The 113,748-nt window shown below is 73.0% G+C and carries 103 protein-coding genes, 4 tRNA genes and 3 pseudogenes (1 of these 110 running past the window's edge); 57 read left to right on the top strand and 53 right to left on the bottom strand.

Annotated features, from left to right (window positions below; genetic code table 11):
- Positions 1-843, bottom strand: the 5' portion of a protein-coding gene (locus SM450_RS03220) for an ROK family transcriptional regulator (protein WP_474618120.1). It extends 363 nt beyond the left edge of the window; only the first 843 of its 1,206 coding nucleotides appear in the window; it begins with the start codon at positions 841-843; the stop codon falls past the left edge of the window.
- Between the two features lie 126 nt (positions 844-969).
- Here SM450_RS03220 and SM450_RS03215 point away from each other — a divergent pair, with 126 nt between their 5' ends.
- Entirely contained in the window at positions 970-2,424 is a 1,455-nt protein-coding gene (locus SM450_RS03215) for a glycoside hydrolase family 3 N-terminal domain-containing protein (protein WP_474618119.1), read from the top strand.
- 189 nt (positions 2,425-2,613) lie between these two features.
- Here SM450_RS03215 and SM450_RS03210 read toward each other — a convergent pair whose 3' ends face one another.
- Positions 2,614-3,279 carry a GNAT family N-acetyltransferase gene (locus SM450_RS03210; protein WP_474618118.1) on the bottom strand — a complete coding sequence of 222 codons (666 nt, stop codon included), beginning with the start codon at positions 3,277-3,279 and terminating at the stop codon, positions 2,614-2,616.
- Between the two features lie 117 nt (positions 3,280-3,396).
- Between SM450_RS03210 and SM450_RS03205 the strand changes: the two genes are divergently transcribed.
- From SM450_RS03205 to SM450_RS03180, 6 genes are all read left to right on the top strand, one after another.
- Positions 3,397-4,092 carry a response regulator transcription factor gene (locus SM450_RS03205; protein ID WP_474618117.1) on the top strand — a complete coding sequence of 232 codons (696 nt, stop codon included), beginning with the start codon at positions 3,397-3,399 and terminating at the stop codon, positions 4,090-4,092.
- Positions 4,085-5,107: a sensor histidine kinase gene (locus tag SM450_RS03200; protein WP_474618116.1), complete on the top strand. Its 1,023-nt coding sequence runs from the start codon at positions 4,085-4,087 to the stop codon at positions 5,105-5,107. The genes SM450_RS03205 and SM450_RS03200 overlap by 8 nt, the downstream gene beginning before the upstream one ends.
- 81 nt (positions 5,108-5,188) lie before the next feature.
- Positions 5,189-5,374 carry a DNA repair protein gene (locus tag SM450_RS03195; RefSeq protein WP_474618115.1) on the top strand — a complete coding sequence of 62 codons (186 nt, stop codon included), beginning with the start codon at positions 5,189-5,191 and terminating at the stop codon, positions 5,372-5,374.
- 63 nt (positions 5,375-5,437) lie between these two features.
- Positions 5,438-5,695, top strand: coding sequence for a type II toxin-antitoxin system VapB family antitoxin (locus SM450_RS03190; RefSeq protein ID WP_474618114.1), 258 nt, complete (start codon positions 5,438-5,440; stop codon positions 5,693-5,695).
- Complete coding sequence (locus tag SM450_RS03185; protein ID WP_474618113.1) at positions 5,695-6,114, top strand: PIN domain-containing protein; 420 nt, start codon at positions 5,695-5,697, stop codon at positions 6,112-6,114. Before SM450_RS03190 ends, SM450_RS03185 begins: the two co-directional genes overlap by 1 nt.
- Positions 6,115-6,226: 112 nt before the next feature.
- Entirely contained in the window at positions 6,227-6,745 is a 519-nt protein-coding gene (locus tag SM450_RS03180; RefSeq protein WP_474618112.1) for a hypothetical protein, read from the top strand.
- A 50-nt stretch (positions 6,746-6,795) separates the two neighbouring features.
- Here the strand turns inward: SM450_RS03180 and SM450_RS03175 are convergent, their stop codons facing one another.
- The 4 genes from SM450_RS03175 to SM450_RS03160 all read right to left on the bottom strand — a co-directional run bounded on the left by SM450_RS03175 (position 6,796) and on the right by SM450_RS03160 (position 12,087).
- Entirely contained in the window at positions 6,796-7,533 is a 738-nt protein-coding gene (locus tag SM450_RS03175) for a Clp protease N-terminal domain-containing protein (protein ID WP_282291596.1), read from the bottom strand.
- A 9-nt stretch (positions 7,534-7,542) separates the two neighbouring features.
- Positions 7,543-8,136, bottom strand: coding sequence for a DUF4760 domain-containing protein (locus tag SM450_RS03170; protein ID WP_474618111.1), 594 nt, complete (start codon positions 8,134-8,136; stop codon positions 7,543-7,545).
- An 87-nt stretch (positions 8,137-8,223) separates the two neighbouring features.
- On the bottom strand, positions 8,224-10,584 hold the full coding sequence (locus SM450_RS03165) for a ricin-type beta-trefoil lectin domain protein (protein WP_474618362.1): 2,361 nt from the start codon (positions 10,582-10,584) through the stop codon (positions 8,224-8,226).
- A 132-nt stretch (positions 10,585-10,716) separates the two neighbouring features.
- Positions 10,717-12,087, bottom strand: a complete 1,371-nt coding sequence (locus tag SM450_RS03160) for an RICIN domain-containing protein (RefSeq protein ID WP_474618110.1) — start codon at positions 12,085-12,087, stop codon at positions 10,717-10,719.
- Positions 12,088-12,489: 402 nt separating this feature from the next.
- Between SM450_RS03160 and SM450_RS03155 the strand changes: the two genes are divergently transcribed.
- The 4 genes from SM450_RS03155 (at position 12,490) to SM450_RS03140 (ending at position 15,707) form a co-directional block, all read left to right on the top strand.
- Positions 12,490-14,166 carry a Na+/H+ antiporter gene (locus tag SM450_RS03155; protein ID WP_474618109.1) on the top strand — a complete coding sequence of 559 codons (1,677 nt, stop codon included), beginning with the start codon at positions 12,490-12,492 and terminating at the stop codon, positions 14,164-14,166.
- Between the two features lie 146 nt (positions 14,167-14,312).
- On the top strand, positions 14,313-14,672 hold the full coding sequence (locus SM450_RS03150) for an ArsR/SmtB family transcription factor (protein ID WP_474618108.1): 360 nt from the start codon (positions 14,313-14,315) through the stop codon (positions 14,670-14,672).
- Positions 14,669-15,151, top strand: a complete 483-nt coding sequence (locus tag SM450_RS03145; RefSeq protein WP_474618107.1) for an SRPBCC family protein — start codon at positions 14,669-14,671, stop codon at positions 15,149-15,151. The genes SM450_RS03150 and SM450_RS03145 overlap by 4 nt, the downstream gene beginning before the upstream one ends.
- Positions 15,138-15,707, top strand: coding sequence for a TIGR03086 family metal-binding protein (locus SM450_RS03140; RefSeq protein WP_474618106.1), 570 nt, complete (start codon positions 15,138-15,140; stop codon positions 15,705-15,707). Before SM450_RS03145 ends, SM450_RS03140 begins: the two co-directional genes overlap by 14 nt.
- Before the next feature lie 47 nt (positions 15,708-15,754).
- Here the strand turns inward: SM450_RS03140 and SM450_RS03135 are convergent, their stop codons facing one another.
- From SM450_RS03135 to SM450_RS03110, 6 genes and pseudogenes are all read right to left on the bottom strand, one after another.
- Positions 15,755-16,078 (bottom strand): DUF885 family protein, encoded by a 324-nt coding sequence (locus SM450_RS03135; protein ID WP_474618361.1) that lies wholly within the window; start codon positions 16,076-16,078, stop codon positions 15,755-15,757.
- A gap of 117 nt (positions 16,079-16,195) precedes the next feature.
- Positions 16,196-16,898, bottom strand: a pseudogene (locus SM450_RS03130) (DUF885 family protein); the annotation flags it as partial.
- A gap of 267 nt (positions 16,899-17,165) precedes the next feature.
- A pseudogene (locus SM450_RS03125) lies at positions 17,166-17,435 on the bottom strand (P-loop NTPase family protein); the annotation flags it as partial.
- Between the two features lie 225 nt (positions 17,436-17,660).
- On the bottom strand, positions 17,661-17,906 hold the full coding sequence (locus SM450_RS03120) for a DUF4326 domain-containing protein (RefSeq protein ID WP_474618360.1): 246 nt from the start codon (positions 17,904-17,906) through the stop codon (positions 17,661-17,663).
- A gap of 152 nt (positions 17,907-18,058) precedes the next feature.
- Positions 18,059-18,134, bottom strand: a tRNA-Lys gene (locus tag SM450_RS03115).
- Positions 18,135-18,196: 62 nt separating this feature from the next.
- On the bottom strand, positions 18,197-21,271 hold the full coding sequence (locus tag SM450_RS03110) for a VWD domain-containing protein (RefSeq protein ID WP_474618105.1): 3,075 nt from the start codon (positions 21,269-21,271) through the stop codon (positions 18,197-18,199).
- Positions 21,272-21,355: 84 nt separating this feature from the next.
- On the opposite strand from SM450_RS03110, the gene SM450_RS03105 reads away from it, so the two are divergent.
- Positions 21,356-21,973, top strand: coding sequence for a helix-turn-helix transcriptional regulator (locus SM450_RS03105; RefSeq protein ID WP_474618104.1), 618 nt, complete (start codon positions 21,356-21,358; stop codon positions 21,971-21,973).
- A gap of 21 nt (positions 21,974-21,994) precedes the next feature.
- Entirely contained in the window at positions 21,995-22,453 is a 459-nt protein-coding gene (locus SM450_RS03100; RefSeq protein ID WP_474618103.1) for a DUF3291 domain-containing protein, read from the top strand.
- Here SM450_RS03100 and SM450_RS03095 read toward each other — a convergent pair whose 3' ends face one another.
- The gene (locus SM450_RS03095; protein WP_474618102.1) at positions 22,454-27,214 is read right to left on the bottom strand and encodes a tetratricopeptide repeat protein; all 4,761 of its coding nucleotides are present in this window, start codon (positions 27,212-27,214) and stop codon (positions 22,454-22,456) included.
- Positions 27,211-27,567 carry a CU044_2847 family protein gene (locus SM450_RS03090; RefSeq protein ID WP_474618101.1) on the bottom strand — a complete coding sequence of 119 codons (357 nt, stop codon included), beginning with the start codon at positions 27,565-27,567 and terminating at the stop codon, positions 27,211-27,213. The genes SM450_RS03095 and SM450_RS03090 overlap by 4 nt, the downstream gene beginning before the upstream one ends.
- A 540-nt stretch (positions 27,568-28,107) precedes the next feature.
- Here SM450_RS03090 and SM450_RS03085 point away from each other — a divergent pair.
- The 3 genes from SM450_RS03085 to xynC all read left to right on the top strand — a co-directional run bounded on the left by SM450_RS03085 (position 28,108) and on the right by xynC (position 32,573).
- Positions 28,108-29,205, top strand: a complete 1,098-nt coding sequence (locus SM450_RS03085; protein ID WP_474618100.1) for a polysaccharide deacetylase family protein — start codon at positions 28,108-28,110, stop codon at positions 29,203-29,205.
- A gap of 34 nt (positions 29,206-29,239) precedes the next feature.
- Positions 29,240-30,763 carry a cellulose binding domain-containing protein gene (locus SM450_RS03080; RefSeq protein WP_474618099.1) on the top strand — a complete coding sequence of 508 codons (1,524 nt, stop codon included), beginning with the start codon at positions 29,240-29,242 and terminating at the stop codon, positions 30,761-30,763.
- Positions 30,764-30,851: 88 nt separating this feature from the next.
- A complete protein-coding gene (gene xynC / locus SM450_RS03075; protein ID WP_474618098.1) occupies positions 30,852-32,573 on the top strand; it encodes a glucuronoarabinoxylan endo-1,4-beta-xylanase XynC in 1,722 nt (573 codons plus the stop codon).
- Between the two features lie 73 nt (positions 32,574-32,646).
- Here the strand turns inward: xynC and SM450_RS03070 are convergent, their stop codons facing one another.
- Both SM450_RS03070 and SM450_RS03065 read right to left on the bottom strand, forming a co-directional pair.
- Positions 32,647-34,302: a glycoside hydrolase family 44 protein gene (locus tag SM450_RS03070; RefSeq protein ID WP_474618097.1), complete on the bottom strand. Its 1,656-nt coding sequence runs from the start codon at positions 34,300-34,302 to the stop codon at positions 32,647-32,649.
- 386 nt (positions 34,303-34,688) lie between these two features.
- Positions 34,689-34,764, bottom strand: a tRNA-Lys gene (locus tag SM450_RS03065).
- A 187-nt stretch (positions 34,765-34,951) separates the two neighbouring features.
- Between SM450_RS03065 and SM450_RS03060 the strand changes: the two genes are divergently transcribed.
- On the top strand, positions 34,952-36,226 hold the full coding sequence (locus tag SM450_RS03060; RefSeq protein WP_474618096.1) for a L,D-transpeptidase: 1,275 nt from the start codon (positions 34,952-34,954) through the stop codon (positions 36,224-36,226).
- Between the two features lie 189 nt (positions 36,227-36,415).
- On the top strand, positions 36,416-37,702 hold the full coding sequence (locus tag SM450_RS03055) for a L,D-transpeptidase (RefSeq protein ID WP_474618095.1): 1,287 nt from the start codon (positions 36,416-36,418) through the stop codon (positions 37,700-37,702).
- A 54-nt stretch (positions 37,703-37,756) separates the two neighbouring features.
- Here the strand turns inward: SM450_RS03055 and SM450_RS03050 are convergent.
- Both SM450_RS03050 and orn read right to left on the bottom strand, forming a co-directional pair.
- A tRNA-His gene (locus SM450_RS03050) sits at positions 37,757-37,829 on the bottom strand.
- Positions 37,830-37,919: 90 nt separating this feature from the next.
- Positions 37,920-38,510 carry an oligoribonuclease gene (gene orn / locus SM450_RS03045; protein WP_474618094.1) on the bottom strand — a complete coding sequence of 197 codons (591 nt, stop codon included), beginning with the start codon at positions 38,508-38,510 and terminating at the stop codon, positions 37,920-37,922.
- Positions 38,511-38,583: 73 nt separating this feature from the next.
- On the opposite strand from orn, the gene SM450_RS03040 reads away from it, so the two are divergent.
- Positions 38,584-39,855, top strand: a complete 1,272-nt coding sequence (locus SM450_RS03040) for a glycosyltransferase family 87 protein (RefSeq protein ID WP_474618093.1) — start codon at positions 38,584-38,586, stop codon at positions 39,853-39,855.
- Positions 39,856-39,970: 115 nt separating this feature from the next.
- Here SM450_RS03040 and SM450_RS03035 read toward each other — a convergent pair whose 3' ends face one another.
- Both SM450_RS03035 and SM450_RS03030 read right to left on the bottom strand, forming a co-directional pair.
- Positions 39,971-40,705, bottom strand: a complete 735-nt coding sequence (locus SM450_RS03035; RefSeq protein ID WP_474618092.1) for a YcnI family copper-binding membrane protein — start codon at positions 40,703-40,705, stop codon at positions 39,971-39,973.
- 16 nt (positions 40,706-40,721) lie between these two features.
- On the bottom strand, positions 40,722-42,389 hold the full coding sequence (locus tag SM450_RS03030; protein ID WP_474618091.1) for a copper resistance CopC/CopD family protein: 1,668 nt from the start codon (positions 42,387-42,389) through the stop codon (positions 40,722-40,724).
- Between the two features lie 221 nt (positions 42,390-42,610).
- On the opposite strand from SM450_RS03030, the gene SM450_RS03025 reads away from it, so the two are divergent.
- Genes SM450_RS03025 through SM450_RS03010 form a run of 4 tightly spaced genes read left to right on the top strand, consistent with a single transcriptional unit; the run spans position 42,611 to position 45,577 of the window.
- Positions 42,611-43,198, top strand: a complete 588-nt coding sequence (locus SM450_RS03025; protein ID WP_474618090.1) for a sigma-70 family RNA polymerase sigma factor — start codon at positions 42,611-42,613, stop codon at positions 43,196-43,198.
- 30 nt (positions 43,199-43,228) lie between these two features.
- Positions 43,229-43,756, top strand: a complete 528-nt coding sequence (locus SM450_RS03020; protein ID WP_474618089.1) for a MauE/DoxX family redox-associated membrane protein — start codon at positions 43,229-43,231, stop codon at positions 43,754-43,756.
- The gene (locus SM450_RS03015) at positions 43,743-44,459 is read left to right on the top strand and encodes a DsbA family protein (RefSeq protein WP_474618088.1); all 717 of its coding nucleotides are present in this window, start codon (positions 43,743-43,745) and stop codon (positions 44,457-44,459) included. The genes SM450_RS03020 and SM450_RS03015 overlap by 14 nt, the downstream gene beginning before the upstream one ends.
- Complete coding sequence (locus SM450_RS03010) at positions 44,456-45,577, top strand: hypothetical protein (RefSeq protein WP_474618087.1); 1,122 nt, start codon at positions 44,456-44,458, stop codon at positions 45,575-45,577. Before SM450_RS03015 ends, SM450_RS03010 begins: the two co-directional genes overlap by 4 nt.
- Here the strand turns inward: SM450_RS03010 and SM450_RS03005 are convergent.
- From SM450_RS03005 to SM450_RS02990, 4 genes are read right to left on the bottom strand one after another with little or no spacing between them, the layout of a single operon-like run.
- Positions 45,550-46,311, bottom strand: a complete 762-nt coding sequence (locus tag SM450_RS03005; RefSeq protein ID WP_474618086.1) for an energy-coupling factor ABC transporter ATP-binding protein — start codon at positions 46,309-46,311, stop codon at positions 45,550-45,552. The two genes, SM450_RS03010 and SM450_RS03005, sit on opposite strands and share 28 nt — an antisense overlap.
- Entirely contained in the window at positions 46,308-47,078 is a 771-nt protein-coding gene (cbiQ, locus tag SM450_RS03000) for a cobalt ECF transporter T component CbiQ (RefSeq protein WP_474618085.1), read from the bottom strand. The genes SM450_RS03005 and cbiQ overlap by 4 nt, the downstream gene beginning before the upstream one ends.
- Positions 47,079-47,094: 16 nt before the next feature.
- The gene (locus tag SM450_RS02995) at positions 47,095-47,472 is read right to left on the bottom strand and encodes a PDGLE domain-containing protein (RefSeq protein ID WP_474618084.1); all 378 of its coding nucleotides are present in this window, start codon (positions 47,470-47,472) and stop codon (positions 47,095-47,097) included.
- Positions 47,469-48,191: an energy-coupling factor ABC transporter permease gene (locus SM450_RS02990; protein WP_474618083.1), complete on the bottom strand. Its 723-nt coding sequence runs from the start codon at positions 48,189-48,191 to the stop codon at positions 47,469-47,471. The genes SM450_RS02995 and SM450_RS02990 overlap by 4 nt, the downstream gene beginning before the upstream one ends.
- A gap of 124 nt (positions 48,192-48,315) precedes the next feature.
- On the opposite strand from SM450_RS02990, the gene bcp reads away from it, so the two are divergent.
- The 4 genes from bcp (at position 48,316) to SM450_RS02970 (ending at position 50,066) form a co-directional block, all read left to right on the top strand.
- Entirely contained in the window at positions 48,316-48,786 is a 471-nt protein-coding gene (bcp, locus tag SM450_RS02985; RefSeq protein WP_474618082.1) for a thioredoxin-dependent thiol peroxidase, read from the top strand.
- A 31-nt stretch (positions 48,787-48,817) separates the two neighbouring features.
- Positions 48,818-49,393: a hypothetical protein gene (locus SM450_RS02980; RefSeq protein ID WP_474618081.1), complete on the top strand. Its 576-nt coding sequence runs from the start codon at positions 48,818-48,820 to the stop codon at positions 49,391-49,393.
- Positions 49,358-49,443 (top strand) — tRNA-Leu (locus tag SM450_RS02975). Before SM450_RS02980 ends, SM450_RS02975 begins: the two co-directional genes overlap by 36 nt.
- A gap of 65 nt (positions 49,444-49,508) precedes the next feature.
- Positions 49,509-50,066 carry an N-acetyltransferase family protein gene (locus SM450_RS02970; RefSeq protein WP_474618080.1) on the top strand — a complete coding sequence of 186 codons (558 nt, stop codon included), beginning with the start codon at positions 49,509-49,511 and terminating at the stop codon, positions 50,064-50,066.
- Positions 50,067-50,160: 94 nt separating this feature from the next.
- Here the strand turns inward: SM450_RS02970 and SM450_RS02965 are convergent, their stop codons facing one another.
- Positions 50,161-51,180, bottom strand: a complete 1,020-nt coding sequence (locus SM450_RS02965) for an expansin EXLX1 family cellulose-binding protein (RefSeq protein ID WP_474618079.1) — start codon at positions 51,178-51,180, stop codon at positions 50,161-50,163.
- Between the two features lie 53 nt (positions 51,181-51,233).
- Positions 51,234-51,530, bottom strand: a complete 297-nt coding sequence (locus tag SM450_RS02960) for a hypothetical protein (protein WP_474618078.1) — start codon at positions 51,528-51,530, stop codon at positions 51,234-51,236.
- 159 nt (positions 51,531-51,689) lie between these two features.
- Here SM450_RS02960 and SM450_RS02955 point away from each other — a divergent pair, with 159 nt between their 5' ends.
- Complete coding sequence (locus SM450_RS02955) at positions 51,690-52,757, top strand: LCP family protein (RefSeq protein WP_474618077.1); 1,068 nt, start codon at positions 51,690-51,692, stop codon at positions 52,755-52,757.
- 25 nt (positions 52,758-52,782) lie between these two features.
- Positions 52,783-54,228: a sugar transferase gene (locus SM450_RS02950; RefSeq protein ID WP_474618076.1), complete on the top strand. Its 1,446-nt coding sequence runs from the start codon at positions 52,783-52,785 to the stop codon at positions 54,226-54,228.
- Here the strand turns inward: SM450_RS02950 and rfbD are convergent.
- Both rfbD and rfbB read right to left on the bottom strand, forming a co-directional pair.
- Complete coding sequence (gene rfbD / locus SM450_RS02945) at positions 54,176-55,072, bottom strand: dTDP-4-dehydrorhamnose reductase (RefSeq protein ID WP_474618075.1); 897 nt, start codon at positions 55,070-55,072, stop codon at positions 54,176-54,178. The two genes, SM450_RS02950 and rfbD, sit on opposite strands and share 53 nt — an antisense overlap.
- Entirely contained in the window at positions 55,069-56,067 is a 999-nt protein-coding gene (gene rfbB / locus SM450_RS02940; RefSeq protein WP_474618074.1) for a dTDP-glucose 4,6-dehydratase, read from the bottom strand. The genes rfbD and rfbB overlap by 4 nt, the downstream gene beginning before the upstream one ends.
- Positions 56,068-56,102: 35 nt before the next feature.
- Between rfbB and rfbA the strand changes: the two genes are divergently transcribed.
- Together rfbA and SM450_RS02930 are read left to right on the top strand one after the other, a co-directional pair.
- Entirely contained in the window at positions 56,103-56,990 is an 888-nt protein-coding gene (gene rfbA / locus SM450_RS02935; protein WP_474618073.1) for a glucose-1-phosphate thymidylyltransferase RfbA, read from the top strand.
- Positions 56,987-57,595 carry a dTDP-4-dehydrorhamnose 3,5-epimerase family protein gene (locus tag SM450_RS02930; RefSeq protein ID WP_474618072.1) on the top strand — a complete coding sequence of 203 codons (609 nt, stop codon included), beginning with the start codon at positions 56,987-56,989 and terminating at the stop codon, positions 57,593-57,595. The genes rfbA and SM450_RS02930 overlap by 4 nt, the downstream gene beginning before the upstream one ends.
- Here SM450_RS02930 and SM450_RS02925 read toward each other — a convergent pair.
- Positions 57,541-58,353 (bottom strand): YveK family protein, encoded by an 813-nt coding sequence (locus SM450_RS02925; protein WP_474618071.1) that lies wholly within the window; start codon positions 58,351-58,353, stop codon positions 57,541-57,543. The two genes, SM450_RS02930 and SM450_RS02925, sit on opposite strands and share 55 nt — an antisense overlap.
- A 121-nt stretch (positions 58,354-58,474) precedes the next feature.
- On the opposite strand from SM450_RS02925, the gene SM450_RS02920 reads away from it, so the two are divergent.
- From SM450_RS02920 to SM450_RS02890, 7 genes are read left to right on the top strand one after another with little or no spacing between them, the layout of a single operon-like run.
- Complete coding sequence (locus SM450_RS02920) at positions 58,475-59,662, top strand: lipopolysaccharide biosynthesis protein (protein ID WP_474618070.1); 1,188 nt, start codon at positions 58,475-58,477, stop codon at positions 59,660-59,662.
- Between the two features lie 2 nt (positions 59,663-59,664).
- Complete coding sequence (locus SM450_RS02915; protein WP_474618069.1) at positions 59,665-60,513, top strand: glycosyltransferase family 2 protein; 849 nt, start codon at positions 59,665-59,667, stop codon at positions 60,511-60,513.
- Complete coding sequence (locus SM450_RS02910; protein WP_474618068.1) at positions 60,510-61,604, top strand: glycosyltransferase family 4 protein; 1,095 nt, start codon at positions 60,510-60,512, stop codon at positions 61,602-61,604. Before SM450_RS02915 ends, SM450_RS02910 begins: the two co-directional genes overlap by 4 nt.
- Positions 61,591-62,934: a hypothetical protein gene (locus tag SM450_RS02905; protein WP_474618067.1), complete on the top strand. Its 1,344-nt coding sequence runs from the start codon at positions 61,591-61,593 to the stop codon at positions 62,932-62,934. Before SM450_RS02910 ends, SM450_RS02905 begins: the two co-directional genes overlap by 14 nt.
- The gene (locus SM450_RS02900; RefSeq protein WP_474618066.1) at positions 62,931-63,857 is read left to right on the top strand and encodes a glycosyltransferase family 2 protein; all 927 of its coding nucleotides are present in this window, start codon (positions 62,931-62,933) and stop codon (positions 63,855-63,857) included. The genes SM450_RS02905 and SM450_RS02900 overlap by 4 nt, the downstream gene beginning before the upstream one ends.
- On the top strand, positions 63,857-64,693 hold the full coding sequence (locus SM450_RS02895) for a glycosyltransferase (protein WP_474618065.1): 837 nt from the start codon (positions 63,857-63,859) through the stop codon (positions 64,691-64,693). The genes SM450_RS02900 and SM450_RS02895 overlap by 1 nt, the downstream gene beginning before the upstream one ends.
- 30 nt (positions 64,694-64,723) lie before the next feature.
- Positions 64,724-66,313 carry a glycosyltransferase family 39 protein gene (locus tag SM450_RS02890; RefSeq protein WP_474618064.1) on the top strand — a complete coding sequence of 530 codons (1,590 nt, stop codon included), beginning with the start codon at positions 64,724-64,726 and terminating at the stop codon, positions 66,311-66,313.
- 32 nt (positions 66,314-66,345) lie between these two features.
- On the opposite strand, the gene SM450_RS02885 is transcribed toward SM450_RS02890, so the two are convergent.
- The 4 genes from SM450_RS02885 to SM450_RS02870 form a co-directional block, all read right to left on the bottom strand.
- Positions 66,346-67,527: a hypothetical protein gene (locus SM450_RS02885; RefSeq protein ID WP_474618063.1), complete on the bottom strand. Its 1,182-nt coding sequence runs from the start codon at positions 67,525-67,527 to the stop codon at positions 66,346-66,348.
- Positions 67,528-67,599: 72 nt separating this feature from the next.
- Positions 67,600-68,076 carry a hypothetical protein gene (locus tag SM450_RS02880; RefSeq protein WP_474618062.1) on the bottom strand — a complete coding sequence of 159 codons (477 nt, stop codon included), beginning with the start codon at positions 68,074-68,076 and terminating at the stop codon, positions 67,600-67,602.
- Positions 68,077-68,107: 31 nt separating this feature from the next.
- Positions 68,108-72,283 carry a polymorphic toxin-type HINT domain-containing protein gene (locus tag SM450_RS02875; protein ID WP_474618061.1) on the bottom strand — a complete coding sequence of 1,392 codons (4,176 nt, stop codon included), beginning with the start codon at positions 72,281-72,283 and terminating at the stop codon, positions 68,108-68,110.
- Positions 72,284-72,472: 189 nt separating this feature from the next.
- The gene (locus SM450_RS02870; protein WP_474618060.1) at positions 72,473-72,964 is read right to left on the bottom strand and encodes a hypothetical protein; all 492 of its coding nucleotides are present in this window, start codon (positions 72,962-72,964) and stop codon (positions 72,473-72,475) included.
- Between the two features lie 536 nt (positions 72,965-73,500).
- Here SM450_RS02870 and SM450_RS02865 point away from each other — a divergent pair.
- Genes SM450_RS02865 through hutH form a run of 6 tightly spaced genes read left to right on the top strand, consistent with a single transcriptional unit; the run spans position 73,501 to position 81,317 of the window.
- Positions 73,501-74,349, top strand: coding sequence for a MurR/RpiR family transcriptional regulator (locus SM450_RS02865; RefSeq protein WP_474618059.1), 849 nt, complete (start codon positions 73,501-73,503; stop codon positions 74,347-74,349).
- A 12-nt stretch (positions 74,350-74,361) separates the two neighbouring features.
- Positions 74,362-76,011, top strand: a complete 1,650-nt coding sequence (gene hutU, locus SM450_RS02860) for a urocanate hydratase (RefSeq protein ID WP_474618058.1) — start codon at positions 74,362-74,364, stop codon at positions 76,009-76,011.
- Positions 76,012-76,022: 11 nt separating this feature from the next.
- A complete protein-coding gene (locus SM450_RS02855; RefSeq protein WP_474618057.1) occupies positions 76,023-77,243 on the top strand; it encodes an allantoate amidohydrolase in 1,221 nt (406 codons plus the stop codon).
- Entirely contained in the window at positions 77,240-78,586 is a 1,347-nt protein-coding gene (locus SM450_RS02850; RefSeq protein ID WP_474618359.1) for a formimidoylglutamate deiminase, read from the top strand. Before SM450_RS02855 ends, SM450_RS02850 begins: the two co-directional genes overlap by 4 nt.
- The gene (gene hutI / locus SM450_RS02845) at positions 78,586-79,782 is read left to right on the top strand and encodes an imidazolonepropionase (RefSeq protein ID WP_474618358.1); all 1,197 of its coding nucleotides are present in this window, start codon (positions 78,586-78,588) and stop codon (positions 79,780-79,782) included. The genes SM450_RS02850 and hutI overlap by 1 nt, the downstream gene beginning before the upstream one ends.
- Positions 79,779-81,317 carry a histidine ammonia-lyase gene (gene hutH, locus SM450_RS02840; protein WP_474618056.1) on the top strand — a complete coding sequence of 513 codons (1,539 nt, stop codon included), beginning with the start codon at positions 79,779-79,781 and terminating at the stop codon, positions 81,315-81,317. The genes hutI and hutH overlap by 4 nt, the downstream gene beginning before the upstream one ends.
- A 140-nt stretch (positions 81,318-81,457) precedes the next feature.
- Here hutH and rdgB read toward each other — a convergent pair whose 3' ends face one another.
- The 9 genes from rdgB to SM450_RS02795 form a co-directional block, all read right to left on the bottom strand.
- Positions 81,458-82,081 carry an RdgB/HAM1 family non-canonical purine NTP pyrophosphatase gene (gene rdgB, locus SM450_RS02835; RefSeq protein ID WP_474618055.1) on the bottom strand — a complete coding sequence of 208 codons (624 nt, stop codon included), beginning with the start codon at positions 82,079-82,081 and terminating at the stop codon, positions 81,458-81,460.
- Positions 82,078-82,806, bottom strand: a complete 729-nt coding sequence (gene rph, locus SM450_RS02830) for a ribonuclease PH (protein ID WP_474618054.1) — start codon at positions 82,804-82,806, stop codon at positions 82,078-82,080. Before rph ends, rdgB begins: the two co-directional genes overlap by 4 nt.
- Positions 82,807-82,872: 66 nt before the next feature.
- Positions 82,873-83,619: an MBL fold metallo-hydrolase gene (locus SM450_RS02825; protein WP_474618053.1), complete on the bottom strand. Its 747-nt coding sequence runs from the start codon at positions 83,617-83,619 to the stop codon at positions 82,873-82,875.
- Positions 83,620-83,852: 233 nt separating this feature from the next.
- Positions 83,853-84,818, bottom strand: a complete 966-nt coding sequence (locus SM450_RS02820) for a PLP-dependent cysteine synthase family protein (RefSeq protein ID WP_474618052.1) — start codon at positions 84,816-84,818, stop codon at positions 83,853-83,855.
- Between the two features lie 10 nt (positions 84,819-84,828).
- Positions 84,829-85,173 carry a MoaD/ThiS family protein gene (locus SM450_RS02815; protein WP_474618051.1) on the bottom strand — a complete coding sequence of 115 codons (345 nt, stop codon included), beginning with the start codon at positions 85,171-85,173 and terminating at the stop codon, positions 84,829-84,831.
- 68 nt (positions 85,174-85,241) lie between these two features.
- A complete protein-coding gene (locus SM450_RS02810) occupies positions 85,242-85,730 on the bottom strand; it encodes a M67 family metallopeptidase (RefSeq protein WP_474618050.1) in 489 nt (162 codons plus the stop codon).
- Positions 85,731-85,785: 55 nt separating this feature from the next.
- Entirely contained in the window at positions 85,786-86,289 is a 504-nt protein-coding gene (locus SM450_RS02805) for a DUF2017 domain-containing protein (protein WP_474618049.1), read from the bottom strand.
- A complete protein-coding gene (clpS, locus tag SM450_RS02800) occupies positions 86,286-86,576 on the bottom strand; it encodes an ATP-dependent Clp protease adapter ClpS (protein ID WP_281584665.1) in 291 nt (96 codons plus the stop codon). Before clpS ends, SM450_RS02805 begins: the two co-directional genes overlap by 4 nt.
- 115 nt (positions 86,577-86,691) lie before the next feature.
- Positions 86,692-88,218, bottom strand: a complete 1,527-nt coding sequence (locus SM450_RS02795) for a P-loop NTPase family protein (RefSeq protein ID WP_474618048.1) — start codon at positions 88,216-88,218, stop codon at positions 86,692-86,694.
- Positions 88,219-88,410: 192 nt separating this feature from the next.
- On the opposite strand from SM450_RS02795, the gene SM450_RS02790 reads away from it, so the two are divergent.
- The 5 genes from SM450_RS02790 to SM450_RS02770 all read left to right on the top strand — a co-directional run bounded on the left by SM450_RS02790 (position 88,411) and on the right by SM450_RS02770 (position 95,135).
- A complete protein-coding gene (locus SM450_RS02790; RefSeq protein ID WP_474618047.1) occupies positions 88,411-91,083 on the top strand; it encodes a LuxR C-terminal-related transcriptional regulator in 2,673 nt (890 codons plus the stop codon).
- 16 nt (positions 91,084-91,099) lie between these two features.
- On the top strand, positions 91,100-92,386 hold the full coding sequence (locus SM450_RS02785) for a nicotinate phosphoribosyltransferase (protein WP_474618046.1): 1,287 nt from the start codon (positions 91,100-91,102) through the stop codon (positions 92,384-92,386).
- A gap of 14 nt (positions 92,387-92,400) precedes the next feature.
- Complete coding sequence (locus SM450_RS02780) at positions 92,401-92,982, top strand: isochorismatase family protein (RefSeq protein ID WP_474618045.1); 582 nt, start codon at positions 92,401-92,403, stop codon at positions 92,980-92,982.
- Between the two features lie 61 nt (positions 92,983-93,043).
- Positions 93,044-94,258 carry an MFS transporter gene (locus SM450_RS02775; RefSeq protein WP_474618044.1) on the top strand — a complete coding sequence of 405 codons (1,215 nt, stop codon included), beginning with the start codon at positions 93,044-93,046 and terminating at the stop codon, positions 94,256-94,258.
- Positions 94,259-94,373: 115 nt separating this feature from the next.
- Positions 94,374-95,135 (top strand): alpha/beta fold hydrolase, encoded by a 762-nt coding sequence (locus SM450_RS02770; RefSeq protein WP_474618043.1) that lies wholly within the window; start codon positions 94,374-94,376, stop codon positions 95,133-95,135.
- A gap of 314 nt (positions 95,136-95,449) precedes the next feature.
- Here SM450_RS02770 and ctaD read toward each other — a convergent pair whose 3' ends face one another.
- Positions 95,450-97,207, bottom strand: a complete 1,758-nt coding sequence (ctaD, locus tag SM450_RS02765) for an aa3-type cytochrome oxidase subunit I (RefSeq protein WP_474618042.1) — start codon at positions 97,205-97,207, stop codon at positions 95,450-95,452.
- 128 nt (positions 97,208-97,335) lie between these two features.
- Complete coding sequence (locus SM450_RS02760; RefSeq protein WP_474618041.1) at positions 97,336-98,442, bottom strand: FAD-dependent monooxygenase; 1,107 nt, start codon at positions 98,440-98,442, stop codon at positions 97,336-97,338.
- 243 nt (positions 98,443-98,685) lie between these two features.
- Here SM450_RS02760 and SM450_RS02755 point away from each other — a divergent pair, with 243 nt between their 5' ends.
- Positions 98,686-99,816: a glycoside hydrolase family 12 protein gene (locus SM450_RS02755; protein ID WP_474618040.1), complete on the top strand. Its 1,131-nt coding sequence runs from the start codon at positions 98,686-98,688 to the stop codon at positions 99,814-99,816.
- A 59-nt stretch (positions 99,817-99,875) separates the two neighbouring features.
- Here SM450_RS02755 and SM450_RS02750 read toward each other — a convergent pair whose 3' ends face one another.
- Positions 99,876-100,658 (bottom strand): aldo/keto reductase, encoded by a 783-nt coding sequence (locus SM450_RS02750; RefSeq protein ID WP_474618039.1) that lies wholly within the window; start codon positions 100,656-100,658, stop codon positions 99,876-99,878.
- Positions 100,659-100,728: 70 nt separating this feature from the next.
- Between SM450_RS02750 and SM450_RS02745 the strand changes: the two genes are divergently transcribed.
- Together SM450_RS02745 and SM450_RS02740 are read left to right on the top strand one after the other, a co-directional pair.
- Entirely contained in the window at positions 100,729-101,763 is a 1,035-nt protein-coding gene (locus SM450_RS02745; RefSeq protein ID WP_474618038.1) for a DNA polymerase ligase N-terminal domain-containing protein, read from the top strand.
- Between the two features lie 8 nt (positions 101,764-101,771).
- Positions 101,772-102,269 (top strand): annotated as a pseudogene (locus tag SM450_RS02740) (pyridoxal-phosphate dependent enzyme); the annotation flags it as partial.
- Positions 102,270-102,338: 69 nt separating this feature from the next.
- Here the strand turns inward: SM450_RS02740 and SM450_RS02735 are convergent.
- The 3 genes from SM450_RS02735 to SM450_RS02725 all read right to left on the bottom strand — a co-directional run bounded on the left by SM450_RS02735 (position 102,339) and on the right by SM450_RS02725 (position 104,024).
- On the bottom strand, positions 102,339-102,731 hold the full coding sequence (locus tag SM450_RS02735) for a cupin domain-containing protein (RefSeq protein WP_474618037.1): 393 nt from the start codon (positions 102,729-102,731) through the stop codon (positions 102,339-102,341).
- Positions 102,732-102,979: 248 nt separating this feature from the next.
- Complete coding sequence (locus SM450_RS02730; RefSeq protein ID WP_474618036.1) at positions 102,980-103,384, bottom strand: hypothetical protein; 405 nt, start codon at positions 103,382-103,384, stop codon at positions 102,980-102,982.
- A 166-nt stretch (positions 103,385-103,550) separates the two neighbouring features.
- Positions 103,551-104,024: a septum formation initiator gene (locus SM450_RS02725; protein WP_474618035.1), complete on the bottom strand. Its 474-nt coding sequence runs from the start codon at positions 104,022-104,024 to the stop codon at positions 103,551-103,553.
- A gap of 104 nt (positions 104,025-104,128) precedes the next feature.
- Here SM450_RS02725 and SM450_RS02720 point away from each other — a divergent pair, with 104 nt between their 5' ends.
- From SM450_RS02720 to SM450_RS02710, 3 genes are all read left to right on the top strand, one after another.
- Entirely contained in the window at positions 104,129-104,821 is a 693-nt protein-coding gene (locus tag SM450_RS02720) for a response regulator transcription factor (protein ID WP_474618034.1), read from the top strand.
- Positions 104,818-106,095 carry a HAMP domain-containing sensor histidine kinase gene (locus SM450_RS02715; RefSeq protein WP_474618033.1) on the top strand — a complete coding sequence of 426 codons (1,278 nt, stop codon included), beginning with the start codon at positions 104,818-104,820 and terminating at the stop codon, positions 106,093-106,095. The genes SM450_RS02720 and SM450_RS02715 overlap by 4 nt, the downstream gene beginning before the upstream one ends.
- 320 nt (positions 106,096-106,415) lie before the next feature.
- Positions 106,416-107,132, top strand: coding sequence for a PepSY domain-containing protein (locus tag SM450_RS02710; RefSeq protein ID WP_474618032.1), 717 nt, complete (start codon positions 106,416-106,418; stop codon positions 107,130-107,132).
- Between the two features lie 55 nt (positions 107,133-107,187).
- On the opposite strand, the gene SM450_RS02705 is transcribed toward SM450_RS02710, so the two are convergent.
- The gene (locus SM450_RS02705) at positions 107,188-108,564 is read right to left on the bottom strand and encodes a cellulose binding domain-containing protein (protein WP_474618031.1); all 1,377 of its coding nucleotides are present in this window, start codon (positions 108,562-108,564) and stop codon (positions 107,188-107,190) included.
- Positions 108,565-108,746: 182 nt separating this feature from the next.
- Here SM450_RS02705 and SM450_RS02700 point away from each other — a divergent pair, with 182 nt between their 5' ends.
- A complete protein-coding gene (locus SM450_RS02700) occupies positions 108,747-109,847 on the top strand; it encodes a beta family protein (RefSeq protein WP_474618030.1) in 1,101 nt (366 codons plus the stop codon).
- 1 nt (position 109,848) lies between these two features.
- Here the strand turns inward: SM450_RS02700 and SM450_RS02695 are convergent, their stop codons facing one another.
- Positions 109,849-110,130: an iron-sulfur cluster biosynthesis family protein gene (locus SM450_RS02695; RefSeq protein ID WP_474618029.1), complete on the bottom strand. Its 282-nt coding sequence runs from the start codon at positions 110,128-110,130 to the stop codon at positions 109,849-109,851.
- 242 nt (positions 110,131-110,372) lie between these two features.
- Here SM450_RS02695 and SM450_RS02690 point away from each other — a divergent pair, with 242 nt between their 5' ends.
- Positions 110,373-111,089 carry an MIP/aquaporin family protein gene (locus SM450_RS02690; RefSeq protein WP_474618028.1) on the top strand — a complete coding sequence of 239 codons (717 nt, stop codon included), beginning with the start codon at positions 110,373-110,375 and terminating at the stop codon, positions 111,087-111,089.
- Positions 111,090-111,104: 15 nt separating this feature from the next.
- On the opposite strand, the gene SM450_RS02685 is transcribed toward SM450_RS02690, so the two are convergent.
- The 3 genes from SM450_RS02685 to SM450_RS02675 all read right to left on the bottom strand — a co-directional run bounded on the left by SM450_RS02685 (position 111,105) and on the right by SM450_RS02675 (position 113,560).
- Positions 111,105-111,416, bottom strand: coding sequence for a hypothetical protein (locus SM450_RS02685; RefSeq protein ID WP_282287093.1), 312 nt, complete (start codon positions 111,414-111,416; stop codon positions 111,105-111,107).
- A gap of 206 nt (positions 111,417-111,622) precedes the next feature.
- Complete coding sequence (locus SM450_RS02680) at positions 111,623-112,498, bottom strand: hypothetical protein (RefSeq protein WP_474618027.1); 876 nt, start codon at positions 112,496-112,498, stop codon at positions 111,623-111,625.
- A 144-nt stretch (positions 112,499-112,642) separates the two neighbouring features.
- Positions 112,643-113,560 carry a hypothetical protein gene (locus SM450_RS02675; RefSeq protein ID WP_474618026.1) on the bottom strand — a complete coding sequence of 306 codons (918 nt, stop codon included), beginning with the start codon at positions 113,558-113,560 and terminating at the stop codon, positions 112,643-112,645.
- Positions 113,561-113,748: the final 188 nt, after the last annotated feature.

The following is a 113,748-nucleotide window of genomic DNA, read 5'->3' as shown; positions in this document are numbered from 1 at the left end:
GAAGCCGTGCTCGGCGGCGACCGCGCGAACCGCGTCGGCGCCGGCGAGCTGCTGGAACGCCGGCTTGGCGCGCCGGGACACGTCGCGCGGGATGGGCACGCCGGGCACCGGCAGGTAGCCGATCTCGCCGGCCGCGCCGCTGCTGCCGTGGTGCAGCCGGCCACCCAGCATGATCGCCAGGCCGACGCCGGCGTCCACCCAGACCAGCACGAAGTCGGCGGTGCCCTGGGCCGCGCCCGACTGCGCCTCGGCCACCGCGGCCAGGTTCACGTCGTTCTCGAACAGCACCGGGGTGGCCAGGTCCTCGCGGAGCGCGGCGAGCAGGCCGCTGTGCCAGCGTGGCAGGTTGAACGCGAACGTGATGTCGCCGGTCTGCGGGTCGACCAGGCCGGGGGTGCCGAGCACGACGCGCCGGACCGCGGACAGCTCCGCACCGGCGCTGCTGGCCGCCTGGACGACGGCGTTGTGCACCACGCCGACCGGGTCGTCGGTGTCCCTGGTGGACTGCTCCACCCGCCCGGCGACCACGCCTGTGATGTCCGCGCACGCGGCCACCACCCGCTCCGCGCCGACGTCCACCCCGACGACGTACGCGCTGCCCGGGCGCACCGCGTAGAGCTGGGCGTTCGGGCCTCGACCGCCGGCCTGCTCGCCGACCCGGGCGACCAGGCCACGCTCCTCCAGCCGCTCGACGAGCTGGGACGCGGTGACCTTGGACAACCCGGTCAGCTCGCCGATCCGGGCCCGGGTCAGCGGCCCGCGCTCGAGCAGCAACTCCAGCGCCGCGCGGTCGTTGAGCGCCCGCAACAGTCGGGGGGTGCCGGGCAGCCGGGTCGCACTCATGCCAACGTCCTCAATTTTCCGTAAGGTTTCGCACCAGGAAACGCCTGCCGAAGGGTGCCCGTTAGCGTATCGGCCACGCCGGTCCGACAGAGGTCGGACGATCCGGCAGGGAAAGGGGCACACACAGTGGGGCTGGATCCAGGACTCCGCCGGCTGGCGCTCGGCACGTTGCTTGCCGCGTACCCCGGCCCGGTCCCGCCGGACTGGGCGGTCGACCTGCTCGGCGACGGGCTCGCCGGGCACACCCTGTTCGGCACCAACGTCCACGACCCGGCCCAGCTCGCGGCGTCCACGGCGGCGCTGCGCGCCGGCCGCCCGGACGTGATCGTGGCGATCGACGAGGAGGGCGGGGACGTCACCCGGCTGGCCCATGCCACCGGCAGCCCGTACCCGGGCAACGCCGCGCTTGGCGCGGTCGACGACCCGGGCCTCACCCGGGCGGTGTACGCGGCGATCGGCGCGGAGCTGGCCGCGCTCGGCCTCACCCTCGACCTGGCGCCCACCGTCGACGTGAACACCGCCGACGAGAACCCGGTGATCGGCACCCGTTCGTTCGGCGCGGACCCGGGGCGGGTGGCGGTCCACTCGGCCGCCGCGGTCGCCGGCCTCCAGTCGACAGGTGTGGCCGCCTGCGCCAAGCACTTCCCCGGGCACGGCGCCACGGTCGCCGACTCGCACCACGAGTTGCCCACTGTCGACGTGTCGCCGGCCGTGCTGCGGGAGCGGGACCTGCCGCCGTTCGCCGCGGTGGTCGACGCCGGCGTCCGGGCCGTGATGACCGCGCACATCCGGGTGCCGGCGTTGACCGGCGACGGTCCGGCCACGTTCAGCCGCGCGGTCCTGCACGACCTGCTGCGCGCCGAGTACGGCTTCACCGGCGCGGTGGTCACCGACGCCCTGGAGATGCAGGGCGCGGCGTCGGCCGCCGGCGGTGTGGGTCCGGCTGCGGTACGCGCGCTGGCCGCCGGCGCCGACCTGCTCTGCATCGGCGCCCGGGTCGACGCCGACCTGGTGGAGCTGGTCGCCGCCGAAGTCGTCGCCGCGCTCGGTGACGGCCGGCTTGATCGCGCCCGGGTGGAGGAGGCCGCCGGCCGGACCGCCGCGCTTGCCGCCTGGACCGGGCCGGCCGACGCACCGGCCCCGGCCGTCGACGGTCTCGGCTACGCCGCCGCGCTGCGGGCGGTGCGCGTCGAGGGCGACCTTCCGGGGCCTGGCACACCGCTCGTGGTGCAGGTGCACGTCACGTCGACAGTCGCCGAGGGGCGGGTGCCGTGGGGGTTGGGCCCGCACCTGGCGGCCGGTGTCGAGCAGGTCCGCGCGGTGGCCGGCGAGACCGACCCGGCGCGGCTGCGCCGGCTCGCCGGGGCGCGGCCGGTGGTGCTGGTCGGGCGGCACCTGCACCGGCTGCCCGGTGCGCGGGAGTTGGTCGAGGCGCTGGCCGCCACACATCCGGTGATCGTGGTGGAGATGGGCTGGCCGGGCGGCTGGCGGCCGGCCGGGGCGCGGGCCTTCGTCGCCACCTACGGCGCGAGTCACGCCAACTGTCGCGCGGCGGCGCAGGTGCTCGGGCTCACCGACTGATTGCACGCTGCGTCACGTCCGTCCGGATCGCGATCAGCAAGCATTCCCCCAGGTCAAGTCCGCAACAAGACAGGCTCACACCCCTTGTCCGCACTCGATCAGGCACTTAGCGTTACCAGGGTCGGGACCTGGGAGGAGGAGGCAGCGGACCGTGGATCCGGCCCGGGATCCACGGTCCGCGCCCGCCGGTCAGTGCGGGGAGACGCCGAACGAGGTCCAACCCCGGTCCGGGAATCCGGCCGCCTCGGCCACCCGGGCGGAGGCGTGGTTGTCGGCGTTGTGCACGTAGGTGGGTATCAGCCCCTCGTCCAGCACCCGCCGGGCCGCCTGCGCGACAAGTCGCCGGGCCAGCCCTCGCCCCCGCGCCGCCGGGACCGTGCCCACCGCCAGCTCGTGCCCGTAGGCGTCGTGCCGCTTGATCCCCACGCCTGCGAGGTACGCGCCGTCGGCGTCCCGGACCACGAGCACGTCGGCGTCGAACAGGTGCAGCCAGGGCGGGGCCCCGGGCATCGTCGGCGGCAGCCATTCCCCCACGTCGGGCAGCGGCGCCGGGTGGGTGCACCAGCGTAAGACGCCGCAGTGTGAGGTGAGTTCCGGCGTGCCGACCGCCGCCGGCAGCGCGGGCAGCCACTCGCCGAGGGGTCGCCCCCGGACCAGCGCCCGCACCTCCTCGACGCGCTGCGGCGGCACCGACAGGACGGTGCTGTCGCCCGCGGTCACGCCGACCGCCGGGCGCGGCCGACCGTCCCAGGCCGGGCGGGCGCGGCGATAGGACCGGACCACGTGCAGCCCCGGGCCCGCCGGCCACTGCCCCAACCGGGTCGCCAGATGCAGGGAGAGCCGCCGGTCGAGCACATGATCATCGTACGCCGGTCCGACTGGCCCGGACCGCTGCCGGCCGTAAGAACCTGGCAATGGATCGTCGCCCCGCCCGTGGCTACGCTTGCTTCCCGGCACGGTGGGAGGTGCGGTGTGGCGCAGCGGGTGCTGGTGGTCGACGACGACCGGACGGTCGCCGACGTGGTCTGCCGCTACCTGGAGCACGCCGGTTACGAGGTCGAGCACGTCGGCGACGGGGCGGCAGCCCTGGCCAGCGTGGCCCACCGTCCGCCGCACCTGGTGGTGCTGGACCTGATGCTGCCCGTACTCGACGGGTTGGAGGTGTGCCGGCGGCTGCGGGAGCGGCCGGACGGCGTACCCATCGTGATGCTCACCGCGCGCGGCGACGAGGCCGACCGGGTCCTCGGCCTGCAACTGGGCGCGGACGACTACCTGAGCAAACCGTTCTCCCCCCGGGAGCTGGTGCTGCGGGTCCGCTCGGTGCTGCGCCGGGCCGGCGGCGAGCCGGCCGGCGCCGCACCGGAGCTGCTCGTCGACGGCGGCCTGGAGGTGGAGACCGGGCCTCGGGTCGCCCGCCTGCACGGCCGTGAGCTGACCCTGACGCTGCGGGAGTTCGACCTGCTGGCGCACCTGATGCGGCATCCGGCGCGGGCGCTGCGCCGGGCCGAGCTGCTGGAGCGGGTGTGGGGGTGGAGTTTCGGCGACCAGTCGACGGTGACCGTGCACGTGCGCCGGCTCCGGGAGAAGATCGAGACCGACCCGGCCCGGCCCCGCCGCATCGTCACCGTCTGGGGCGTCGGCTACCGGTACGAGCCGGCCGATGCGTGACCTCCTGCTGATCTTCGGCGTGGCGCTCGCCGCCGCGCTCGCGGTCGGACTGGCCGGCGCGGTGGTGCTGCGGCTGCTGCGCGGCCGGTCGATCACCGTGCACATCTCGGTGCTGCTGGCGATGACCGTCGCCGCGGTGGCCGCCGGGGTGGCGGGCGTCGCCCAGGCGATGTTCCTCTCCGCGCACGACCTCCAGGTGGTGCTGATCACGGTCTCCGCCGCGGCCGTGGTGACCTTGGCGGTGGGCTGGTCGTTCGGCCGCCGGCTGGCCGCCGCCGCCGTCTGGGCGGATCAGGCGCGCGCCCGTGAGCGGCAGATCGAGAAGGGCCGCCGGGACCTGGTCGCCTGGGTCTCGCACGACCTGCGCACGCCGCTCGCCGGGCTGCGGGCGATGGCCGAGGCGCTTGAGGACGGGGTGGTCCACCATCCGGTGACGGTGGCCGAATACCACCGCCGGATCCGGGTGGAGACCGACCGGATGACGAGGCTCGTCGACGACCTGTTCGAGCTGTCCCGGATCAACGCGGGCGCGTTGCGACTGACGCTGTCCACGGTGGCGCTCGGCGACGTGGTCTCCGACGCGCTCGCCGGCGCGGCGCCGCTGGCCGCCGCCCGCCGGATCCGACTGGTCGCGCCCGAGGCGGGCTGGCCGTCGGTGGTAGCCAGCGAGCGGGAACTGGCCCGGGTGGTGGGGAACCTGCTGCTCAACGCGATCCGGTACACGCCTGTGGACGGGACGGTGCGGGTGGACGCCGGCCAGGATGTGGACACCGCCTGGCTGGCCGTGGCGGACACCTGCGGCGGCATCCCGGAGGACGACCTGCCGCGGGTCTTCGACGTGGCGTTCCGTGGCGAGCCGGCCCGGACGCCGGCGGCCGTCGAGCCGGGTGGTTCGGGCGGGCTCGGGCTGGCGATCGTGCGTGGGCTGGTTGAAGCGCACGGCGGGCGGGTAGAGGTGCGGAACGTCAGCGACGGATGCCGATTCGTGGTCCGTCTGCCGGTCGCCGCGATCTGAACCACCCGGGAACCGAACACATCGATCCTCCGTCATATTCATTTCCATACATGGACAAGTTTCTCTGGGACGGTAGTGGTCATGCCTCAGAAGCCGAATGACCGATTCCAGCAGGACCCGGAGCGGAGCTGGCGAGCCGCCGCCTCCGCCGGCCGCTTCCCGGTCCAGGCGGAGTACCGCGAGGCCCGCCACCGACGACTCTCCTGGGCCGAGCTGAACGCGCAGCCCGCCGAGACGTCCGCCTGGCGCGACCTCACCACCGGATGACACACCAAGATAAGTCCATCTTTGGTGCGTCCGGGGCCGAATCCCTGGTGTACGTTCAGGTCCATGACACGCATCACGGTGGACGTGAACGACGATTGGCTTGAGGCGGCCCGCGAAGTTCTGGGCACCGACACCAAGGTCGCCACCATCAACGCCGCGCTGCACGCGTTCGCGACCAGGCGGCAGGCCAGAGAGATCGTCGCGGCCTTCGACCAGGTCGAGATGGACTTCACCGACTCGGAGGAGGCTTGGCGCTACGGCGGAGGGCGTGATCTGAGCCGGCTGGCCGAGGACGCACGCGAGGGCGAGGCGGCGGCCTGATGGCTGGCCGGATCTATCTGGCCGACACCTCGGTGTACGTGCTGCAGGCCCGCCATGCCTCCGTTCGGAAACGCTTCGAGACGCTGCTGGCGGAAGGGCGACTGGCGGCGTGCCAGATGACCTCCCTCGAATACCTGAACAACGCGCCGAACCCGAAGGGCTACGAGATCCTCTGGCAGGCAATACGCGGGCAACGCTGGTTGGATGTGACCACCGAGGTGATGGACCGGGCCATGTCGGTTCATCGCATGTTGGCGGCCGACAGCCAGCACCGCAACTTCCGTTTGCCGGACCTCGTCATCGCGGCGACCGCCGAGATCCACGGAGCGGTCGTGTTGCACTACGACGCCGACTACGACCGGATCGCCGCGCTCACCGGTCAACCCACCGAATGGGTCGCGCCGAGAGGCAGCCTCTGACGACACGCGGGTGGCGACACACGCCGGCGGCCGGGCGTACGGGGCCTTCGCACAGGTGTGCGGTAGCGTCTTGTGGTCCGATTTCCGGCCTACGACAGGAGAAGCTCCGCGCATGGGCAAGAAGACGATCCACGTCTCCGACTTCACCGGCCAGGCGCTGTCCCCCGACGACGAGGTGGTCCGGGTCGTCGTGCTGGAGCACCCGGACCTGGTCGCCGGGCCCGTGCAACTGGACGCCACGCCGGTCGACGTGGAGAGCATCGACGACGCGGCGCTTGACGTGGCCGTGGTGGAGATCCACGACCGGCACGGCTTCGGCGAGCCGCGCCGGGTGGTGCTGACCGCGAGCGAGTTCGACGCGATGGCCACCGACGTGCCGATGGCGCAACTGCTGCGTACCGCCGAGCGGGTGAAGCCGCCGAAGGCCCGCCGCACCGCCGAGAAGATCGACTACGGCACCATCGAGCACGCCGGCCGGCCGCACCGCGGCCGGGTCACCGAGGATGAGGCCCGGCTGGTCCGGGACCGCCTCGACGAGGTGAACAAGCGCCTGGCCGACGCCGGCATCCGGCAGGTCGACCCGGCCGACCCAGAGCACGCCGCCCGCTACGGCTTCCCGACCGCCGACTGACACCCGGGTGCCGGGCACGCGCCCCCGTGACGTGTGCCCGGCCCGGTTCTTCAGGCCCGCTTCCGGTTCAGCTCGGCCAGCGCGCCCTCCACCGCGGACTCCAGCGCCTCCTTCGTCAGGCCGAGCCCGCCGAGCACGCCGTCGCCGCCCTCCTCCTCCAGCAGGGCGAGCAGGATGTGCTCCGTACCGATGTAGTTGTGTCCCATCCGCAGCGCCTCCCGGAACGTCAGCTCCAGGACCTTCTTGGCCCGCGCGTCGTAGGGGATCAGCTCCGGGACCGCCTCGGCCTTCGCCGGCAACGTCGCGGTGACGGCCTCCCGCAGCATTTCCAGGGGTACGCCCTTGGCCACGATCAACGCCGCCGCCAGGCCGTCCGGCTCGGCGAGCAGCCCCAGCGCGACGTGCCCGGGGGTGATCTCGGCGTTGCCGGCCGCCCGCGCCTCCTCCTGCGAGGCCACCACGACGTTGCGGGCGCGCGTGGTGAACCGGCCGAACCCGGCGTTCGGGTCGAGCGCGGCGGCGGTCTCCGCCTTGGCGGCGGAGCGCTTCTGGGCGGCCTGTTTGCTCACCCCCATGCTGCGGCCGATCTCCGTCCACGAGGCGCCCGAGCGGCGTGCCTGGTCGACGAAGTGGCCGATCAGATGGTCGGCGATGTCGCCCAGATGGTCCGCGACGAGGACCGCGTCGGCGAGTTGGTCGAGCGCGTCGGTGCGCCCCTTCTTGATGCCCTCGATCAACTCGTCGAGGCGCACCGGTTGGCTCATCTTGAGCGGCTCAATCTCGGTCATGCGTCAACCCTAGGTTGACGAAATCTCTCCGTCAACCCCAGGTTGACGATCGAGCCCGGGTCGCGGCGGCAGGCCCACCTCGGCCGGGTAGTGGCCGAACCGGCGCAGGCCCAGCCTGCGGACCGCCACCGGCCACGGCGTCTCGGTGGCGACCACCACGAGATGCTCGAAGTTCGACAGATACGACTGGCCGCGCGCCGCCCGCTCGGCGAGGATGTACGGCTCCAGCACGGCCCACGCCTCCCGGGCCCGGAATCCGCCGGTGCCGAGCAGCAGCGCCGGCTCGACCACCTGGAAGGCCAGCATCTGGCCCAACCCGTTGTAGTAGAGCGCGATCCGGTTCACGTGTTTGCGGGCGTCGGCCGGCAACTCGCTGACCGGCACCCCCGGCGGGCAGGTGGCCCTCAGCTCGAAGAGCACGAACTGCTGACTGTCCAGGAAGGCGTCACTCATCCGGTCGCGGGTGAGCAGCTCGATCGCGACCAGGGTGTGGTTCGCGCCCTGCGACAGCCGTAACTGCCGGAGCGCGAAGAACGCCGAGACAGCGACCGTGAGCACCGAGACCGCGGCCACGGCCACGTTGGTCACGACTGCGACATCCATGGCCGTCATCGTAGGAAGAACGCGCCAACCCGGCCGCCGATGCGGGCGGCCGGGCTGGCGACGGTACGGGTTACGACGCGCGGCAGGTCAGCCGCGTACCCACTGCTGGTTGCTGCCGCCGTTGCACGTCCAGAGCTGGACCGCGGTGCCGTTCGCGGTGCCCGCGCCGTTGACGTCCAGGCAGAGCCCCGAGCCGACGCCGACGATCGTGCCGTCGGCGTTGAGCCGCCACTGCTGGTTGCTGCCGCCGTTGCAGGTCATGATCCGCGCGCGGCTGCCGGACGCGGTGCCCGGCACGTCGAGGCACTTGTTGCCGTAGACGGTGAGCTGGTTGTTCGTGCCGGCCGTCCACTGCTGGTTGGGTCCGCCGTTGCAGTCCCAGATCTGCACGACCGAGCCGTCGGCCTGGCTGGCGCCGTTGACGTCCAGGCAGCGGTTGGCGCTCGCGCTGCGTACCTCTCCGGTCGGGCTGCTGGAGCCGTCGCCAGGGGTGATCGAGAGGTTGTCGAACTGGGCGGTGACGCCCTGCCCGGTGCCGTACCCGATCTGGCCGGCGACCCAGGTGGAGTCCGACACCGTGCCGACGGTGGTGCCGTCGACGGCCGCGGTGAGGGAGCTGCCGTTGACCTTGAACGAGAGGTTGTGCCAGCGTCCGGTGCCGAGCGCCGCCGTGTTGCCGCTGGCCAGGGTGCGCCAGTTGCCGCTCGTGTTGTTGCTCCGGATGGACCAGGCGCCGCCGTCGGTGACCCGGAAGTAGTAGCCGTTCAAATTCTGCGGCCCCTGGTGGTTGTAGGTGTTGCCGCGCCCGATCAACTGGACGTAGCCGGGCTTCTCCAGCAGCACGTCCGAGGAGACGGTGTAGTTGCGCCAGGTCAGGTCGCCGAGCAGGGTGAACGGCTCGGCCTTGCCGGAGGTCCAGTAGATCGGCGCCTGGTCGGACATCTGGCGGACGCACTGCCCGGTCCGGCCGCCACCGCACCCGGCGATCTCGAACGAGCCCTGCTGGTCCATCAGGTACTTGGCCTCGCGGCCGGTGGCGTAGCTGTCGAAGTCGTCGCTGTACGGCAGCTTCAGGTTGCCCTGCGCCGGGCTGACCGCCGCGCCCTTGCCCTGCCCGCTGGTGGTGGTGATGCTGTAGACGTAGCCGGGCTGGACGGTGAGCGAGAAGCGCCCGCCGTTCGGCGTGATGTCACCGCCCCGGACGAAGTGGTCGGCGCTGTTGTTGGACCGCAGGTTCGTCGCCCAGACGCGCACGGTGCCGCCGGACAGCCCGCCGGTGACGGTGAAGTCGAGCTGCTGGGCCGAGCCGGCGTCCTGGGTCTCGATGATGGTGCTGTAGTCGCTGTTGTTCGTGGACTTGAGCGACACGTAGCTGCCGTTGTTGCGGTTGCCGCCGATGTATCCGCTCGACGAGTCGAGGTAGCGCCAGCCGGGAGCGGTGAACTGGGTGGTGTGCGCCATCACCCAGGTGCTCTTGCCGATGGAGTAGTTGCCGGACCACGGCTGCTGGGCCACCGCCACGCCGGTGGTCGCCCAGGGGATGTTGGGGGTGATGGCGGCGATCGCGGGCCAGTTGATGTAGCCGGTCATCTTGCCGTCGATGTAGCCGCGGTTGATGCCCCGGGCGAGGGCCGGCGCGCCGGCGTTGTAGTCGTCGGAGCCGTTCTCACTCGCCCACAGTTGCTTGCCCGTGGAGACCGCGTTGCCGGAGCTGGGGCAACTGGTCTGGGCGCTGCGGTAGCCGCAGACGTAGTGGCTGCCGAAGACCTGCACCGCCTGGGCGAACGCCGGGTCGCGGAGCGATTCGTCGGCGGCGCCCCACCCGAAGTCGTCCGAGGCGACGATCTTCACGTTGCCGTAGCCGCGGGAGTTGAGCGTGGAGCGCAGGTTCTTGTACCAGGTGGCGTTGTAGCCCTTCTCGTTCCACCCGCCGAGGTAGTTGATGGTCAGCCCGTGCGTCGCGGCGCAGTCCAGCCAGCCCACCAGATAGTTGATCGAGTCGGTCGACCAGAAGTTGCCGTTGCCGATCCAGCCGGGCGCGCCCCAGGCCAGGCCGACCAGGGCGATGTTGGGATTACGCGCTCTGGCCTGCTCCATCAGCCACCACTCGTATCCCCGGTTGCAGTTCACGCTGCCCCGGGTGTGCTCGTGGCTGGGTTCGGCGCCCGAGGTGGAGTTGGTGTCGCCGCCGATCTCCGCCTTGAGCAGTTGCATCGCGGCGCCGTAGCCCGGCTTGAACAGGTAGTCAAGGATGTCGCTGCGCTGCGGCTCCGGGTAGTCGATCAGAAGTCTGCTGTTTCCGCCCCCGCCGCTTACCGCGCCGATCCCGTCGAGCGCCCGCCCGCCGGACCCGCCGTTGATGGTGATGGCGGTCGCCGCCTGGGCCGGGGAGGCGGACGCGGTCAGTACGGCCGCCGCCGCCAGGACCGATGCCGCCGTGGCCGACATCACCGCCCGCCACGACCTTCGTGGACGACTCACTGCACTGAACATCGATCCGCCTCCCGGTCACATTAAATCGACAAACGTCTATTTATAAGACGTCATATGTTAACGCTCACACAAGAGCGCCGTCAACGGTCAGCCGCGGCTCCACCGCTGGCTGGCCGCGCCGGTGCAGTCCTGGATCTGGGTACGCGTGCCGTTCGCCGTACCGTTGCCGACCACGTCCAGGCACCGGCCCGAACCGACGCCGGTGATCGTGCCGTCGGCGTTGAGCCGCCACTTCTGGTTGGACTGCCCGTTGCAGTCCCAGATGATCACCGAGCTGCCGTTGGCGGTGGCGGCGCCGTTGACGTCGAGACACTTGCCGCCGAAGACCCGCAACTCCTGGGCCGAGGTCGAGGTCCAGGTCTGGTTGCTCTGGCCGTGGCAGTCCCAGATGATCGCCGCGGCGCCGTTGGTCTGCGAGGCGCCGTTGACGTCCAGGCACCGGCCGGCGGAGACGTTGCGGACGGCCGAGGCGCCACCCGGCGGCGGGGTGGTCGGGCCGGCGGTCGGGCTGGCGGTCGGTGTGGGCGTCGGCCCGCTGCCGTCGAACTGGGTGAAGAACCGCCACACCTCGGTCTTGGTCCAGGTCCGCGCGCCGCTGTCGCCGCCGCCGTCGACCGGGCCGGGGGTGTGTCCGCCGTCGAACGCGGCCCAGACCACCGGATAGCCGGACCGGCAGCCGGAGTAGGTGGTGGTGACGTGGGTCAGGCTGCCCGCCCTCGGCTCGGGCGGGTTCTGCGCGGTGCACCCGTTGGCGCGCACGAACGTGTCCCGCAGCGACCGACCGGCGGAGATGTTGAGCACCGGGTCCCCGATGCCGTGGATCCCCATGTAGGCGATCGGTTGCGTACCGCCGGAGCACCCGCTGAGCTGCCCGCCGGAATAGACCGCGACGGCGCGGAAGACGTTCGCCCGGGCGCAGGCCAGGGCGTAGCTCATGCCGCCGCCGTAGCTGAAGCCGAGCGCGAACCGCTGCGTCGTGTCGACGCACAGGTCCGCCTCGATCAGCCTGATCATGTCGTCGACGAACGTGGTGTCCTGACCGCCGGGGTTGGCCCAGCCGTTGCCGTTGCCCTGGGGCGCGACGAAGATCGTGCTGTTGTTCGCCTGCTGCCGCAGCCCGTAGTAGGACCAAGCCTCCCGGTCCGCGCCGCCGGAGTCGACGTCGTTCGCGGTGCCGCCGTTCCAGTGGAATCCGAAGATCAGCCGGTAGGCGTGGTTCCGGTCGTAGTTGTCCGGGATCCGGAGGATGAAGCTGCGGTTCTGCCCGCTGCTCTGGATCGACCGCTGGCCGCTCGTCAGCGTGGGCGCCTTCCCACACCCGGCGGTCGTCGCTGCCGCGCCGACAGTCGCGGCAGCGGCGGTTCCGCCCGCCTCGCCGGCCACTGTCGCTCCGGCCACCGCCACGACCAGGATCGCGGCGGCCACGATCGGCCCGAAGATGGATCTGCGTAATGCCATGTTGCGGCTCCTTCGCCAGAGGGAAAGGACCGGCTCGGATACGGGGAGTTACGACGTACCACTCCTGAGTGCGCACGCCGGACCCGGCACGGTCGACTCAGTTGCCCGGACCCGCCGCTGGTCCGCCTGCCCGGGCAGGACCAGCCGGCCGTCGTGACGTCGGCGGCGACCGCCTCCGCGGCACGATCCGAACCGACCGCCGCCCTCGCTGGAACGCCACAGCGCGACGTCGAACCGATTCGGCCGAACCCTAGGACGGCCAGTGAAATATGTCAATGCCATGTCCGGCAGGTTGCGGCCCGACTCCACCACCTCCCCAACCCCGCCACCGAACGGCCCGGGTGATCACGCGGGTAGGCTCGTCCTGCCGCAGCCCGCGCCGCTCCAGGGGGAAGCCACCAGGTGAGCACCCATTCGACCTTGTTGTTCGTGCTCGCCGCCGTCGCGGTGATCGTCGCCGTACGCTGGGTGGCGGGCCGGACCGGACTGCCGGCGGCGGCGCTCCTGCCACTCATCGGCATCGCGTACGCGCTGCTCCCCGGCCCCAACATCGGTCTCGATCCCGACCTCGTGCTCATGGTCGTGCTGCCGCCGTTGCTCTACAGCGCCGCGCTCGACTCCTCGCTGCTGGACATCCGGCGGAACCTCCGCATCGTGGTGAGCCTCTCCGTGGTGCTCGTGCTCCTCACCGGCCTGGTCGTCGGCGTCGGGTTCCACCTGTTCGTCGCCGGGGCGACGCTCGCCGCCGGCGTCGCGGTCGGCGCCGCCGTCGCCCCGCCCGACCCGGTGGCCGCCCTGGCCGTGGGTCGCCGGGTCAACCTGCCGCCGAAGATGGTCACGATCATTCAGGGCGAGGGACTGCTCAACGACGCCACCGCCCTGACGATGCTCAGCGTCGCGGTGGCCGCCGCCGTGGGTGGGCAGTTCTCCTTTCACGCCGCCGTCGGACAGTTCGTGCTGGCCGCGGCCGGCGGGGTCGCGGTCGGGTCGGCCGTCGCCTGGGCGAAGCGGCTGGCGCGACCGCTCACCGCCGACCCGCTGCTGTCCAACGCGATCTCGCTCGCGACACCGTTCGTGGCCTATCTGCTCGGCGAGGAACTGGGCGTCTCCGGAGTGCTCGCCGTGGTGGTCGCGGGGCTGATCGTCGGCCACCAGACGCCCCAGTTCGGGTCCGGGGCCGCCCGGCTCCAGACCAGCGCGGTGTGGCGGCTCGTCGACTTCCTCCTCGAAGGCTTCGTCTTCCTGCTGATCGGCCAGCAGCTTCCCGAGGTCGTCCGGGGCCTGCGCCAGTACGACACGTCGACGATCCTCACCGCCGTCGCGGTGTCGGTAGGCGTGGTGCTGCTCCTGCGCCCCGCCTGGCTGGTGCTGACCCAGTCGCTCCCCCGGTCGCTGCACACCCGGCTGGGTGGCGTGTCCGAGCAGGACGACACCGACGAGCCCGGGACCGCCCGGCAGGTCGCCCGCAACGACCGCAACGACCGGCGGCTGACCTCCCGCGAGGTGGTGGCGCTGAGCTGGTCGGGCACGCGCGGCGTCATCAGCCTGGCCGCGATCTTCACGCTGCCGCTCACCACCGACGACGGCTCGCCCTTCCCCGACCGCGACCTCCTGCTGTTCTGCACCTTCATGGTCGTGCTCGTGACGCTCGTCGGGCAGGGCATGACGTTCGCGCCGCTCGTGCGGATGCTCGGCCTGCGCGCCAACGCCGCCGACCAGGCCCGGGTACGCAACGAGGCCCGCTCGGCGGCGGTCGAGGCCGCCCTGGCCCGCCTGGACGCCGTGGCCGCCGAGGAGCCGGACAGCGTGGTGTCCGTCAACACCATCCGTACCCAGTTGCTGGCCCGACTGGCGCGCTACCGCGGCCGGCTCGACCTGCTCCAGCAGAGTGGATCGGCCGAGATGCCCACGTCACCCGAGTACGAGACGGCGCTGCGGGTCCGCCGGACGACGATCGACGCGCAGCGCGAGGAGCTGGTGCGGTGGCGCGACTCCGGCCGGCTGCCGGACGAGGAGCTGCGCGTGCTGGAGCGCGAACTCGACCACGAGGAGCTACTGCTCCCGAAGCGGCGTAGCTGACCCGTCTCCGGGGCCTCGCGCGCCCGGCAGCACATGGCCGACTCTGGCCCACCGGCTCACCTCACGTTTCAACCAATCGGTTTACACGATGGGTGAGTGGGTGTAGGTTCGTTTCAACCAGACGGTTTCAAGGTTGGGAGACGCCGATGCAGGCGGACACGCTGTCGCGGGTCTTCGCGGCACTCGCGGACCCGACCAGGCGCGACATGGTGGCACGACTCACCGTGGGCGACGCGACCGTGAACCAGCTCGCCGAGCCGTACCCGATGACGCTCCAGGCGGTCTACAAGCACCTCAGGGTGCTTGAAGAAGCCGGGGTGGTGAGCCGACCGGCCGGGCCGCAGCCCCGGCCGGTGCGGCTGGAGGCGGAGGTCTTCGACCTGATGGACAAGTGGATCGAGCGCTACCGACGCCAGGCCGAGGAGCGCTACCGCCGGCTGGACGCCGTGCTGGCGGAGATGGACCAGGACCAGACCGACCAGACCGAGAAGGGAAGCGCGGCATGAGCGCCAACGCCGGAACCACAATCGAGGCCGACCCCAAGGTGCCGATCATCCGGATGTCCCGGGAGTTCACGGCCACACCCGAACAACTGTTCCACGCACACACCGATCCACTGCTGTTCGCGCGGTGGGTCGGCCCCGACGGGATGCACACCACCATCGAGGAGTGGGACGCCCGCTCCGGCGGCGCCTGGCGCTACGTCTCCACCCGCGACGGGCAGCGGTACGCGTTCCGCGGCTGCTTCCACGACGTACGGCCGGACCGGATCGTCCAGACCTTCACCTTCGAGGGACAACCCGACGGCGTGGCGCTTGAGACGCTGTGGTTCGAGCGCCTCGACGACGGCCGGACACTCCTGCGCGCACAGTCCCTGGTGGACAGCTTCGAGGCCCGCGACGCCTGGCTCGCCAGCGGCATGGAGGTCGGGATCGACGAGGGGTACGCCAAGATCGACGGGATGCTCGCCGATGGCACTCTCTGACCGGCCCGCCGAGCGGCACCGACAGGTCAGCCGCGGCTTCACCGACCGGGTCCGGGGCGCCAGGTCGTGGGACGCGCCCGCGCCGGTCGCCGGGTGGACCGCCCGCGACGTGGTACGCCACCTGGTCGAATGGCTGCCGCCGTTCCTGGCGAACGGCGCCGGCATCCAGCTCCCCGCCGGGCCGTCGGTCGACGACGATCCGGTGGCCGCGTGGCAGACCCACAGCGACGCGGTGCAGTCCCTGCTCGACGACCCGGCCACGGCCGACCGCCGCCTGTCGAACCCGCACCTCGGCGAACTGCCGCTGGACCGCGCGATCGACCAGTTCTACACCACCGACGTTTTCATGCACATCTGGGACCTGGCCCGCGCCACCGGCCAGGACGACCGCCTCGACCAGGACTTCTGTGCGCAACTGCTCGCCGGAATGGAGCCGATGGAGGAGATCATCCGCTCGTCCGGGCAGTATGGCCCGCGCGTGCCGGTGAAGGAGGACAGCGACCCGCAGACCAGGCTGCTGGGCTTCATCGGCCGCGACCCGCAGTGGACCGCCTGACCCCGGGAGCCCCGTCCCGTGCGTGACCGGTTGCGGCCGGCAACCGGTCATGCGGCCAACGCCACGGCCAACTGTTCAAGCCCTCGCGAGCCGACCTCAAGCGCCCGACGGTGGAAGGCCCGCCGGTCGCCGCGGAACGACGAGCGGCCCGCCAACCACACCCGCTCACCTGCCTTGTACGTCAGCGCCTGTCCTGGCCGGCCCAGATAACGCGCGAGCTCTCCCGGCGCGTACGGCCCCTGATGGCAGCGGTCCCGCAGCAGTCGTGACGCGGCCTCCGGCGTCCACCGCCCGCCGTCACCGGACGGCACCGGCAGCCGCAGGTGCAGGCCGACGTCGAGCACCACTCGTGCCGCCCGCAGCAACTGCATGAGAAGGTGCCCGAGGCGCGCGCCCGGCCGGCTGGGCAACACGCCCACCGCGTCGGGCCGGTCGAGTCGCTCGATCACCTCGGGGACGCTCCCGCCGAGGGCCTTCGCCTCGGCGACCAGTTCCGCCTCGATCCTGGTGAACTCGTCCCATCCCCAGTCGTGGAGCTCGCGTAGATCCGGTTCGTCGGCGAGGAACGTCCGCACCCAGAGCGCGTACCGCTCCGGCCCGAACGCCTCGTCGTCGCGCCCTCGGCCCCAGGTCCGCGGTAAGCGTCGCGCCCAGTTTTCGGTACGCGTCCCGCGCGCCCTTCGCGGCTGCCCGCAACGACGCCCGTTGGGTGCCGCCGCCGTACCGCTCCACCAGTGCGGCGTCCTCGTCGGCCCGGGCGCGGCAGCGCTGCGTCACGAGCTCCACCTGACGCCGGGTCGGCAGTTGACCACGCTCGGCGGCGAGCAGGAGACTGCTGGCGTACCCCTCAAGGGTCGCGGGGATGGCGGCGAGACGCGCGCCCACCTGCGCCCAGCCCTCCTCGTAGGCCACGCCCTCGACGTCCAGGCCGGGCACCCCGGCCTCGACGGCCTGGCGGATGAGCGAAAGCGGGCCGGTGGCTGCCGCGTGCAGCTCGCGTAGGTCTTCCCCGGCATCGTGGAAATCGACACGGGCACGCAGCCGTTCGGTGAGATGAGCACGCAACGGACCGTGCCCGGGAATGCTCTCCAATTCGCGTAGGGCGGAAACGGCAAGGTCGGCGCGGGCCTGATGCCCTTCGGGTCTGTAGTCGGTGAGCCCATCAACTTCCTGCTCGCCGACCTCGACCACGGCCGCACACGGGTCGAGGCGGGCCAGGTCGCGCAGTAGTCGACCGGCAAATTCCTCGATCACGAAGGCGATGCTACGCCCGGGCCGTCGACCGTTGGGGGCACCGAATGACTCACGGAGCCGTCTCCAGAGCTGGCTCAGGCAGACGCGGTAGGGCGAGCTCCACACTGTCGCAGTCGCCGTGCTTGACGGGCTGTCCGGTCATTCGGGACCGACGTTGGTGAACGGTGCGCCGGAACGGCTTCACCGGTAAAGGGTTGGGCTGCTCTACGGGGACGGGACGTTCGGTAGCAGGTCGTCGTCGCGTCCGGTCTGGGGTAGCCCGGCGGCAGCGGCGATGGCCTTGACGGCCTCGTTCAGTCCGGTGGTCTCGGGTAGGACGAGTTCGTCGGGCCAGCCCAGGACGTCATGGGCGGCGTACCAGCCGCTCATGTGCTCGGCGGTGAACTCACTGACCTGCGGGCGCGTGAGGTGCCGGCGCAGGGTCTCGGCCAGGGACACGTCGAGATAGCAGAACAGCGACCGGCCGCGGTCACCAGCAGATACTCTGGGACTGGGAGTTCGTCGCCCTACAACGTCGCCTGGGCCAGCTCACCGACCCGGAGGCCGAGGAGCAGCTGAGAAAAAAGTTCCTCACCCAGCTCTGCTCCGCCGACCGCGACGTCGCCTTCTACGTCGGCAACCAAGCGGCAAGACCGCAGTCCTTCAGCATCGGTGGCGTCTACGCACCGAGACGGCCCACCGCCCGATACCGCCTGAGCGTCAACCGATGACATCGGCCAGCACGTCGGCATGGCAAGCATCCTCGACCCGACACCAGCACGCCAACTGCTTCCCCGTCAGTTCCCGACGCGCCCGCTCAACAAGGGCCGGCTGCCCCATAAGCCACTGCCGATAGAGGCGTAAAGCCTCCGCTCGATCATGCTTTCGCAGGCTGAACGGATTGGCCCAGGGAGAACGCCACAACCCGAACCCCTGCCGCCCCACATACACCGCACCGGGCGGCACCACCGGGTGATAGAGGTCCCCCTGCACACGAACCCGAGGCTGTCCCCCCACGCCGCCAGCATAATCGGCGACCACCGAGCGACCGCCCACCAGCGCCGTACGCGAAAAAGGCCCCGACCCGATGTGAACCACCGGGTCGGGGCCTTGCTCGTTGGTGCGCCGCCAGGGACTCGAACCCCGAACCCGCGGATTAAGAGTCCGCTGCTCTGCCAGTTGAGCTAGCGGCGCTCATCGGCAACGGGACGAGACGTTAGCAGCCCCCGCGCCGGCCCACGACGGCAGGGGCGGCCTCATCGCACCACGAGCGTGACCTGGCCGGTCGCGGTCCCGGACGGGTCGACGAGCAGCGCGTACTCTCCGGTCGCCGGCAGCATTGTCGGCGCGATGTCGCCGGTGCCGTTGATCACGCAGCCGGTGGCGATCGTGCTGCCGTCGGGGGCACGCAGCGCCAGCACGCCGCACTGGTCGGGCAGCGTCGAGGCGGTCGCGGTCACCGCCACCGACGTGCCGGCGGCGGCGGTGAACCGGTAGCTGCTGACCGCGCCGGGCCGGTCGATGTCGGCGACCACGGGCCGCCCGCCGACCGTGATGGGTCCGTCCCGGTCCCGGCCGGTGACCAGACGCAGCGTGACGGTGCCGGTGCCACGTTCCACCGGGTCGACGAGCACGGTGTACGTGCCGTCGGCGGGGAGGAGCGTGCCGTCGACCTCGCCGACGCCGTTGACCACACAGCCGCTGTTCAGCAACTGTCCGTCCGGGTCCCGCAACTCCAGCGGGGAGCACTGGTCGGTGAGCGTGCTGGCGGGCACCTCGACGAAGACACGTTCCCCCTGGTGGCCGGTGAACCGGTAGCGCGCCCGGGCGCCTGGTTGCTCGATCGTCGCGGTCACCGTGGGGCCGTTCGGGACGAGGGCGCCGCCGCTGTCCCGGGCCACGTAGACGCGGACGGCGGCGCGGCCGGTGTCACCGGGGGCGGCGGCGACGCGCAGCGCGTACGTGCCGGTGGCGGTGAGGTCGACGCGGTCGACGTAGCCGGCGCCCCTGATGTTGCAGCCGCTCGCGATGTCCCGGCCGCCCGGGTCGACGAGCAGGTACGGCGAGCAGCGGTCGCCGATGCCGGGCGCAGTGGCGTCGACGAAGACGGCGTCCCCGGCGCGGCCGGCGAAGGTCAGCGGCGCGCCGCCGGGGGTCAGGCTGGCGGTGGCGACAGGTACGGCGGTGATCGGCGTGCCGGCCGGCGGGGCGACCCGTTCGGTGGTGGCGCCGCCCACGGCGAATTCGGGACGCCCGCTGACGGCGACGTCGAAGACGCACTCGGCGAGCGGGCCGGGCGCGCTGACGCCGGCCCACCGGCACATCCGTTCCGCCGTGGCGCGCCGGGCCGGGTCGAGGTCGGCGGCGGTCACCTCCCGCTCGGGGAAGCTCCGGTCGGTGAACGTGCCGGTGTTCTCCCCGTCGGCGTAGGGGAACAGCGAGCGGTCCGCGGTGATCCGCCAACTGTCCGCGTACGCCGGGTAGAGCCGGGCGAAGGGCACGGGCTGGGCCAGCGGCGGGCCGGCGGCGGGCGCGATGTCGTCGGCCGGGTCGCCGTCGAAGTCGCCGAGCAGGCCGCGTACCTTCCCGGCCCGCCCGTCGGCGAGCCGGACCAGCACCCGGTAGCCGTAGCGGCCGATCTGGTCCACTGCCGCCGCGGACCCGTCCGGCCACGTCACGTCGTACCCGTCGTCGGGTCCGGTGTCGGACGGGCGGCGGGTGAGGCTGCCGCCGCCGGCCAGGTCGGTGCGGTCCGGCGGCGCGGCCCGCGGCGTCCCGTCGACGTGTACGCGCGTGGCGCCGCCGGTGAGGGTGAGCGCGACGCGGTGGGCGCCGAGCCGGAACGCCACCGCGGAGTTGACCGAGGCGGTGCGGGTGCCGGCCATCGGCGCCTGCCGGACCTGCACCTCCAGCGGGTCGCCGCCGGTGGACGCGACGACCGTGAACTCGCCGACGGCCTGGAAGTCGTAGGCGACCCGGTCGAAGGTGACCAGGTGCGGGTCGCCGTTGCTGCCGCCGCAGTCGGCCCCGTTCTCGCAGAGCTTCACCGGCCCCTTCGGTGGGGGCGTCTTCTTCGCCGGCTTCTTGCACTCGTCGAGGCTCTTCGGTAGCGGCTTGCCCTTGTATTCGGTGCGGGGCGGCAGGCCCTTGGCGACCCGGTAGCGGTTCTCCGCGAGCGTGGCCTTCACCTCCGACGTGGGGATCCCGGTGCCGCCGCACTCGCCTGCCGGGACCGCGTCGCGGGAGATGTCGTCGGCGTGGTTCAGCTCGTGGTAGAGCGCGGCGCAGGGGTCCCGGGCCACCCCGTCGTCGTACGGGTCGGTGGAGGTCGGGTTCCAGGTGACCGTGGACGAGCCCTTGCCGTCGGCGCTGTCCGGGGTCTCGAACGCGCCGGAGCCGCCCGGGGTGGGGATGATCCGCACCTTCGGGCTCTTCCTGTCCTTCAGCCGGGGCAGCAGGCCGGACGGGTCACCGCCCGCCTCGGCGAATCCTTTCAGGCAGCCGTCGACCGCGGCCTGGAAGTCGACGCCCTTGATCGGCACGCCGGAGGTCGGGTCGACCGAGTAGTCGGCCCGGGCCGGCCGGGACCCGCCGCCGACGAGCGCGCCGACGGCGACCAGCAGCAGGGCCACGGCGGCGGCCGGCGCGCGGCGGCGTGTGCGCAGCACGACCACGAGCGCGGCCAGGAGCAGCACCAGCAGCAGCGCCCCGGCGGCGGGCCAGAGCCAGCGGCGACCGGACGCGCCGCCGTCGCCGACGGTGAACGTGGTGGTCCGCAACTCGGTGGCGCCCGGGCAGGGGGTCGCGACGCCGGTGACCGGCAGGGTCACGTAGCCGGCCGTGACCTCGTACCGGCCGGGGGCGCCGACCGGCCAGAGCGAGTCCAGGCCGCCGCCGTCTCCGGTGGCGGCCACCGAGCGGAGCACGACGTCGCCGGGCGTGTCGCCGTCGTGCAGCCGGACGCCGGTAAGCGCCACGGTCGCGGTCGCGCCGGGTTCGACTGTGGTCAGGCCGGCGGTGGAGACGGCGGCGATCCCGTCGTCGTGGAAGCTGCGGGCGAGCACCGGCGTGAGGTCGCGCCCGTCCCGGCGTACCCCGGTGATCTGGACGGTGCCGACGTCGCGGGTGGGAAGCGCGCACGCCGACGCGGTGGAGTTGGTGACGGTGAGGTCAAGGCGGACCTGGTCGCCGGCGCGGTAGTCCGTCTGACCTGGTCGCAGGGCCAGGCCGAGGCCGCCGTCGGCGGGCGCCGCGGCGGCGCCCGCCGCCCCGAGCGCCAGGGCCGCCAGCGGTACGGCGAGCCCGGTCGCGAATCGCACCGTCCACTTCATGGTGGGGACTGTAGGGGGGGCGGGGGCGGGATTCCCGTGCTCTGTCGGGGACCTGTCGTTCCGGCTCGCGGTAGCGTCGGTGGCATGTCGCTGGAGGCCATCGCCGCGCTGCGGGAGCCGGTGCGCCGCACGGTGTACGAGTATGTCGTCGCGCGGGCGGAGCCGGTGAGCCGCAACGAGGTGGCCGAGGGCGTGGGCATCGGCCGCACCCTGGCGGCGTTCCACCTGGACAAGTTGACCGACGCCGGGCTGCTGGAGGCGACGTTCGCGCCGCGTGCCGGCGGGCCGGGGGCGGGCCGGCCGGCCAAGCTCTACCGCCGGTCGGCGGCCGAGCACGCGGTGACGTTGCCGCCGCGCGACTACCGGCTGCTGGCCGGGGTGCTGGCGAGCGCGATCGAGCGGGTCGGGGCGGAGCCGGCGGCCTACGCCGCCGCCCACGAGCAGGGGGCGAAGCTCGCGGGCGGCGACGCCGTCGGGCGCCTGGAGGCGCTGGGGTACGAGCCGTACGAGGACGCCGAGCGGACGATCCGGTTGCGCAACTGCCCGTTCGACGCGCTGGCGCACTCGCACCCGGGACTGGTCTGCGGGTTGAACCTGGCGCTGCTCGAAGCGGTGGTGGGTGACGGCGGTCAGGTGGTACGGCTCGACCCGGGCCCGACCGGCTGCTGCGTGGCGATCCAATCTAAAAACAATCAGCGTTGACATAGAAGGTAATCTGGCCGCATGACCGACCACCACCTGGGGCAACTGAACATCGCCCGGCTGTGCGCCCCGATCGACAGCCCCGAGCTCGCCGACTTCGTCGCCCAGCTACCCGAGATCCACGACCTGGCCGAACGCTCCCCCGGCTACGTATGGCGGCTCCAGGACGACTCCGGCGACGCCACCGCGTTCCGGCCGTTCGAGCCGGACGTGATCGTGAACCTGACGGTGTGGGAGACGGTCGAGTCGCTACGCGCCTTCGTCTACCGGACCGCGCACCTGGAGCCGATGCGCCGGCGGCGCGACTGGTTCCGCCCGCTCGACCTGGCGCACCTGGTGCTGTGGTGGATCCCGGCCGGCACCCTGCCGTCCATCGAGGAGGCCGCCGCACGGTTGGAACTGTTGCGACGGAACGGACCGTCGGCGGAGGCGTTCACGCTCCGCGAGCCGTTCCCCGCGCCGGGCATGCTCGCCGTGTGACTACTCGCCGTCGCGCCGGTCCGGTTGGCCGGCCCGATCGAGCAACCCGTTCAGGTTCGTCACGGAAGCCTCGTCGAGAGCGGCGCGGGCCGCGGCGGAGAACGCCTCCCCGCCGAGCGCGGCTCTGAGCTTGCGGAGGCGGGTGATGTCCAACCAGACCTGTGGCACACCGATGTCGAGACGGATCGCCAGAGCTCGACAATGGAGTGCCACCGCCTCGACGAGCTCGCCCTTCTCACCGTGGAGGACGCCAAGCTGACTGATCGAGGCCGCCATCTCGGCCCGGCTACCCAGTTCCTCGCTGATCGCCAGGCACTGCCGGTAGCGGCGTTCGGCCTCGGCATGGTCACCGCGCTCATGCGCGAGCGTGCCGAGCTGACCGAAGCTGCTGGCCATCCCGGCCCGATCTCCCAGCTCCTCGGCGATGCTCAGGCTCTGCCGGTAGCGACGCTCCGCCTCGACGTGGTCACCCTGGTCCTGCGCGAGGATGCCGAGCTGGTGATAACCGCTGGCCATGCCGGATCGGTTCCCCAACTCCTCGTTGATGGCCAGGCTCTGCTGATAGCGACGCTCCGCCTCGACGTGGTCACCCTGACGCTGCGCGAGCATGCCGAGCTGGTGATAGCAGGTGGCCGTGCCGGCCCGGTTCCCCAACTCCTCGGCGATGCGCAGGCTCTGCTGATAGCGACGTGCGGCCTCGACGTAGTCGCCCCGGTGCTGCGCGAGAATGCCGAGCTGGTGAAAACTGCTGGCCATGCCCACCAGATTTCCCAACTCCTCCTCGATGGTGAGGCTCTGCTGATAGCGCCGCTCCGCCTCGACGTAGTCACCCCGATGCTGCGCGAGAATGCCGAGCTGGTGATAGCCGCTGGCCATCCCCACCCGGTTCCCCAACTCCTCCTCGATGGTGAGGCTCTGCTGATAGCGCCGCTCCGCCTCGACGTAGTCACCCCGATGCTGCGCGAGAATGCCGAGCTGGTGATAGCTGCTGGCCATGCCCACCCGGTTCCTCAGCTCCTCCTTGATCTCCAGAGATCGCCGGTACTGGCGTTCGGCCTCGACATAGTCACCGCGATCCTGCGCGAGCATGCCGAGCTGGTGATAGCTGGTGGCCATGCCCGCCTGGTTCCCCAACTCCTCCTTGATGCCCAGGCTCTGCCGATAGCGACGCTCCGCCTCGACGTAGTCGCCCCGATCGTGCGCGAGCATGCCCAACTGGTGGTAACCGCTGGCCATGCCGGCCCGTTCGCCCAACCTCTCGTTCATGCCGAGGCTCTGCTGATAGCGCCGCTCCGCCTCGGCGTAGTCACCCCGCCGCTGCGCGAGCATGCCGAGCTGGTGGTACCAGACGGGCCGGCGAGGTGAGTCGGCCGGAAGCCAGCGCAGGGTGTCCTGAACGAGGCCGGCCTCCCGATCCCAGGCCCCCCACTCGCCGAGTTGACTACAGATGTATTCGGTGACGGTTCCGGCGGCCTCCAGGTCGCCCGTGGCGAGGAGATGATGGCGGCTCTCCTCCAGATCACGGAGATCATCGACCAGTTTCTGGGGCCAGGTCGCCACCCGCCACCGCCAGTACGCCGCGCCGGCCCGATGGGCGGCGGCCACCAGCCCGGAGCCCTCCGGCGATTCCTCCCCCCTGCTCCAGGCTCGATGCAGCTCGGTGGCGGTCCACCTGTGCATCACCACGCGACCGTCATCGAACCTGGTGATCAGGCTGGTCGTGGCGAGCCGCTCGACCAGCCCGGGCAGGTCGGGCGGCGCGGTGAACGGCGGCCGAGGTGGGCGGCGCGCCTGGTCGAGAAGCTCGACGAGGCGCTCACGGTCCGTCGGGGCGAGCGGGCTCTCCGCACCCAGCGCGTCCGCCAGGTGGCTCAGGTCGAGCTGGTACCGGGACAACAGCTCCTCGATCTTCGGCCTCGCCTCGCCCAGGCCGCCCGGCGCCGCGGCGCCCGGATCCGGGACGCCGATCTGGAACAGCAACCCGTTGCTGTCGACCGGTTCGCGGTAGACGCTGATGCCGGCCAGCAGCCGGATCGCGCCCTCGACGGTGGCCAGCCCGGCCAGATGCTCGTCGAGCAGGACGTCGTCGGCGGCCAGGGTGACCGTGTCGGCGAGCGCGGCGTCAAGGGTGCGCGACCGGGCCAGCCACTCGGCGCCGCCCCCGGGCCCGAGCCGCTTCCTGACCGCGCTCTCCAGGCGCCGGGTGAGGTCGGCGAAACGGCCCTCCCCACCCCGCCCGGTCCGATCGGCGGGCAGCAGCGCGTCCAGATACTCCAACGCGCGGGGATGGCCACCGACCGTACGCCAGATCCGTTCCTGCGCCTCGATGTCGGCGGCGTGCCGGTCCAGGCGGGGCAGCGACCACAGCAGCTTGCGGGTCTCGGCCAGGCTCAGCGGCGGCACCTGGTAGGCGTGCAGCCGATCGGCCGCCGGGCCGGGCAACCCGAACCGGTAGCGGCTGGTGAACAGCAGCCGGCTGCGGCCCGGACTGGTGAGCCACTCGGCCAGCAGCCCGGCGAGCGCGGGGTCCGGGATCGACCAGCCGGCACCCGTGTCGTGGACCAGGTTGTCCTCGAAGTTGTCGATCACCATCAGGATCTTCACGCCGGCCAGGACATGCTCGCGGAGCAGGTCGAACCGGTCCTCCCACGGCAGCTCGAAGCGCCCGGCCGCCTGCACGGCGAACGCCCGCTCGCCGGTGAGCTGGTCGCGGACCAGCAGCTCCCGGCGGGCTCCGGCGGCCACCGCGGCCAGCAGCCCGTCGACGGTGAGCGCGCCGGTCACCGTGACCAGCTTCCAGCCCGGCGACGTGTCCAGCAGGCGACGCACCACCTCGGCGGCCAGGGTGGTCTTCCCGATCCCGCCGATGCCGTGCAGCAGCACTGACGTGCCGGTGTCGTCGCTGAGCAGCCCGGGCAGCGTGCGCTGGGCATGCCGGCGGCCGACGAACTGCCCGACCGGCCGGGCCAGCAGGTCGCCCAGGTCCGGCACGGTCTCCGAACGCGGCCGGGCCGCCGCGCCGCCGTCCACCACGGCCACCGACGGGGTGGCGGTCAGCACGCTGACCACACTCCACTCGTCCATGCCGGCCACCGCCCGGGCCAGGGGGTCCGCCCCGTTGGCCAGGTCCCGCTGCACCTTCCGCCGCGCGTGGGCCACGGCCACGACGACATCCGGCGCGGACGCGCCCGCCAGCTCGGCGTACACGGCGGCGAAGAGGCGGGTGGCGTACACGTCGGTGACCGACGTCTGCGTCGCGATCACCGCGCCCACGCCGCGCTGCGCCAGCCGCGCGGCGAACGAACCGGCGCCGTCCTCACCCTCGACGTCGGTGTAGCAGGCCGCCAGCGAGATCACCCGGGGCATCCGCCCCTCCGGGATCGCCTCCGCCACCAGGGTCTCCGGATCCACCGCCCGCGCCCGACCCCGCTCGTCCTCCAGATGCAGCATCCCCGGCGCGCCGTGCGCGGAGAGGTGCAGCACGTGCGTGTCGTCCTCGGCCAGGACCGCGCGGATCGCGGCCGTCGTGGCGAACGGCACGATCCGCACCACCGCACGACTTCGATGCGCGCGGTGCACCGCGTCCAGCACGCCGCTCAGCTCGCGCTCGTAGTCCAGCAGCGGACCGCCACCGAACTCCGGTGAGGCGATCGCCACCACGATCCGCAGCGGGCCCGGCGACGCGGCGGAGCGGGAGCCGGCCGCCGGCACCCGCCGGTATACCGACACCAGGTCGTGCAGCACCAGCGGCCGGCCGGTCACCGGCTCCGGCAACGCCTCCCACGGCAGGAACCACCGGTCCGGGGCGTCCACCCCCAGCCGCACCGGCACATGCAGCCGCTGGGCCCGGAGCAGAACCCGCGCCAGCGCCTGCGCCACCGGAACCGGCAGGAACGACTCCGCCAGCAACTCACCGGCGCGCCGCAGCGACACCACACCCGCGGTTCGCTCCGCCACCGCCAGATGGCGGACCACCGTGCGCGGGCGGGCACGCTCCCGGCGGATGTCCTGCAACGCGTTGGCGAGCCCCGACGACACGCCCTGGTGCGGGCCGGTCACGTCCTCCCCGGCCCCGCAGAGCCGCACCTGCGACGGCGACACCGTCAGCACCACGTCCAGCAGCCCGCCCGCCGGCAGCGTCTCCTCGACATCCACCGACGCCACCCCGTCGAGCAACGGCCGCAGGTCCTCGACGCGCGACACCCAGACCGCGCCGGCGAGCCAGCCGTCCGGCGACATGTACCTGCCGGACACCACCCCGACCACCGCCCGGTCGGACACCCGCAGCACCGGGGCGCCGCTCATCCCGGGCAGGACCGCGTCCGCCTGGAGCCGCGCCCACAACACCGCGTCCCGCAGCACCGGCCCGCGCCACGAGCCACCCGAGGTCACCAGCGCGTACGCGTGGCCCGGGTCCTCGACCGTCGCGTACCCGCCCGTCGTCAGCGGTTCGTTCTCGGTGACACCGTCCGAGAGGCTCAGGTGCGAACAGGACCCGGGCAGCGGCTGCGCGGCGCGCAGCACGGCCAGGTCGTGCAGTTCGTCGACGCGCTCCACCGTCGCGTCCCACGCCCGCCCGCCGCCCACCGGCCCGACCCGCACCCGGTCGCCCCGCGCCCGCGCGCCGACGTCGGTGAGGACGTGGAAGGCCGTGACGAGCACGCCTGCCTCGACCTGGAAGCATGTGCCGGCCGGGACGTCGTCGGCGCCACCGACCCAGCCGAGGAACTCGTACCCGGCCACCCGCACGCCCTCGGTCACGACGTCGCGTCCTCCGGCTCGGCCGGCTCCCGGCCTGCGCCGCCGTACACGATCCTGACCTTCAGCGACGCCTCGCCCGACGAACCCGCCACGATCACGTCGCCCTTGGCCGACACCTTCACCCCGAACTCCACCTCCACCAGTTCGGGGCTGCCCACCCGGCGTGCGACCCGGCCCACGGTCCGCGCGGTGGACACCGCTATCTCCTCCACCGCCGACTGCGCCCGCTCGAACGCGCCCGCCACGTAGTCCGCGGCCCGCCCGGCCGCCGACGTCTGCTGCGACCCCGCCACCGGCACGACCTCGACAAGCACCTCGACCGCACCCACCCGCACCGGAACCGTCTGCGCCAACCCGACCCCTCCGTCACCGACAATCCGACTGCGAGAACAATCGGAAATTGGGCTCGATCGAACCACCGTCCAACATGGCGCGTCGGGTCGACAACACGATCGGAACCCAGGTCACATATCTGACAGCGGGCAGGAGGGCCGACGCATGCTCGGTGATCGATGGGGTGTGACCGACGACGAAACCGCCGAACGCGGTCCGCACTGACGTCATCGATTGACGATCACCGAAGTATGTAGGCATAATCGCAGCGGAGCCGGGCTGGCCACAGGCCGTACGACATGGTGCGTTCACGCCGACGAAAGCTGCCGGCCGACGCATCGTGGCACCGACACGACATCGCTGCCAGCACATCGACGAGGCCGCCCGCCGCTCTCTCCACCGGCGCGCCCCGACGAGACACGGCGCGGACCGACTCCGGGCAACGCGATCCGCACGGCGCCGAGCAGCACCTCGAACGCCAGCGGGAGACGACACCGATGAGATCCTTCCCACCCGGACGAACGACTGCCACGACCGACTCGCCCAGCCCGACCCGATCCGTGCGACGACCGGCGGCGGTGGTGGCCACCACCGCCGCGCTCCTGACCGTGATGGCGTCCGGCCTGGCCGTCACCGCCGCGCCCTCGATGGCCGCCGCGTGCACCGGCTACGTGGCGCTGACCTTCGACGACGGGCCCACCGCCGGCAACACCGCCACGCTGATCAACACCCTCAAGGCCGCCGGGGTACGGGCGACCTTCTTCAACGTCGGCCAGAACGCGCAGGGCAACCAGGCGTTGGTACGGGCCCAGCGGGACGCCGGCATGTGGATCGGCAACCACAGCTGGACGCACCCACACATGACCCAGCTCAGCCAGGCGCAGATGACCTCGGAGATCTCCCAGACCCAGCAGGTGATCCAGCAGGCCACCGGCACCGCGCCCAAGCTGTTCCGGCCGCCCTACCTGGAGTCGAACGCGACGCTGCGGGCGGTCGAGGCCCAGTTCGGACTTACCGAGATCAACGCCGATGTGGACTCCCAGGACTGGAACAACGCCAGCACCGACCAGATCGTGCAGAACGCCAGGCGGCTCCAGGCCGGCCAGTCCATCCTCATGCACGACTGGCCGGCCAACACCATCGCGGCCATCCCGCGCATCGTCAGCGACCTCTCCGGCCGTGGCCTGTGCGCCGGCATGATCTCGCCGGCCACCGGACGAGCGGTCGCCCCGGACGGCGGCACGCCCACCACGGCACCGCCGACCACCGCGCCACCCACCACGACGCCGCCCACCACCGCGCCACCCACGACGGCGCCACCCACGACCGCGCCACCCACCACCCCGCCGCCGGACCCCTCGGGCGCCTGCACCGCCACCTACCGGCTGGTCAGCAGTTGGACCGGCGGCTTCCAGGGCGAGGTGACCGTGAGCAGCACGACGGCAATCACCGGCTGGACCGTCCGGATGACCCTGGCCAGCGGGCAGAGCGTCAACAACGTGTGGAACGGCGTGGCCACCGGCGCCAGTGGTTCGGTGAGCGTCCGCAACGCCGCCTACAACGGCACCCTCAACGCCGGCGGGTCGACGAGCTTCGGTTTCCTCGCCAACGGCGACAGCTCACCGGCGCCGAGCGGGATCACCTGCGCCAGCGCGTAACGCCACCGCCGTCCCACCGTCAGAAGGACCACAGATGCCACGCACGCGTACCCGACTGCGGTCGGCGGTGGCGGTGTGCGCCACCGCCGCCGCCGCGGCCGGCGCACTCACCACCGCCGTCTCCGCGCAGGCCGCCGCCGGTTGTCGGGTCACCTACACGGTGACCAGCCAGTGGCCCGGAGGCTTCGGCGCGAACGTCGACGTCACGAACCTCGGCGATCCGCTCACCAGTTGGCGGTTGACGTGGTCGTTCACCGCCGGGCAGGTGGTCGGGCAGTCGTGGAACGGCACGGTGACCCAGTCCGGCGGCCGGGTCACCGTCACCAACGCCGGTTGGAACGGCAACCTCGGCACCGGGGCCGGCGCGCAGTTCGGCTTCAGCGGCTCGTGGAACAACGCGTCGAACCCGGTGCCGACCGACTTCGCGCTCAACGGCCTCACCTGCACCGGAAGCCCGACCCCCACCACGACCGCGCCACCCACAAGCGCCCCGCCCACCACCACCCCGCCCACCACCACCCCGCCGCCGGCCTCCGGCGCGTTGGCGCAGACGAGCACCGTCGGCCGGGTCAGGGCGGCCGGAACCAGCGCCCAGTACACCTGGCCCGGCATCTACTTCGAGGGCCGGTTCCGCGGCACCGGCGTCGGGCTCGTCCTCAACGACAGCCAGAACGACTACGCCGTGCAGATCGACGGCACGAACGTCGCCACCCTGGTCACCCCCGGGCAGACCACCTACTGGGTCCGGAACCTCACCGACGCCGAGCACACCGTACGACTTGTCAAGCGGACGGAGAGCCCGTGGGCCGCGGGCGAGTTCGGCGGTCTCGTCGCCGCACCCGGCGGCGCGATCCTGGCCAAGCCGGCCGCCCGCAGCCGGCAGATCGAGTTCATCGGCGACTCCTGGACCGCCGGCTACGGCAACATGTCGACGACCCGCGACTGCTCCGGCAACGGCGGGGTCACCCGCAACTCCAACGCCGACCTCACCTTCGGCGCCCTCACCGCGCAGAGCCTGAACGCCGACTACCAGCTCATCGCCTGGTCCGGCCTGGGCATGGTGCGCAACTACAACGGCGGGGGCACGGACAACTTCCGCACCCACTACGAGACCGACCTACAGGCGCTCTGGAACAGCACGGTGTGGCAGAACCCGGGCACCTGGAAGCCGCAACTGGTCGTCGTCGGCCTGGGCATCAACGACTTCTCCACCGCCCTCAACGCCGGCGAGCGGTGGACCACCCCCGACCAGCTCGCCGCCGACTTCCGGACCGCGTACCTGGGCTTCCTCGACAAGCTGCGGACCCGGTACGGCCCCGACACGTACATCGTGCTCACCTACCCGGACCTGTCCAACACGCCACTCGCCTCCTCGATCCAGCAGATCGTCCGCACCCGCGCCGACCGGGGCGACACCCGGGTCCGCTCGCTCTACTACGACGACAACGCCCTGGGCCTGGACAAGCTCGGCTGCGACTGGCACCCATCCCGGCGCGACGATCAGCTCCTCGCCGGTGCGCTCACCCGGTTTATCGGCACCCTGCCGCTGGCCTGGTAGCTCGACACACCCCGAAACCACCACGGGCCCGACCGGCCGACTCTGCCGAGCGGGCCCGGATCACCACCGACAGTCAGGAGGACGAGACATGACGCACGACCAGAAGCACCAGGTGAGCGGCGAGCGGAGACTGCTGAGCCGGAGAACCGTACTGACGACTATGGGCGCCGTGCCGGTCGCGGCGGTCGCGGCGGTCGTGGGAGCCACGGAAGCCTCGGCCGCGGCGGCGAACATCAATCCGTCGGCACAGCGGCAGACGATCCGAGGCTTCGGCGCCATGGCCCACGCGGCCTGGATCGGTGACCTGACAGCCGCCCAACGGGATACGGCTTTCGGCACCGGCGAGGGCCGGCTGGGCTTCTCCATGCTGCGGATTCCCGTCGGCGAGAACCAGTCGGACTGGAGCCGTGACCTGGCGACCGCGAAGCGGGCGGTCGAACTCGGAGCGACCGTTTTCGCGTCGCCGTGGAATCCCCCCGCCAGCATGATCGAGACCTTCACCCGCGGCAGTCAGACAAACGCGAAGCGCCTCAGGTACAGCTCATACGCCGCCTACGCCCAGCACCTGAACGACTTCACGGCGTACATGCGCAACAACGGCGTGAATCTGTACAGCATCTCGGTACAGAACGAGCCCGACTACGCGTACGACTGGACGTGGTGGACGTCCGCCGAGATGGTCCGGTTCCTGCGGGAGAACGCCGGCTCGATCAGCACCAGGGTCATGGCGCCCGAGTCCTTCCAGTACGTCAAGTCCATGTCGGATCCGATCCTCAACGACTCCGTGGCGCTCGCCAACGTGGACATCATCGGGGCTCACCTCTACGGCACCTCGTACTCGAACTTCCCCTATCCCCTCTTCAAGCAGAAGGGTGCGGGCAAGGACCTCTGGATGACCGAGGTCTACTACCCCAACAGCAACGCGAACTCGGGGGACTCCTGGCCCGAGGCGCTCGACGTGGGCGAGCACATCCACCACGCCATGGTGGACGCCGAGTTCCAGGCATACGTCTGGTGGTACCTCCGGCGCAGCTACGGCCCCATGCGCGAGGACGGTCAGATCAGCAAGCGCGGCGCCATGATGGCGCACTTCGCCAGGTTCGTCCGCCCGGGATACGTGCGGATCGACGCGACGGCGAACCCGACGTCGAACGTCTTCGTCTCGGCATACCGGAATGGCGACACCGTCGTCATCGTCGCCGTCAACAAGAACACCTCGTCGGTGAGCCAGCAGTTCACCCTGTCGAACGCCACCGCGTCCGGAAGTGTCTCGAACTGGCTGACCGACGGGAGCCGGAACGTCGCACCCCAGGGCGCGCTCACCATGTCAAACGGCTCCCTCACCGTCGCGCTGCCCGCGCGAAGCGTGATGACCTTCGTGACAAGCATCAGCGGCGGCACCTCGTCGCCCAGCCCGTCAACCAGCCCCACCGCCTCACCCACGCCCACGCCCACCACCTCGCCCACCACCTCGCCCACGCCTGGTGGTGGCACCGGCCCCCGGGTCGCCTACACGATGAACACCTGGGACTCCGGCTTCACGAGCAGCATCAGCATCACCAACACCGGCACCTCGACGATCAACGGCTGGACGCTGGCTTTCACCCTGCCCTCGGGCCAGTCCATCACCTCGGCCTGGAACGCCACCTTCTCGCCCTCCAGTGGGCAGGTGAGCGCCCGCAACGTCAGCTACAACGGCACGCTCGCCCCCGGGGCCACCGTCGACATCGGTTTCCAGGGCACCCACACCGGTAACACCGCCAAGCCGACCGCGTTCACCCTCAACGGCATCCCCTGCACTGTCGCCTGAGGTTAGGAAGGGCCCCCGCCTATCGCTTTCTGCATAGGCGGGGGCCCTTCCAAACCCTCAGGGCGGGGCGGGCTCAGTGTCGGCGCTGGGGCAGGACGAGCAGCGTCACGGAGTTCGCCGGGTACGTCGCGCTCACGCCGCCGTGGGTCACCCGCAGATCCTCACCCCGGACGATCGAGGTGAGGTCGGCCGGGCCGTAGGTGAAGCGCTGGGCCTTGCCACTGCCGTGGAATCCGGCCAGCGCCGTCCGGGACGTCAGATCGTCGCCCGTCTTGTTGACCACCATGACGGTGAGCGCCTGGTCGGACGAGCGCTGCGCGGCGTAGACCGCGAGCTTCCCCTGGTCGCTGCTGACCGCCGACACGCTCACGTTCCCGAACCTGCCGCCGGCTCCGTCGTAGTTCCGGTACATCCGGAACGCGTACGCGCCGGGGTCGGTCGGCTTCGGCTCGCCCCAGATGGTGGCCAGGTCCAGACCCTCACGCCCGAAGATGCCGAGCACGTCGGCCTGCGCGAGCGCGCCGTTGATGTCGTCGAGCGCACCCCAGTTGTATTCGGTGATGGCGACCTTCGTACCGGGGTAGTACTGCGCGACCCACGCCTTCATCTGGCGGATGAACTGCAACGGCGGCGCGTTCACCCCGCCGGCGCCGATCCACGACTCGTCCTGGTACGTCGGATCCCACAACGATCGGGTGGAGCGCAGCCGCAGCGCGTTGGAGTCCGGGTCCTTACCGCCACTGATCTGCGGGTAGTAGTGCTGATCGAAGTAGTCGAGGAAGCGCTTCCCGCCGTGCGCGTCGCTGAAGTCCCTCATGTTCTTCAGATACCACTGGGACAGGTTGAGCCCGCCGTGCGCCGCCGCGTCCGCGCCCGGCCCGCATCCGTCCACGCCGGACGCCACCCACTCGCAGTAGCCCCAACCGGACGGGCCGAGCACCTTCGCACGCGGGTCGGCGGCCTTGATGGCCGCGGCGGTCGCCGTACCCTTGCCGCCCAACTCGTCGTAGCTCACCGGCTCGGGATGCACGTCGCGGTGGGTGGAGTTCCACAGCACCGGCTCGTTGTCGAGTTCGTAGATCGACACGCCGCCCCGCGCCGCCGGACCGAACTGGTTCACGAGGTGGGACACCATCTCGCCGGCGAACGACGGGCCGGCCGGAATCGAGGTGTCCGAGGGGACCGCGCCGACCAGGTTGGCGTCGGCGTGCCGGCCGTTGCCGCAGTTGGGGTCCCACTGGTCGAACGAGTCCTGCTCCGGAAAGCGGGTGGCCGGGAAGCCGCAGGCGAACGGGTGCGACGAGGGCGAGTCCTTCGCCACCCATCCGATCAACGGCACGGTGACCACCTGCTTGGTCCGGCTGTCGCGGTTCCGCTGGACGAACGCCTCGACCGTGTTGTCCGGCCCGGCCACGATGTTCTCGAAATACCAGTCGCTGCCGGTGTTGTAGGTGTGGTTCTTGAAGTTGTAGCGGCTGCTCGCGTTACCGCCCCAGCGAGCCACGGGGGTGCCGAGTTCGGCGACGAGCGCGGGGTCGCCGCCGTTCATGCCGTAGATGTCGGGGCTGATCGCGTGCCGGGCGGCGGACAGGTCCACGGCCAGGGTGAGCCCGGTGTCGGCCGCCGCCGGGCCGGCAACGGCCTGGGTGGTCAACAGTCCCGCCACCAGAGTTCCGGCCACGCCGATCACCGTGACCGGACGTGGCTTACGTCGTCGTTGCGTACCCATCAGAAGGCTCCTGCCGTCGATCGGCCCGGGACGGGCCGAACCCGCATACACATTACTAATCGTCTATGCGTACGCGCGCCTATTGGCGTCAACCAATGTCATTGTGGTTGAGGTTTCTTCTCGTCGAGAGAAGCCCCGGCGAAGGCGTCCGGTCGGGAGGGGGCGCGCTGGTGACTGGGCTCAGATCAGCCGGCTCACGTAGCCGGCCACCACCAGGCGCTCGAAGGTCGCCCGCACTGGCGCTGCCGCTCACCGGCGCATCAACGCCGCGTCATCCGGTGTGGTGTAGGTCGGTCGCGCGCTTGGCCTGATTCCGGTCGCGCGTCGTCGCCGTACGCGAAAAAGGCCCCGACGGGCACACGAGTGCCGATCGGGGCCTTGCTCGTTGGTGCGCCGCCAGGGACTCGAACCCCGAACCCGCGGATTAAGAGTCCGCTGCTCTGCCAGTTGAGCTAGCGGCGCTCGCTGACAACGGGAAGAACCTTAGCATGCCCGCTGAACCGGGTTCCAATCCGATACCGGGCTCCCCCCTTCGGTCGAGCTTAACCGGCAAAAGCCTACAAAATACCCGCACATGCCGGTCCGGGGAGCGGCTTTGTCGTGTCGATGGGGCACGATGTCCGCCAGGCACGCTACGACAGGGGTGGGCATGGGTAGGTTCGCGCGGGCCGGGGCGATGGTGGGTGCCTTGGCTCTCACGGCGACGCTGGCACTGACCGGGTGCGGCGGCGACGAGGAGAAGCCGACGTTCGTGCCCGGCCAGCAGGGGGTCGGGGGCGTCTCGTCCACCGCGCCGGATCCGAGCGCCTCGCCGAGCACGTCCGACTCCGCGCCGGCGCTGCCGCTGTCGGTGAGCCCGGCCGACGGGGCGACCGGCCGGCCGGCCAGCACCGAGATCAGCGCCCGGATCCCGGGCGGCGGCACGGTGTCGAAGGTCGTGCTCACCACCGCCGACGGCAAGGCCGTCAAGGGGCGGATGCGGCGCGACGGCTCCAGCTGGGTGCCGTCCGCCCCGCTGAAGTACGCGACGAAGTACACCGCCACGGTCACCGGCACCGACCCCGGAGGCGCGACCCACCAGGACACCAGCACGTTCACCACGATGGCCAAGCCCAAGTCGATGATCGGCTCCGGGCTCTACCTGTTCAGCGGCAAGACGTACGGGGTGGCCATGCCCGTGGTCGCCGAGTTCTCCCCCGGCATCCCGAAGAAGGACCGGGCCGCGGTGCAGAAGCGGATGTTCGTGCAGACCGACCCGCCGCAGCCCGGCGCCTGGCACTGGCTCGGCAACGGCACGCAGGCCTACTACCGCGCCCCGGAGTACTGGAAGACCGGCACCACGCTCAGCGTCCGGCTGGCGCTGGCCGGGATCCCGCTGAGCAACGGCCGCTACGGCAACATGGACCGGAGCGCCACCGCGAAGATCGGTCGCGCGTTCGAGATGACGGTGGACAACGCGACCAAGCGGATGACCGTCAAGGAGAACGGCGCGGTGGTCCGCACACTGCCGGTGAGCCTGGGCAAGAAGAGCACCCCCTCATCGAGCGGCACGATGGTGGTGATGGAGAAGAAGGAGTCCACCGTTTTCGACACCCGCGACGAGCCGGACCCGAACAACCAGTACGTCACGAAGATCGACTTCGCCCAGCGGATCACCTGGGGCGGCGAGTACATCCACGCGGCACCCTGGTCCGAGGGGGTGCAGGGGCGCCGGAACGTCTCGCACGGCTGCGTCAACGTGTCGATGGCCGAGGGCCGCTGGCTGTTCGGCCGGACGCTCGTCGGCGACCCGATCACGGTGACGGGGACGGAGCGGCGGCTGGCGCCGGGCAACGGCTGGACGGCGTGGAGCATGACCTGGAAGGAGTTCGTCTCCGGCAGCGCGCTGCCCGTGCCGGAGGGCGGACAGGGCTCGCCGTTCTGATTCGGCGTAACGTGGTCTGACCCGCTGCCTCAGGCAGCGGTCGGGAGACGTCCCCGCAACGAAGCGCCGGGCGACAACAGAATCGTTACATCGTCGTCGGGGTGTTCCGCTTCACTCCCGGCAACGGGCGGCCGGTCCGGCGCGTCACAACCAGACGATGGGGATCGGCAACACACTTGTGAGGAAGACATGCGAGCTGGCCAGGACGAACTGATCCGGGGCGGGAGCGCCCGCCGCGGCGGGCGCCGCGCCCTCGCCGCCGCGGTGCTTGTCGCCGCCATGGCTCTGACCTCCGCCTGCACCGGCGGCGGCGACGACAAGCCGTCGAGCTGGCAGGGCGGTGGCGACGGCGGCGAGAAGGCCCCGAAGGCGTCGGCCACCATCAGCGAGCCGGCCGCCGACGCCAAGGACGTGCCGGCCACCACCGCGATCACGTTCACCGCCACGGAGGCGCAGCAGACCGCCGTCGAGCTGAAGGACGCCGCCGGCAAGGCGGTCGAGGGCGAGATGACCACGGACGGGAAGAGCTGGCAGCCCGCCACCGCCCTGGCCTACGCCGAGACCTACACGGCCACCGTGACCGCCACCGGCGACGACGGCAAGCCGGCGACCGCCACCAGCACGTTCACCACCATGGCGAAGCCGGCCAACCAGGTCCGGGTGAGCAGCTTCCTCGGTGACAACCAGGTCGTCGGCGTGGGCATGCCACTGATCGTCAAGTTCGGTCGGGCCATCCCGGAGGACTACCGCGACGACCTCCAGCGCCGGATGACGGTGACCGCGAAGCCGGCCCAGGAGGGCATCTGGCACTGGATCAGCCCGACCGAGGTGCACTACCGGCCGAAGACCTTCTGGAAGGCCAACAGCACCGTCTCCTACACGGTGCGGGCGGGTGGGCTGCCGCTCGGCGGCGGCTGGTACGGCCGGTCCGACCTGAGCGTCGACGTCAAGATCGGCCCGTCGTTCGTGATGACCGTGGACAACAAGACCAAGCGGATGACAGTCACCAAGGACGGCAAGGCGATCAAGACGATCAAGGTGAGCCTCGGCAAGAAGAGCACCCCGTCGTCGAGCGGCACCATGGTCGTGATCGAGAAGCTGCGGCACACGGTCTTCGACACGATGGAGGAGCTGGGCCCCGAGGAGGGCTACCGCACCGAGATCGACTATGCCCAGCGGCTCACCTGGGGCGGCGAGTTCATCCACGCGGCACCCTGGTCGGAGGGCGTGCAGGGCACGACGAACGTCTCGCACGGCTGCGTCAACGTCTCGATGAAGGACGGCAACTGGCTGTTCAGCAACACCCGCTTGGGTGACCCGATCACGGTGAAGGGCACCGAGCGCAAGCTCAAGAACGGCAACGGCTGGACCGACTGGAACATGTCCTGGGATGAGTACGTCAAGGGCAGCGCCCTGCCGTACGAGCCGCCGGCCGCACCGGGCGAGGAGAGCCCCAGCCCCGAGCCCACCGCCTGATCGACCCCGCGCACGACGAAGCCCCCTCCCGGAGGAGGGGGCTTCGTCGTGCGGGGTGACTGATGGGAATTGAACCCACGACAACCGGGACCACAACCCGGTGCTCTGCCAACTGAGCTACAGCCACCATGCTCGCCGCTCCGGTCGCCCGGGCGGTGCGCGGACCAATAATAGCCATATCCCGGCTCGGCCCGTCCACCGGGTTCCCGACCGGGTGTCAGAGCTGCGCGGCGATCCCCTTGGCGGTCTCCACGTCCGGCCCGGGCAGCGGCACGAACAGGGTCCGCCGGTAGTACTCCAGCTCCCGGATGCTCTCCCGGATGTCGGCGAGCGCCCGGTGGGCCAGGCCCTTCTGCGGCTGGCCGAAGTACACCCGCGGGTACCACCGCCGGCACAGCTCCTTGATGGAGGAGACGTCGATCATCCGGTAGTGCAGGTGGGCGTCGAGCCGGGTCATGTCGCGGGCCAGGAAGCCCCGGTCGGTGGCGATCGAGTTGCCGCACAGCGGCGCGGTGCGCGGGTCCTTCACGTGGCTGGTGACATAGTCGAGCACCATGTCCTCGGCCTCGGCCAGGGTGACCGCGGAGCGGCGTACCTCCTCGGTCAGGCCGGATTTGGCGTGCATGGTGCGCACGATCTCCGGCATGCCGTCGAGCGCCGCGTCGTCGGCGTGGATCACCACGTCCACGCCGTCCCCGAGCACGTTCAGGTCGGGGTCGGTGACGAGCGCGGCGACCTCGATCAGGGCGTCCCGACGCAGGTCCAGCCCGGTCATCTCACAATCGATCCAGACGAGAAGATCAGCCACCGGAACAGACTACGCGCCGCCGACCCGCCCGCGCCTCGGCCCGGTGGGCCAGGTGGACCGCTAGGGTTTCCCCGTGCCAGCCGAATCCGTCGCCCCACCCGCCGTCAGCCAGGACGACGCGGGCGGTCGTACGGCCCGGCGGGTGGTCACGGTGCTGGCGCTCGCCGCGTTGCTGCCGGCGCTCTACCTGCCCGCGCTGCGGCACGACTACTACGACCTGAAGATCTACATGCGGGCGATGGACTGGTGGGCGGCCGGTCACCCGCTCTACGACTACGTCCAGCCGGACCGGGTGCAGGGTGCGCTCTACTTCACCTATCCCCCGTTCGCGGCGCTGCTGCTGGCGCCGTTCGCGCACCTGCGGCTCGGGGTCGCCATCGCCGCCTTCGTCCTGCCCACGCTGGCCGGCGTGGTGGTGACCACCCGCTGGCTGGTGCTGCCGGTGCTGCGGCGACACGGCCTGCCGGTCGGGTTCGGACTGACGGTCGCGGTGCTGCTGGTGCTGGCGGTGGAGAGCACGCGGGAGACGATCACGCTCGGCCAGATCAACATGCTGTTGGTGGTGCTGATCCTGGCCGACCTGCTGTTCGCCGTACCGCAGGGGCGTCGCTGGGCGGGTGTGGGCGTGGGGTTGGCGGCGGCGCTCAAGCTCTTCCCGGGGATCTTCGTGCTCTATCTGCTTGCCACCCGGCGGTGGCGGGCGGCGGCGGTGGCGACGGCGACCGCGGCGGCGGCCACGCTTGTGGCGGCGGCGTTCGCCCCGGGCGACTCGTGGCGGTTCTGGACCCACGAGCTGTGGGCCACCGACCGGGTGGGCCGCACCGACTACACCGGGAACCAGTCGCTGTTCGGCCTGCTCAGCCGCATCACCGCGCCGGAGGATCCGGGCCGGTTGCCGTGGCTGCTGCTGGTGTTGCTCGTGGCCGGGTTCGGCCTGTGGCGGGCGGCATGCGCGGCGCGGGCCGGGGACGCGCTTGCCGGCCTGACCCTGACCGGCCTGGTGGGTGGCCTGATCTCGCCGATCACCTGGACCCACCACCTGTACTGGTTCATCCCGGCGGTGGTGGTGCTCGTGGACGCCGCGCTTGACGCCGGGCGGGGAACGCGGCGACGCCGCGGCCTGCTGGCGCTGGCCGTGGGCACGGGCGTGGTGATCGTGTACGGGGTGGTGACGTTCCAGGACTGGGGCACCGGGACGGTGCACACCGATGATCCGGTCGACTTCGTGGTCCGCAACGCGTATGTGCTGCTGAGCCTGCTGTTGCTGGCCGTGTTGCCGACCCGCCGACGGTCTGAAACGGTCGTTGAGCGCACAGACCTCGTGAAGGACGACGTTCGGGGGTAATATCGCCCCAACTACCTCAGTTTTCTCCCAGGTAGCACCGAATCCCCCGGTGACGGTGGCCCTCCGCGTCGGCAGCGCGGAGGGCCCGCCATCGGGCCGGTCACCACTGTCGCGCTCAGGACTTCGCGGTGGGCTCCCGCCGGGTACGCGCGAACGCCAGGCCGCCGAGGACCAGGCCGGCCAGGCCGGCGACCAGACCTGCCACCCCGAACGCGGTGGCCGCCCCGGAGTCGCCGTCGTCGTCATCGTCGTCATCGGCGGCGGCAGCGGTGGCCGGCGCGCTCGCGCCCCCCGACGCGGGCGCCGCCGCGGCAAGCGTGAGCACCGGGGCCGGGTTCTCCGGCTCCTCCGCGCCCGCCGCGGGCTCCTCGATCCACCGGGAGACGTTGCCGTCGGAGTAGGTCTGGAGCACCTTGAACACCATCGTGTCGACAGGCGGCAGCGGCCCCATCGACACCGGGAACTCCTGGAACTCGCCCGGCTTCACCCCGCCGTTCGCCGCCGCCGTGAAGGTCAGCTTGGAGACCGCCTCGGTGAGCTGGCTGCCGTGCACCTCGACCGGCGGGTCGACCTTGCGCTTCTCCACCGCCACCGTCCAGCCCGGCACCGGCATCGTGGAGACCGAGCCCACCGGGGCGTTCTCCGGCAGGTTCACCTCGACCTTGACGGTCGACGCCGTGTCGCTCTCGTTCGGCACCCGGAAGGCGAACCGGCCGTAGCCGCCCTGCGTACCCTCCTTGGGGTTGATCGTGACATGCGCCGAGGCCGACCCGGCCAGGCCGAGCACGGTCGCGGCGACAGCGGCGAGAGTCAGCGCGGCGGCGGTCGCGGGACGCCGGAGACGGATCATCAGATGGGACCTTCCATTACTTGATCGGCACGGTGGCGGTCACCGTGGCCTGGTCGATGTCGGACGTGCGGACGGTGAAGCGGAGTTGCCAGTCACCCCGGGCCGGCAGGCTGATCTCGCCGGTGGCGTGGTTGTCGCTGAGCGGCAGCAGCGACACCGTGATCGGCTCGATCCCCGCCGACGGCAACGCGGCGGTGACCTTCCACTCCTGCACCGGCTGCGGCCGGTTGTCGGTGGTGTAGGCGTAGAGGTGCATCGAGTTGTTGCCGGTCTCGGCCGGGTCCACCTCCACCTGGAGCGAATAGATCGGGCTGCTCAGCGTGGTGGAGAAGTAGCCGGCCGGCGCGCCCGCCACATCGGCGGACGCGGTGCGCGCCGGGGTGGTCTGCACAAGCGTGGCCGACACGCCGAGCACCACCGCGGTGATCACCAACTCGGCCACCACGGCCCGCCGCATCGCGCCCGGCCGGCCGGCGGCCACCCGCCGCCGCACAAGCGCCCGGGAGTACGCGGCCACGCCGATCACCAGCGCGAACAGCACGATCTTGGCGAGCAGCAGCCGCCCGTACGTGGTGTCGACGAGCGCCTTCGGGCTGGCCACCTCGATCAGGCCCTGCACGGTGCCGGCGAGCAGCAGCGCGGCCACCGCGAGCGCGGCCCAACGGGACCAGATCGGCAGGATCGCGTCCAGCTCCCGCTCGTCGGCCCGGGGCAGCAGGAAGGCCGCAAGCATCACCAGACCGCCAAGCCACACCGCCATGCCGCCCAGGTGGATGGCGTCCACCACCACGGAGACCGCGGGCGCCGGCGAGGCGGCCGGGTGGCCGGCGAGCGGCCAGGTGAACAGCGTCGCCCCGCCCAGGACGGCCAGGATGATCCCGTCGGTGCGGCCGACCGGCCCGGCGAACAGCGGGCGGAGCAGGAACGCCGCCGCGGCGAGCAGGCCCAGCCGGACCAGGTGGGTGGTGCCGTAGGCGCTGCCGAGCACGTCGCCGAGGCCGGCGGAGGTGACGTCGAACAGCCCACCGCCGTTGGTGTAGGGCACCTGGAGCCACAGTTCGGCGACGGTGGCGAACGCCAGCACGCCGAGCCCGGCCCAGGCCAGCCGCGCCGGCCCGCGCCGGGACAGCCGGCGCGGCCAGAGCGCGGCCAGCACCAGGGCCGGACCGAACAGCAGCAGCAACCCGACGTAGCCGACGTACTTCGCCACCTTGACCGCGTTCTCGGTCACCGGGTTCGCCCGGTTGTCCGAGCCGGTGTCGGTCGGCGGCTCCGACGGCGCGCCGACCGAGTAGGTGAACGCGCCGGACACCGGGTGACTGTCGGCCGAGATGACCCGGTAGCTCACCAGGTAGGTGCCGCGCCCGCCGGACGGGTCCACCGGAATGGTGACCTCCGCGCCCTGGAACGTCGGCTCGCCCCGGTCGGCCCGGGAACCGTCGGGGGCGATCACCCGCACCTTGTCGGGCACCTTGCGGACGCCCTCGCTGAAGGTGATCACCACCTGGGCGGGCGCCTCGGGCACCACGGCGGACGCGGCGGGGCTGCTACTCACCAGCACCGCGTGGGCGCTGGCCGGGGTGGCCGGGACGAGCAGCAGGGCGGTCAGGAGAAGCAGCAGCCCGGCGACGGTCCCGGAGCGGGCGGCGAGGACCCCGGGCGGGCGGCGTACGGCAGCAGTCATGACCGCCATGGTTCCCGAACGGTGCGGTTTCCGGCGAGCCGGCCTCCGGCGGACATGGCGGATGCCCGATCGGCGCGGCGGCGCGCGCCACGCCGAACCTGGTCGGAGGTCATGCGGGGGTAGTCGGTCGGCGGCCGGAAAAAGTTCCCGGCGTGTGCCGGACCACGGAATGGGCCGAAGGACCCTGTGTCGCACAGGTACGCCGCGTAACCTCGTCTGACGTGATCCCCGCCCCGCGCGACACCGCCGCCGACCGCCCCCGGGCGGGGTCCGCGGCTGCGCGGGAGGCGGCCACCACCTGGGCGCTTGCCGCCCGGGACGGCGACCCGGACGCCCAGGCCGCCTTCGTCCGGGCCACCCAGGCCGAGCTCTGGCGCTTCGCCGCCGCCCTGGTCGACCCGGACAGCGCCGACGACCTGACCCAGGAGACCTACCTGCGGGCGTTCCGGGCGCTACCAGGCTTCGAGGGCCGCTCCACCGCCCGCACCTGGCTGCTCGGCATCGCCCGGCGGGCCTGCGCCGACCATTTGCGTACGGTGGTCCGCCGCCGCCGGCTCGACCAGCGGCTCGCCGCCCAGGCGGCCACCGACCGGCCGCACCCGGACCCGGCCGGCCAGCTCGGCGCCACCGACCTGGTCCGCCGGCTGCCCGCCGAGCGGCGCTCCGCGTTCGTGCTCACCCAACTGCTCGGCCTGTCCTACGCCGAGGCCGCCGACGTGGAGGGTGTGCCGGTGGGCACCATCCGCTCCCGCGTCGCCCGGGCCCGCGACGAGCTGGTCGACGCCGTCGGCGACACGCTCGCCGGATAGCGGGAACCATCCGTGGCGCTCGGACGACGAATGACTGTGACCCCCTCCACCACCCGGGCCGGGCGCTGGCCGGCCCTACGTCCCTGGCTGGGCTTCGTGGCCCGCCTCGGGCTGGCCGCCGTATGGCTGGTCGCCGGCGCGACGAAGGTCGGTGACCTGGCCGCCTCCGGCCGGGCCGTGAACGCCTACCAGGTGCTGCCGTACGACGTGGCCACGGTGATCGGGGCGGCGCTGCCGTTCGTGGAGCTGGCCCTGGGCCTGCTCCTGCTCGCCGGGCTGGCCACCCGGGTGAGCGCCGGCGTGTCCGCGGCGCTGCTCGTGGTCTTCGTCACCGGCATCGCCTCCGCCTGGGCCCGCGGCCTGGCCATCGACTGCGGGTGCTTCGGCAGCGGCGGTCAGCTCGGCGCCGGCCAGGCGCCGAGCTACCTCCCGGAGATCCTCCGGGACCTGGGGTTCCTGGCACTTGCCGGGTTCCTGCTGATCTGGCCCCGCACCCCGTTCTCGGTGGACGGGTGGCTGGCGGGCGACACCGTGGAGGACGACGATGAGCAGTCGTAAGGGACGCCGGGACGCGGCCCGGGTGGTGCGCGAGCAGATCGCCCGGGAGAAGCGGCGCAAGCGCACGCTCTGGACCACGATCGCCGCGGTGCTGGTGCTTGTCATCGCCGGCGGCATCGGCTGGGCGGTCTACTCCGCCCAGAAGTCGGACGACTTCACCGCCCCGCCCGGCGCCAACGACGCCGGCACCGGCATCGTCGAAGGCAGCGGCCCGGTCACCATCGACCTGTACGAGGACTACCTCTGCCCGGTCTGCAAGCAGTTCCAGCAGGTCAACGGCGAGACCGTCAACCAGCTCGTCAGCGAGGGCAAGGCGAAGGTGGTCTTCCACCCGGTCGCCTTCCTGAACCGCTTCTCCACCACCGAATACTCCACCCGCTCCTCGGCCGCCTCCGGCTGCGCCGCCAAGGGCGGCAAGTTCCGCGAGTTCACCGACCAGCTCTTCGCCAGGCAGCCGGCGGAGGGCAGCGCCGGGCTCAGCGACGACGAGCTGATCGACATCGGCGCGGGCGTGGGGCTGAACCGGGACGACTTCGGCTCCTGTGTGAAGGACGGCACCTACACGTCGTGGACCGGGCACGTCACCGACGAGGCGAGCAGGTCCGGCGTGACCGGCACCCCGACCATCAAGGTCAACGGCACCGAGGTGCAGGACAAGAGCCCGGACGGGATCAAGGCGGCCGTGGCGGCGGCCGGGAAGTGATCCCCGCACCGCTGCGCCGGGCCGGGCTGGTCGCCTCCGCCGCGACCACCGCCCTGTTGGCGCTCGCCGCGCCGGCCGCCGCGCACGGCGCGGACGCCCCCGACGGCACCGACTACCGGGCCACGGTCACCGGCGTCGACCCGCACCGGCCCGGCCTCACCGCCCGGATGGTGGAGGCCGGCGCGCGGCTGGAACTGACCAACCGCACCGGCGCCGACATCACGGTGCTCGGCTATTCCGGCGAGCCCTACCTGCGGATCGGCCCCGGCGGGGTGTACGAGAACAGCCGCTCCCCCGCCACCTGGCTGAACCGCACCATCGCCGGGGACACCGAACTTCCGGCCGAGGCCGACCCGGCCGCCGCGCCGGCCTGGCGACGGATCGCCGACGGGCCGACCGCACGCTGGCACGACCAGCGCACGCTCTGGCGCGAGGAGGGGCCGCCCGCCGCCGTGGCCGCCGACCCGGGCCGCGAGCAGCGGGTCCGCGACTGGGCGGTGCCGCTGCGCGCCGGCGACACCCCGACCGAGGTACGCGGCACGCTGGACTGGGTGCCGCCGCCCGACCCGTACCCGTGGTGGGTCGCCGTCACGCTCGCCTTCCTGGTGCTCGGCGCGGCCGGGGTGGTGCCCGGCGGCACGGCCGCCGGGGTCCGCGCGTTGCGCGCGGTGGGCGGGCTGCTCGCCGTGGGCGGCGCGGCCACCGTGGCGCTCACCGTCGCCCGGGCGCTCGACACCGCCGCCCCCGGGGTCGGCGGGCTGCTGGGAGAGCTGGTCACCGGCCAGGTGTGGACGCTGCTCACCGGCCTCGGCGCGCTCGCCGCCGGCGGGTACGCGCTGGCCCGCCGGCCGGCCGCCGACTTCACGCTGGCGCTCGCCGGCGCGTGCCTGGCCCTGTTCGCCGGGATCGCGAACCTCGCCGTCCTGTCCCGTTCGGTGCCCCCGGCGGCCGGCCCAGCGGGCCTGGTCCGCGCGCTCGTCGCCGTGGCCCTGGCCACCGGCGCCGGCGCGCTGGCCGCCGGCCTGCTCCGCCTGCGCACCGCCTCCCGGGCCGCCCGGCACACCCCCGCGACCTGGTCCGCCGACCCCGCTCAGGCCGGGCGGGGGGCGAAGCCGTAGGGCAGCTCCAACCGGTGCGCGGCCAGCACCGCCGCGTCGGCCAGCAGCTCGGCGGTGGGCGCGTCGGCGACGATCCGGCCGCCGTCCAGGATCACCGCGCGGGGGCACAGCTCCGCCGCGTACGGCAGGTCGTGGGTGACCATCAGCAGCGTCACCGGCAGCCCGCGCAGGATCTCCGCCAGCTCCCGCCGGGCGGCCGGGTCGAGGTTCGACGACGGCTCGTCAAGCACCAGGATCTCCGGCCGCATCGCCAGCACGGTGGCCACCGCCACCCGGCGCCGCTGCCCGAACGACAGGTGGTGCGGCGCCCGGTCCCGGTGCTCGGCCATCCCCACCGCGGCGAGCGCCTCGTCGACCCGGGCGGTCAGCTCCGCCCCCCGCAGCCCCAGGTTCGCCGGGCCGAACGCGACGTCCTCCGCCACCGTGGGCAGGAAGAGCTGGTCGTCCGGGTCCTGGAAGACGATGCCGACCCGGCGGCGCACCTCGGCGAGCGTGTCCCGGTCGCGGGTGACCGTCAGGCCGCCCACCTCGACCGTGCCCCCGGTCGGCGCGAGAATGCCGTTGAGGTGCAGCACAAGCGTGGTCTTGCCGGCGCCGTTCGGCCCGAGCAGCGCCACCCGGTCGCCGCGCGGCACGGTCAGGTCCACCCCGTGCAGGGCGACGTGACCGTCCGGGTACGCGAACCTGACGCCACGGACGTCCAGGGAGGGCGGCTGCTGCACGTACCCGATCATTGCAGGACGAGCGCGGCGGCGGCGATGGAGGCCGCGATCACCGGGACCGTCGCGGCGACCGCCCACTGCCCGGCGGTGGCCGCGCCCGCCCCCTGCCACACCGCAGGCATCCGGCCGGTGTAGCCCCGGGACACCATCGCCAGGTAGACCCGCTCGCCGCGCTCGAACGCGCGCAGGAAGAGCGCGCCGACGCCGGCCGCGAAGCCGCGCAACTGCCAGAGGAAACGCGGATCGTCGCCCCGGGACACCCGGGCCACCCGCATCCGCCGGGCCTCCCCGACAAGCACCTCCAGGTAGCGCAGCATGAACGTGGCGATCTGGGTGAGGATCTGCGGGCACCGCAGCCGGTCCAGGCCGACGATCAGGTCACGGGTCGTCGTGGTCGCCGCCAGCAGAAGCGACGCGAGTACGCCGAGCGTGCCCTTGGCCAGGATGTTGAACGCCCCGTGCAGCCCGTCGACGGAGAGGCTCAGCCCGGCCACGTCGACCCGCTCCCCGGCGCCGAGGAACGGCAGCGCGAACGCGAACAGCACGAACGGCAGCTCGATCAACGCCCGGCCGAGCAGCCAGCGCGGGCCGACCCGGGCCAGCGCGGCCACGGCGACGACAAGCAGCGCGTAGCCGCCGAACGCCCAGTACGCCTCCCGCGGGGTGGCGACCACCGCCACGGTGAACAGCACCATGGCGGTGATCTTCACCTCCGGCGGGAGGCGGTGCACCGGCGAGCCGGACTCGCGGTAGAGCACGTGCCCGTGCCCGGCGCCCATTCGTCGGTCCCCCGGCTCAGCGGTCGCCGGTGGACCGGGGCGCGCTCGTCCCGGCCACCGGGTTGCGACGGCGGGCCAGCCAGAACAGGCCACCGCCGAGCGCGAACGTGAGCAGCACGCCGAGCACCCCGGACAGGCCGGTGGAGAGGAAGTCGTTGCCGATCCCGCGTACGCCGTAGTCGGCAAGCGGGCTGTCCGCCAGCTCGTGGTCCCTGGCCTGCTGGGCCGGGCAGCTCCCACCGGTGATCTCGTCGTCGGCGTTCACCGTGCAGCCCTTGAGCAGGGACGAGTCCAGCCCGTCCGGGTGCGACGAGGCGTAGTTGCTGACCACACCGGCAAGCACCAGTGCGACCAGCAGCCCACCGAGGAGGAACGGCCAGGAACGCTTGCTCATCGGGCACCTCCGGCGACCGGTACGGCGGGAACCGGCGCGGCCGGCTTCTTCAGGGCACGCAGCGCGTAGACCAGGTCGGGGCGGACCTTCGCGACGGTGACCACGGTGGTCGCGGTGATCAGGCCCTCGCCGATGCCGATCAGCAGGTGGGCGACGGCCATGGTGCCGGCCAGCCCGCCGAGGTTGCTGCCGAGGTCGGTGGTGCCGCCCAGCCAGTATTCGAGCACGAAGCCCTGGGACGCGACCACGACGCTGACGAGCGCGGAGACGAACGCGGTGACCGCCAGGCCGGCGGGGGTGCGGGGCAGCACCCGCAGCAGCAGCGCGATCAGCAGGTAGGCGGCGGCGGTGCCGAGGATCGCCATGTTGGTGATGTTCAGGCCGAGCATCGCGACCCCGCCGTCGCCGAAGACCAGGGCCTGCACCACGAGCACCACGGCCACGCAGAGCGCGCCCACCCAGGGACCCACGAGCAGCGCGGCGAGCGCGCCACCGAGCAGGTGACCACTGACCCCGGCGGTGAAGATCGGGAAGTTGAGCATCTGCACCGCGAAGATGAACGCGGCCACCAGGCCGGCCATCGGCGCCAGCCGGTCGTCGAGGTCGGCCCGGCCACGCAGCACGCAGAACGTGAGCGCGGCGAGCGCGAGGGCCGCGAAGATCGCGGCCACGGGACCATCGATGATCCCGTTGGAGATGTGCATCGCCAGGGTTTCCACGGAGGCGAGCCTATTTCCCGTCAGGTGTTGTTGCCAATCCCTTGCAACAAGGGATGGGAATGATCACCGTCGGCCGCGCGTCGCCGCCGGCCACCGCCGCAGGCGCGGCGGTATCGTCACCGCCATGACCGACCGCCTCAGCCCCGGCGACGCCGCCCCCGAGTTCACCCTCCCCACCGACGACGGCGGGACGCTCTCCCTGGCCGACCTGCGCGGCCGCAAGGTCATCCTGTACGCGTACCCGGCCGCCATGACGCCCGGCTGCACGAAGCAGGCATGCGACTTCCGGGACTCGCTCGCCTCGCTCCAGTCCGCCGGCTACGAGGTGGTGGGCATCTCGCCGGACAAGCCCGCGAAGCTGGCGAAGTTCCGCGACCGGGACGCGATCACGTTCCCGCTCGTCGCCGACGAGGACCGGGCGGTGCTTACCGCGTACGGCGCGTACGGCGAGAAGCAGTCGTACGGCCGCACCGTCACCGGCGTGATCCGCTCGACATTCGTGATCGACCCCGACGGCAAGATCGAGCGGGCGCTCTACAACGTCAAGGCCACCGGACACGTCGCCAAGCTGCGCCGCGACCTCGGGCTCGACTGATCCTGTCGGGGGCCGCCGTTACCTTCGGCACGTGGTGCGTTACAAGTACTCGCCCGAACTGCTGGCCGCGACCGCCGCGCGGGCGCGCAACGTCACCGAGGTCATGCGGCTGCTCGGGGTGCGGGTCAGCGGCGGGTCGCACGCGCACATCAGCCGGCAGCTCAAACGCTTCGGCATCGACACGTCGCACTTCGCCAGGCAGGCGCACAACAAGGGGCGGCGCGGTGTGCGACGCACCTCCTCCTCGCAGCTGCTCCTGCGCCTGCCGGTCGGCTCACGGCGCACTCCCGGCACCCGCCTCAAGTGGGCGCTGGGCGACATCGGTGTGCCGGAGCGGTGTGAGGAGTGCGACTGCGGCCCGGTCTGGTGCGGCCGGCCGCTGACCCTGCACGTCGATCACATCAACGGCGACTTCCTCGACAACCGGCCGCCCAACCTGCGGATCCTCTGCCCGAACTGCCACAGCCAGACGGACACCTTCGCGGGCCGCAACAAGGGCGACGGCGTCGCGCACTCCGCAGCGGCCGGACTGCACACCGTCTCTGCGCGACGCTCTAGACTCAGCGGGTCGGCGGGAGTGGCGGAACGGCAGACGCGCAGGCCTTAGGAGCCTGTGTCCGAGAGGACGTGGGGGTTCGAAACCCCCCTCCCGCACCATCAGCGGTGTCGGCCGCGTCACGAACGTGGGTCGCGACCGGGTCGCCGCCCGCAGGATGGCGGGCGTGGACCTGCGCTTCGTACTCGACCCCGACCTCACCACCGAGTTGCGCGAACAGATCGTTGACCTCTGGGTGGACGTGACGAACGCCGGCGGCGCGGTCGGCTTCGTCGCACCGGTGACCGCGGGCGAGGTGCACCCGGTCGCCGCGTCGACCCTCGCCGAGGTCGCCGACGGGCCGGACCGGCTGCTCGCCGGCTACGAGGGCGACCGGCTCGTCGCTGTCCTCGTCGTCGTCGACAACCGGTTCCACCTGAAGTCGCACTGGCGGGTGCTCAAGCGCGTCATGGTGCACCCCGACACCCAGGGGCGCGGGCATGGCGCGGCGCTGATGCGTGAGGCCGAGCGGGTCGCCCGGACGATGGGCGTGGAGGCGCTGCACGTGACCGTCCGCGACGGCCTCGGCCTGGACCGGTTCTACCGCCGCCTCGGCTACCGCGAGATCGGCCGACTCCCCGCCGCCCTGCGTCTCTCCCCCACCGACTCCCGCGACGAGATCCTCATGTGGCTCGACCTCCCACAAGTTCAAGATCGGCGGACGGCACCCCCTCCGATGCCGTGATCATGAAGTTGACGGCACCGGTGGAGATCAACATCGCCGTCAACTTCATGATCACGGCCCCCGCAGGTGGAGGAGGGTGAGGGGCGTGGGTGGGTCAGGCGCATGCGGTGGGGACCGTGGACGGGGGGATCGGGGCGACGGCGTCGAGGGGGGCCGCCGTCTCCGCAAGGGTGGGGCGGGACGGGGACGGGGACGGGGACGGGGACGGGGACGGGGACGCCGAAGCGCTGGTGCTGGGGCGTGGGCGGGGCGACGGGGAGCGGGACGGCTTCGCCGAGCGGGCCGTGGTCGCCGCGCCGGCGCCGTACATCCGGGTGGTGCTCCGCTGCACCTGGCCGGGGAGCATCCGGATGCCGGTGGCGGTCGCGCGGTGGCCGTACACGTCGGTGACCCGGATCGAGTAGGGCCCGAGGCCGGCGCCCGACGGGATCAGCCAGTAGTTGAAGTCCTGGCGGTCCGCCGCGCGCCACGAGCCGTTCTGGCGGACCTCGACCGAGCGCAGCGGGTTGCCGTGGTCACCGACCAGGACGGCGAACCACCACTGCGACGAGCCTTCCTTGAGGCGGAACGTGAGCGGGCCGGGCAGCGACGGGTTCACCACGGCCCGGTAGCTGACCTTCACCACGCCCTGCACCGGGTCGGCGATCCGGGCGAAGGCCTCGGCGGAGAGGTCGAGGTGGCCGGCGGCGCACTCCGGGCACTGGTCCATGACGAGCACCCGGACGCTGCCGCGTGGGCCGGTGACGTCGAGGAAGCCGCCGCAGGAGGCGCCGGCCGCGTACTCGCTCGGGCCGAGCGCGACGTAGAGCCGGTTGGCCGGCGCGGCGGGCCGGGAGCAGTTGCCGCCCGCGCCCTTCGAGTCGTAGAAGGTGGCCTTGCCGGTGTGCGTGACCCCGCCGGCCGGCGGGGCGGCGAGCGGGAGGGCGGCCCGGGGCGGGGCGGCGCAGGCGGGGGCGGCGCCGCCGCGTACCGCGAGGGTCACCGCGACCACGGCGGCGAGCGTGGCTAGGCCGGCGGCGGCGAGCCGGCGGCGGGTCCGGGTCGGGATCCGGTGGCTCTCCGGGGGCCCGTCGCTGGTGGGGGCCGGTGGGTGGGGTGCGCTGCCGTCGGTCACGCCAGCCGATGCTGCCGGAGCGCCAGGCCCCGGACAAGCTGGCTAAGCGAAAGCTAAGACCGGCGGGCGCGGGCGATGGCGGCGAGGCCGGCCAGTTCACCGGCGAGTTCGGGGCGCTGACGCAGCGTGTCCTCCAGCCGGACCCGCCAGCGGCCGGTTTCGACCGGCAGCCGGGCGGCGCCGGCCCCGCGGACCCGGTCGCGGCTCTCGGTGAGCGCCTCCCGGTCGGCGGGGCCGAGCAGGGCGCCGATCTCGTGGTCGAGCCAGCCGAACAGGGCCTCGTCGTCGAGGGCGTCGCCGATCATCCGGGCCGTGTCCCACGCCACCCGTGGCTGGTGGATCACCTGCATCTCGACTCCTCGGCTCGACGTTACGGTTTCGTCCATCGTCGATCCGATGGCCGCCGCTGGACAAGGCCCACCGGGGCGGGAGGGGCCGACCGGCTGGCCGGGGTCGTCCGTCCGGACGAGGGTCCCCGCGCCGGAACGTGAATCAGTAGCATCCTCGGCATGTCCGATCGCCACCCGCTCGCCGATCCCGACGCTCCGGCGCAGACCTCCGATGTGGAGGCCGACGGGCCGGCGGCGGAGCCGGCGCCACGGCGTCGCCGGGGCCGGCGGATCGCCCTGATCGTGCTGCTCGTGCTGGTGCTGCTCGGCGGCGGCGGCGCGCTGGCCGGCGGCCTCTACTACCGGTCGGTCAACAACTCGATCGACCGGGTGGACGCGTTCACCGGCGTACCCGAGGAGTCCCGGCCGCAGGTCGAGGTCAGGGGCGCGATGAACATCATGATTCTGGGCAGCGACTCCCGCGATCCGGAGAGCACCGGCGGTTCCCGCAGCGACACCATCATCCTGACCCACCTGCCGAAGGACCGGGCGAGCGCCCAGCTCATCTCGATCCCCCGGGACACCTGGACCGCCGTGCCGCGGTCGAAGGAGGGTCGCGGTGGTCGCGACGCGAAGATCAACGCCGCGTACGCCTGGGGTGGGGTGCCGCTGATGGTGCAGACCGTGGAGAAGTTCAGCGGCGTACGGGTGGACAACGTGGCGATGGTCGACTTCGCCGGCTTCAAGGAGATCATCGACGCGCTCGGCGGCGTCGACATCGACGTGGAGAAGGGCTTCACCACGAAGTACTCGCTCATCGGCACGCGCACGTTCCGGCCGGGCCCGCAGCGGATGGACGGGGCCGCCGCGCTCGACTACGCGCGGGAGCGGCACGCCTTCCCCGACGGCGACTTCGCCCGCATCCGGCACCAGCAGCAGGTGATCAAGGCGATCCTGGACCGGGCGGCGTCCGGCGGCGTGTTGACCAACCCGGCCAAGCTGAACTCGTTCGTGCGGGCCACGTCCAGTTCGGTCGCGGTCGACAAGTCACTGTCCCTGGTGGACCTGGCGATGGAGATGCGCGGGCTGCGCGGCGGCAACCTGACGTTCTTCACCTGCCCGGTGAAGGGCACCGGCCGGGTCGGCAGCGAGAGTGTGGTGTTCCCGGATCCGGCCCGCGCCCGGACGCTGTTCCAGGCGGTCCGCCGCGACTCCGTTCCCGACATCCTCGCCGCCAGCGGGAAGTAGGGGGCGTCACGGGGGAGGTTCGACCATGCCACGCCTACCGGCGTTCGAGCATCCGGCCGCGTCGTCGACAGGCGCCGCGTCGATGACCGGCAACATGGACACGACCACGGTGCTGCCGTACGCGGGATCCCGGGCCTCGACGCGTACCCGCCGGTTGCGGGCGTGGATGGTGACGGCGCCGATCGACGTCGCGGCGCTGCTCGCCCCGCTGCTGCTGACCCAGACCTACTGGCGCGGGACGCTGTTCAACGCCGCGCTCACGGTGGGGTTCTTCGCCACCGGCGGGCTCTACCGGCCGCGCCGGCACATCAGCATCCTGGACGAACTGCCCAGCCTCGGCGGCCGGCTGCTGGCCTCCGGCGCGGTGGTGGCCATCATCGCGGCGCTGCGGCACGACTCGGTGCTCTACGTCAGCGGCTTCATGCGGGGCGTCGCGCTCTCCGCCGGCCTGGTGGTCGTGGGGCGGGCGGTGAACACCCGGATCGTCCTGCTGGCCCGCAGGCGTCGCTGGGTGGAGCACAACGCGATAGTGGTCGGCGGCGGGCCGATCGGCGGTGAGCTGGCCCGGCTGCTCCGGCGCTACCCGCAGTACGGGTTGCGTTTCGTGGGCGCGGTGGACGTCCCGTCGCGGCAGAAGCTCGGCTCGCTGCCGCTTATCGGCACGCTCGCCGACGTGGAGAAGCTCGTCACGATCGTGGAGTGCGAGGTGCTCGTCATCGCGGACCCGGACTGCTCCGAGTCCGAGCTGATGGAGGCGCTGCTCCGGCCGGCCAGCTCGCGGTGTGACCTGTGGGCGGTGCCGCGCCTGTGGGGCTCCCGGTCGCAGGGCGGCCACCCGGACCACATCGGGGCCATCCCGATCGTGAAGATCGGTGACACCACGTTGAGCGGGCCGCGGTGGATGGTCAAGCGCGCGTCCGACGTGGTCTTCGCCGTGGTGGCGCTTGTCGTGTTGAGCCCGTTGCTGCTGCTCTGCGCGGTCGCCACGTTCCTCGACGGCGGTCGGGGGGTCTTCTTCCGGCAGGAGCGGATCGGCCGCTACGGCAGGCCGTTCCGGGTGGTCAAGTTCCGCTCGATGCGGCCGGCCGACGAGCACGAGTCGCAGACCACCTGGTCGATCGCGCACGACAGGCGGATCGGCCCGATCGGGCGGTTCATGCGTCGCACCTCGCTCGACGAGCTGCCCCAGTTGTGGAACATCCTGCGCGGTGAGATGAGCGTGGTGGGGCCGCGGCCGGAGCGCCCGTACTTCGTGGAGAAGTTCTCCGTGGAATACCCCACCTACGCGATGCGGCACCGGGTGCCCGTGGGGTTGACCGGGCTCGCGCAGGTGAGCGGCCTGCGGGGGGACACGCCGATCTCGGACCGGGCGCGGTTCGACAACTACTACGTGGAGAACTGGTCGCTCTGGCTCGACATCAAGATCGTGTTGCGGACGGTAACGGAGGTGTTCCGGGGCGCCGGTCGATGAACTCGGCCAGGTCGGCCTGCCAGGGCGGCGGCGGGGGCAGCTTCGCGGCGGCCCACCGGCCGTGGGCCAGCACGCTGTACCGGGGGCGTGGGGCCGGGCGCGGGAAGCGGTCGCTCGTGGTCGGGCGGACCCGGTCGGGGTCCAGGCCACGCCCGGCGAACACCGCGCGGGCCAGGCCGTACCAGGTCGTCTCGCCGGCCGCGGTGCCGTGGTAGACGCCGGGGGCGGCGTCGCCGGCGAGCGCCGCGTCGGCGAGCGCGACGAGCCGCTCGGCGAGCCGGAGCGACCAGGTCGGCTGCCCGCGCTGGTCGTCCACCACGTCGATCCGGTCGCGTTCGTCGGCCAGCCGCAGCACGGTGGTGACGAAGTTGCGCCCGTGGGCGCCGTACAGCCAGGCGGTACGCACCACGTACCCGGTCTCGGGCAGCAGCCGGGTCACCGCCCGTTCCCCGGCGAGCTTGCTCCGCCCGTACGCGTTGACCGGGCCGGTCGGCGCGTCCTCCGGGTACGGCCCGGTGGCGTCGCCGCCGAACACGTAGTCGGTGGAGACGTGCACAAGTCGGGCGCCGCTCGCGGCGCAGGCCCGGGCCAGGTGGGCGACCGCGTCCCCGTTGACCGCGGTGGCGTCCCGCTCGTGGGTCTCCGCGCCGTCCACGTCGGTCCACGCCGCGGCGTTGACCACCACGTCGTGGCCGGCGACGGCGTCCCGCACCGCCTCCGCGTCGGTGACGTCGAGGTCGGCGCGGGTGGCCGCGGTGACGGACCTGTCGGTCCGGGCGCGCAGCACCGCCACCAGGTCCCGCCCGAGCATCCCACCGGCGCCTGTGACAAGCAGGCGGCTCATCCGTGTGCCGCCTTCAGCGGCTCCCACCAGGCGCGGTTCTCCCGATACCAGCGCACCGTCTCGGCCAGGCCGCGGTCCAGGTCGACGCTCGGGGCGTACCCCAACTCGGTTTTGATCTTGGTGATGTCCAGCGAGTAGCGGCGGTCGTGGCCCTTGCGGTCGGCGACCGGCACGACCCGGTCCCAGCTCGCGCCGCAGGCGGCCAGCAGCCGGCCGGTGAGGTCACGGTTGGTAAGCTCGGTGCCGCCGCCGATGTGGTAGACCTCGCCGGCCCGCCCCCGCTCCTGCACCAGCGCGACGCCCCGGCAGTGGTCGTGCACGTGCAGCCAGTCCCGGATGTTGCCGCCGTCGCCGTAGAGCGGCACGGTGCCGCCGTCGAGCAGGTTGGTGACGAAGAGCGGGACCACCTTCTCCGGGAACTGGTACGGCCCGTAGTTGTTGGAACAGCGGGTCACCACCACGTCCAGGCCGTGGGTGCGGTGGTAGGCGAGCGCCAGCAGGTCGGAGCCGGCCTTCGACGCCGAGTACGGGGAGTTCGGGGCCAGCGGCCAACTCTCCGTCCACGAGCCGGAGTCGATCGAGCCGTACACCTCGTCGGTGGAGACGTGCACGAACCGGCAGGTGCGGTGGCGCAGCGCGGCGTCGAGCAGGGTCTGGGTGCCGAGCACGTTCGTGGTGACGAACGGGGCCGCGCCGGTGATGGACCGGTCCACGTGCGACTCGGCGGCGAAGTGGACGATCACGTCGTGCCCGGGGAGCACCACGTCGAGAAGCGCCGGGTCGCCGATGTCGCCGTGCACGAAACGCAGCCGGTCGTCGTCGCGCACCGGGTCGAGGTTTGCCGGGTTGCCGGAGTAGGTGAGCTTGTCCAGCACGGTCACGCCCGTCGGCGGGGTGTCCGGCGTCCACGGCGCGTCGCCGCCGGGGCGGCCCAGCAGCATCCGCACGTACTCCGACCCGATGAAGCCGGCGCCGCCGGTGACGAGGATCCTCACGGGTGGAGGAGTTTACGCGACGGTAGTCTCCGCGAGTGCGTGGAATCCTTCTCGCCGGCGGCACCGGGTCGCGCCTCTGGCCGATCACCCGGGCCGTCTCCAAGCAGCTCATGCCGGTGTTCGACAAGCCGATGGTCTACTACCCGCTGTCCACGCTGGTGATGGCCGGGGTGCGGGAGATCCTGATCGTCACGACACCCGAGGACCGCACGCAGTTCGAGCGGCTGCTCGGCGACGGCAGCCAGTGGGGGCTGCGCCTGGCGTACGCCGAGCAGGCCCGCCCGGAGGGCATCGCGCAGGCGTTGCTGCTCGGCGCGGACTTCATCGGCGGCGAGTCGGTCGCGCTGATCCTCGGCGACAACATCTTCCACGGCGTCGGACTCGGCCCGCAGCTCGCGCGGCACGGCGACCGGGCCGGCGCGCGGGTCTTCGCCTACCCGGTCGCCAACCCGGCGGACTACGGCGTGGTCGAGTTCGACGCGGCCGGCCGGGTGCTGTCGATCGAGGAGAAGCCGGCCCGTCCCCGTTCCCGGTACGCGGTGCCCGGCCTCTACTTCTACGACAACCGGGTGGTCGAGATCGCCCGCAAGCTCACCCCGAGCGCCCGGGGCGAGTTGGAGATCACGGCGGTGAACGAGACCTACCGCGAGTGGGGCGAGCTGACCGTGACCGTGCTCGACCGGGGCACCGCGTGGCTGGACACCGGCACGTTCACCTCGATGATGCAGGCCGCCGAGTTCGTTCGGGTGATCGAGGAGCGCCAGGGCATGAAGATCGGCTGCGTCGAGGAGGTGGTCTGGCGGTCCGGGCTGATCGACGACGAGCGGTTGCGGAGCCTGGCGCTTCCGCTGGCCCGCAGCGGCTACGGCAGCTATCTGCTGGGCCTGCTGGCCGAGCCGCCGGCGCCCCGGAGCGCGTCGTGAAGATCAGGCCGCTGGGCATCGAGGGGGCCTGGGAGGTCACCCCGGTGCCGCACGGCGACCCGCGCGGGCTGTTCGTCGAGTGGTACCGGTTCGACCGGCTCGCCGAGGCGGTCGGGCACCCGCTGAAGCTGGCGCAGGGCAACCTCTCGGTGTCCGCGCGCGGCGTGGTGCGCGGCGTGCACTTCGCCGACGTCCCGCCCGGCCAGGCGAAGTACGTGACATGTGTTCGGGGGGCCGTGCTCGACGTGGTGGTGGACGTCCGGGTCGGCTCACCCACCTACGGCCGGTGGGAGACGGTACGCCTGGACGACACCGAAAGGCGGGCCGTCTACCTCGCCGAGGGGCTGGGGCACGGCTTCTGTGCCCTGACCGACGACGCCACGCTCAGCTATCTCTGTTCCACCACCTACCGCCCGGCGGGCGAGCACACCGTGCACCCGCTCGACCCCGATCTCGCCATCGACTGGCCGGCGGCGACGCCACTGCTCTCCGCGCGGGACGCGGCGGCGCCCAGCCTGGCGCAGGCGCGCGCGGCGGGCCTGCTGCCGGACTACGACGCCTGCCGCTCCTTCACCGCCGAACGGGACACCCGCCCGTCGTCCTGAGCCGCGTCGCCGGCCGGCTCCGGCCCGTCGTCCTGAGCCGCGTCGTCTGCCGGTTCCGGCCCGTCGTCTGCCGGTTCCGGCCCGACCGGCCGGCGCCGGCCGGCCGTCACCATGGCCGTCCACACCGCACGGACGTCGGCGCCGATCGGCGTACCGGCCCGGCCGTTCTCCCGGGCCAGGGCCAGGGACAGGCCGATCGCGAGCCCGCCGAGCGCGCCACCGGCGGCGTACGGCGGCCACCACACCCGCTCCGGCCGCCCCGGCGCGGCTGCGGGCGTCGCCACCGCCACGTGGGCCTTGAGCCCCAGCCCGGCCGGCGGCAGGTCGCGCCGGGCGATCCGTTGCAGCTCGGCGGCGAGCGCGTTGGCGATCGCCGCGGCGGTGTCGGCCCGCCGGTCCGTCACGGCCACGTCGATGGTCAGGGTGTCCACGGTGGACCACGCGACGACGCGGTCGGTCAGGTCGTCCGGCGGGTACGGCAGCCGCAGCGAGTCGATCACCGGGCGGGTCAGCCGCGGCGTGTTCATCATGGTGGCGTACGTCTTCACCCGCCGCTGCATGAGCTGGTCGGCCTCCTCCCGGGTCGGCGGGGGCTGCGGCGCGGCGGACCCGTCGGACGCGAACGTGACGAGCAGCCGGGTCTGCGCCCGGTAGACGGGGGCGCGACGCTCGGCGAGCACGCCTGCGACGACGCCACCGAGCAACGCCAGCGCCACCACGATCGGCCACGAACGCCGGAGCACGCGGGCAAGGTCCATGAGGCGGCAGACTACCGGGCGGCCGGTCGCCGGCCGGCGGACCCGGCTGTCGGCGGATTGCGGCGGTCGTCCCCGGTCGGGTAGAACTGGCCGGCGACATCGCATCTCGGGGGAGGACGACGTGGTACGACGCTTCGTCTCCCCCGAGCGTCTCTATCTCGTCTCCCTCGGGCTGACCGGGCTCGCCGCGCTGGTCTCGGTGACCCTGCCGGCGGCTCAGCGGGGGGAACTGGCCGCGAACATGGTGAGCGCCACGGTGGGCGCCGCGCTCGGCGGTCTCTCCGTCGACACGTTCCTGCTGTCCCGCCCGGCCGGGTGGATCATGTCCCGGGGTCGACTGTGGATCGCCGGCATCCTCGCCGTGTCGCTCGGGCTCACCGCGCTGGCGGCGGCGCTGCTGACCACGCTTGCCGGGCTGGGCAGCCACCTGGTCGGCGTGGCGGCCGGATGCGCGCTCACCGTCTTCAACACGGCGGGTTCGCTGGGGCTGCGGCTGCGCCGGTTCTGGTTCGTCTACGCCGTGCGGGCCGCCGGCGGGGCCGTGCTGGTGGCCGGGTACGCGCTGCTCTGGTCGGGTCGCCGGCTCGACGGCGGGGACTGGAGCGAGCTGTGGCTGGGCGTGCAGCTCGCCACCGCGACCGTGCTCGCGGTGGCGGCGCTGGTCTGGGCGCGGCGGTTCGGGCCGGTACCGACGGCGACCGCCGGACGCGGCGAGTACCGTGCCGACCTGCTCGCCGTGGGCCGGCTGCACGTCGGGGTGTGCGCGCAGATGCTGACGTACCGGTTGAGCCAGGTCCTGGTGGCCCGGTTCGCCGGCGCGGGTCCACTCGGTGTCTTCGCGCTGGCCGTGGCGGCCCTGGAGTTCGCGCAGTCCGGCGCCGTGGTGCGGGCGCAGCGGATCCTGGCCGAGCGTGACCCGGACGCCATCGGCGACCACGGCCGCGAGGTGGTCAAGGGCGCGACGCCGATCGCCGTGCTGGCCGTGGCCGGCCTGGCGGTGCTCGGCGTGCTCTCCCCCGACTACCGGCACGCCTGGGTCTTCGGGCTGCTCCTGCTGCCCGGGACGCTTGCGCTGTCGGCCGGCAAGACGTGGAGCGCCGCGCTGCTCAAGCGCGCCGGCGAGCGGGCCACCACCGCCGTGGCCCTGGTCACCATGTCGGTGTCGGTCGTGCTGTACGTTCTGCTCATCCCGTGGGCCGGCGCGTTCGGCGCCGCGGTCGCCTCCTCGGTCGCCTACCTCGTGTACGCGGTCCGGACCCGGCAGCGCCTGCGACGGGCCACGCCCCTCCTCGTCAATCGGATGGCCTAGCGGTGGACGTCTCAATCGTGGTGTTGACCTGGGAAGACTTCGAGCGCACCCGGGCGTGTGTCAGGTCCCTGCCGGCCGGAGCGGAGACGGTCGTGGTGGACAACGGCAGCGGCGCCGGCATCGCCGACGCGCTGCGGGCCATGTGCGCCGAGACCGGCGCCACCTACGTCCGCTCGGAGACGAACCTCGGCTACGCCCGGGGCATGAACCTCGGCTTCCGGCACAGCACACGCTCGCGGGTGGTGCTGTCCAACAACGACATCGTGGTACGCCCCGGCGCGGTCGAGCGGCTGGCCGCGGAACTCGACGACCCGGCGGTGGGGGCCGCCTTCCCGAAGGTGCTCGATGTCGACGGCGTGGACCGGACCGCCGCCGGCCGGTTCCTGACCGTGGGCGCCGGCGTGGCGCACGCCACCGGGCTCAGCCTCGTCGTCCCGAGGCTGCGGATCGTCGCGCCGCCGGAGCGGGGGGACTGGCTCTCCGGGCCGTTCGTGGCGATCCGGCGGGAGACGCTTGAGCGGATCGGCGGCGTCGACGAGTCGTCCTTCTTCTACTCCGAGGATCTGCGGCTGTGCTGGGCGGTACGCCGGCTGGGGCTGCGCCTGGCGTACCTGCCGGACGCCGTGGTCACGCACGAGGACGACGCCAGCGCCAAGCGCCGGTGGCCGGCGGAGGAGATCGCCCGCCGGCAGACCCGGGAGTTCATCCGGGCCAGCCGCGATCTGGCCGGATGGCGTGGCACGGTCGCCTGTTCCGCGTACACCGTCGGGGTGCTGGCGCGGGCCGCGGTGGGCGGTGGCGCCCGCCGGGCGGTCGCCCGGGGCGCGCTCGAAGGCATGGCCGCCCGATGAGGGTGCTGTTCGTCTGCACCACGGGCGGGTCCGGCCGGCGGCAGCTCGGCGGCGCCGAGCGCTTCCTGATCGAGATGCTGCCGGCGCTCGCCGACCGGGGCGTGGACGTGGTCGCCGCCACCGGCGACGACGAGGTGGCGGCGGCGCTGCGGGCCGCGGGGGTGCGGTGGCTGCCGCTCGGCGCCGCCAGGCGGGTCGACCTCGGCTACGCACGGCGGATCCGGGCGCTCGTCGACGAGCTGCGGCCGGACGTGGTGAGCGCGCACCTGCTCTCCGCCGCCATGCACGCCCGCGCCGGGCTGGGCGTGCGCGGCCGGCGCACGCCGCTCGTGGTGACGCTGCACAACAGCCTCTGGCAGTATCGCGACGCGGCGGGGTCGCTGCGGGCGAAGGCGGCCGTGCAGGCGAACATCGGCACAGACCTGATGTTGCGCCGGCTCCGGCCGCACGCGACGGTCGCGGTCTCCGCCTTCGAGGCCCGCGAGCTGCGGGTACGCGGACGGGTGCGGGACGTGCGGGTGATTCCGAACCCGCTGCCGGCGATCTGGCCGGAGGCGGCCGACCGGCCCGCTCCCGCGCCGGGCGACCCGGTCCGGGTCGGCTTTCTCGGCCGGCTGGAACGGGAGAAGGGCGCGGACCTGCTGCCGGCCGTCGCGGCGGCGCTTCCCGACGTCGAGTTCCTGGTCGCCGGCGCCGGCGACACGCCGCTCGACGCGCGGCCGAACCTGCACCTGATCGGGCGGGTGGACGCGGCGCCCTTCCTGCAACGGATCCACTGTCTGCTGGTGCCGTCCCGGGTGGAGGCGTTCGGGCGCAGCGCGCTGGAGGCGATGTCGCTCGGCGTGCCCGTGGTGCACTCCGGGGTGGGTGGCCTGGCCGAGGTCACCGCCGCCGGCGACGGCGTGCTCGCGTACCGGGCGGAGCCGACCCCGCAGGCGATGGCCGCCGCGGTGCGCACGGCCACCCGCCCGCAGGCGTGGGACGAGCGCCGCCGCGAGCTGGCCCGGGGGTACGCGACCCGGCACTCCTTCGCCGGCTGCGTGGACAACTGGCTCGACCTCTACCGGACGGTGACCCGTGACGCCGGCTGAACGTCGACTCTGGTCGGTCGGGCTCCCGTTCGCGCTCGGCGTGGCCCTGCTGCTGGCCACCTGGGACGCGGGGGCGGCGGTCACGCTCGCGCTCGCCGTCGGCGCGTTGCTCGCCGCCCGCGCCCGGATGTGGGCGCTCGCCGCGTGCGCCGCCGTCTGGACCGCCGCGCTGCTCGCCGTGCGGGTGCTGCCCGGCCCGTACGACTCGTGGGCGGGTCGCGGGGTGCTGCCGGTGCTCGCCGGTTACGTGACCGTCTTCCTGCTCGCCTGGGTGGCCGGGCGGCGCCTGGTCGAGCGGCGCGACGCCGTACGGTCGCCGTCGGCGCGGTCCCGGCCGGAGCTGTCGTGGCCGTCCGAGCGGCGTCTGCGGGCGTACCTGTTCGTGCTGCTCGGCGTGGCGGTGGTGACCGCGGCGGTGCGCTTCCGCGGCACCCTGCCGCCGCTGCTCGCCGACAACCCGGACGCCGCCCGGCAGGTGCTCCGCGAGCAGTCCAACCTGGTCGTCGGCCTGCTGTCCGAGGCGTGGACACTCGGCATGGCCGTCTCGCTGCTGCGGGCGCTGTCCGGACGCCGGCCGGCGCTGCCGCTCTACTACGCGCTGACCGCGGTCTTCACCGTCGGCGCGGCGCTCGGCGCGAGCAAGAACTCGGTGCTCGTCGGCATCGCGCCGGCGCTGATCGCGGCGCTGTCGGTGCGGCGTACCCGGGGCCGGGCCGCGTCGTTCCTGGCCGCACGCACGCCGGTGGTGCTGCTGATCGGCGCGGTGGCGCTCGGCGCGGCGGTGTTCCTCGGCGGGCAGCGCACCATGGCCGGCACCGGCGCGTTCGAGACCGAGTTCCGGGCCCGGTACGGCAGCAACGCGCTCGCCAGCAGCGCCGGGTCGCTCGACCTGTCGTTGAGTTCCTCGACCGAGACGTTCGGGCGGGTGTGGTCGCAGCGGGCGCACCTGGATCCCCGGTACGGCACCTACTCGCTGACGTTCCTCGGCTCCCGGGTCGAGCCGATCGTCGGCCGGGCCGACCTGTACGGGTTGACCTCCCAGCTCAGCCAGCCGTACCTGATGAACACCGCCACCTTCGTGGCCATCCCGCTGCTCGACTGGGGGCCGCTCGGCGCGGTGGTCTTCCTGGCCGTGCTCGGGCTGGCGGTCGGCGTGACCGAACGGTGGTTCGAGTTCTCCGCCGCGCCGGCCGGGCAACTGGCCCGGGCGTTCGTCGTCTACTTCGCGCTGTTCGGCGTCTACGAGCTGTATCCCCTGATCTATCCGACCTGGTTGAGCCTGGCGCCCGGCCTGGTGGTCCTGCACCGGCTGGGGAGGACCGCGACGTGACCGGGACGCCGTTCGACGGGCTGACCGTGGTGACCGTGCTCTACCGGTCCGCCGGCATGCTGACCGAGACGCTGCCCACCTGGTTACGCGCCGCGGGCGACCTGCCGGTCCGGTTCGTCTTCGCCGACCACCTGCCGGCCGACGGGTGCGCCCGGATCATCGCCGGTCACCTGCCCGCCGGCCGGTACGCCCACCTGCCCGACCCGTCGAACCCGGGCTTCGCGGCCGGCTGCAACCGGGCCGTGGCGACCGTCGGCACGTCCCACGTGCTGCTGCTCAACCCGGACGTGTGGCTACCCGACGACGCGCTGGCCCGGATCTGCGCCGCCGTCGCCGCGCACCCGGACAGCCCGATCGCGGTGGGCCTGGCCATGCACGGCGGCGAGTACGTGGGCATCGACCTCAACCCGCTCTCGCTCTTCATCGACCGGCCGGCCACGGTCGGCCGGGCCCCGCTCGGCCCGTCCGGCGGGGCGGCGGTGTTCCCGACCGCGCTGTTCCGCCGGTTCGACGGCTTCTGGGAGCACCTGTTCGCCTGGGGCGAGGACGCCGACCTGGCGTTCCGGCTCTACGCCGCCGGCCTGCGCACGCGCGGGCTCGACCTGGTGCTGCCGCACGCCGGCGGGCACAGCGTGTCCGGCGACGAACGGTTGTCCGCGTTCCGGGCGTTCCTGCTGGCCCGCAACCGGCTGCTGGTGGCGGCGCGCACGTTCACCGGGCCGCTGCTGCTCGTCGCGCTGCCGGTCCTCGCGCTCGCGCACGTCGCGCTTGCCGCCCGGCGGATCCGGCAGGGGCTGCTGCGGCCGTTCCTGCGCGGCGTCGGACGCGGGCTGGTCGAGGCGCCCGCCGCCCGCCGGCAGTGGACCGGCAGGCGCTTCGGCTTCGCATCCCTGCGCGGCTACCTGACCGTCCGGAGGGCCTGATGGCGGCACACCAGTGGACCGTGGTGACGGTCGCCTACAACTCGGCCGGGACGCTGCGCCGCTGCTGGCGCCGTCGGAAGCCGTACGAGTGGCTGGTGGTCGACAACGCCTCCGTGGACGACTCCGCCGAGGTCGCCGCCGAGCTGGGCGCGCGGGTCATCCGGCTGCCGGCGAACGTCGGCTTCTCCCGCGCGAACAACGTGGCGCTGCGCGAGGCCACCGGCCGCTACGTCCTGTTCGCCAACCCCGATCTGGAGGTACGCGCCGACGACCTGCCCGTGCTGGCCCGGCACCTGGACGTCCACGGCGGTCTGGTCGCGCCGCAACTGCTCGGCACCGACGGCGCGCCACAGGCCAACGGGCGTGGCTTCCCGTACGCCACCGCCAAGCTCGGCAACCGGAACCTCTGGCCGCTGTCCCGGCTGCACGCCTCGTACCGGATGGTGGCCGCGCCGGGCGAGGCGCGCTACGTCGCCTGGGTGATGGGCGCGGCGGTCGCCGGCCGGACCGCCGACGTCGCCGCGCTGGGCGGGTGGAACGAGCGGTTCTTCCTCTACTACGAGGACCACGAGCTGGGTCTGCGCGCCTGGCGGCGGGGCCGGCCGGTCGCCGTGCGCGGCGACGTGCGGTGGACGCACCACTGGGCGCGCGCGACCAACTCGGTGCGCTGGTCCCGGGCGCACAGCCTGGAACTGCGCTCCGCCCGGACCTTCTTCGGCATGTTCCCCGAGTTCCTGGTCGGCTTCCCGCGGCCGGAGCGCCGGCACCTGGAGGCCGCCCGGCTGGTCGGTTCGCCGGTGCCGGACGGCGCCGGTCCGGTCGCGCGAGGGACCTGAACGCGAACGGCGCTTTGATAGCGTCTCGCCGTGCCCGTGACGCGGCTGAGCCGGTCTCCCTACTGGCCGATCGCGGGCCTGCTCGTCGCGCTCGGCGCCGGGCTGCGGATCCGGCAGTGGGCGTACGCGCGCAGCTTCTGGAGCGACGAGCTGTACGTGGCGCACAACCTGCGGGAACGCGGCCACCTGGACCTGTTGCGGCCGTTGGCGTTCAGCCAGTCCGCGCCGCCGGGTTGGCTGTGGCTGGAACGGCTAGCGCTCGACCACCTCGGCGACGGCGAGCGGGCGCTGCGGCTCGTACCGCTGCTGTTCGGGCTGGCGCTGCTGCCGCTTGTGGCCTGGCTCGGCCGGCGGCTCCTGCCGCCGCTTGCCGCCCTGGCGGCGCTGCTGCTCGTCGCGGTCGCCCCGTTCCTGATCGGCTACTCGAACGAGTTGAAGCAGTACAGCGCCGAGGCGTTCTGCGTCACGCTGCTCGTCGGGCTGGCCCTGCTGCTGTGCCGGGGCGCCCCGACCTGGGCCGGCGCGGCCCTGTTCTGGTCCGTGTCCCTGGTCGCGGCCGTCTTCAGCACACTGTCCATCCCGGTCGCCGGCGCGCTCGGCGCGCTGCTCGCCGCGCGGGCGCTCACCCGCGCCGGCCGCACCTGGGCGTCCCGGTGGCGGGAACTGGGACGGTTCGTCGCGCCCGCGCCGGCCTGGGCGGTCGTGGTGCTCGTGGTGTACGTCCTGTTCCTGGCCCCGGGGCTGGACGACACCCAGCTCGCCGCCTACTGGCACGGCAAGTCGATCTATCCGGCGCATCCGTTGACCGACCTGCCGGCCACCGTGGACTGGCTCACCGCGACCTACCGGAGCCTTGCCGCCGTGCCGTTCGTGGCCTGGTCGGCGTGGGTGGTCGTACCGCTGCTGGTCCTCGGCGCGGTGGTGGGCCGCCGCCGGCTCTCCGGCGTGGCGGTGCTGGTCCTGCTCGTGCCGCTGACGGCCGGGCTGGCCGGGGCGGCCGTGTCGGTCTACCCGTTCAACGGCCGGTTGGCGCTCTACGCGGTGCCGGCGTGCCTGCTGCTGGCCAGCCTGGCCGTCGCGCCGCCGGTCGCCCGGCCCGGCCCGCCCGCCCGGGTCCGGTGGGCGGTCGGGGCGCTGCTCCTGCTCGCGCTGGCGGTCCCGCAGCTCGCCACCGACGTGGTGGCCACGGTGCACCCGGCGCGGGCCTTCGCACAGGGCGGCGGTGCCAACGCCGCCGACTACCGCACCGCGCTACGCCACCTGGACGCCCAGCGGCGCCCCGGTGACCTGGTGCTCGCCACCACCGTCTCCTGGAACGCCCAGGCCTGGTACGGCCCGCCGGCGGACGCCTACGTGGTCGCGGCCGGCCCCGGCGGCTGCCCGGGAAGGACGGTGTCGACGCTGCTGGCCGGGCGGTCCCGCATCTGGCTCTTCCAGGCCACCGACTGGGCGGACGGGGCGAACCGGGACGTCATCGTCCGGCTCGGCGGCGGTGGCGTGGCGGTCACCGAGCGGCAGTTCAGCGGGGCGCGTGTGGTCCGCTTCGACCTGGTCGCCGGTGTCACCAAGGGGAGCGACGTCTGCCTGGTGCCGCCACCGAACGGCGCCCGGCTGCGTTAGCTGCGCCGGGGCCGTCAACCGTGTCGGGGCCGTCAGCTGTGCCGGTGCCAGAGGTCGCGCAGGGCGTCCCAGTTGCCACCGAGCCCGGCCCCGCACGGCGTCTCCATGTAGATCGCGGCGACGCTGTCGTCCCGGCCCCACCAGATGCCGCAGACCGGGCGCCCGTCCTGGCCGTTGCCGGCGTACTCGACGTAGCTGCCGGGTGCGTCGCTGGTCCCGCCGGTAACCTGCGCGGCCTCCCGCATCCCGGGCGCGAGCGCGCGACCGATGATGCCCATCTGCTGGCGGAAGGCGCGGGCGGCCTCCTTCTTCTCGGCCGACTCGTAGGCCGCGAAGTGCAGCGACACGCCCAGGTAACGGCAGAAGACGTGCTGCTTCTCGCCGTCGGCGAGCGCCGGGCCGCTCTTCTCCGTGTTGATCGCGCAACCGCCGACCTCGTCGAGCCAGGGCTCGGCGAGCGGCATCAGGCCGGCGTCGAACTTCGCCTTGTTCAACGAGTACTGCGTGGCCTCGTAGAGCGCCGGTGAGGTGCTGGCCGACGGGGTGACCGGCTCGCCGTCACCGGCGAGCGCGCGCCCGGCGAGCAGCCCGGCGCCGCCGGCCAGCACCGCGGCCATGACCACGCCGCCGATCCACAGGCCGGTCCGGTTACGCGGCGGACGCGGAACCGGGGTGATCCGGGGACCGCCGGTCGCCACAAGCGGATCGGGGGCGGTGGCCTGGGCCGGGGCGGCCGGCACCGGCATGCCGGGCGACACCGGCACACCTGACGACGGCGCGCCGGAGACCGGCTGTGCGGGGGCCATCGCCCACGGCTGCGGGCTCCACGGCAACTGCGGTGGGGAGGAGACGGGCTGCGGCGGCGCCGAGACCGGCGGTGGCGGCGGGAGGATGTCGGCGGTGGCGGTGCGCTGGTAGTCCATGCCGAGCGACCGGAACAGCCGCTCGGCGGCGGTCGTGGCCTCCGACGGGTACGCCACCCAGGGCTGGTCGGCGGCGAAGTCGGCGTTGACGTAGCGGTGGCCACCAGGCGTCTGCGCCAGCACGTCCGCCGCGTTGGTGAAAGCCTCCCGCCACCGCTGGTCGCCGGCCGCGGCGCCGTCGAGCGTCGCCACGGTCACCGGCCGGTCCTGGCCGTCGAGCGCCGCCCAGGCCCGGCCGACCTGGCACTCCCCCAGCACCTCGGTGAACCTGTACGGACCTTCCGGCTGCATCCCCACTCCTCTGCTCACCCGCCGTGCGGATAATACAGAGAGCACGCTCGCCGGCTGGTCCGCCCACGCTGCTCATTCGCGCGGTGGCAGGCCCAGCGTCTCCGGGAATGTCGCGACCCGGTAGAGGTCGCGGATGTGCTCCTCCGCGGCCCGTAACGCCTCCGCGAGCGGGAGGCCCTCGGACACTCGGTGATGGAGGGTGTGCGAGCCTGCGCCGAAGGTCCCCATCGGCTGGTCGAGATGGGCCTCGATGACCGATGTCACGTCGCATGCGGACGGCGTGAAACCGAGGGTCAGGCGGATGGAGATCTCGTTGCTCAGGAAGGGGTGCAGCGAGATCGGCATCCGGATCGTCTTGCGGATGTCCGCCTGCTGCACCCCGCCCTGCTCGGCGCTGAGGATCAGGTGGGGGTAGAGGTCGCTGTCCGGCCCGAAGTCGTAGTCGAGCTTGACGCCGGTCGCGAAGTCGCCCAACTCCCGGTCGCAACGGCCGAGCGACGCCACGACGTCACTTGCGACCGCCTCAGGTGCCGCGTCCCACTCGCGCACGGAGATCAGACCCCCACCTTGTCCGCTACGGTCAGTACGCCTTGATGGTCTTCACCACCCAGGCGCCCTTGTGCCCCTGGTATCCCTTGTCGATCCGCTTGAGGATCAGCGTGACCGTGTACGCGTCCTTGGCCGTGCCCTCACCCTTCTTCGCGACCCGGCCCACAGGGTAACTGAACCGCTTGGTGTATTCGGTCTCCGCGCCGACCTGCGACTTCGCCGCCCACCGGTTGATCTTGTCGAGATTGCCGGCGACGACCGCGTCCACGGTCTGCTGGTAGGTGTCCCCGTTGAGAGTGGACGCCACGCCCTTGATCTTCGGGTCCGTCTCGGCGCGCGTCATGATCTCGTTGTCGGTCTTCCCCACGTGGTCCTTGGGGTGTGCGCCCGCGACCCCGTGATCGAGATCGATCTTGCCGCAGTTGTGGGCGAGCACCGGGACGTTGCCGGCGTAGACGTAGTAGGTGTGCAGATCCGCGACGTTCAGGTTGTAGACGGTGGTCCGCTCGGTGCGGGTCTCGACCTTCTCGACCTCGACGTGACGCCCGTCCGCGGTGAGCAGCGACTGACCCCGCCTCAGCTCGCCGGCCTTGACCCAGGCGTTGGCGTCGGTGGTCCAGAACGGGTGGTTCCAGGTGGCCGTGAGCGTCTCGGTCGCGGCACCCCGGTCGCCGTCGACGTCGATGGTGACCTTCGCCAGTACCTTGGTGCCCGAGCCCGTGATGGTCTCGATCACCCGGCCGGTGGCCGAGACGCCGACGAGCGGGTTCGCCGACCGGACCTCGTCGCCCACGCGCAGCCGCTCGATGGCCTTGCGACTGCCGTCGGCGAGCAGCACCTTCGTGCCCGGCGCGAAACTGTTCGGCACGTTGTCGCACTTCTTGGCGAGCTCGTCGAACACCCGCCACGCGTCGCGGAACTTGTCCCCGAGCCGACCCATGTTGATCCCGGCCGGCACCCAGCCGGCGATCGGGATCGCGCTGAGACCGGAGAGCACGCCGCCCACCCAGTCGCCCCGGGCGAAGGAGATGCCGGCGTCCACCCCGTCGCACGCCTCACCGAAGGCCGGGACCAGACCACACACCGCGAGAACGAGCTGCACGACGTCGAGGATCAGGTCCGGGTTGTCCTTGACGAACTCCTTGATGTCGTCGACCATCTCGCAGCCGGGTCCGGTGTTCAGCCCGGCGGTGGTGCACTTCCCGGGCCGGACGAGCGCGTCGGCGAAGTCGACGTAGACCTTCGCGCACTCCGCGGTGAGCTGGGACGGCTGCACCATGCAGCTCCAGGTCCGGTGCTGCTCCAACGCCGTACCGTTGCCGTCCCAGGCGCTGCCCGGCGCGGTGTTGCGTTGGGCGGCCTCCCACTCCTTCAGCTTGGTGTTGTAGATCTGCTCCGCTTCCCTGGCCGCCTGGTTCGCGGCGGCGGCGTCGGCGCCGGCCTGCTTCGCCGCCTGCCGGGCGTCCTTGGCGGCCTGCGCGGCCCCCGCGGCGTCCTGGCTGGCCCGCTTGGCCGCCGCGCCGGCCGTGGCGGCGGACTGGGCGGCCTGGTTGGCGCTGGCCTGGGCGGAGTTCGCGGCGTTGCGTGCCGTGGTGGCCGACTGGGCCGCCTGGTCCGCGGAGTTCTTCGCCGCGACCGCCGAGGTGTTCGCGTCGTTGGCATACTGCGCGGCCTTGTCCGCCGAAGCCTTCGCCTGATCGGCGTACGTCTTCGCCTCCGCCGCCTTACCCGCCGCCACCGCCGCGACCCGGTTCGCCTCGGCCGCGTCCGAGACCGCCGACTGGGCGTACCGCTGTGCCTCCGCGATCAACGTCTGCACCGCCGACACATGCGCGACCTGCTCCTGATCCCGCTGCGCCGCCTGGTAGCGGCCCGCCGTCAGGAAGTACGAGATGTACGACGGCGGACCCGCCAGAGCCACCTGACCGGCCGCCTTCACCTGCGGCCCACCGGCATCCATCGCCCGATAGACCTCGAGCCGCTCATCCGTGGTACGGGCCGGGTACTGCCCCGAGCGCAGGAACTCGTGCCGATCCGCGTTCGTCCCCGCCAGCGCCCGCTCCGCCGCGGACCGCACCGTCGGCCCCGCCGTCTCCAGAATCCGGTAGATCGCCGTCCGATCAGCCGTCGACTTGCCCGAGTAGTTCCGCGTCCGCAGGAACGCCTGCACCGCCGCGTCGTCACCGGCCACCGCCGCCTGCGCCGCTGCCTTCTCGTTCCCCTCCGGCAACGTGTCGATCAGATGCCACACCCGCGCCCGATCGTCCTGACCCACCGCGGTCCGACGACCATCGGTCAACCACGACCGCAGCTCCACCTCACCGCCGGTCAGCGCCTCCGACGCCGACGCCTTGGTGTGCTCACCGCCGGTGGTCAACAGGTTGATCGCGGCCCGCCGGCCACGGTCGAGCATGACCGCGGTGGTGACACCCGACGCGGTCGCCTCGGTGAGCAGCTGACGGGTCGCCGGATCGACCCGGTCCTCCTCCGCGGTGTCCCACAACAACTTCCGGTTCCACGCCACCACATCACCGACGGCGGCATTCTTCGCCTGCTCGAACGCCAGCGCGTCCTGCGCCGCCAACACACCCTGTTCGGTGGACTCCGTCAACCGCGCGTCATCCTCCGCACGCGCCAACTGCTCCAGCTCGACAGCCTTGTTCGCCGCCTCCACCGCCGTGTTCGCCGCCTGCACCGCAGCCGCCGCGTGCTTCGCCGACTCCGCCGCCGCCTTCGCCGCGTCACCCGCCGCCGCAGCCGCAGCCTCCGCCGCATCCGCCGCCGCATCCGCATGCGCCGCCGCCCGCCGCGCGAACTCGAACGCCTCATCCGAGGCCTTCGCCGCCGCCAGTGCCAACGAATACGCCCGATCCGCCGCCCGTGACGCCGCCGCGGCCTGCGCCTGCGCCCGCGCCGCCGCGTCCCGCGCCCGCTTCGCCTCCGACGCCGAAACACCAGCCTGGCCAGCCGCCTTCCGCGCCTCCGCCGCCGCCGCGTCCGCGTTGGCGCTCGCGCCCTTCGCCGCGGTGCTCGCCGACTTCGCCTGGGCCAGCGCACGGTCACGCTGGGCTCGTACCTGGTCCAGCTCGCGTGCCTTGCGGGCCGCGTCCCGGGCCTGCTGGGCGGCCTGCCGCGCCGCCGCGGCCTTGCCCGCGTCGGTCCGGGCATCCGCCGCGGCCCGCTGCGCACGCGCGGCGGCCTGCGCGGTCAGGGATGCGGCGGTGGTCGCCTTCCGAGCGGCGTCGGACGCCACCCGCGCCGCCCGCATGGCGGCGTTCGAGGCGCTCACCGCGTCCTGGGCGGCGTCGGCGGCACCGTCGGCCGCGTCGGCGGCCCGGCCGGCGGCAGCCGACGCCTTGGCCGCGGCCCCGCCCGCCGCGGCGGTCTCGTCCGCCGCGATCTTGGCCTGCTTCTTGGCCTCCTCGGCCGCGTTCGCCGCCCGGGTTGAGGCCTCCGTCGCGGCGAGCGCCTCCCGGGCGGTGGTCTCGCTGGCCTGCTTCGCCTGCTCGGTCAGGCTGCGGATGGAGGCCAGTTCCTTGTCCCGCGCGCGGGCGACGAACTGACCGGCGGTGATGAACTCCCGCAGGTCGTCGGCCGAGCCCTGAAGCGCCTGGGCGGCTGCCGTGTTGAGCACCGGACCGGAGTTATTGGCCCCGCCGGTCAGCATCTGGGTCGCCGCCAGTCGGTCGTCCACCACCGCCGCCGCGTCCCGCCCCTCGGCCAGGAACTCGGTGAGTTGCTCCGGCGTGCCGTCGAGCGCCTTCTGCGCGGCGGACCGCATCGTCGGCCCGCCGGACTCCAGCAGGCGGTACGCCCGCACCCGTTCGTCCGAGGCCCACGGCGCGCGCCAGCCCCCTTCGACGTACGCCTGGACGTCAGCCGACGATCCGGCCAGGGCCTGCAGGGCGCCGGCCCGCACCGCGGGACCGTCCATCGAGGCGAGCGACTCGGCCGCGGCCCGCGCGTCGGCGGCCCGTGCCTCGTCCACCCCGCCCTCGAGGAACGCGCGTACCGCGGCGTCGTCGGCGAGCAGCATCTCCGCGGCGGCGCGCTTGACCGAGGGGGTGCCCTCGGTCACGTAGGTGACGAGCACCTCCCGGGCCACCACCGGATCCCAGGGATATTCCTCGTCCTCGGCGCTCGCCGGCGCCGCCTGGATGAGCGATCCGACAAGCACCACCGCCGTCGCGACGGCGACGCGCCGCACCCAGCCGGGTAACAGGCGACGGTTTCTGAAAAGAGCAGCACGCATTGACTTCGTAGTCACAGCGACCCCCGTGGAAGCGAGACAAGACAGCCGGAATGCTATCGACGGCCAAAGACGTCCACAAGGGCTGGTCGGACGAAAAGATGGGCCGTCGCCAATGAGTGACGGCCCATCTTTCGTTTCGTTCGGTCAGTTCACCCGCAGTTCGACCAGGATCGCCGGCGGCGGGCTACTGCCGTCGCCCGGATCGATCGGCACCGGCTGGTTCGGCGGAATGGTGAACTTCTTGTCCCCGGTCGGGAGTTTTGCCGTCGCCTCGACGGTTTCGGCGCCGGCCCGAATGCCGAAGGTCCCCGGGACCTCCAGGGTGAGATAGCCGGACGAGCCCAGCACCTTGAAGCAGTGGAAGAGGCCGGAGACCTCAAGCGACTGCTCCACCTGGATCTCTCCCACGGCGCACTGGGCGTCGTCCATCGACCGGGTCGCGATCCACACGATGTGGCCGTCACCCTTGAACAGCTTGAGCCCGTGGTCCGCCAGGATCTTGGCGGCGCCCGGGTAATTGAAGTCCTCCTCAAGGGAGGGCGGGGTGTCCGCCGCCGCGGACATGGTCGCCGGAACGACCACCGCGGCACCGGCGGCGGCCACCGTCGCCGCGAGGGCCCAACGCGCCATTTTCATGCACGGCTCCAATCTGGTTGGCGCAGGAAGAACACCCACGGGTGACTTTCGCATGCGCTCAGGCATTCAATCAGGAACAACCGGTCGAGAGATCCGTCGCCAACCCGTTGGCGTTTTCTCGAATAAGCCTGTGCGAATAGGAAGGGGGCCGCATTCGACGCCCCCACCGCGGTACCGGCCGCGGCCTTCCGCTGCTTATCCGGCCCGACCCTCGGCGCGGAATGCCTCCACCTGATCGCGAGACCCGGCGAGCGCCTGGGCGAGCGGCCACTGCCCTGCCCGCTGCGCCTCGGAGAGTCGCCTGCTCTGGGCGGGACTCGATCTGATTTGGGCAGCATGCATCGACCGTGTAGTCACGGCAACCCCCGTGGAAGCGAGACAAGACAGGTTGCACGCTATAGATCCCCACCACCCCGCACAAGCGGTTAAAGGGTGCTCACTCCCTGTCCAGGCCGTGCGTATCGCTCCCAGCAGGGAAAACAATTCCGGAGTGACAAGCCTTGCCAGGTGAAAGTTTTCATGCATAGAGTCTTCGTGTGAATGAAAGCGGTGCATCCAGCGCCGATCGCCTGCTCGATCTCTTCCACGGCGTCCGGCTCACCCCGACCCAGCGGCGCATCGCGCACTGCCTGGTGCGGCACGCCGGCGCGGCGGCCTACCTGTCCGCGGCCGAGGTGGCCGAGCTGGCCGGCGTCAGCCAACCGTCGGTGACCCGGTTCGCCATGGCGCTCGGGCACGACGGCTATCCCGCGCTGCGTCGCCGGCTGCGGGAGCTGAACGCGCCAGGCGCCGCGGAGCCGGCCGCCGCCGGGAACGCGCTGCAACGGGCGGTGCACGCCGAGATGGACAATCTCGACCGGCTCGCCGCCCAACTCGCCGACGCCGACCGGATCGCCGAGGTGGGCATGCTCCTCGCGGCCAGCCGCCCGTTGCCGGTGCTCGGGCTGCGCGCCGCCGCGCCGCTTGCGGCGTACTTCGCGTACTTCGCCGCGAAGGTGCACCCGGACGTGCGGGTCCTCGACGACGGGGGCAGCCTGCTCGCCGACCGCCTCGACCAGGCCGTCGCGGCCGGCGCCACCGCGCTGCTCGCGTTCGTGCTGCCCCGCTACCCCCGGGAGATGCTCGGCGCGCTGCGTGAAGCCCGCGACGCCGGACTGACGGTGGTGGCGATCACCGACTCCCCGGTCAGCCCGGCCACCGACCACGCCGACGTGGTGCTGCCCGCCGCCGTCGGCACCGACCTCGTCTTCGACCTGCACACCGCACCGATGACCCTGGCCATGGTGGTGCTCCAGGCCATCTGCGACGCCGCACCAGCCGAGGCACAGGTCCGGCTCGAGGCGTTCGAGTCGTCCGCCGCCCGCCGCCAGTTGTTCCTCGGCTGAGAGGAGTACGAGATGCACAAGCCCGTCCGCGCCGCCCGCGGCACCGTACGCACCGCGAAGGGGTGGCCGCAGGAGGCCGCCCTGCGGATGCTCATGAACAACCTCGACCCGGAGGTGGCCGAGCGCCCCGAGGACCTGGTGGTCTACGGCGGCACCGGGAGGGCGGCCCGGGACTGGCCGTCCTACCACGCGCTGGTGCGGACGCTCACCGAGCTGCGCGACGACGAGACGATGCTCGTGCAGTCCGGCCGGCCGGTCGGGGTGATGCGGACGCACGAGTGGGCGCCGCGGGTGCTGCTTGCCAACTCCAACCTGGTCGGCGACTGGGCCACCTGGCCGGAGTTCCGCCGGCTGGAGTCGCTGGGCCTGACCATGTACGGGCAGATGACCGCCGGTTCCTGGATCTACATCGGCACCCAGGGCATCCTCCAGGGCACCTACGAGACGTTCGCCGCGGTCGCCGCGAAGCGCTTCGACGGGAGCCTCGCCGGCACGTTGACCCTCACCGCCGGCTGCGGCGGGATGGGCGGGGCGCAGCCGCTCGCGGTCACCATGAACGGCGGCGTCTGCCTGATCGTGGACGTGGACCGCACCCGGCTGGAGCGGCGGGCGCACGACCGCTACCTCGACGAGATCGCCGACTCGCTCGACGACGCGGTCGCCCGCGCGCTGGCCGCGAAGCGGGACCGGCGGGCGCTGAGCGTCGGAGTGGTGGGCAACGCGGCCACCGTCTTCCCCGAGCTGCTGGCGCGCGGCGTCGGGATCGACATCGTGACCGACCAGACAAGCGCCCACGACCCGCTGTCCTACCTGCCCGAGGACGTGGAACCGGCGGACGCCCGGGACTACGCGGCGGCCAAGCCGGCCGAGTTCACCGACCGGGCGCGGGCGTCGATGGCGAAGCACGTGGAGGCGATGGTCGGTTTCCTCGACGCGGGCGCGGAGGTCTTCGACTACGGCAACTCGATCCGCGGCGAGGCTCGCCTCGGCGGGTACGAGCGGGCGTTCGACTTCCCCGGCTTCGTGCCGGCGTACATCCGGCCGCTGTTCTGCGAGGGCCGGGGGCCGTTCCGCTGGGCCGCGCTCTCCGGCGACCCGCGCGACATCGCCGCCACCGACCGGGCGATCCTCGACCTGTTCCCGGAGAACGAATCCCTGGCCCGGTGGATGCGGATGGCCGGCGAGCGGGTGGCGTTCCAGGGCCTGCCGGCGCGGATCTGCTGGCTCGGCTACGGCGAGCGGGACAAGGCCGGGGTGCGGTTCAACGAGATGGTCGCCTCGGGCGAGCTGAGCGCGCCGGTGGTGATCGGCCGGGACCACCTGGACTGCGGCAGCGTGGCCAGCCCCTACCGGGAGACCGAGGCGATGGCCGACGGCTCCGACGCGATCGCCGACTGGCCGCTGCTCAACGCGCTCGTCAACACCGCGAGCGGGGCGTCCTGGGTGTCCATCCACCACGGCGGCGGCGTGGGCATCGGCCGGTCCATCCACGCCGGTCAGGTCTGCGTGGCCGACGGCACCGCGCTTGCCGGGCAGAAGATCGAGCGGGTGCTCACCAACGACCCGGCGATGGGCGTCATCCGGCACGTCGACGCCGGCTACGACGACGCCCGCGAGGTCGCCGCCCGCACCGGCGTGCGCGTCCCCATGGCCGAGGCGTGAGGAGGGGCCCCTTGTTAACGCATTCTGCATTGGAAGGGCCCCTTCCTAACAGGTTCCGGAAGCTGTGGGACGAGATCGCCGGCGTCGGGCGGGACAGCGGCAGCGGCGGTTACCTGCGCTACGCGCTCACGGAGCCCGAGCTGCGGCTACGGGAGTGGTTCCGCGACCAGGCCGACGCCCGCGGTATGCCGGTCCAGCAGGACGGCAACGGCAACCTGTTCGCCTGGTGGGGCGACCCGGCGGCCGGCGACGCGGTGCTCACCGGCAGCCACTTCGACTCGGTGCCGCACGGCGGGGCGTACGACGGGCCGCTCGGCGTCGTCGGCGCGTTCCTCGCTGTGGACGAGCTGCGGGCCGCCCGGGTGACCCCGGTCCGGCCGATCGTGGTGGCCGCGTTCGTGGAGGAGGAGGGCGCGCGGTTCGGCGTACCCTGCCTGGGGTCGAGGCTGCTCACCGGCGAGATCGACACCGAGCGCGCGGCCGGGTTGCGCGACCAGGCCGGGGTGAGCTTCGCCGAGGCGTTGGGCGGGCGGCCGGCGGGCGCCGACCCGGGCCTGCTCGGCCGCTTCGCGGCGTTCGTGGAGCTGCACGTCGAGCAGGGCCGCGCGCTCGTCGACGCGGACGCGCCGGTCGCGGTGGCGTCCGCGATCTGGCCGCACGGCAGGTGGCGGTTCGACTTCACCGGCGAGGGCAACCACGCCGGTACGACCCGGATGGCCGACCGCCGCGACCCGATGCTCACCTACGCGTTCACCGTGCTCGCGGCGAACAAGGAGGCCCGGCTGCGCGACGCGCACGCCACCGTGGGCCGGGTGTCGGTGGAGCCGAACGCGACGAACGCGATCCCGTCCCGGGTCACCGGTTGGCTGGACGCGCGGGCCGCCGAGGCGGAGACGCTGTACGGTCTGGTCGAGGCGGTACGCGCCAAGGCCACCGAGCGGGCCGGCCGGGACGGCACCGCGCTCACCTGCACGCCGGAGTCGGCGACCCCGCTCGTCGCGTTCGACGGCGGTCTGGGGCGACGGCTGGCGACGCTGCTCGACGCGCCGGTGCTGCCGACCGGGGCCGGGCACGACGCCGGGGTGCTGGCGGCGCACCTGCCGACCGCGATGCTGTTCGTGCGCAACCCGACCGGGGTGTCGCACTCCCCGGCCGAGTCCGCCACCGACGCCGACTGCGCGGCCGGGGTGGCCGCCCTGGCCCGGGTGCTTGAGGAGCTGGCATGCCGCTGACCCGCTGGCTGGCCGAGTACGCCTGGCTGCCCGACCACGCCGAGCCCACCCCGGACGTGCTGATCGAGGCGACGGACGGGCGGCTCACCGCGGTCACGCCGCTGATCGGGGGCGGCCCGCCGGCCGCCGGCGTGGGGGTGGACGCCACCCGGCTGCCCGGCCTGACGCTGCCCGGCCTGGCCAACGCCCACTCGCACGCGTTCCACCGGGCGCTGCGCGGGCGCACCCACGACGGCCGGGGTGACTTCTGGTCCTGGCGGGACCTGATGTACGCGGTGGCCGCCCGCCTCGACCCCGACTCCTACCTGGCGCTGGCCCGGGCCGCGTACGCGGAGATGGCGCTCGCCGGGATCACCGTCGTGGGCGAGTTCCACTACCTGCACCACGGCCCCGACGGCACGCCCTACGACGACCCGAACACGATGTCCGCCGCGCTCGTGGAGGCCGCCGCGCACGCCGGGATCCGGCTCACCCTGCTGGACGCCGCGTACCTGACCGGGGACGTGGACGGCGCGGAGCTGGTCGGGCCGCAGCGCCGGTTCGGCGACGGCGACGCGCTGCGCTGGGCGGAACGGGTCGACGCCTTCGACCCGGCCGACGGGCACGTCCGGCGCGGCGCGGCGGTGCACTCGGTGCGCGCGGTGCCGGCCGGGCAGCTCGCCACCGTGGCCGGCTGGGCCGACCGGCACGGGCTGCCGCTGCACGTGCACCTCTCCGAGCAGCCGGCCGAGAACGACGCCTGCCGGGCCACGCACGGGTGCACCCCGACCCGGCTGCTTGCCGAGCACGGCGTGCTCGGCCGGCACACCACCGCCGTACACGCCACCCACCCGACCGCCGCCGACGTCGCGCTGCTCGGCGACAGCGGCACCGGCGTCTGCCTCTGCCCCACCACCGAGCGGGACCTGGCCGACGGGATCGGCCCGGCCCGGCGGATCGCCGAGGCGGGCAGCCCGATCAGCCTGGGCAGCGACAGCCACGCCGTGGTCGACCTGTTCGAGGAGGCCCGCGCGGTGGAACTGGACGAACGGCTGCGCACCCGCAGACGGGGGCACTTCAGCGCCGCCGAGCTGCTCGCCGCCGCGACAGTCACCGGCCACGCCGCGCTCGGCTGGGGCAACGCCGGCCGGCTCGCCGTCGGCGACCGGGCGGACCTGGTGACGGTACGGCTGGACAGCGCCCGCACCGCCGGGATGCCGCCGGTAGGCGTGTTCTTCGCCGCCTCCGCCGCCGACGTGACGCAGGTGGTGGTGGACGGCCGGACCGTGGTGGCCGACGGCCGGCACCTGACCGTCGACGTCCCCACCGAGCTGCGGGACGCGATCACGGCGGTCACCTCATGATCGGCAGCCTGCTCGTCGACCGGATCGGCGAGCTGGTCACCAACGACGGCCGCAACGGCGACCCGCTTGGCGTCCGGCGCGACGCCGCCCTGCTGATCGAGGACGGGCAGGTGGCGTGGGTCGGCCCGGCCCGCTACGCGCCCGCCGCCGACAGGCGGATCGACGCCGACGGCGCGGCCGTCCTGCCCGGCTTCGTGGACAGCCACGCCCACCTGGTCTTCGCCGGTGACCGGGCGGCCGAGTTCGCCGCCCGGATGGCCGGCGAGCCCTACACCGGCGGCGGCATCCGCACCACAGTGGGCGCCACCCGCGCCGCCTCCGACCACGACCTGCGCGCCGCCGTGGGCCGGCTGCGGACCGAGATGCTGCGGCAGGGCACCACCACTGTCGAGATCAAGAGCGGGTACGGGCTGACCGTCGCCGACGAGGCCCGCTCGCTGCGGATCGCCGGCGAGTTCACCGACGACACCACGTTCCTCGGCGCGCACGTGGTCCCCGCCGAGTACGCCGACCGCCCGGACGACTACGTCGGCCTGGTCTGCGGGCCGATGCTTGCCGCCGCCGCGCCGTACGCCCGCTGGATCGACGTGTTCTGCGAGCGTGGCGCGTTCGACGTGGACCACGCCCGGGCGATCCTGGCCTGCGGGCAGGCCGCCGGGTTGGGCGTCCGGCTGCACGCCAACCAGCTCGGTCCGGGGCCGGGCGTGCGGCTCGGGGTCGAGTTGGGCGCGGCGAGCGTGGACCACTGCACCCACCTGTCCGACGCCGACGTGGACGCGCTCGCCGGCTCGACGACCATCGAGTGGCTCTCCGGGCCGCCAACCAACACGGTCGCCACGCTGCTACCAGGCGCCGAGTTCTCCACCCGGTCGCCCTACCCGGACGCCCGCCGGCTGCTCGACGCGGGCGTGACCGTGGCGCTGGCGACCGACTGCAACCCCGGCTCGTCGTACACCTCGTCGATGCCGTTCTGCGTCGCGCTCGCCGTACGCGAGATGCGGATGACCCCGGCGGAGGCGGTGTGGGCCGCGACCGCAGGCGGTGCGGCGGCGCTGCGCCGCACCGACGTCGGCCGGCTGACCCCCGGGTCCCGGGCCGACCTGGTCATCCTCGACGCCCCGACCCACCTGCACCTGGCCTACCGGCCGGGGGTGCCACTGATCCGCCAGGTTCTGCACAACGGAGTGCCGCGATGACCACCGTCACCATCCTGCCCACCGGGGTCTCCCCCGCCGATGTGCTCGCGGTCGCCCGCGGCACCGCCAAGGTCGTGCTCGACCCCGCCACCGTCGAGGCCATGGCCACCAGCCGGTCCATCGTGGACGGCATCGAGGCCGCCGGCCGCCCGGTGTACGGCGTCTCGACCGGGTTCGGGGCGCTCGCCAACACGTTCGTCGCGCCGCAGCGGCGGGCCGAATTGCAGCACGCGCTGATCCGCTCGCACGCGGCCGGGGTGGGCGCGCCGATGCCCCGCGAGGTGGTGCGCGCCATGATGCTGCTGCGGGTACGCTCGCTCGCGCTCGGCCGCTCCGGCGTCCGCCCGCTCGTCGCCGAGGCCCTCGTCGACCTGCTCAACCACGAGATCACCCCGTGGGTGCCGGAACACGGCTCGCTCGGCGCCTCGGGCGACCTGGCGCCGCTCGCGCACTGCGCGCTCGTGCTGCTCGGCGAGGGCTGGGTGCTCGGCCCGGCCGGGGAACGGCTCGACGCCGCCGAGGCGCTGCGCCGGGCCGGGCTGACGCCGATCGAGCTGGCCGCCAAGGAGGGGCTGGCGCTGATCAACGGCACCGACGGCATGCTCGGCATGCTGCTGCTGGCGGTCCGGGACGCGCGGCACCTGTTCGCCATGGCCGACGTCACCGCGGCGCTCGCGATCGAGGCGATGCTCGGCTCGGAGCGGCCGTTCCTGCCCGAACTGCACGCCATCCGCCCGCACCCCGGTCAGGCCGCCTCGGCCGCGAACATCCACCTGCTGCTCCAGGGCTCGGGCGTGATGGACTCGCACCGCGACGACCTGGCCCATGCGGTGCAGGACGCGTACTCGATGCGCTGCGCGCCGCAGGTGGCCGGCGCGGCCCGGGACACGCTCGACTTCGTCGAGGTGGTGGCCGGCCGGGAGCTGCTCTCCGTGGTGGACAACCCGGTGGTGCTGCCGGACGGGCGGGTCGAGTCGACTGGCAACTTCCACGGCGCGCCGCTCGGCTTCGCCGCCGACTACCTGGCCATCGCCGCCGCCGAGGTGGGCGCGATCGCCGAACGGCGGGTGGACCGGCTGCTCGACGTCGCCCGCAACCGGGACCTGCCCGCGTTCCTCTCCCCCGACGCCGGGGTGAACTCCGGGCTGATGATCGCCCAGTACACGGCGGCCGGCATCGTGGCGGAGAACCGCCGGCTGGCCGCGCCCGCCTCCGTCGACTCGCTGCCCACAAGCGGCATGCAGGAGGACCACGTCTCGATGGGCTGGGCGGCCACCAAGAAGCTGCGCACCGTGCTGGACAACCTGACCAGCCTGCTCGCGGTGGAGCTGCTGGCGGCCGTACGCGGGCTCCAGCTCCGCGCGCCGCTGGAGCCGTCCCCGGCCGGCCGGGCCGCGCTTGACGCGCTCGGCGACACGATCGGCGCCCCCGGCCCGGACGTCTTCCTGGCCCCGTTGATGGAGGCGGCGCGGGCCGTCATCGCCGCCCCCACCCTGCGCACCGCCATCGAACACCACCTAGGCCCCCTCCGCTGAGCCCCCCGCGCCGAGCCCCCGCGCTGATTCACGGAAAGCGTGGCTATCCACGCGCGAACAGCCACGCTTTCCGTGAATCTGCGGCCGTCTGGGCGGCCGGGCCGGACCGGGCACGGCGGGCGGGTGGGCACGGCGGGTGGTCAGGGGGTGGGTGGGAGCACCTTTGCGATCAGCTTGGCCAGCTCGCGCAGGGCCTTGCCGCGGTGGCTCACCGCGTCCTTCTCCTCCGGCGTCAACTCGGCGTTCGTGCGGTCCTGCCCGTCGCCCAGGAAGATCGGGTCGTAGCCGAAGCCGCCGTCGCCGCGCGGCGCGCGCAACAGCCGCCCGGGCTGCCGGCCGTCGACCAGGTGCTCCTTGCCGCCGGGCAGCACCAACGCCACGGTGCACACGAACGCGGCGCCGCGGTGCTCGTCCGGCACGTCGCCCACCTGGTCCAGCAGGAGCTGGAGGTTGGCCCGGTCGTCGCCGTGCGAACCGGACCAGCGGGCGCTGAACACGCCGGGCATGCCGTTGAGCGCGTCCACCGCGATGCCGGAGTCGTCGGCGATCGTCGGCAGGCCGGTGCGCCGGCAGCCCTCCCGCGCCTTGATCAGCGCGTTCTCACCGAAGGTGAGGCCGGTCTCCGGCAGCTCCGGGTATTCCGCCACGTCGTCGAGGCCGAGCAGGGCGACCCGGTGTGCGCCGAGCGCGCCGTCGAGGATCCGCTGCAACTCGACGAGCTTCTTGCGGTTGCGGGTGGCCAGGAGCACCTTGTTGTCGGTCACAGGTTGAGCGCCTTCCGCTGCGCGTCGGCCAGGTCCGTGCAGCCCGCCACGCCCAGGTCGAGCAGGGCGTCGAGCTGGTCGCGGGCGAAGACGCCGGCCTCGCCCGTCCCCTGCACCTCGACGAAGTCACCCGTCCCGGTGCAGACCACGTTCATGTCCACCTCGGCGGTCACGTCCTCGGCGTAGCAGAGGTCGAGCATCGGCTCGCCGCCGATCACGCCGACGCTCACCGCGGCCACCGAGCGGTGCATCACCTTCTCCACCCTGCCGGTGAGCGACTTGCGCTCGGCCAGCCAGGTGACCGCGTCGTACAGGGCGACGTACGCGCCGGTGATGGCGGCGGTGCGGGTGCCGCCGTCGGCCTGGAGCACGTCACAGTCGAGCACGACCGAGTTCTCGCCGAGCGCCTTGAGGTCGACGCAGGCGCGCAGGCTGCGACCGATCAGCCGGGATATCTCGTGGGTGCGACCGCCGATCTTGCCCCGGACGCTTTCCCGGTCCGAGCGGGTGTTCGTGGCCCGGGGCAGCATCGCGTACTCGGCGGTCACCCAGCCCAGCCCGGAGCCCTTGCGCCAGCGGGGCACCCCCTCGGTGACGCTTGCCGTGCAGAGCACCCGCGTCGCGCCGAACTCGACGAGCACCGAGCCCTCCGGGTGGGTGCTCCAGCCGCGGGTCAGGGTCACCGGTCGGAGTTGGTCGGGCCGCCGCCCGTCAGGTCGTGCCATGCCTGCACCCTATGCGGTGCGCCGGCGGCACCGCCTTCCGGTGCCCGCCGGCCCGCGACCGCGTCGTCAGACGTCGTAACCGGCGCCGGCCCGGACCACCTCGATCGGCCCGGCGTACGCCCCGGCCGCCGACTCCACGGTGTGCGACTCGCTGCCCCAGGCCGGGACGAGATGGGTGAGCAGCAGCCGGCCCACGCCCGCCTTGGTGGCCGCCTCGCCGGCCTCCCGACCGGTGAGGTGCAGGTCGGGTGGATTGTCCACGCCGTCCATGTAGCTGGCCTCGCAGAGGAAGGCGTCGGCGCCCTGGGCCAAGCGCAGCAGCGCCTCGCAGGGTGCCGTGTCGGCGGAGTAGCAGAGCACCCGACCACCGTGCTCCAACCGCACGCCGTACGTCTCGACCGGGTGGTTCATCCGATCGACGGTGACGGTGAACGGGCCGATCGGGAACGTGCCCGGCTGGAGGCCGTAGAACTGGTAGACGTCCTCGACCGTGGTGTCCTCCTGCCCGTACGCGGTGGCCAGCCGGTCCGGCGCGCCGGAGGGCGCGTACATCGGCAGCGGCGGGTAGGGGCCGTCCGGGGCGTACCGGCGCACCACCACGTAGTTCACCGCGTCGAACATGTGGTCGCAGTGCAGGTGGGTGAGGAGGATGGCGTCGGGGGCGTGCAGCCCGGCGTAACGCTGGAGCGTGGAGAGCGACCCCGGACCGAAGTCGATCAGGAGGCGGAACCCCTCCGCCTCGAGCAGGTAGGCCGAGCAGGGTGATTCGGGGCCCGGGAAGCTGCCCGCACAGCCGAGGACGGTCAGTCGCATCCGGTTGCCTCGATCTCACGGTGGGTAGTCGACGCGTCGGCAGCCGCCCCGCCGTTGATCATCATCGACGCGCTCGCCACGCTGCGCAGCCTAGCCGGCAGCCCGGTCAGGCAAGAATCATCTACCGGAAGTTGTCATCAACGTGACACCGATACACGTCCGGACGGGGAGATCGAGATGGTCCGGCCGGCGGGCGTCCCGCCGGCCGGACCATCGTCGGGCCCGTGCCGCCCCTACGCCCAGAGTTGACCGTCGAGCGCGTCCTCGGCGTCCGCGAGCGTGCCGCCGTACGCCCCGGTGGAGAGGTATTTCCAACCGCCGTCGCAGACCACGAACGCCACGTCGGCGCGGCGGCCGTCGCGGACCGCCTCGTGCGCCACGGCAAGCGCGGCGTGCAGGATCGCGCCGGTGGAGAAGCCGGCGAAGATGCCCTCCACCTCGACGAGCTGCCGGGTACGCAGCACGGCGTCCCGGGTGCCCACCGAGAAGCGCCGGGAGAGCACCCCGGCGTCGTACAGCTCGGGCACGTAGCCCTCGTCGATGTTGCGCAGGCCGTAGACCAGCTCGCCGTACCGCGGCTCGGCCGCCACGATCTGGATGTCGTCGACCTTCTCCCGCAGGAAGCGACCGGTGCCCATAAGCGTGCCCGTGGTGCCCAGCCCGGCCACGAAGTGGGTGATGCCCGGCAGGTCGTGCAGCAGCTCCGGCCCGGTCGTCTCGTAGTGCGCGCGGGCGTTCGCGTCGTTGCCGTACTGATAGAGCATCACCCAGTCCGGGTGCTCGGCGGCGATCTGCTTCGCGGTGGCGACGGCCTGGTTCGAGCCGCCTGCGGCCGGCGAGAAGATGATCTCCGCGCCGTACATCCGGAGCAGTTGCACCCGCTCGGTGGAGACGTTCTCCGGCATCACGCAGACCAACCGGTAGCCGCGCAGCTTCGCCACCATGGCCAGCGAGATGCCGGTGTTGCCGCTTGTCGGCTCCAGGATGGTGTCGCCCGGACGGAGCCGGCCGGCCTCCTCGGCCGCGCGGACCATGAACATGGCCGCGCGGTCCTTGATGCTGCCGGTCGGGTTCCGGTCCTCCAGCTTCGCCCAGAGCCGCACCGGGGGCGCGCCGTCCGGCACCGTCGGGGAGAGCCGGGGCAGGCCGACGAGCGGCGTGCCCCCGCAGGCGTCGAGCAGGCTGTCGTACCGCGCCACGCCGACCCCCTTAGCGGACGAGGGTGGCGCGCGCCGAGACCGCGTGCGAGGCGATCGCCGCTGCCGCGGCGAAGCCGAACGCACCGCCGGCCACGGCGGGCAGGATGGTCACGCTGTCGCCGTCGTTGAGCTTGGCGTCGAGCGCGCCGAGGAAGCGGACGTCCTCGTCGTTGACGTAGACGTTGACGAACCGGTGCAGCGCGCCGGCCTCGGTGACCAGGCGTCCGCGCAGGCCAGCGTGCCGGGAGTCCAGGTCGGTGAGCAGGTCGGCGAGCGTGTCGCCGTTGCCCTCGACGACCTTCGCGCCGCCGGTGTAGCTGCGCAGGATGGTGGGGATGCGAACCTCGATGGCCATGGTGTCTCGTGCTCCTCGTTCAGGGTCGTGCCGGGTGACGGAAAGGGAGGGTGTGCCGGTGCTGGGGGTCAGCGGCCGGAACACTCGTAGTCGACCGTCGCCGGGCTCTGCCCGAACATGTAGGACTGCACTGCGTGCGGGTCCACGGCGGCGTCCGCGATCTCGACCGGCTCCTCGGTGACCACGCCGTCGACGATCCGGAAGGAGCGGATCTCCTCGGCGTCGGGCTCGCGGGTCGAGACGAGGAGGTAGTGCGCGCCCGGCTCGCCGGCGAAGGAGACGTCCGTGCGGGACGGGTATGCCTCCGTCGCGGTGTGCGAGTGGTAGATCACGACCGGCTCCTCGTCGCGGTCGTCCATCTCGCGCCACACCCGCAGGTGCTCCATCGAGTCGAACTCGTAGAAGGTCATGGAACGGGCGGCGTTGTCCATCGGGATGTGCCGGGTCGGGGTGTCACTGCCGACGGGGCCGGCGACCACGCCGCACGCCTCGTCCGGGTGGTCCCGACGCGCGTGGGCCACGATCGCGTCGATGATCGACCGGTCGATGCTCAGCACGCCGCCAAGCCTAGCGCCTGGCCCCGGCGAGCGGCGAGGTGGCGACCGTCACCACTCAGTCGATGAGCGCGTTGAGCAGGGACTCCTGGAGATATCCGAGATAGGCGTAGACCGACAGTTGGAACACCCGGGACGAAGCCGGGTCGGCGGCGACCGCGTCGTCGAGCTCCTCGCCCAGGTCGGTGCCGTCCTTGATCTCCAGCCGGACGCCCATCGCCAGCCGGGCGTCGTTGAGCGCCCGCAGCCACGCCTCGGCCGCCTCCGCGTCCAGCCGCACCTCGCCGCCGGCTTCGCCGTCGGGGAGCGCGGCGAGGATCGCGCCGGCCTGGTCGATCTTCGCGGTCTTCAGGTCACCCTCGGTGTAGCGGCGGAACTCGGCGGTGCCGGCGTCGTCGTCCGGGTAGACCTCGGGGAAAAGCCGGCCGACCACCGGGTCGCCGTGGTCGAACCCGTCGGTGAGCAGGCCGACCACCTCGGAGGCGACCTTGCGCAGCACCCGCACCTCGTCGACGGCGAAACTGGCCACGTAGCGGTCGCCCCGGCGGCGGAACATGCTCATGAGCGTTCCACCGTCGCCCACAGCCCGTACGCGTGCAGTTGCGCCGCGTCGTGCTCCATCCGCTCCCGGGCCCCGCTGGAGACCACCGCCTTGCCCTTGTGGTGCACGTCCAACATGAGCCGCTCCGCCTTCTCCCGGCTGTATCCGAAGAGCTTCTGGAACACCCAGGTCACGTACGTCATCAGGTTGACCGGATCGTCCCAGACGATCGTCACCCATGGCCGGTCGGAGACCGGCACCTCGTCGGTGTCCGGCGTCTCGACCGGCGCAACCTGTGGAGCCGCCATGCCCCCCATCGTGCCACCGGATCCGGGGAACCGATGAACCGGAACGGCGCGGCGGTCGGGATCGTCCGCCGGGACCGGGGACGCCGGGTCGGAACCGGGCGCGGCTGCCCCCGGCTCAGGCGAGCAGGATGCCGTGGTCGACAGCATCGGCGAGCACCGCGCCAAGCGACAGACGGATCACCTCGAAGCGGCGGGACACCTCGCGGGACAGGTCGAGTTCGACCTCCCGCAGGGCGCGCTGGGCCCAGGACCGGGCGACGCTCGGGTCGTCGTTGCCGGGCGCCCGCCAGTGCTGCCAGCAGCCGCCGTTGAGCGCCACGCCGATCGGCGGGAGCACCTCGTCGCGCTCCGCGCCGGGCAGGCCGGCAAGCGCGTCCAGCGCCCCGGCGCCGGCCAGCCCGGCCACCCCGGCCGTGCTGGTGACCAGGAGCACCCGGTCCAGTTCCCGGCCGCCCGGGTGTTCGGCCAGGCCCAGGCGCACGGCCTGGATGATCCGCCGGCGGACGCCCTCGGCGAGCGGGGCGCCGAACGTGCGGGCGGCGGCGGCGTCGACGATGCTCCGGACCGCCTCGTCGCACTGCGCGGTGGCGAGCATCGACAACGCTTCCAGCTCGCGGTCGAGCAACTGCGGCAGGCCGGCGCAACCGACCCCGAAGACGATCTCCTGCACCACCCGGAGGTGGATGTTCGCCAACTCCAGCGCGAGGTGCTGGCGGATCCGCTGGGCGCAGGAGCGGGTTTGGCGGTCGAGCCGGTCGGCCAGGTCGGCCGGGTCGACCCCGGCCAGCACCGGCACCCGGCCGTGCGCGCCGGGCGGCTCCGGCGGTCGGGCGCCGGCCCGGCGCAGCCCTTCGTCCGCGGCCCACCCGACGAGCGCCCGGCGGAGGTTCGGCAGTTCGGCCCGGCGGGCCGGGAACCACTGGGCCGCCGCGAGCGCGGGCACCGCGGCCAGCAGCGCCGCGCGGTGGGCCGCGATGGAGACCACCACCGGGTCGAGCCGGCCGGCGGGACCGAGCCGGACGGACGCCGTCCCGCCGTCCGCCGGCGTCCCCCAGTCAGTGCCCCCCGGGGTGACGGCGAAGAACACCGTGACCCGGGCGCGCGCCACCTCGGCCAGCAGGTGCAGCTCGGCCGCGCTGAAAGTCTGGTCGGCGGAGATCACGAAGAGCAACGCCCCGGCCCGACCCACGGCGTCCCGCAGCACCCGGCCACCTGCGACACCGAGGGCTGTGGTGTCCGGCGCGTCGAGCACCGCGAAGTGCCGCAGCAGCTCCTCGGGCAGGCTCAGCTCGACCCGGCGCGGCGGTCGGGCCAGCGCGGGGCCAACGGCGAGCGGGTCGGGGCTGTAGGCGTGCGGCTGGCGGTAGCCCGGCACGTACGCCGCCCGGGTGGCGACGGTGGCGTGGTTGACCAGCAGGTGGCTGCCGCTCGGCACGACCAGGGTCCCGGCCGGCGTGCCGAGCAGGCCGGCGATCAGCTCACGCCGGCCCGCGCCGGTCGGGCCGGCCACGACGACGGTGAGCGGCTCGCCCGGCCCGGGTTCGGTCCGGCCGGGCCGGGTGGGCAGCGGAACGCACCGCGGTGGGTCGGCGCGCCCGCCCGGATCGGGCACGTCGACCGAAGGGAGTGGACCCGGCTTCATCAGGCGGCCTCCCGGTGAGGCGACCGGATCGGGCCCGGTCGTGGGGATTTTCCCCGGCAGGGATGTCCGAAGGGTACGGGTGTCGCGCATCCGACACCGAACACATCTGCTACTCACGAATGAGGGCGAATTACTCAACTTCCCTGCGTGACGGTCCCCGCATGGACGCAACACCATCGATATGCTGCGTCGATGAGCAGGTGGGAGTTCGTCGGCCGAACGGATGAACTCCACCGTCTGTTGTCGGCGATCGGTGGCCGGGACGGCCGAGGGCTGCTGTTCAGCGGCGACGCGGGCGTCGGCAAGAGCCGCCTGCTGCGGGAGGGGGTGGCGGCGCTCTCCCCCGAGCGCTACGCGATCTGGTCGGTCGCCGCCAGCGCCACCACGGCCGCCCTGCCCTTCGGCGGGCTGGTCCAGGTGCTCCCCGCCATCCAGCCGCAGGGCCTCTCCCCCGCCGGGATCCTGCGCTGGGGCGTGGACCTGCTCCAGGAGCAGGCCGCCGGCCGCCCGATCGTGCTGGCCATCGACGACGCGCACCTGCTCGACCCGCCCTCGGCGGCGCTTGTGCACCTGATCGCCCGCTCGGAGAACGCCCGGGTGATCGGGACGCTGCGCAACGGCGAGCAGATCCCGCTGCCGATCCGCGCCCTGTGGACCGACGACCTGGCCGACCTGGTCGAGTTGGGTCCGCTCGACCGTGGCGAGACCACCGGGCTGCTCGCCGCGATCCTCGGTGGCCCGGTCGACGCCGGCTCCTCCGACCGGCTGTTCCGGCTCTCCGCCGGCAATCCGCTGCTGCTGCGCGAGCTGGTGCTGGCCGCCGAGAGCGAGTGGCGCCGCACGTACGGGATCTGGAAGTGGACCGGCCGGCTGGAGCTGGCGCCCAGCCTCACCGACCTGATCGACGCCCGGATCGGCCAGCTCACCCCCGGGGTCCGGGCGGTGGTGGAGCTGGTCGCCTTCGGCGAGCCGCTGGGCCTGCACCTGCTTGAGCGGGCGGTCGAGCCGACCGACGTGGAGGTGGCCGAGGAGCGCGGGCTCATCGCCATGGTCCGCGACGACAGGCGGCTCGACGTCCGCCTGGCCCACCCGCTCTACGGCGAGGTGATGCGCCGGCACTGCCCGGTCAGCCGCACCCGCCGGCTCCAGGCCACCCTGGCCGGGCTGCTCGAACAGGTCGGCAAGCGCCGTCGGGACGACCTGCTGCGGGTCGCGGTGTGGCGGCTCGACTCGGGTACGGCGCAGAACGTGGAGCTGCTGCTGGACGCGGCGATGCAGGCGTTCGGCCGGTACGACGTGCCGCTTGCCACCCGGCTGGCCCGGGCCGCGCTCGAGGCCGGCGGCGGCACGGACGCGGCGGAGCTGCTGGCCACCATCCTGATGTTCGGCGACCGGCCGGAGGAGGCGATCAGGGTGCTCGACCAGGTCGCCGGGGAGATCCGCGACGACCGGCGCCGCAGCCGCTGGCTGACCGTCCGGGGCATGATCAGCTACTGGGGGCTCAACCGGGAGTCCACGGTGGAGGAGATCGCCGCCCGCGCCGGGGAGCTGACCGACCCCGCGGACCGGGCCCGGGTGCGCGCCTTCGAGGCCATCATGCGGCTGCACCGGCTGGACGTCGACGTCGCGGTGCGGCTGGCCCAGGAGGTGCTGGACCGTCCGGCCGCCCCGATGGCCGCCCGCGAACTCGCCCGGTGCACCCTCGCCCACCTGCAGGCCGCCCAGGGGCGATACCACCGCAGCGCGACCGCGATCGCCCGGGTGCAGGCCGAGGCGGCGTGCTGGCGGTCCGACATGCCATACCTCCAGCTCGCCATGGAACTGGCCCGGGGCACCCGGCTGGCGCTCTCCGGCGACCTGGCCGGCATCGACGCGATCGTCGCCGACGAGTTCGCCGACCTGGCCGGCGCCGGCGACTTCCGGCTCGGCACCGGCTACCTGGCCATCCTCCAGGCGTACGCGGCGCGACTGCGCGGGCGCGGCGGCGACGCGCTCAAGACCAGCCTGGGCGCCTGCGCGGTGCTCGCCACCAGCCGCGTCTACGCCGGCCTGGCCCACGCCGAGCGCGCCCAGGCCGCGGCGCTGCGCGGGGACGCGGAGCACGCGGCCGAGGCGATGGCCGAGGCGGACCGGACGCACGCGCCCGGGATGGCCGTCCTCTATCCGTGGCTGGAGCAGGCCCGGGGCGCGACGCAGGCGGCGGCCGGCGACGTGCCCGGCGCCGCCAAGCACCTCTGCGCGCTTGCCGACCGGCTGCGCGAGGACGGCCTCGCCGGTCACGAGCTGCTCGTCCTGCTCGACCTGGTCCGGTTCGACCAGGCCGCCGCGCCGGTGGGACCGACCTGCACCGACGGCGGCCGGCGCACGGTGGCGCAACGCCTGGCCGAGCTTTCCGAGCAGGTGGACGGCGTGCTGCCGCCGCTCGTCGCCCGGTACGGCCAGGCCGCGTTCCACGGCTCCCCGGACGACCTGCTCGCGGTGGCCGACGGCTTCGCCGACCGGGAGCTGGTCGTCTACGCGGCCGAGGCGACCGCCATGGCGCTGCACCGGATGCGGGACGCCCGGGCCGGCGCGGCCGGGCCGGCCCGGGAACGCCTCGCCGACCTGCTACGCCGCTGCGACGAGATCTCCACGCCGGCGCTGCGGCTGCTCCGCCCCGCGCTCAGCGACCGCGAGTGGGAGATCGCCCACCTCGCCGCCGAGGGGCTGACAAGCCGCGCCATCGCCGCCCGGCTCTATCTCTCCGCCCGCACCGTGGAGAACCACCTGCAGCGCGTCTACAGCAAACTCGGCGTCACCCGGCGCGGCGAGCTGCGGGCCGCGCTGCGCTCGATGCCGGGGCACGACGGCACGGCTCCGGCCTGAACTCTAGGCTGGAGTGGTGAGCACCCTTCGCCCCGCGCTGTTGACCGACCAATACGAGCTGACCATGGTGAGCGCCGCACTCCAGGACGGCACCGCCGACCGGCGCTGCGTGTTCGAGGTGTTCAGCCGGCGGCTGCCGGCCGGCCGCCGGTACGGGGTGGTCGCCGGCACCGGCCGGCTGATCGAGATGATCCGCGGCTTCCGGTTCGACCCGGCCGAGATCGACTTCCTCCGCCGCACCGGGGTGGTCGACGAGCGGGCCGCGCGGTGGCTCGCCGACTACCGCTTCACCGGTGACGTCGACGGCTACGCCGAGGGCGAGCTGTTCTTCCCCGGCTCGCCGATCCTCACCGTGTCGGGCACGTTCGCCGAGTGCGTGGTGCTGGAGACGCTCGTGCTGTCGGTGCTCAACCACGACAGCGCGATCGCCGCGGCGGCGGCCCGGATGGTCACCGCCGCCCGGGGCCGCGCGCTCATCGAGATGGGGTCCCGCCGGGCGCACGAGGAGGCCGCGGTGGCCGCCGCGCGGTCGGCGTACCTGGCCGGGTTCCGGTTCACCTCGAACCTGGCCGCCGGGCAGCGCTACGGCATCCCGACCGCGGGCACCGCCGCGCACGCGTTCACCCTGCTGCACGACGACGAGCGGGCGGCGTTCGCATCCCAGGTGGCCACCTTGGGCAAGGACACCACGCTGCTTGTCGACACGTACGACATCGCCCAGGGCATCCGCAACGCCATCGCGGTGGCCGGCCCGGAGCTGCGGGCGGTCCGGATCGACTCCGGTGATCTCGCGGTGATCGCCCAGCAGTCCCGCGAGCTGCTCGACTCGCTCGGCGCCACCGAAACCAAGATCATCGTCTCCGGCGACCTGGACGAGTACGCGATCGCCTCACTCGCCGCCGAGCCGGTGGACATGTACGGCGCCGGCACCGCCGTGGTGACCGGCTCCGGCGCGCCCACCGCCGGCCTGGTCTACAAGCTGGTCGAGGTGGAGGGGCGGCCGGTGGTCAAGCGCTCCGAGCACAAGGCCACCATCGGCGGCCGGAAGGTGGCCGTCCGCCGGCACAAGCCCACCGGCACCGCCACCGAGGAGATCATCGTCCCGCAGGGCGTGCCCGACCGGCAGCCGAACGACAGGCTGCTCCAACACACGTACGTGGTGTCCGGCGAACCGGTGTCGCTGCCCACCCTGGATGAGTCCCGGGAGCACCTGCGGCAGTGCCTGATCTCCATCCCGTGGGAGGGGCTCAAGCTCTCCGGCGGCGACCCGGCCGTTCCGGTGACCGTCGTACCCGCGACCTGAGGAGGATCGACCAGATGGCGAACGCCCTGATCATCGTGGACGTGCAGAACGACTTCTGCGAGGGCGGCTCCCTCGCGGTCGGCGGCGGGGCCGGGGTTGCCGGCGGCATCTCCCGGCTGCTCGCCGCCGAACCGGGCCGCTGGGACCACGTGGTCGCGACCAAGGACTACCACATCGACCCGGGCGCGCACTTCGGCGACCCGCCGGACTTCGTCGACTCCTGGCCCCGGCACTGCGTGGTCGGCACGTCCGGCTCCGAGTTCCACCCCGAGCTGGAGACCGGCCGGGTGGAGGCGGTGTTCCACAAGGGCGAGCACGCGGCGGCGTACTCCGGTTTCGAGGGGCACGCGCCCGACGGCGAGGGCCTGGCCGACTGGCTGCGCCGCCACCACGTGGACCGGGTCGACGTGGTCGGCATCGCCACCGACCACTGCATCCGCGCGACCGCGCTTGACGCCGCGCGGGAGGGCTTCCGCACCACCGTGCTGCTCGACCTGACCGCCGCCGTCGCGCCGGCCACGCTCGACGTGGCGCTGCGTGCGCTCGACGGCGCCGGGGTGACCATGGTGGGTGAGCCTGTGATCAGGGCCGCTTGACCGGCTAATCGCTTGCGACTGTCGTACCCGACGCCCAGGATGGCGCGGGAGGTACGGCGTCGTGAACCTGAAGCCCTACCGGGAGGCGCTCGCCCTGCCCGGCCTGCGGTCGCTGCTGCTGGTGTCGGTGCTGGCCCGCATCCCGCTGACTGCGGTCGGGGTGACGCTCACCTTCTACGTGGTGCTCGACCTGGGGCGGGGCTACGGCGCCGCCGGCCTGGTCGGCGCCGCCGCGACCGTCGGCGTCGCGCTCGGCGCCCCGCTGCTGGGCCGGCTTGTCGACCGCCGGGGGCTGCGTCCGGTGCTGCTGCTCACCACGGTCGCCGAGAGCGTGTTCTGGGCCGCCGCGCCCGCCCTGTCCTACCCGGTGCTGCTGCCCACCGCGTTCCTGGCCGGGTTGCTCGCCCTGCCGGTCTTCTCGGTGGTCCGCCAGTCGATCGCCGCACTGGTCCCGGCGGAGCAGCGCCGCCCGGCGTACGCGCTGGACTCGATGTCGGTGGAGCTGTCGTTCATGGTCGGCCCCGCCCTCGCGGTGGCCCTGGCCACCGCCGTCAACCCACGCCTCACGCTCTGGGCGGTCGGCGCCGGGATCGTCGCCTCCGGTGTCTGCTTCTGGCTGCTGGATCCGCCGACCCGGGCCGCCGACGAGCCGGCCGGCGCGCCGGCCGCGGTGCCCCGCCGGGAGTGGCTCACCCCGCGCCTGCTCGCCGTGCTGGCGGTCAGCTTGGCCGCCACGCTGGTGCTGGGCGGCACCGACGTGGCAGTGGTGGCGGTGCTCCGCGCCGGCGGCGAGGTCGGCTGGACCGGCGCGGTGCTGGCCGCCTGGGCGGTCGCCTCCCTGGTGGGCGGCTTCGCCTACGGCGCGGTACGCCGCTCGTTCTCGCCGCTGGCGCTGATGGCGGCGCTGAGCCTCACCACGATCCCGGTGGGCCTGGGCGGTTCGCACTGGTGGCTGCTCTGCCTCGCGCTGATCCCGACAGGTGCGCTCTGCGCGCCCACCATCGCGTCCACCGCGGACGCGGTAAGCCGACTGGTCCCGGCCGGCGTCCGTGGCATGGCCATGGGACTGCACGGTTCCGCCGTCACCGTCGGCATCGCCCTGGGCGCGCCGCTCGCCGGCGCGGTGATCGACGCCTCCGCCCCGGCCTGGGGCTTCGCGGTGACCGGAGCGATAGGCGTCCTGGTGGCCCTGGCGGTGCTCCCGGTCGAGCTACGCCACCGCCGCGCCCTGCCCACGACGACCCCCGACCCCGACCTGGCAACCGCCACCCCCTGATCCGCTCCGCCGGGCGGCTGGTTACAGGTTCGACACGGAACGCGCGGGTGGGACCACTGTGGGTGGGGGGTGTGAGTGACTATGGGAGCGTTCCCAAATCGACGGGAGGAACGCCGTGACGCGCATCGTTTTCCGCCTGGTCGCACTCGCCCTGGTCGCGGTGTCGGCCGCCTGCGGCGAGGCCACGCCGGCGCCCCGACCGACCGGGCTCGGCGTCGGCGTCGGCTGTCCCGCGTTGGCCGACAGCGGCAGACAGGTCGTGTTCGGCGACGAACTCCAGGCCGAGCTGGGCGGCGTCCTCCTCGGTTCCGGCCCCACCGGCGTGGTGCTGGCGCACATGGCCGCCGGTGACGTGTGCCAGTGGCTGCCCTACGGGCGGGAGCTGGCCGACCGCGGCTACCGGGTGCTCGCCTTCGACTTCGCCGGTTCCGAGGGCTCCCGAGCGCACGGAGTGACATTGGCCCAGCAGGTCGCGGCGGCAGCCGGCGCGCTACGGGCGGACGGGGCCAGCCGGATCGTGCTGGCGGGCGGGTCGATGGGCGGCAGCGCGGTGCTGGCCGCCGTGCCGACCCTCGATCCCGCGCCGGTCGCCGTCGTCGCGCTCTCCCCACCGACCGGCTATGGCGACGCCGACGCCCTCGCGGCCGTCCCGAAGATCACCGTGCCGGTCTTCTACGGCGTCGGGGAGCTGGAGACGAGCTTCGCGAAGTCGACCCGCCAGTTGCACGACGCCACCCCGCGCACCACCACCCGGCAACTCGTGCTCGCGCCCACCGCCGCGCACGGGGTGAACCTCGTCGTCCTGGAGACGGGCGGCGACGTCGACCTGCGCGACCGGCTGGCCCAGTTCCTCGCCACCCACGCCCCGCCCGGCTAACCACCCCACCCCACCCCGGCCCCAGCTCGCGATCATGAGGTTGACGGCAAGGTCGCCTCCGACATGTCGCCGCCAACCTCATGATCGCCCGGTTGCCGCCGGGGAGGCGGGCAGGTTCGGGTCGGTTGTTTCTTCGATCTTGGACTTGTGGTGCCAGGATTTGCCGGTTTCGAGGTGGTATCGGAGGTGCCACAAGTCCAAGATCGGCGGCGCGACCGCCCCTCCTGGGGGGTGAGAACGGGGGTGAGAACACTACGGGCGCCGCGACCCGGGAGGGGTGCGGCGCCCGTCGCGTCGTTCGGGGCGGAACGGTGTCAGCGCTGGTCGAGGTTGCCCGCGGTGTCCTCCCGGTAGCTGGCGCCACCGTTGACCTCGCTGCTCAGCGGCTTGGCACCGCCCTCGGGCGGGCCGGCCACGCTCTGCCCGGCGGCCAGCTCGGGGAACTTCAGGTCGAAGGCCGGCCGCTCGGAGCGGATCCGCGGCATCCGGTCGAAGTTGCGCAGCGGCGGCGGGCAGCTCGTGGCCCACTCGAGCGAGTTGCCGTGGCCCCAGGGGTCGTCGACCTCGACCACCGGGCCGGTCTTGTACGACTTCCAGCAGTTCCAGATGAACGGCAGGGTCGAGATGCCGGTGATGAACGCGCCGATGGTGGAGACCATGTTCAGCGGGGTGAAGCCGTCGTCGGCCTGGTAGTCGGCGTACCGGCGGGGCATGCCCTCGGCGCCGAGCCAGTGCTGCACCAGGAACGTGGTGTGGAAGCCGATCACGGTCAGCCAGAAGTGAATCTTGCCGAGCCGCTCGTCGAGCATCCGGCCGGTCATCTTCGGGAACCAGAAGTAGATGCCGGCGAAGACGGCGAACACGATGGTGCCGAAGAGCACGTAGTGGAAGTGCGCCACCACGAAGTAGGAGTCGTGCAGGTGGAAGTCGATCGGCGGGCTGGCCAGCAGCACACCGGTCAGGCCGCCGAAGAGGAACGTCACCAGGAAGCCGATGGCCCACAGCATCGGCGTCTCGAAGCTGATCTGGCCCCGCCACATGGTGCCGATCCAGTTGAAGAACTTCATCCCGGTGGGCACGGCGATCAGATAGCTGAGGAAGCTGAAGAACGGCAGCAGCACCTGGCCGGTGGCGAACATGTGGTGTGCCCACACGCTCATCGACAGGGCGGCGATGGCGACGGTGGCGGCGACCAGGCCCTTGTAGCCAAAGATCGGCTTGCGCGAGAAGACCGGGATGATCTCGGTGATGATGCCGAAGAACGGCAGCGCCACGATGTAGACCTCGGGGTGCCCGAAGAACCAGAACAGGTGCTGCCACAGCATCGGCCCGCCGGTGGCCGGGTCGTACACGTGCGCGCCGATGATGCGGTCCGCGGCGAGCGCGAACAGCGCGGCGGCCAGCAGCGGGAAGACCAGGATCGCCAGCAGGCTGGTGACGAGCATGTTCCAGGTGAAGATCGGCATCCGGAACATGGTCATGCCGGGGGCGCGCAGGGTCAGGATCGTGGTGATCAGGTTGACCGCGCCGAGGATGGTGCCCAGACCGGAGATGGCCAGGCCGACCACCCACATGTTGGCGCCGACGCCCGGCGAGTGCTCAGCGGTGCTCAGCGGCGTGTAGGCCGTCCAGCCGAAGTCGGCCGCGCCACCGGGGCTGATGAAGCCGGCCACGGCAAGCGTGCCACCGAAGAGGTAGAGCCAGTAGGCGAACGCGTTGAGCCGGGGGAACGACACGTCCGGCGCGCCGATCTGGAGCGGCACCACGTAGTTCGCGAAGGCGAACACGATGGGCGTCGCGAAGAACAGCAGCATGATCGTGCCGTGCATGGTGAAGAGCTGGTTGTACTGCTCGGGCGACAGGAACTGCAGCCCCGGTCGCGCCAACTCGGCGCGCATGATCAGGGCCATCAGGCCACCGATCATGAAGAACGCGAACGCGGTGACCATGTACATGATCCCGATCTGCTTCGCGTCCGTGGTGCGCAGCAGCCGCGCGATGGCCGACCCCTTGACCGGCTCGCGGACCGGCCAGGGCCGGGTCACGACCGGCTTGGGTGCGACGGTGGTCACGAGTGGCCTCCGGTTCTGGGTTGTCCCGCTCGGCGCGCTGGTCATCGGCGCAGCCGTCATCCGCAAGGAGGATAGTCCCCGGTAGGTGACCCCGCCCCCGGGGGTGGGCGGCTACGATCTTCGACCTTCTAGGGCGGGCCGGTGAGGAGCCGGTAGTGCTCTCCGAAGATCCGGCCGCCGCGTCCGCGCAGCAACGGATCGCGCAGCGCCGGCGGCACGTCGCGGGTGCGGTTGCGGTCCCGGGTCCGGTCCCGCACCCAGCGGGTACGCGGCCGGCGGCGACTCTCGTACGCGATCAGCGCGGCCTCGACGCTGCCGGCCGCCTTGAGCGACTCGGCAAGCACGACGGCGTCCTCCAACGCCATCGCCGCCCCCTGCGAGAGGGTCGGCGCGGTGGCGTGAGCGGCGTCACCGACGAGCAGCACCCGGCCGTGGAACCAGCGTCCCAGCTCGACCTCCTCGGTGCGGTCCACGTGCACCGTCTCCAGCGCGGCGAGCACCTCGGGCACCGGCCCGCCGTAGCCGTCGAACAGCTCGTGCATCCGGGCCAGCGGGTCGGCCGGCAGGGTGGTGCCGGCCTCGTCGGCATAGCAGTAGAGCCGGCCGGCGCCGAGCGGCACCATCAGGAAACCGGCCCGCTGGCCGAGCAGCGCGGTCCAGTCGGCGACCGGTGGGCCGCCGTGCACGACGGCGCGGTAGATCACCTGCCCGGCGGGGCGGGGCGGCCCGCCGAGGGCGGCCAGGGCGCGCACCGCGGAGCGCGGCCCGTCCGCGCCGACGACCAGGTCGTACTCCCCGCCGGTGCCGTCGGTGAAGCCGACCGCGACGCCGCCGGGCAGCGGCTCGACGGTGCTCACCTCGGCGCCGTGCCGGACGGCGCCGCCGGCGCCGGTGAGCAGCACCCGGTGCAGCTCGGCGCGGGGCAGGGCCCGGCATTCGCCCACCCCGGCCCAGAGCGCGTCCAGGTCCACCTCGCACAGCGGCGCCCCGTCGGCGTCGAAGAAGCGCTGCCTGTGGATCACCTGCCCGAGCGGTCGCAGCGGCCCGTCCAGGTCGAGCCGGCGCATCGCCCGGGCCGCGTTGCCGGGGAGGTAGAGGCCGGTGTCGACGCGTTCGGTGGGTGGCAGCCGCTCGGTGACGTCCGGCCGGAACCCCGCCAGGCGCAGCGCCCGGGCCACGGCGAGGCCGGCGATGCCGGCGCCGACGACGAGGATGCGCAGGGGAGAACCACCCATCGTGGGGTACGCCTCCGGAGGGGGTCGGAACGCGTCGGAGGCAAGACACTACTCGCCGCAACCAGGCGGCGGAAGTGCCGGTCGGCCCTGGTTGACCCGCCGATCGTGCAACGTAACCCCTGATCTTAACCGGTTCATTTGCGGCAGAGTTTCAAACATGTAAATCTATGCTGGTCCATGGGAGCGCTCCCGCACGTATCCCCCGACCGACCGGCGCCCCCGCGCGCCGACCCAAGGAGCATCATGAAGCGTCCACTCAGGGCCCTCGCCGCGGCCGGTCTTCTGGTCGCCGGCACCGTCGTCGCCGTCGCCCTCGGCGGCAGTGCCTCCGCCGACACGCAGATCTGCGAGCAGTACGGCTCGACCACCGTCGGCGGCCGGTACGTGGTCCAGAACAACCGCTGGGGCACCAGCGCCCAGCAGTGCATCAACGTCACCTCGTCCGGCTTCTCCATCACCCGGGCGGACGGCTCCGCGCCGACGAACGGCGCGCCGGTCTCCTACCCGTCGATCTTCTTCGGCTGCCACTACACCAACTGCTCCCCCGGCACGAACCTGCCGGCCCAGGTCAAGAACATCAGCAGCGCGCCGAGCAGCATCAGTTTCAACTACGTCGGCGGCGCGACCTACGACGCCGCGTACGACATCTGGCTCGACCCGTCGCCCAAGAAGGACGGCGTGAACCAGATGGAGATCATGATCTGGCTCAACCGGCAGGGCTCGATCCAGCCCATCGGCTCCCCCGTCGGCAACACCAACATCGCCGGCCGGAACTGGGAGGTGTGGCGGGGCAGCAACGGCTCCAACAACGTCATCTCGTACGTGGCGCCGTCCGCCGTCTCCAGCTTCAGCTTCGACGCGATGGCGTTCATCAACGACACCCGCAACCGGGGCGCGATCACCAACGACTGGTACCTGACAAGCGTCCAGGCCGGCTTCGAGCCGTGGCAGGGCGGCGTCGGGCTGGCGGTCACCTCGTTCTCGCAGAGCGTCAACCTCGGCGGCAACAACCCACCGCCCACCAACGGGCCGACCACGCCGCCGCCGTCGGGCAACGCCGCCTGCACCGTGACCTACAAGGCCAACACGTGGAACAGCGGCTTCACCGCCGACGTGACGGTCAAGAACACCGGCAACAGCACCATCAACGGCTGGACGATGAACTACAACCTGCCCTCCGGGCAGACGATCACCAGCTCGTGGAACGCCACCGTGACGCAGAGCGGCTCGGCGGTGACCGCGCGGAACCTCAACTACAACGGCACGCTGTCCCCCGGCGCGTCGACCAGCTTCGGCTACCAGGGGAACCTGAACGGCAGCTACTCGTCGCCGAGCAGCTTCACCCTCAACGGCACCACCTGCGCCCGGGGCTGACCCGCGGCGCGTCACGGGGCGCGGTCCGCACCGGACCGCGCCCCGTCGCGTACGCCGGCTCAGCCGGCGAGGGCGTCGATGTCGCGCATCTCCTCGGCGGTGAGCGAGAACCCGAACACGTCGGCGTTGGCCCGGATCCGCTCCGGCGTGACCGACTTCGGGATGACCACGATCTCGTGGTCGATGTGCCAGCGCAGCACCACCTGGGCCGGCGAGACGTCGTGCGCCTGGGCGACGCGGACCAGCACCGGGTCGGACAGGTCGCTCGTCGCGAGCGGGCTGTAGCCCTCAAGCGCCACCCCCCGGTCCCGGTGGGCGACGTGCGTACGCCTGTCGTACTGCGACGGGCTCCAGCGGATCTGGTTGACCGCGGGCGTCTCCTCGGTGGCCTGGATCAGCTCGTCGAGCTGCGCGATCGAGTAGTTGCTCACCCCGACGGCACGGGCCAGGTCCTCGTCCCGGGCGGCGAGCACCTCCCGCCACAGCGGGATGCTGTCCCCCGGCGCCGACGGCGGCCAGTGCACAAGCCACAGGTCGACGTACCCGACACCCAGCGCGGCGAGGCTCGCCTCGATGGTCTCCCGCTCCCTGCCCACCCGGTCCGGCGGCAGCTTGGTGGTGATGAAGAGGTCCTCCCGGCGCAGCCCGCTCTCCGCGACCGCGCGCCCGACCTCCTTCTCGTTGCCGTACATCGTGGCGGTGTCGAGGTGCCGGTAGCCGGCGTCCAACGCGGCCAGCACGGCCTGATAACCGTCCTCGCCGGTGGCCCGCCAGGTGCCGAAGCCGAGAAGCGGGATCCGCACGTCACCGGGGAGCGGCAGGGTGGGCTGGTCGAGGTCCATGCCGACGGTTCTACCCGTGATCGTCGCCGCCATGCCGGCAGGTGGGTCGGGTCTGACGGAGAATGCGGGAATGGCGGACCGGCTGGAGGAGTACCGGCGCAAGCGGGACGCCGCGCGTACCCCGGAACCGGTGCCCGAGCGGCCCCCCGGCCGGAAGCGACAGGCGCGGCGCGCCCCCCGCTTCGTCATCCAGCAGCACCACGCCCGCAGCCTGCACTGGGACCTGCGGCTGGAGCACGACGGCGTGCTGGCCTCCTGGGCGGTGCCACGCGGCCTGCCCCGCGACCCGGGCCGCAACCACCTCGCCGTCCACACCGAGGACCACCCGATGGAATACCTGACGTTCCACGGCGAGATCCCCGCCGGGGAGTACGGCGGCGGGCGGATGACGGTCCACGACACCGGCACCTACCGCGCGGAGAAGTGGCGCGACGACGAGGTGATCGTGGTGCTGGACGGACGGCGCACGAAAGGGCGGTACGTCCTGTTCGCCACCGGCGGCCGGGGCCGGGACTGGATGGTCCGCCGCACCGACCCGGCGCCCGCGGGCTGGACACCGATGCCCGACCTGGTCCGTCCGATGCGCGCCGCCGAGGGCCGGCGGCTGCCGCGCGACACCGACGCCTGGGGGTACGAGCCGCGCTGGGCGGGCACGCGGGCGATGGCGTACGTCTCCGGCGGCCGGCTGCGGCTGCTCGACGGCGACGACGCGGAGATCACCGCGGCGTACCCGTGGTTGCGGGCCATGGCCGAGGAGTTGGCGCCCACCGAGGTGGTGCTGGACGGCGTGCTGGTGCGCAGCGACCCGGCCGGCCGGGTCAGGCCGCCCAGCAAGCGGGACGGCCAGTTCCTCGCCGTCGACCTGCTCTGGCTGGAAGGCGTGACCAGCCTGGACGTGCCGTACGCGCAACGCCGCGAGCTGCTCGACTCGCTGGCGCTCGCCGGCCCGCACTGGCAGACTCCGCCGTGGTTCCCGGGGGTCGGCGCGGACGCCCTGCGGGCCGCCCGTGAGCAGGGGCTCCCGGGAGTGGTGGCGAAGCGCCTCGACTCCCCGTACGAGCCGGGCCGGCGCAGTCGGCACTGGCTGAGCATCGACGCGAGCTGAGGACCACCGTGCACCTGACGCACCTGGAGTGCCCGCGCTGCGGCCTGGAACACGCCGCCGACACGTTGCAGAACCTGTGCGGGTGCGGCTCACCGCTGCTGGCCCGCTACGACCTGGCCGCGGTCGCCGCCACGGTGGCCCCGGAGCAGTTCGGGCTCCGCCCGGCCGACCTGTGGCGCTACCGGGAGCTGCTGCCGGTGGCCGATCCCCGGTTCGTCACCACGCTCGGCGAGGGCTGGACCCCACTGTGGCGCGCACCGGCGTACGGCCACGAGATCGGCGTGACGGATCTGATGGTCAAGGACGAGGGACTGACCCCGACCGGGTCGTTCAAGGCCCGGGGCGCGGCGGTCGGCGTCAGCCGGGCCCGGGAGCTGGGCGTCGAGCGGATCGCCATGCCGACGAACGGCAACGCCGGGGCGGCCTGGGCGACGTACGCGGCCCGGGCCGGCATCGGCGCGACAATCGCCATGCCGTTGGCCGCGCCCCCGACCTGGTGTAAGGAGGGGCCCCTTCTTAACGCTTCCGGTAGAGGAGGGGCCCCTTCTTAACACGAGACACGAGACACGAGCGCGTCAGGACGTCGGCGGCTCGTCCTTGCCCGCCTCCTCGGCGGCGTCCGCCTCCTCCTTCGTCCGGTGCACCGCGCCGTCGGCGTGCTCCGGCGGCCCGTAGACGGTGTAGAGCACAAGCGGGTTCGGGCCGGTGTTGACGAAGTTGTGCTTCGTGCCGGACGGCACGACCACCAGGTCGCCGGCGACGACCTCCTTCTTCTCCCCGGCCACCCGCGCCTCGCCGGTGCCGCTGACGAAGGTGAGGATCTGGTCGATGCCCTCGTGGACCTCCTCACCGATCTCGCCGCCCGGCGGGATGGTCATGATGACCAGTTGCGTGTGCTCCCCGGTCCAGAGCACGCGGCGGAAGTCGGGACTCTTCTCGGCGACGGTCGCGATCGTGAAATGCTCCATGGCCCGGTCATACCCCGTTCGCGCGCGCGCCACGCCGGGAGTGACAGATGGCGGAATTCCCCACGTCGGGCAGGTTTGGATCCGCTCCGGACGGGCAACTGCCGTCGACAAGACCGGTGCGGGCTGGGCCGGTCGAGCCAGGTCCCCGCTGACGTACCGCCGTACGGCTGCGACGGTGGGAGACGGCCAGAGCGCGGCGACGCTACGACCGGACGGTCGTGCGGCGCCGTGCGCTCGTTGCGCCGCGATCAGGCGAGGACGGTCAGGTGGAACGGGCGGTCCGCGTGCCCGCTCGCGGCGTGCGTCTCGACGAAGACCGCGTTGGCGATGCCGGCCCGGGGCGCCACGGTGAGCACGCCCTGCTGGGCGAGCCCGCCGCCGGTGGCCGGGCCCACCGTGCCGACGTACGCCGCCCGGGCGACGTCCTGGTCGAAGGCGACCTGGTACATCCCGGCGGCGAGCCGGGTGGCCGACGTGGCGCCGAGGCCACGGATCAGCGTGCCGTTCGCGTCGACCACAGCGAACAGGACGCGGGCGGTCGCCGGCAGCCCGGCCGACCCGTTCGAGTTGATCTCGGTGTCGACGCGCGCGACCTCCGGCACGCCCGGGGTGGGCTGGCCGCTCGCTCCCCTCCTCGGTCTGGGGCTGGACATCGTGGTCCCCTCTCCCACCGGTACGCCGGCGGAAGGCGTTCGCGGTGCGCCAGGCGATCAGCGCCGATCACTCTCCTGCTTCCGACGCTATGCCGGCGCATCGCCCACCAACCACTGCGAGCACTGTCCGATCAAGGACACTCAACGGCCTTGAGCTGGGAAAACGTCAGTCATCCGCGTCGCGGGTCGGCACCTGGTCGCGGCAGCGCAGCCGAAGCTCGTACTCCTGCCCGCCGCCCACGAAGCGCACCTCGACGTGATCGTCCGGCCCCGCCTCGGCGTCCTTCGTCCGATAGCCGGGCGCCGGGGACCAGGTCAGCACATGAACCCCGCCGGGCACGCACTCGGCGAGCACGCTGCCGCCGGGCGTCACGAAGTCGCGCCGGGCGCCGGTCGCGGCCGGCGCGCCCGACCGCGGGCCGGCCATCGTCGCCGTCGCGGCCGGGTCCGCGCCGGTCGGGCTCGGCACACCCGGATCGGGTACGGCGAGCGCCCGCGCCACGTCCCGCTCGTCGCGCACCCCGCCCGCCGTACCGGTGATGCCCGCGCCCACCAGGTCGACGGCGGCCAACCCGACAAGCGTGGCGGCGACGGTGGTGGCCAGCCAGCCGGCGACGGCGAGGAGGGTACGGCGGTCCATGCCCCGAGTGTGCCCCGCGACCGGGTTGGGCGGGTCGTTGGGCAACGCTAAGGTCCGGTTAAGGGGCCTCGGCGGCGACCCGGGCGGAGGCTACTCTGCCTTGCGTGGCGCGCCTGCTGCTCATCGAGGACGACCTGACCATCCGCACTCCGCTGCTGCGCGCCCTACGCGAGTACGGGCACGCCGTGGCGGCGGCGTCGACCGCCCTGGGCGGGCTGCGCGACGCCCTGGACGACCGACCCGACCTGGTGGTGCTCGACCTCGGCCTGCCCGACCTGGACGGCGGCGAGCTGCTGCGGATGCTGCGCGCGGTGAGCGCGGTGCCGGTCGTGGTGGCGACCGCCCGCGACGACGAGGTCGAGATCGTCCGCCTGCTCGACGCGGGCGCCGACGACTACCTGGTGAAACCGTTCACCGCCGCCCAACTGGACGCGCGGGTCCGCGCGGTGCTGCGACGCACGGCCGGCGGCGGCCCGACCGAGACCGCGCTCGTGGTCGGCGGGCTGCGGATCGACAGGCGCGCACGCCAGGTCACGCTTGACGGCGCGCCGGTGGAGCTGACCCCCCGCGAGTTCGACCTGCTGCACCACCTGGCCGGCCGGCCCGGGCAGGTCGTCACCAAGCGGGAACTGCTGACCGAGGTATGGCGGATCCCGTACGGCGGGGCCGACAAGACTGTCGACGTGCACCTGTCCTGGTTGCGCCGCAAGCTCGGCGAGAGCGCCCAGGCGCCGCGCTACCTGCACACGGTGCGCGGCGTCGGGGTGCGGCTGGACGTGCCGGGGCGGGACGGATGAGGGGCCGGTTGACCCTCCTGGTGGCGGCCGTCGGGGTGCTCGTCATGATCGCGTTCCTGGTGCCGCTTGCGGTGCTGGTGCGTACCGTCGCCGCGGACCGCGCGACCGCCCGGGCCACCGCCGACGTGCAGCGCCTGGTCGCGGTCGTCGGCACGGCCGCACCGGAGACCGTCAGGCTGGCCGTGGACCAGCTCGCCACCGACACCGGCCGCGAGGTGAGCGTCTACCTCGCCGACGGGACCGTGCTCGGCGCGCGGGCGCCGCGTACCCCGGCGGTCGCGCTCGCCGCCCGGGGGCAGAGTCTGACCGTCGAGTCCGACGCCGGGCGGGAGGTGGTCGTCGCGGTGCAGGGCCGCGCCGAGGGGACCGGAGTCATCCGTACCGTCGTCCCCCCGGCCGAGCTGACCGCCGGCGTGACCCGTGCCTGGCTGGTCCTGGCGCTGCTCGGCGCGCTGCTCGTGCTTGTCGGCCTCGTGGTGGCCGACCGGTTGGCCGGCACCCTGGTGCGGCCGATCTCGGCGCTGTCCGCCGTCTCCCACCGGCTCGCGAACGCCGAACTCGACGCCCGCGTCGAACCGGCCGGGCCGGCCGAGCTGCGGGAGGTCGCGGGCGCGTTGAACCACCTCGCCGAGCGCATCCAGGTGCTGCTGCGCGAGGAGCGCGAGCAGGTGGCCGACCTGTCCCACCGGTTGCGTACCCCGTTGACGGCGCTGCGGCTGGAGGCCGAGTCGTTGCGGGACCGGGACGACGCCGCCCGGCTGACCGCCTCGGTGGACGGCCTGGAACGGGCCGTGACAGGCGTGATCCGGCAGGCCCGGTGGCGCAGCACGGCGGCGGCCGGGGGCCGCTGCGACGCGGCCGACGTGGTCGCCGAGCGGGTGACGTTCTGGTCGGTGCTCGCGGAGGACACCGGCCGCGTCGTGACCCTCGACCTCGCCCCCGGCCCGCTGCCGGTGCGCCTGGGCGGTGACGAACTGGCCGCGGCCGTGGACGCGCTGCTGGGCAACGTGTTCGCCCACACGCCCGACGGCACCCCGTTCACGGTGCGGCTCGCGGCCGACGACGACCAGGCAGCGCTGACCGTGTCCGACAGCGGCCCGGGGCTGCCACCCGGCCCGGTGCGGCGGGGGGCCAGCCGGGCCGGGTCGACCGGGCTCGGTCTGGACATCGCCGAGCGGGCCGCCCGCGCGGGCGGCGGACGGCTGGAGCTGTCGACGAATGCGGGCGGCGGGGCCCGGGTGGTGCTCCGGCTCGGCGTCGCGCGTCCACACTGACCCCTCGCCGCCCCCACCCCACCCAAGCCCGCGCCCCACCCGAGCCCCGCCCGCGCCCGCGCCCGCGCCCCGCGAGGGCGAGAGCGGCTACCGACCGACGGAGCGCGTCACGCTTCTGGGAGTCGGTGAGATCTTGGTACGAAATAGCCCCTCTGGGGGCGTTTTCGTACCAAGATTCACAGCGGTCCGGGACTGGAGGATCGATCTCGTGAAGGGTTGTCCTCCGGGCAACCCTTAACCCGGCCTTGTCTTTCGGCTAGCGCGACGCTCACCGTCCGGCGCCCATCGTCGACGGCAGGAATCGAGGAAAGGTGACGACCATGCGACGAACTTCCCTGGTGCTGGCGGCGGCCGGTGGCGTCGCCGTGCTGGCGGTTACCGGCGCGGCGCTCGGCGTGACCGCGGCGGACCGGTCCGGCGGACGTCCCGCCCCGGCCGCCGTGACGGTGGCGGACGACCCGGCCCGGGCCGGTGGCGGCGACTCGGCCGGAACGACGTCCGGCGAGGACAACCCAGCCCGGTCGACGAACGGGGGCGAGGACAACCCGGCCCGATCGACGAACGGGGGCGAGGACAACCCGGACCGCTCCGCGAACGGAGGCGAGGACAACCCGGACCGCTCCGCGAACGGAGGCGAGGACAACCCGGACCGGCACGGGACGGCCGGCGACGGCCCGGCCCCGGCGGGTCCGGGCGGCGAGGACAACCCGACCCGGCAGGGCCGGGACGACGACGGCACGGGCAGCGCCCCGACCGCCGGCCGGGCGGTGAGCCGGCAGCGGGCGGCCGAGGTGGCGCTGGCCCGGACCGGAGGCGGCCGGGTCACCGAGATCGAGGCGGAGACCGAGCACGGCCGTCCGGCGTGGAGCGTCAAGGTCGTCCACGAGGGATGGCGGCACGAAATCAAGGTCGACCGGGGCACCGGCGCGGTGCTGGAGGCCGAACGGCAGCGGGCCGGCACGGACGACCGGGGCACGGACGACCGGGGCGACGACCACGGACGCGGTCGCGACGGCGACCACGGCGACGACGACTGACGTGGGGGCCGGAGGGCCGGGTGCGGAGACGTTTCCGCACCCGGCCCGTCCGTGGTCACCGCAGCGTGCAGCGCAGCTCGGCCGGCGCCTGGTTGTCACCGGAGCCGACCAGGCCCCAACTTGTGGAACCGCCGGCCGGCAGGGCGCCGTTCCAGGCCGCGTTCGTGGCGGTCACCCGCGCGCCGGACTGGGTCGCGACGGCGTTCCACGCGTTCACCAGCCGCTGCCCGCCGGCGAAGACGACCTCGCTGCTCCAGCCGGTGGCGGCGGACGTGCCGGTGTTGCGCACGGTCACCTCGGCCTGGAAACCGCCCGCCCACGCGCCGGTGACCGTCCAGGTCGCCGCGCAGCCCGCACCGGACGGGGGCGGGGTGCCGGTGGGCGTCGGGCTGGGCGAGACGGAAGGGCTGGGCGAGACCGAGGGGCTGGGCGAGACGGAAGGGCTGGGCGAGACCGTCGGGCTGGGCGAGGCGGTCGGTGACCCCGTCGAGCCGGCCGACGTGGTGTAGGTGACCGCCGTGTACGCGGCCGAGCAGGTGCCGCCGCACGAGGCCGGCAACGAGAACCGGTACGCCCGGCCACCGTTGATCAGCGCGCCGGTGACGTCCCGCACCCGGATCTGGAAATCGGTGCCGCCGGCGGCGGTGGCGCCGAGCACGTACGCCTGGCCCATGTCGCTGTTCATGGTGGCGGCCCGCCACACCCCGTCGGCCAGGTACTCCACGCCGTGGATGCCGTTGGCCAGGTGGGAGACCGCGATGGCCGGCCAGTAGCGTTGCGCGCCACGCAGGAACGCGATCCGGATGTCGCCCGAGTAGCCGGGCGCCGGCACGAACGACCAGGAGACCCGGCGGTTGTTCCAGTGGTTCGGATAGAGGTCGCCGACCGGGACGCCGTCGCGGGCGAAGCGGTTCAGCGAACCGGTGGACAGGTCCAGGTGGTTGCGGTCGTCCCGGCACCAGGCGTTGCCGTCGCCGCAGGAGTCGGCGACCACCATGGTCAGGGTTGCCCCGTTGTAGCCGTCGGCGACCCAGGATCCGTTGCGGCAGAACGGTTGCCCAGGCGCGCCGTCGTTGGTGCCGGTGCAGCGGTCGCCGATGGTCACCCGGACGAACCGGCCGCAGTTGAGGCCGTTGTTCCACAGCCCGATCCGGTCCGCCTGGGCCGGTGGCAGCGGACGGGCCGGATAGGACGTGTAGTCGCCGGGCATGTCGTAGACGTTGAGCGCGACGAAGTCCGGCGCGTCCAGTTCGGACTGCGGCAGGCCGCAGCCGCCGTACGGGGAGCCGAGTCCGTCGAAGTGGGTGGCGTTGCCGGTCACCGGCGCGGGCGGGTCGTCGACCGCGAGCGCGGGCAGTTGACCGGCGACGAGCAACGCGGTCGCGGCGGCGGCCAGGGCCGCGGCGAGCCGGAGGCGGGACTGCGGGGTCATGGGTTGGCCTTCCAGGCGGGCCGACCCGTGGCACGGGACGGCTCAGGAGTGGTGGTTGCCCGTCCTGCCCGGCCGTGCCCGCTCGACCATGCCACCACCGCGACGCTCGGTGTGTCAATGTCACAGGAGTCGCCCGCGCGACCAGCCGGTGACGCAGAGCAATCGAGCCGCTACATTGAAGTATGGTCCTCGCACCCGAAGGCCGACCGCCGGACCCGATCTACCGTCCCGTGCTGTCCGGCCGGCGGGGTGAGTTGGAAGCTCTCACCCACCTCGACGACGCCGTCGCCGCGCTGCTCGCACCGGTCGTCGACGTACCCGTGAACGATCCGGGCACGGTCGACGCGCTCAGGCGGCTGCCCGCCGGCGTCCTGCCCGCCGTGGACGTGTCGGCATTGCCGGACGCTCCGGAACACGATCCGGTGCGATGGGGCGTACCCGTGGTGCCGGTGATCGGCCTCGCGGAGAGTGACCGACGGCTGGCGGCCCACGGGACGGCGGCCCGAGCCTGGGCGGGGCGGGCGGTGGTCCGGCTGCGAACCGGCCCGGACCGGGTCGGTCCGGACGCCGCCACGGCCGCCGTGGAGCGGGTGTGGCGGTCGACCGGGCTGGTGCCGGAGCAGTGCGACCTGCTGCTGGACGCGGGTGACGTGTGCTGCCTGGCCGACGTCCGGCTGGCCGAGCCACGGGTGCGACGCGCGGCGCAGTGGGCCCGGCGGCACGCCTGGCGTTCGGTGACCATGGCGGCGGGCGGGATGCCGCCGACGCTGACCGGGCTCCCGACCGACGAGCCGGTTCGCCTCGACCGCTACGACTGGCTGCTCTGGCAGCGCCTGGACGACCTGCGACTGGGGTACGGCGACTACGGCGTGGGCTGCGCGGTACGCGGCGCGGACGCCCCGGGCGACCGGCTGCCGACGCTGCGCTGGACGGCGGGCGGCGCGTGGTGGATCTACCGCTGGTGCCGGCGGGGCGGTCGGGGCGACGAGCGCTTCGCCGACCTGTGCCGCACGCTTGTGGCCGCTCCGCACTGGCCGGCGACCGGCGCCGGCTTCTCCTGGGGCGACCATGAGGTTCTGCGCCGGGCCCGGCGCGGCGCCGGGGCGGGCTCGGAGGCATTCTGGATCGCCTGGAGCACCTCGCACCACCTGGCGTACGTGCTTGCCGCGCTGGCCCGGGCGGACCGGGAGCCGCGCGGCTCCTGGCGGGCCGACCAGGACGCCCCGGAGCGGGGGCGTGCCGGCCGGCCGCAGCGTGGCGGCGCGTCCCGCCGCGCCGGCTGAGTCACTCCTGCTCGGTGAAACCGAACTGGACGACGCCCTCGTCGTCGACGACCGCGTCGACCGACGTGTCGTTGAGCAGTTCGGCGGCGTCGGAGTCCAGGAAGATCCGCGCCCCCTCGGTGTCCACCACCTGGTCGCCCTGCACGGGCTGCGGCACCAGTTCGATGGAGAGCGAACCGGCGTCGGTGTTGGCGGCGATGCGCAGCCCGCCCCCGTCGGCCAGGTCCTGCTGGGCGGCGAGGTCACGGATCACCAGGACGGCGTTGTCGGTCATGGTCAGCATGGCGGAACTCCTCGTGGCTGGTGAGAATTCGCGGGCGACTCGGCCCACGCGGTCGGCTCGTCACCGACAGAAGCGGACGAAACGTCGTTCGCCGCACGGAAGCGGGGCGGTCGGACGGCCCCTCCCTTCCCACCGTGCCCCCTGCCGGTGGATCCGTCAAATAGAGCGACGTGATCGGCCGCGGTTGGCGTGAACAGGCGTTTTCCCTCCGGTCGGGTCGGCCGGTCCATAAGCTCGGGGCCATGGACGACCCACGCAGGTACGCCGCCGAGTTCCTCGGCTCGCTGCTGCTGATCTTCTTCGGGGTGGGCAGCGCCGTCTTCGCCCGGGTGCAGGGCGGCGTGGTGGTGGTCGCACTGGCCTTCGGCTTCACCATGCTGGCGCTTGTCTACGCGCTGGGGCCGCTCTCGGGCAGCCACATCAACCCGGCGGTGACGCTCGGCGTGCTGCTCTCCGGGAAGATCTCCCCGCTGGGCGCGGTGGCGTACTGGATCGCGCAGTTCGCCGGCGCCACGGTGGCCGCGTTCGTGATCTGGGCCCTCACCCGATGGGGCGACGTGGTCGACCAGACCGGCGCGCTCGGCACCAACGGGTACGGCGCGCACATCAACCTGGGTGGCGCCGCCGTGCTGGAAACGGTGCTGACGTTCCTGTTCGTCCTGGTGGTGCTGGTGGTGACCGGTCGCGGCGAGCACGCCGCGTTCGCCGGGGTGCCGATCGGCCTGGCCCTGGCCGCCGCGCACCTGGTCGGGCTCACCCTGGACGGCACCTCGGTCAACCCGGCGCGGTCGTTCGGCCCGGCGCTGTTTCAGGGCGGCAGCGCACTACGCCAACTCTGGGTCTTCATCGTCTTCCCGTTGCTGGGTGGCGCGCTCGCCGCCCTGGTCGCGCCGCTGGTCCTGCGCCCGGGGGCGGGCGGGCACGGCCCGGGGGAACGGGTGGTCACGCCACGCCCCTGAGGCCGGCACCGACGCTCAGGCGCCGGGGCGGTAGGGGTGCGGCTCGGCGGTGGGGTCGCCGCGCTCGACAAGCGCGTCGATCTCGGCCGGCGGCAGCCCGCGCAGCGCCAGCACCCGCCGCCCCCAGCGATGCAGCCGGCACGGGTGCGGGCTGGCGTCGTTGCGGCAGATCGTCCCGCCCGACCAGGTCCGTGGCGCGTGCACGACCACCGCCCGGACCGCGAACTGGACATCCTCGACCGTCACGTAGGGCGGCAGCGGAATCTCCCGCAACACGCCGCCGTCGGCGGGCGGGCGGACGGGGGCGACGGGCGCGAGGCGACTCATCGGTCAAGCCTCCACAGAGGATGGTCGGACGGGACATCGGAAAGGTACGACGCCCGGCCCGGCCCGCGACGGACAAACTGTCCCGGCGGCTCAGCCGAGCTGGGCCCGCATCCGGGCGGCGCTGCGCGTGGCATCGTAGTCCGGACCCGACGCCGTCGATGATGATCAGGTCGCCCTCGATGTGCCGCGTCCGCGGAGGGCGGCGGTCAGCGCAGTGCCACGGCCTGGAGGCTGACGTTGCCGCACTGCCCGAGCGACTCCTCCACGGTCCAGATCACCAGCACCTTCGCGCCGCGCGGCGCCCGGAACCGGAGGGTGAAGTCGGCGGTCAGCGCGGTGTGCGGGTCCTCCATCCGGATCGTGCTCACCGGGCCACCGGCCACCCGCACGTCGAGCCGGCCGCGGGCCATCCAGAGCCCCGCGTAGAGGTGCACGGTGCGCGGTTGGCCGTTGCCGGCCACCGTCAGCCGGAAGCCGTTGCCCCGGTCGCAGGTGTACACCCCGGACATGGTGCCGCTGTCCGAGGCCACCGGGACGCCGTCACGCCAGGCGTACTCCTCCGGGTTGTTGCGGTAGCGCACCCGCTTCCCCCGGCCGCCCTCGTCCCGGATCTCGCCGGAGCCGCCCTTCTTGCGGACCGTCCGGTCGGCGCCGAGCAGTCCCCACTGGACCCAGTCGACGGCGCCCACGGCAGTGAGGTCGACCAGGGCGGGCACCTCGGCGCGGCTGACCGCGACGGTCGGTGGCGCCACCGTGGGCGAGGCCACCGTGGACGGTGACGGGCTCGGCGACGGCGTCCGCTGCCGCGGTCGCAGCCCGGGAGTGGCGACCGCGCCGTCACCCTCGCTCGGCAGCCCGACCCGGCCGGTCGGCGCCACCGGCAGCATCGCGTTCTCCTCGCGCGGCGTGTCGTGCCGCTCGGTGCCGAGGTAGGCCACAAGTGCCGCCAGGCAGAGGAACGCGGCCAGGCCCTCAAGCACCAGCCGCCGTCGGCGTCGCAGCCGGCGCAACGCGGACCGGGTACGTTGGCGGCCCTCTCGGTGCGAGCCGGGGCCGGATCGCGAACGGTCCTCCTCGCCCACCACACCCTCCGCTTCGTGTCACGCGGCACCGCCGGAAGCGGCCGGAGCGCGACGGGCTTCACGCTGTCACCGGCCGGCCCTTTGCGCCATATGTGAACCGACGGGCGTTTCCAGTTCGTTACCAAGAGGTAGCTGAGTCGGCGGTCAGCTTACCGTGATCGCTTCCAACGACACCCCGTCGTTCTGCCCGCCGGTCACCGAGAGCGCCCGCCAACTGATCAGCAGCCGCTCGCCGCGCGGTGCCCGGAAGTGGATGACGTACTGGTAGAACTGGTCGCCCCGGGCGAGGGCCACCTCCCGCACGGCCGGGTCGCCGCCGCCGGAGAGCGAGACGTCGAGCCGCGCCCCGGCCGAGAAGACGCCGACGAACAGGCGTACGGTCCGCAGGTCCCCGCTGCCGGTCACGGCGAGCGTGAACCTCTTCCCGGCGCCACGTTGGAAGACGCCCGCCCGGGTGCCCTCCTGCCGCGCCACCGGGGTTCCGTCGGTCCAACTGAGACCCGACACCCCGGCGTTGTGTTCCAGCCGCTCCCCGCCCGGGTCCTCGATCTCACCGGTGCCGCGCTGCTTGCGTTGCACGCTGTCCGCTCCGGTGCCGCCCCAGTGCCGCCAGTCCCGCGTACCGAGCAGGGTGAGCGACGCCGACGGCGGCACCGACTGCTGGTCCAGGTTGAGCAGCGGCCCGCCGGGCAGGGCCGGGTCGCCGGTGACCGGCACGACCGTGGGGGGCGCCGCGGTCGGCACCGGCGTCGAGATCGTCGGCGCCGCCACCGGCGCGGCGCTCCGCCGACGCTCCGGCGGCGCCGGTGACCGGACGGAGTAGGCAAGCGCCACCACCGAAACGGTAAGCGCGGCGGTGGCCAGGACGACCCGCCGGCGCCGACGCCGGACCCGGGCCGCGCCGACGCGGGTGGGCGCGGTCCCGGCCACCGGCCGCGCCGCCGGCCGGAGACTCCGGGGCAGCCGGGTGGATGCCGCGCGCAGCCGGGTCGCGAACGGGCCGGCCAGTCCGGCGAGCCGCGCCCGGAGGCTCTCCGGAGCGGTGTGCCGGCCGGGTGTCACCTGTCGCCCGCCGCCGGCCGGCCGGGGCCGACCCGGGGCCCGCGAGACGGCCCGGCCGGGCCCCGGCGGCCGTCGGCCGGGTGCCGGACCGGCCACGTCGAGCCCGATCGGAGCGGGCCCGACGAGCGGAGGCACAACCGGCGGAGGGCCGGCCAGCGGGGGGCCGGCGGGCGAAGGTCCGACGAGCG

The sequence above is a fragment of the Micromonospora marincola genome, from assembly GCF_056150385.1.
This window is presented reverse-complemented; position numbering and strand designations above follow the sequence as displayed.

What these genes read in the sequence shown, in the direction of transcription:
- SM450_RS03200 (WP_474618116.1), top strand. Translation starts at nt 4,085, where the DNA reads ATGCGTGACCTCCTGCTGATCTTCGGCGTGGCGCTCGCCGCCGCGCTC.
- SM450_RS03195 (WP_474618115.1), top strand. Translation starts at nt 5,189, where the DNA reads ATGCCTCAGAAGCCGAATGACCGATTCCAGCAGGACCCGGAGCGGAGC.
- SM450_RS03190 (WP_474618114.1), top strand. Translation starts at nt 5,438, where the DNA reads ATGACACGCATCACGGTGGACGTGAACGACGATTGGCTTGAGGCGGCC.
- SM450_RS03185 (WP_474618113.1), top strand. Translation starts at nt 5,695, where the DNA reads ATGGCTGGCCGGATCTATCTGGCCGACACCTCGGTGTACGTGCTGCAG.
- SM450_RS03180 (WP_474618112.1), top strand. Translation starts at nt 6,227, where the DNA reads ATGGGCAAGAAGACGATCCACGTCTCCGACTTCACCGGCCAGGCGCTG.
- SM450_RS03175 (WP_282291596.1), bottom strand. Translation starts at nt 7,533, where the DNA reads ATGACCGAGATTGAGCCGCTCAAGATGAGCCAACCGGTGCGCCTCGAC.
- SM450_RS03170 (WP_474618111.1), bottom strand. Translation starts at nt 8,136, where the DNA reads ATGGATGTCGCAGTCGTGACCAACGTGGCCGTGGCCGCGGTCTCGGTG.
- SM450_RS03165 (WP_474618362.1), bottom strand. Translation starts at nt 10,584, where the DNA reads ATGTCGGCCACGGCGGCATCGGTCCTGGCGGCGGCGGCCGTACTGACC.
- SM450_RS03160 (WP_474618110.1), bottom strand. Translation starts at nt 12,087, where the DNA reads ATGGCATTACGCAGATCCATCTTCGGGCCGATCGTGGCCGCCGCGATC.
- SM450_RS03150 (WP_474618108.1), top strand. Translation starts at nt 14,313, where the DNA reads ATGCAGGCGGACACGCTGTCGCGGGTCTTCGCGGCACTCGCGGACCCG.
- SM450_RS03145 (WP_474618107.1), top strand. Translation starts at nt 14,669, where the DNA reads ATGAGCGCCAACGCCGGAACCACAATCGAGGCCGACCCCAAGGTGCCG.
- SM450_RS03140 (WP_474618106.1), top strand. Translation starts at nt 15,138, where the DNA reads ATGGCACTCTCTGACCGGCCCGCCGAGCGGCACCGACAGGTCAGCCGC.
- SM450_RS03135 (WP_474618361.1), bottom strand. Translation starts at nt 16,078, where the DNA reads ATGCAGTTGCTGCGGGCGGCACGAGTGGTGCTCGACGTCGGCCTGCAC.
- SM450_RS03110 (WP_474618105.1), bottom strand. Translation starts at nt 21,271, where the DNA reads ATGAAGTGGACGGTGCGATTCGCGACCGGGCTCGCCGTACCGCTGGCG.
- SM450_RS03105 (WP_474618104.1), top strand. Translation starts at nt 21,356, where the DNA reads ATGTCGCTGGAGGCCATCGCCGCGCTGCGGGAGCCGGTGCGCCGCACG.
- SM450_RS03100 (WP_474618103.1), top strand. Translation starts at nt 21,995, where the DNA reads ATGACCGACCACCACCTGGGGCAACTGAACATCGCCCGGCTGTGCGCC.
- SM450_RS03080 (WP_474618099.1), top strand. Translation starts at nt 29,240, where the DNA reads ATGCCACGCACGCGTACCCGACTGCGGTCGGCGGTGGCGGTGTGCGCC.
- xynC (WP_474618098.1), top strand. Translation starts at nt 30,852, where the DNA reads ATGACGCACGACCAGAAGCACCAGGTGAGCGGCGAGCGGAGACTGCTG.
- SM450_RS03070 (WP_474618097.1), bottom strand. Translation starts at nt 34,302, where the DNA reads ATGGGTACGCAACGACGACGTAAGCCACGTCCGGTCACGGTGATCGGC.
- SM450_RS03060 (WP_474618096.1), top strand. Translation starts at nt 34,952, where the DNA reads ATGGGTAGGTTCGCGCGGGCCGGGGCGATGGTGGGTGCCTTGGCTCTC.
- SM450_RS03055 (WP_474618095.1), top strand. Translation starts at nt 36,416, where the DNA reads ATGCGAGCTGGCCAGGACGAACTGATCCGGGGCGGGAGCGCCCGCCGC.
- SM450_RS03035 (WP_474618092.1), bottom strand. Translation starts at nt 40,705, where the DNA reads ATGATCCGTCTCCGGCGTCCCGCGACCGCCGCCGCGCTGACTCTCGCC.
- SM450_RS03030 (WP_474618091.1), bottom strand. Translation starts at nt 42,389, where the DNA reads ATGACTGCTGCCGTACGCCGCCCGCCCGGGGTCCTCGCCGCCCGCTCC.
- SM450_RS03020 (WP_474618089.1), top strand. Translation starts at nt 43,229, where the DNA reads ATGACTGTGACCCCCTCCACCACCCGGGCCGGGCGCTGGCCGGCCCTA.
- SM450_RS03015 (WP_474618088.1), top strand. Translation starts at nt 43,743, where the DNA reads ATGAGCAGTCGTAAGGGACGCCGGGACGCGGCCCGGGTGGTGCGCGAG.
- SM450_RS03005 (WP_474618086.1), bottom strand. Translation starts at nt 46,311, where the DNA reads ATGATCGGGTACGTGCAGCAGCCGCCCTCCCTGGACGTCCGTGGCGTC.
- cbiQ (WP_474618085.1), bottom strand. Translation starts at nt 47,078, where the DNA reads ATGGGCGCCGGGCACGGGCACGTGCTCTACCGCGAGTCCGGCTCGCCG.
- SM450_RS02995 (WP_474618084.1), bottom strand. Translation starts at nt 47,472, where the DNA reads ATGAGCAAGCGTTCCTGGCCGTTCCTCCTCGGTGGGCTGCTGGTCGCA.
- bcp (WP_474618082.1), top strand. Translation starts at nt 48,316, where the DNA reads ATGACCGACCGCCTCAGCCCCGGCGACGCCGCCCCCGAGTTCACCCTC.
- SM450_RS02960 (WP_474618078.1), bottom strand. Translation starts at nt 51,530, where the DNA reads ATGCAGGTGATCCACCAGCCACGGGTGGCGTGGGACACGGCCCGGATG.
- SM450_RS02955 (WP_474618077.1), top strand. Translation starts at nt 51,690, where the DNA reads ATGTCCGATCGCCACCCGCTCGCCGATCCCGACGCTCCGGCGCAGACC.
- SM450_RS02950 (WP_474618076.1), top strand. Translation starts at nt 52,783, where the DNA reads ATGCCACGCCTACCGGCGTTCGAGCATCCGGCCGCGTCGTCGACAGGC.
- rfbD (WP_474618075.1), bottom strand. Translation starts at nt 55,072, where the DNA reads ATGAGCCGCCTGCTTGTCACAGGCGCCGGTGGGATGCTCGGGCGGGAC.
- SM450_RS02925 (WP_474618071.1), bottom strand. Translation starts at nt 58,353, where the DNA reads ATGGACCTTGCCCGCGTGCTCCGGCGTTCGTGGCCGATCGTGGTGGCG.
- SM450_RS02910 (WP_474618068.1), top strand. Translation starts at nt 60,510, where the DNA reads ATGAGGGTGCTGTTCGTCTGCACCACGGGCGGGTCCGGCCGGCGGCAG.
- SM450_RS02895 (WP_474618065.1), top strand. Translation starts at nt 63,857, where the DNA reads ATGGCGGCACACCAGTGGACCGTGGTGACGGTCGCCTACAACTCGGCC.
- SM450_RS02885 (WP_474618063.1), bottom strand. Translation starts at nt 67,527, where the DNA reads ATGCAGCCGGAAGGTCCGTACAGGTTCACCGAGGTGCTGGGGGAGTGC.
- SM450_RS02870 (WP_474618060.1), bottom strand. Translation starts at nt 72,964, where the DNA reads ATGAAAATGGCGCGTTGGGCCCTCGCGGCGACGGTGGCCGCCGCCGGT.
- hutU (WP_474618058.1), top strand. Translation starts at nt 74,362, where the DNA reads ATGCACAAGCCCGTCCGCGCCGCCCGCGGCACCGTACGCACCGCGAAG.
- hutH (WP_474618056.1), top strand. Translation starts at nt 79,779, where the DNA reads ATGACCACCGTCACCATCCTGCCCACCGGGGTCTCCCCCGCCGATGTG.
- rph (WP_474618054.1), bottom strand. Translation starts at nt 82,806, where the DNA reads ATGGCACGACCTGACGGGCGGCGGCCCGACCAACTCCGACCGGTGACC.
- SM450_RS02825 (WP_474618053.1), bottom strand. Translation starts at nt 83,619, where the DNA reads ATGCGACTGACCGTCCTCGGCTGTGCGGGCAGCTTCCCGGGCCCCGAA.
- SM450_RS02815 (WP_474618051.1), bottom strand. Translation starts at nt 85,173, where the DNA reads ATGGCCATCGAGGTTCGCATCCCCACCATCCTGCGCAGCTACACCGGC.
- SM450_RS02805 (WP_474618049.1), bottom strand. Translation starts at nt 86,289, where the DNA reads ATGAGCATGTTCCGCCGCCGGGGCGACCGCTACGTGGCCAGTTTCGCC.
- clpS (WP_281584665.1), bottom strand. Translation starts at nt 86,576, where the DNA reads ATGGCGGCTCCACAGGTTGCGCCGGTCGAGACGCCGGACACCGACGAG.
- SM450_RS02795 (WP_474618048.1), bottom strand. Translation starts at nt 88,218, where the DNA reads ATGAAGCCGGGTCCACTCCCTTCGGTCGACGTGCCCGATCCGGGCGGG.
- SM450_RS02790 (WP_474618047.1), top strand. Translation starts at nt 88,411, where the DNA reads ATGAGCAGGTGGGAGTTCGTCGGCCGAACGGATGAACTCCACCGTCTG.
- SM450_RS02780 (WP_474618045.1), top strand. Translation starts at nt 92,401, where the DNA reads ATGGCGAACGCCCTGATCATCGTGGACGTGCAGAACGACTTCTGCGAG.
- SM450_RS02760 (WP_474618041.1), bottom strand. Translation starts at nt 98,442, where the DNA reads ATGGGTGGTTCTCCCCTGCGCATCCTCGTCGTCGGCGCCGGCATCGCC.
- SM450_RS02755 (WP_474618040.1), top strand. Translation starts at nt 98,686, where the DNA reads ATGAAGCGTCCACTCAGGGCCCTCGCCGCGGCCGGTCTTCTGGTCGCC.
- SM450_RS02750 (WP_474618039.1), bottom strand. Translation starts at nt 100,658, where the DNA reads ATGGACCTCGACCAGCCCACCCTGCCGCTCCCCGGTGACGTGCGGATC.
- SM450_RS02745 (WP_474618038.1), top strand. Translation starts at nt 100,729, where the DNA reads ATGGCGGACCGGCTGGAGGAGTACCGGCGCAAGCGGGACGCCGCGCGT.
- SM450_RS02735 (WP_474618037.1), bottom strand. Translation starts at nt 102,731, where the DNA reads ATGGAGCATTTCACGATCGCGACCGTCGCCGAGAAGAGTCCCGACTTC.
- SM450_RS02730 (WP_474618036.1), bottom strand. Translation starts at nt 103,384, where the DNA reads ATGTCCAGCCCCAGACCGAGGAGGGGAGCGAGCGGCCAGCCCACCCCG.
- SM450_RS02725 (WP_474618035.1), bottom strand. Translation starts at nt 104,024, where the DNA reads ATGGACCGCCGTACCCTCCTCGCCGTCGCCGGCTGGCTGGCCACCACC.
- SM450_RS02715 (WP_474618033.1), top strand. Translation starts at nt 104,818, where the DNA reads ATGAGGGGCCGGTTGACCCTCCTGGTGGCGGCCGTCGGGGTGCTCGTC.
- SM450_RS02710 (WP_474618032.1), top strand. Translation starts at nt 106,416, where the DNA reads ATGCGACGAACTTCCCTGGTGCTGGCGGCGGCCGGTGGCGTCGCCGTG.
- SM450_RS02705 (WP_474618031.1), bottom strand. Translation starts at nt 108,564, where the DNA reads ATGACCCCGCAGTCCCGCCTCCGGCTCGCCGCGGCCCTGGCCGCCGCC.
- SM450_RS02700 (WP_474618030.1), top strand. Translation starts at nt 108,747, where the DNA reads ATGGTCCTCGCACCCGAAGGCCGACCGCCGGACCCGATCTACCGTCCC.
- SM450_RS02695 (WP_474618029.1), bottom strand. Translation starts at nt 110,130, where the DNA reads ATGCTGACCATGACCGACAACGCCGTCCTGGTGATCCGTGACCTCGCC.
- SM450_RS02690 (WP_474618028.1), top strand. Translation starts at nt 110,373, where the DNA reads ATGGACGACCCACGCAGGTACGCCGCCGAGTTCCTCGGCTCGCTGCTG.
- SM450_RS02685 (WP_282287093.1), bottom strand. Translation starts at nt 111,416, where the DNA reads ATGAGTCGCCTCGCGCCCGTCGCCCCCGTCCGCCCGCCCGCCGACGGC.